This is a genomic window from Rhodohalobacter barkolensis, assembly GCF_002834295.1.
Taxonomy (GTDB): Bacteria; Bacteroidota; Rhodothermia; order Balneolales; family Balneolaceae; genus Rhodohalobacter; species Rhodohalobacter barkolensis.
The window spans coordinates 1,384,115-1,499,457 of the sequence record NZ_PISP01000001.1; the positions used below are offsets into that span (position 1 = coordinate 1,384,115).

104 protein-coding genes (2 of these 104 running past the window's edge) are annotated in these 115,343 nt (G+C 43.4%); 42 read left to right on the plus strand and 62 right to left on the minus strand.

The features are described 5' to 3' along the window. The 16 genes from nifJ to CWD77_RS05845 all read right to left on the minus strand — a co-directional run. Positions 1-3,170, minus strand: partial view of a pyruvate:ferredoxin (flavodoxin) oxidoreductase gene (gene nifJ / locus CWD77_RS05770; protein WP_101072285.1) — the 5' portion only. The gene continues 427 nt to the left of window position 1, outside the view; 3,170 of the gene's 3,597 nt are visible here — the first part of the coding sequence; the start codon lies at positions 3,168-3,170; the stop codon falls past the left edge of the window. A gap of 53 nt (positions 3,171-3,223) precedes the next feature. Beyond that, the gene (locus CWD77_RS05775) at positions 3,224-3,679 is read right to left on the minus strand and encodes an RrF2 family transcriptional regulator (RefSeq protein WP_101072287.1); all 456 of its coding nucleotides are present in this window, start codon (positions 3,677-3,679) and stop codon (positions 3,224-3,226) included. Positions 3,680-3,721: 42 nt separating this feature from the next. Beyond that, positions 3,722-4,186 carry a Dps family protein gene (locus CWD77_RS05780; protein WP_101072288.1) on the minus strand — a complete coding sequence of 155 codons (465 nt, stop codon included), beginning with the start codon at positions 4,184-4,186 and terminating at the stop codon, positions 3,722-3,724. Positions 4,187-4,403: 217 nt separating this feature from the next. Further along, a complete protein-coding gene (locus CWD77_RS05785; protein WP_101072294.1) occupies positions 4,404-4,856 on the minus strand; it encodes an RrF2 family transcriptional regulator in 453 nt (150 codons plus the stop codon). A 139-nt stretch (positions 4,857-4,995) separates the two neighbouring features. Continuing rightward, positions 4,996-5,418 (minus strand): hypothetical protein, encoded by a 423-nt coding sequence (locus CWD77_RS05790; RefSeq protein ID WP_101072295.1) that lies wholly within the window; start codon positions 5,416-5,418, stop codon positions 4,996-4,998. Positions 5,419-5,472: 54 nt separating this feature from the next. Next, positions 5,473-6,963: an NADH-quinone oxidoreductase subunit N gene (locus CWD77_RS05795; protein ID WP_101072296.1), complete on the minus strand. Its 1,491-nt coding sequence runs from the start codon at positions 6,961-6,963 to the stop codon at positions 5,473-5,475. 65 nt (positions 6,964-7,028) lie between these two features. After that, a complete protein-coding gene (locus CWD77_RS05800) occupies positions 7,029-8,612 on the minus strand; it encodes a complex I subunit 4 family protein (protein ID WP_206017948.1) in 1,584 nt (527 codons plus the stop codon). A 57-nt stretch (positions 8,613-8,669) separates the two neighbouring features. Beyond that, entirely contained in the window at positions 8,670-10,724 is a 2,055-nt protein-coding gene (gene nuoL / locus CWD77_RS05805) for an NADH-quinone oxidoreductase subunit L (protein WP_101072297.1), read from the minus strand. Between the two features lie 40 nt (positions 10,725-10,764). Continuing rightward, positions 10,765-11,100: an NADH-quinone oxidoreductase subunit NuoK gene (gene nuoK, locus CWD77_RS05810; RefSeq protein ID WP_101072298.1), complete on the minus strand. Its 336-nt coding sequence runs from the start codon at positions 11,098-11,100 to the stop codon at positions 10,765-10,767. Positions 11,101-11,102: 2 nt separating this feature from the next. Beyond that, positions 11,103-11,612, minus strand: coding sequence for an NADH-quinone oxidoreductase subunit J family protein (locus CWD77_RS05815; RefSeq protein ID WP_101072303.1), 510 nt, complete (start codon positions 11,610-11,612; stop codon positions 11,103-11,105). Between the two features lie 6 nt (positions 11,613-11,618). Next, positions 11,619-12,275, minus strand: coding sequence for a NuoI/complex I 23 kDa subunit family protein (locus tag CWD77_RS05820; RefSeq protein WP_101072305.1), 657 nt, complete (start codon positions 12,273-12,275; stop codon positions 11,619-11,621). 19 nt (positions 12,276-12,294) lie between these two features. Further along, entirely contained in the window at positions 12,295-13,326 is a 1,032-nt protein-coding gene (gene nuoH, locus CWD77_RS05825; RefSeq protein WP_101072306.1) for an NADH-quinone oxidoreductase subunit NuoH, read from the minus strand. Positions 13,327-13,405: 79 nt separating this feature from the next. Next, on the minus strand, positions 13,406-14,551 hold the full coding sequence (locus CWD77_RS05830) for an NADH-quinone oxidoreductase subunit D (protein WP_101072307.1): 1,146 nt from the start codon (positions 14,549-14,551) through the stop codon (positions 13,406-13,408). Positions 14,552-14,569: 18 nt separating this feature from the next. Then, positions 14,570-15,055, minus strand: a complete 486-nt coding sequence (locus tag CWD77_RS05835) for an NADH-quinone oxidoreductase subunit C (RefSeq protein WP_101072308.1) — start codon at positions 15,053-15,055, stop codon at positions 14,570-14,572. A gap of 2 nt (positions 15,056-15,057) precedes the next feature. Further along, entirely contained in the window at positions 15,058-15,576 is a 519-nt protein-coding gene (locus CWD77_RS05840) for an NADH-quinone oxidoreductase subunit B (RefSeq protein WP_101072309.1), read from the minus strand. Positions 15,577-15,626: 50 nt separating this feature from the next. Then, a complete protein-coding gene (locus CWD77_RS05845; RefSeq protein ID WP_101072310.1) occupies positions 15,627-16,067 on the minus strand; it encodes an NADH-quinone oxidoreductase subunit A in 441 nt (146 codons plus the stop codon). A 417-nt stretch (positions 16,068-16,484) separates the two neighbouring features. On the opposite strand from CWD77_RS05845, the gene CWD77_RS05850 reads away from it, so the two are divergent. Continuing rightward, the gene (locus CWD77_RS05850; protein ID WP_101072316.1) at positions 16,485-17,585 is read left to right on the plus strand and encodes a chemotaxis protein CheB; all 1,101 of its coding nucleotides are present in this window, start codon (positions 16,485-16,487) and stop codon (positions 17,583-17,585) included. A gap of 172 nt (positions 17,586-17,757) precedes the next feature. Next, complete coding sequence (locus tag CWD77_RS05855; RefSeq protein WP_206017949.1) at positions 17,758-18,312, plus strand: SRPBCC family protein; 555 nt, start codon at positions 17,758-17,760, stop codon at positions 18,310-18,312. Between the two features lie 12 nt (positions 18,313-18,324). Here CWD77_RS05855 and CWD77_RS05860 read toward each other — a convergent pair whose 3' ends face one another. After that, positions 18,325-19,521 (minus strand): MFS transporter, encoded by a 1,197-nt coding sequence (locus tag CWD77_RS05860; RefSeq protein ID WP_101072318.1) that lies wholly within the window; start codon positions 19,519-19,521, stop codon positions 18,325-18,327. Between the two features lie 134 nt (positions 19,522-19,655). On the opposite strand from CWD77_RS05860, the gene CWD77_RS05865 reads away from it, so the two are divergent. Beyond that, a complete protein-coding gene (locus CWD77_RS05865) occupies positions 19,656-19,997 on the plus strand; it encodes a hypothetical protein (protein WP_101072320.1) in 342 nt (113 codons plus the stop codon). 30 nt (positions 19,998-20,027) lie between these two features. Further along, positions 20,028-21,782, plus strand: coding sequence for a DUF2207 domain-containing protein (locus tag CWD77_RS05870; protein ID WP_165779085.1), 1,755 nt, complete (start codon positions 20,028-20,030; stop codon positions 21,780-21,782). A 424-nt stretch (positions 21,783-22,206) separates the two neighbouring features. On the opposite strand, the gene CWD77_RS05875 is transcribed toward CWD77_RS05870, so the two are convergent. Together CWD77_RS05875 and CWD77_RS05880 are read right to left on the minus strand one after the other, a co-directional pair. After that, positions 22,207-22,566 carry a cupin domain-containing protein gene (locus CWD77_RS05875; RefSeq protein WP_101072323.1) on the minus strand — a complete coding sequence of 120 codons (360 nt, stop codon included), beginning with the start codon at positions 22,564-22,566 and terminating at the stop codon, positions 22,207-22,209. 159 nt (positions 22,567-22,725) lie between these two features. Beyond that, positions 22,726-23,775, minus strand: a complete 1,050-nt coding sequence (locus CWD77_RS05880; protein WP_101072326.1) for an Atu2307/SP_0267 family LLM class monooxygenase — start codon at positions 23,773-23,775, stop codon at positions 22,726-22,728. A 394-nt stretch (positions 23,776-24,169) separates the two neighbouring features. Here CWD77_RS05880 and CWD77_RS05885 point away from each other — a divergent pair, with 394 nt between their 5' ends. Further along, entirely contained in the window at positions 24,170-24,532 is a 363-nt protein-coding gene (locus CWD77_RS05885; protein ID WP_101072330.1) for an endonuclease domain-containing protein, read from the plus strand. A gap of 205 nt (positions 24,533-24,737) precedes the next feature. Here CWD77_RS05885 and CWD77_RS05890 read toward each other — a convergent pair whose 3' ends face one another. The 3 genes from CWD77_RS05890 to CWD77_RS05900 all read right to left on the minus strand — a co-directional run bounded on the left by CWD77_RS05890 (position 24,738) and on the right by CWD77_RS05900 (position 28,990). Next, positions 24,738-26,471: a thiamine pyrophosphate-binding protein gene (locus CWD77_RS05890; protein WP_101072331.1), complete on the minus strand. Its 1,734-nt coding sequence runs from the start codon at positions 26,469-26,471 to the stop codon at positions 24,738-24,740. A 304-nt stretch (positions 26,472-26,775) separates the two neighbouring features. Continuing rightward, the gene (locus tag CWD77_RS05895; protein WP_101072334.1) at positions 26,776-28,395 is read right to left on the minus strand and encodes an FAD-binding dehydrogenase; all 1,620 of its coding nucleotides are present in this window, start codon (positions 28,393-28,395) and stop codon (positions 26,776-26,778) included. Positions 28,396-28,681: 286 nt separating this feature from the next. Next, a complete protein-coding gene (locus CWD77_RS05900) occupies positions 28,682-28,990 on the minus strand; it encodes a hypothetical protein (RefSeq protein ID WP_101072335.1) in 309 nt (102 codons plus the stop codon). A gap of 99 nt (positions 28,991-29,089) precedes the next feature. On the opposite strand from CWD77_RS05900, the gene CWD77_RS05905 reads away from it, so the two are divergent. The 3 genes from CWD77_RS05905 (at position 29,090) to CWD77_RS05915 (ending at position 32,199) form a co-directional block, all read left to right on the plus strand. After that, entirely contained in the window at positions 29,090-30,058 is a 969-nt protein-coding gene (locus CWD77_RS05905) for a carbon-nitrogen hydrolase family protein (protein ID WP_101072955.1), read from the plus strand. 22 nt (positions 30,059-30,080) lie between these two features. Continuing rightward, positions 30,081-31,196, plus strand: coding sequence for a peptidoglycan DD-metalloendopeptidase family protein (locus CWD77_RS05910; protein WP_101072336.1), 1,116 nt, complete (start codon positions 30,081-30,083; stop codon positions 31,194-31,196). Between the two features lie 187 nt (positions 31,197-31,383). Next, the gene (locus CWD77_RS05915; protein WP_240596676.1) at positions 31,384-32,199 is read left to right on the plus strand and encodes a lytic murein transglycosylase; all 816 of its coding nucleotides are present in this window, start codon (positions 31,384-31,386) and stop codon (positions 32,197-32,199) included. A gap of 416 nt (positions 32,200-32,615) precedes the next feature. Here the strand turns inward: CWD77_RS05915 and CWD77_RS05920 are convergent, their stop codons facing one another. After that, entirely contained in the window at positions 32,616-35,993 is a 3,378-nt protein-coding gene (locus CWD77_RS05920) for an amidohydrolase family protein (RefSeq protein ID WP_101072338.1), read from the minus strand. Between the two features lie 675 nt (positions 35,994-36,668). Between CWD77_RS05920 and CWD77_RS05925 the strand changes: the two genes are divergently transcribed. Then, positions 36,669-38,324 carry a formate--tetrahydrofolate ligase gene (locus CWD77_RS05925; RefSeq protein WP_101072340.1) on the plus strand — a complete coding sequence of 552 codons (1,656 nt, stop codon included), beginning with the start codon at positions 36,669-36,671 and terminating at the stop codon, positions 38,322-38,324. Positions 38,325-38,529: 205 nt separating this feature from the next. Here CWD77_RS05925 and CWD77_RS05930 read toward each other — a convergent pair whose 3' ends face one another. Both CWD77_RS05930 and CWD77_RS05935 read right to left on the minus strand, forming a co-directional pair. Further along, a complete protein-coding gene (locus tag CWD77_RS05930; RefSeq protein ID WP_101072341.1) occupies positions 38,530-38,946 on the minus strand; it encodes a DoxX family protein in 417 nt (138 codons plus the stop codon). 506 nt (positions 38,947-39,452) lie between these two features. Then, the gene (locus tag CWD77_RS05935; RefSeq protein WP_101072342.1) at positions 39,453-40,781 is read right to left on the minus strand and encodes an amidohydrolase family protein; all 1,329 of its coding nucleotides are present in this window, start codon (positions 40,779-40,781) and stop codon (positions 39,453-39,455) included. Positions 40,782-40,959: 178 nt separating this feature from the next. On the opposite strand from CWD77_RS05935, the gene CWD77_RS15615 reads away from it, so the two are divergent. Continuing rightward, a complete protein-coding gene (locus CWD77_RS15615) occupies positions 40,960-41,196 on the plus strand; it encodes an SEC-C metal-binding domain-containing protein (RefSeq protein ID WP_206017950.1) in 237 nt (78 codons plus the stop codon). 32 nt (positions 41,197-41,228) lie between these two features. On the opposite strand, the gene CWD77_RS05945 is transcribed toward CWD77_RS15615, so the two are convergent. Next, positions 41,229-42,272: a flavin monoamine oxidase family protein gene (locus CWD77_RS05945; RefSeq protein WP_101072343.1), complete on the minus strand. Its 1,044-nt coding sequence runs from the start codon at positions 42,270-42,272 to the stop codon at positions 41,229-41,231. Positions 42,273-42,474: 202 nt separating this feature from the next. Next, on the minus strand, positions 42,475-43,620 hold the full coding sequence (locus CWD77_RS05950; RefSeq protein ID WP_101072344.1) for an AI-2E family transporter: 1,146 nt from the start codon (positions 43,618-43,620) through the stop codon (positions 42,475-42,477). 185 nt (positions 43,621-43,805) lie between these two features. Between CWD77_RS05950 and CWD77_RS05955 the strand changes: the two genes are divergently transcribed. Then, positions 43,806-45,080: an APC family permease gene (locus CWD77_RS05955; protein WP_206017951.1), complete on the plus strand. Its 1,275-nt coding sequence runs from the start codon at positions 43,806-43,808 to the stop codon at positions 45,078-45,080. Positions 45,081-45,923: 843 nt separating this feature from the next. After that, positions 45,924-47,963: a phenylacetic acid degradation bifunctional protein PaaZ gene (paaZ, locus tag CWD77_RS05960; protein ID WP_101072347.1), complete on the plus strand. Its 2,040-nt coding sequence runs from the start codon at positions 45,924-45,926 to the stop codon at positions 47,961-47,963. A gap of 664 nt (positions 47,964-48,627) precedes the next feature. Here paaZ and CWD77_RS05965 read toward each other — a convergent pair. The 3 genes from CWD77_RS05965 to CWD77_RS05975 form a co-directional block, all read right to left on the minus strand. Then, entirely contained in the window at positions 48,628-49,239 is a 612-nt protein-coding gene (locus CWD77_RS05965) for an inorganic pyrophosphatase (RefSeq protein ID WP_101072348.1), read from the minus strand. A gap of 60 nt (positions 49,240-49,299) precedes the next feature. Then, a complete protein-coding gene (prfA, locus tag CWD77_RS05970; protein WP_101072349.1) occupies positions 49,300-50,379 on the minus strand; it encodes a peptide chain release factor 1 in 1,080 nt (359 codons plus the stop codon). A gap of 144 nt (positions 50,380-50,523) precedes the next feature. Next, on the minus strand, positions 50,524-51,291 hold the full coding sequence (locus tag CWD77_RS05975) for a hypothetical protein (RefSeq protein WP_133120191.1): 768 nt from the start codon (positions 51,289-51,291) through the stop codon (positions 50,524-50,526). A 132-nt stretch (positions 51,292-51,423) separates the two neighbouring features. Between CWD77_RS05975 and CWD77_RS05980 the strand changes: the two genes are divergently transcribed. Both CWD77_RS05980 and CWD77_RS05985 read left to right on the plus strand, forming a co-directional pair. Continuing rightward, positions 51,424-52,581 (plus strand): 5-(carboxyamino)imidazole ribonucleotide synthase, encoded by a 1,158-nt coding sequence (locus CWD77_RS05980; protein WP_101072354.1) that lies wholly within the window; start codon positions 51,424-51,426, stop codon positions 52,579-52,581. A 174-nt stretch (positions 52,582-52,755) separates the two neighbouring features. Continuing rightward, on the plus strand, positions 52,756-55,119 hold the full coding sequence (locus tag CWD77_RS05985; RefSeq protein WP_240596678.1) for a S9 family peptidase: 2,364 nt from the start codon (positions 52,756-52,758) through the stop codon (positions 55,117-55,119). 82 nt (positions 55,120-55,201) lie between these two features. Here CWD77_RS05985 and CWD77_RS05990 read toward each other — a convergent pair whose 3' ends face one another. The 4 genes from CWD77_RS05990 to CWD77_RS06005 all read right to left on the minus strand — a co-directional run bounded on the left by CWD77_RS05990 (position 55,202) and on the right by CWD77_RS06005 (position 61,342). Continuing rightward, the gene (locus tag CWD77_RS05990; protein ID WP_101072355.1) at positions 55,202-55,654 is read right to left on the minus strand and encodes a DUF2231 domain-containing protein; all 453 of its coding nucleotides are present in this window, start codon (positions 55,652-55,654) and stop codon (positions 55,202-55,204) included. 63 nt (positions 55,655-55,717) lie between these two features. After that, positions 55,718-58,852: an efflux RND transporter permease subunit gene (locus CWD77_RS05995; RefSeq protein ID WP_101072358.1), complete on the minus strand. Its 3,135-nt coding sequence runs from the start codon at positions 58,850-58,852 to the stop codon at positions 55,718-55,720. A 2-nt stretch (positions 58,853-58,854) separates the two neighbouring features. Next, a complete protein-coding gene (locus CWD77_RS06000; RefSeq protein ID WP_165779086.1) occupies positions 58,855-60,078 on the minus strand; it encodes an efflux RND transporter periplasmic adaptor subunit in 1,224 nt (407 codons plus the stop codon). Positions 60,079-60,085: 7 nt separating this feature from the next. Then, the gene (locus tag CWD77_RS06005) at positions 60,086-61,342 is read right to left on the minus strand and encodes a TolC family protein (RefSeq protein ID WP_101072360.1); all 1,257 of its coding nucleotides are present in this window, start codon (positions 61,340-61,342) and stop codon (positions 60,086-60,088) included. A gap of 332 nt (positions 61,343-61,674) precedes the next feature. On the opposite strand from CWD77_RS06005, the gene CWD77_RS06010 reads away from it, so the two are divergent. The 5 genes from CWD77_RS06010 to CWD77_RS06030 all read left to right on the plus strand — a co-directional run bounded on the left by CWD77_RS06010 (position 61,675) and on the right by CWD77_RS06030 (position 65,471). Next, the gene (locus CWD77_RS06010; protein ID WP_101072361.1) at positions 61,675-62,064 is read left to right on the plus strand and encodes a VOC family protein; all 390 of its coding nucleotides are present in this window, start codon (positions 61,675-61,677) and stop codon (positions 62,062-62,064) included. 169 nt (positions 62,065-62,233) lie between these two features. Beyond that, the gene (locus CWD77_RS06015; RefSeq protein WP_101072363.1) at positions 62,234-63,016 is read left to right on the plus strand and encodes a hypothetical protein; all 783 of its coding nucleotides are present in this window, start codon (positions 62,234-62,236) and stop codon (positions 63,014-63,016) included. A gap of 74 nt (positions 63,017-63,090) precedes the next feature. Next, positions 63,091-64,104, plus strand: coding sequence for an LLM class flavin-dependent oxidoreductase (locus CWD77_RS06020; protein WP_101072364.1), 1,014 nt, complete (start codon positions 63,091-63,093; stop codon positions 64,102-64,104). 119 nt (positions 64,105-64,223) lie between these two features. After that, positions 64,224-64,712: a 5-(carboxyamino)imidazole ribonucleotide mutase gene (gene purE / locus CWD77_RS06025; protein ID WP_101072365.1), complete on the plus strand. Its 489-nt coding sequence runs from the start codon at positions 64,224-64,226 to the stop codon at positions 64,710-64,712. A 9-nt stretch (positions 64,713-64,721) separates the two neighbouring features. Further along, positions 64,722-65,471 (plus strand): copper resistance protein NlpE N-terminal domain-containing protein, encoded by a 750-nt coding sequence (locus CWD77_RS06030; RefSeq protein WP_101072366.1) that lies wholly within the window; start codon positions 64,722-64,724, stop codon positions 65,469-65,471. Positions 65,472-65,477: 6 nt separating this feature from the next. Here CWD77_RS06030 and CWD77_RS06035 read toward each other — a convergent pair whose 3' ends face one another. The 6 genes from CWD77_RS06035 to CWD77_RS06060 form a co-directional block, all read right to left on the minus strand. Beyond that, on the minus strand, positions 65,478-66,230 hold the full coding sequence (locus tag CWD77_RS06035; RefSeq protein ID WP_101072367.1) for an HAD family hydrolase: 753 nt from the start codon (positions 66,228-66,230) through the stop codon (positions 65,478-65,480). Positions 66,231-66,249: 19 nt separating this feature from the next. Further along, the gene (locus tag CWD77_RS06040; protein WP_101072368.1) at positions 66,250-67,269 is read right to left on the minus strand and encodes a vWA domain-containing protein; all 1,020 of its coding nucleotides are present in this window, start codon (positions 67,267-67,269) and stop codon (positions 66,250-66,252) included. Between the two features lie 153 nt (positions 67,270-67,422). Further along, a complete protein-coding gene (locus CWD77_RS06045; RefSeq protein WP_101072959.1) occupies positions 67,423-68,685 on the minus strand; it encodes an MFS transporter in 1,263 nt (420 codons plus the stop codon). A 96-nt stretch (positions 68,686-68,781) separates the two neighbouring features. Beyond that, the gene (gene dut, locus CWD77_RS06050; protein WP_101072369.1) at positions 68,782-69,246 is read right to left on the minus strand and encodes a dUTP diphosphatase; all 465 of its coding nucleotides are present in this window, start codon (positions 69,244-69,246) and stop codon (positions 68,782-68,784) included. Continuing rightward, complete coding sequence (locus CWD77_RS06055) at positions 69,224-70,039, minus strand: DUF3108 domain-containing protein (protein WP_133120192.1); 816 nt, start codon at positions 70,037-70,039, stop codon at positions 69,224-69,226. Before CWD77_RS06055 ends, dut begins: the two co-directional genes overlap by 23 nt. Continuing rightward, positions 70,005-70,346 (minus strand): arsenate reductase family protein, encoded by a 342-nt coding sequence (locus CWD77_RS06060; protein WP_101072372.1) that lies wholly within the window; start codon positions 70,344-70,346, stop codon positions 70,005-70,007. Before CWD77_RS06060 ends, CWD77_RS06055 begins: the two co-directional genes overlap by 35 nt. A 167-nt stretch (positions 70,347-70,513) precedes the next feature. On the opposite strand from CWD77_RS06060, the gene CWD77_RS06065 reads away from it, so the two are divergent. The 8 genes from CWD77_RS06065 to CWD77_RS06100 all read left to right on the plus strand — a co-directional run bounded on the left by CWD77_RS06065 (position 70,514) and on the right by CWD77_RS06100 (position 79,205). Then, positions 70,514-70,975 (plus strand): hypothetical protein, encoded by a 462-nt coding sequence (locus tag CWD77_RS06065; RefSeq protein ID WP_101072373.1) that lies wholly within the window; start codon positions 70,514-70,516, stop codon positions 70,973-70,975. Positions 70,976-71,027: 52 nt separating this feature from the next. Beyond that, positions 71,028-71,300: a hypothetical protein gene (locus CWD77_RS06070; RefSeq protein ID WP_101072375.1), complete on the plus strand. Its 273-nt coding sequence runs from the start codon at positions 71,028-71,030 to the stop codon at positions 71,298-71,300. Further along, positions 71,290-71,799, plus strand: coding sequence for an acyl-CoA carboxylase biotin carboxyl carrier protein subunit (locus tag CWD77_RS15705; protein ID WP_101072377.1), 510 nt, complete (start codon positions 71,290-71,292; stop codon positions 71,797-71,799). The genes CWD77_RS06070 and CWD77_RS15705 overlap by 11 nt, the downstream gene beginning before the upstream one ends. Further along, the gene (gene murA, locus CWD77_RS06080; RefSeq protein WP_101072379.1) at positions 71,792-73,063 is read left to right on the plus strand and encodes a UDP-N-acetylglucosamine 1-carboxyvinyltransferase; all 1,272 of its coding nucleotides are present in this window, start codon (positions 71,792-71,794) and stop codon (positions 73,061-73,063) included. The genes CWD77_RS15705 and murA overlap by 8 nt, the downstream gene beginning before the upstream one ends. A 394-nt stretch (positions 73,064-73,457) precedes the next feature. Next, entirely contained in the window at positions 73,458-75,185 is a 1,728-nt protein-coding gene (locus CWD77_RS06085) for an Rne/Rng family ribonuclease (protein WP_101072394.1), read from the plus strand. Between the two features lie 38 nt (positions 75,186-75,223). Further along, positions 75,224-75,775 (plus strand): ATP-dependent protease subunit HslV, encoded by a 552-nt coding sequence (hslV, locus tag CWD77_RS06090; RefSeq protein ID WP_101072395.1) that lies wholly within the window; start codon positions 75,224-75,226, stop codon positions 75,773-75,775. 4 nt (positions 75,776-75,779) lie between these two features. Next, on the plus strand, positions 75,780-77,192 hold the full coding sequence (gene hslU / locus CWD77_RS06095) for an ATP-dependent protease ATPase subunit HslU (RefSeq protein WP_101072397.1): 1,413 nt from the start codon (positions 75,780-75,782) through the stop codon (positions 77,190-77,192). 138 nt (positions 77,193-77,330) lie between these two features. Then, a complete protein-coding gene (locus CWD77_RS06100) occupies positions 77,331-79,205 on the plus strand; it encodes a S41 family peptidase (protein ID WP_101072398.1) in 1,875 nt (624 codons plus the stop codon). A 37-nt stretch (positions 79,206-79,242) separates the two neighbouring features. Here the strand turns inward: CWD77_RS06100 and CWD77_RS06105 are convergent, their stop codons facing one another. The 4 genes from CWD77_RS06105 to CWD77_RS06120 all read right to left on the minus strand — a co-directional run bounded on the left by CWD77_RS06105 (position 79,243) and on the right by CWD77_RS06120 (position 84,010). After that, entirely contained in the window at positions 79,243-79,944 is a 702-nt protein-coding gene (locus CWD77_RS06105; protein ID WP_101072399.1) for an RsmE family RNA methyltransferase, read from the minus strand. Next, positions 79,941-80,147: a (2Fe-2S)-binding protein gene (locus tag CWD77_RS06110; RefSeq protein WP_101072400.1), complete on the minus strand. Its 207-nt coding sequence runs from the start codon at positions 80,145-80,147 to the stop codon at positions 79,941-79,943. Before CWD77_RS06110 ends, CWD77_RS06105 begins: the two co-directional genes overlap by 4 nt. Positions 80,148-80,170: 23 nt before the next feature. Next, entirely contained in the window at positions 80,171-81,382 is a 1,212-nt protein-coding gene (locus tag CWD77_RS06115; protein ID WP_101072401.1) for a 2'-deoxycytidine 5'-triphosphate deaminase, read from the minus strand. Positions 81,383-82,444: 1,062 nt separating this feature from the next. Continuing rightward, positions 82,445-84,010 carry a cryptochrome/photolyase family protein gene (locus CWD77_RS06120; protein WP_101072403.1) on the minus strand — a complete coding sequence of 522 codons (1,566 nt, stop codon included), beginning with the start codon at positions 84,008-84,010 and terminating at the stop codon, positions 82,445-82,447. 136 nt (positions 84,011-84,146) lie between these two features. Here CWD77_RS06120 and CWD77_RS06125 point away from each other — a divergent pair, with 136 nt between their 5' ends. The 6 genes from CWD77_RS06125 (at position 84,147) to CWD77_RS06150 (ending at position 89,261) form a co-directional block, all read left to right on the plus strand. Next, on the plus strand, positions 84,147-84,524 hold the full coding sequence (locus CWD77_RS06125; RefSeq protein ID WP_101072405.1) for a BlaI/MecI/CopY family transcriptional regulator: 378 nt from the start codon (positions 84,147-84,149) through the stop codon (positions 84,522-84,524). Positions 84,525-84,527: 3 nt separating this feature from the next. Then, a complete protein-coding gene (locus CWD77_RS06130) occupies positions 84,528-86,504 on the plus strand; it encodes a TonB family protein (RefSeq protein ID WP_101072412.1) in 1,977 nt (658 codons plus the stop codon). A gap of 137 nt (positions 86,505-86,641) precedes the next feature. Beyond that, positions 86,642-87,343: an energy transducer TonB gene (locus CWD77_RS06135; RefSeq protein WP_101072414.1), complete on the plus strand. Its 702-nt coding sequence runs from the start codon at positions 86,642-86,644 to the stop codon at positions 87,341-87,343. 16 nt (positions 87,344-87,359) lie between these two features. Next, on the plus strand, positions 87,360-88,016 hold the full coding sequence (locus CWD77_RS06140; protein WP_101072416.1) for an energy transducer TonB: 657 nt from the start codon (positions 87,360-87,362) through the stop codon (positions 88,014-88,016). Positions 88,017-88,163: 147 nt separating this feature from the next. Further along, positions 88,164-88,346, plus strand: a complete 183-nt coding sequence (locus CWD77_RS06145) for a PspC domain-containing protein (protein ID WP_101072417.1) — start codon at positions 88,164-88,166, stop codon at positions 88,344-88,346. A gap of 66 nt (positions 88,347-88,412) precedes the next feature. After that, on the plus strand, positions 88,413-89,261 hold the full coding sequence (locus tag CWD77_RS06150; RefSeq protein WP_101072418.1) for a hypothetical protein: 849 nt from the start codon (positions 88,413-88,415) through the stop codon (positions 89,259-89,261). Between the two features lie 18 nt (positions 89,262-89,279). On the opposite strand, the gene CWD77_RS06155 is transcribed toward CWD77_RS06150, so the two are convergent. The 5 genes from CWD77_RS06155 to CWD77_RS06175 form a co-directional block, all read right to left on the minus strand. Then, a complete protein-coding gene (locus tag CWD77_RS06155; protein ID WP_101072419.1) occupies positions 89,280-90,131 on the minus strand; it encodes an SDR family oxidoreductase in 852 nt (283 codons plus the stop codon). A 74-nt stretch (positions 90,132-90,205) separates the two neighbouring features. Beyond that, positions 90,206-90,595, minus strand: coding sequence for an endonuclease domain-containing protein (locus tag CWD77_RS06160; protein WP_276307511.1), 390 nt, complete (start codon positions 90,593-90,595; stop codon positions 90,206-90,208). A gap of 136 nt (positions 90,596-90,731) precedes the next feature. Beyond that, positions 90,732-91,913 (minus strand): thiolase family protein, encoded by a 1,182-nt coding sequence (locus tag CWD77_RS06165; RefSeq protein WP_101072421.1) that lies wholly within the window; start codon positions 91,911-91,913, stop codon positions 90,732-90,734. A 172-nt stretch (positions 91,914-92,085) separates the two neighbouring features. Next, a complete protein-coding gene (locus CWD77_RS06170; RefSeq protein ID WP_101072422.1) occupies positions 92,086-94,470 on the minus strand; it encodes a 3-hydroxyacyl-CoA dehydrogenase/enoyl-CoA hydratase family protein in 2,385 nt (794 codons plus the stop codon). Positions 94,471-94,576: 106 nt separating this feature from the next. After that, positions 94,577-96,364 carry an AMP-dependent synthetase/ligase gene (locus CWD77_RS06175; RefSeq protein ID WP_101072423.1) on the minus strand — a complete coding sequence of 596 codons (1,788 nt, stop codon included), beginning with the start codon at positions 96,362-96,364 and terminating at the stop codon, positions 94,577-94,579. Between the two features lie 190 nt (positions 96,365-96,554). Here CWD77_RS06175 and CWD77_RS06180 point away from each other — a divergent pair, with 190 nt between their 5' ends. Beyond that, complete coding sequence (locus CWD77_RS06180; RefSeq protein ID WP_206017952.1) at positions 96,555-97,016, plus strand: hotdog fold thioesterase; 462 nt, start codon at positions 96,555-96,557, stop codon at positions 97,014-97,016. A 13-nt stretch (positions 97,017-97,029) separates the two neighbouring features. On the opposite strand, the gene CWD77_RS06185 is transcribed toward CWD77_RS06180, so the two are convergent. The 4 genes from CWD77_RS06185 to CWD77_RS06205 form a co-directional block, all read right to left on the minus strand. Beyond that, positions 97,030-97,764, minus strand: coding sequence for a hypothetical protein (locus tag CWD77_RS06185; RefSeq protein ID WP_101072429.1), 735 nt, complete (start codon positions 97,762-97,764; stop codon positions 97,030-97,032). 223 nt (positions 97,765-97,987) lie between these two features. After that, complete coding sequence (locus CWD77_RS06190) at positions 97,988-99,643, minus strand: dipeptidyl-peptidase 3 family protein (RefSeq protein WP_206017953.1); 1,656 nt, start codon at positions 99,641-99,643, stop codon at positions 97,988-97,990. A 210-nt stretch (positions 99,644-99,853) separates the two neighbouring features. Further along, positions 99,854-100,594, minus strand: a complete 741-nt coding sequence (locus CWD77_RS06200) for a carbonic anhydrase family protein (protein WP_101072432.1) — start codon at positions 100,592-100,594, stop codon at positions 99,854-99,856. A 198-nt stretch (positions 100,595-100,792) separates the two neighbouring features. Further along, positions 100,793-101,098 carry a hypothetical protein gene (locus tag CWD77_RS06205; protein WP_101072438.1) on the minus strand — a complete coding sequence of 102 codons (306 nt, stop codon included), beginning with the start codon at positions 101,096-101,098 and terminating at the stop codon, positions 100,793-100,795. 312 nt (positions 101,099-101,410) lie between these two features. Here CWD77_RS06205 and paaA point away from each other — a divergent pair, with 312 nt between their 5' ends. The 3 genes from paaA (at position 101,411) to paaC (ending at position 103,701) form a co-directional block, all read left to right on the plus strand. Continuing rightward, the gene (gene paaA / locus CWD77_RS06210; RefSeq protein ID WP_101072440.1) at positions 101,411-102,355 is read left to right on the plus strand and encodes a 1,2-phenylacetyl-CoA epoxidase subunit PaaA; all 945 of its coding nucleotides are present in this window, start codon (positions 101,411-101,413) and stop codon (positions 102,353-102,355) included. Positions 102,356-102,468: 113 nt separating this feature from the next. Next, positions 102,469-102,774, plus strand: a complete 306-nt coding sequence (paaB, locus tag CWD77_RS06215) for a 1,2-phenylacetyl-CoA epoxidase subunit PaaB (RefSeq protein WP_101072442.1) — start codon at positions 102,469-102,471, stop codon at positions 102,772-102,774. Between the two features lie 138 nt (positions 102,775-102,912). Next, positions 102,913-103,701 carry a 1,2-phenylacetyl-CoA epoxidase subunit PaaC gene (gene paaC / locus CWD77_RS06220; RefSeq protein ID WP_101072444.1) on the plus strand — a complete coding sequence of 263 codons (789 nt, stop codon included), beginning with the start codon at positions 102,913-102,915 and terminating at the stop codon, positions 103,699-103,701. A gap of 58 nt (positions 103,702-103,759) precedes the next feature. On the opposite strand, the gene CWD77_RS06225 is transcribed toward paaC, so the two are convergent. Beyond that, positions 103,760-104,098 (minus strand): four helix bundle protein, encoded by a 339-nt coding sequence (locus CWD77_RS06225; RefSeq protein WP_101072446.1) that lies wholly within the window; start codon positions 104,096-104,098, stop codon positions 103,760-103,762. Between the two features lie 118 nt (positions 104,099-104,216). On the opposite strand from CWD77_RS06225, the gene paaD reads away from it, so the two are divergent. After that, positions 104,217-104,726 (plus strand): 1,2-phenylacetyl-CoA epoxidase subunit PaaD, encoded by a 510-nt coding sequence (gene paaD / locus CWD77_RS06230; protein ID WP_206017954.1) that lies wholly within the window; start codon positions 104,217-104,219, stop codon positions 104,724-104,726. A 45-nt stretch (positions 104,727-104,771) separates the two neighbouring features. Then, on the plus strand, positions 104,772-105,554 hold the full coding sequence (locus CWD77_RS06235) for an enoyl-CoA hydratase-related protein (RefSeq protein WP_101072448.1): 783 nt from the start codon (positions 104,772-104,774) through the stop codon (positions 105,552-105,554). Between the two features lie 30 nt (positions 105,555-105,584). Here the strand turns inward: CWD77_RS06235 and CWD77_RS06240 are convergent, their stop codons facing one another. Together CWD77_RS06240 and CWD77_RS06245 are read right to left on the minus strand one after the other, a co-directional pair. Next, positions 105,585-106,001, minus strand: a complete 417-nt coding sequence (locus tag CWD77_RS06240; RefSeq protein WP_101072450.1) for a type II toxin-antitoxin system VapC family toxin — start codon at positions 105,999-106,001, stop codon at positions 105,585-105,587. Further along, complete coding sequence (locus CWD77_RS06245; RefSeq protein WP_101072452.1) at positions 105,998-106,234, minus strand: FitA-like ribbon-helix-helix domain-containing protein; 237 nt, start codon at positions 106,232-106,234, stop codon at positions 105,998-106,000. The genes CWD77_RS06240 and CWD77_RS06245 overlap by 4 nt, the downstream gene beginning before the upstream one ends. A gap of 129 nt (positions 106,235-106,363) precedes the next feature. On the opposite strand from CWD77_RS06245, the gene CWD77_RS06250 reads away from it, so the two are divergent. From CWD77_RS06250 to CWD77_RS06260, 3 genes are all read left to right on the plus strand, one after another. Further along, a complete protein-coding gene (locus CWD77_RS06250; protein WP_101072455.1) occupies positions 106,364-107,545 on the plus strand; it encodes a 3-hydroxyacyl-CoA dehydrogenase NAD-binding domain-containing protein in 1,182 nt (393 codons plus the stop codon). After that, positions 107,532-107,960, plus strand: a complete 429-nt coding sequence (locus CWD77_RS06255; RefSeq protein WP_165779087.1) for a PaaI family thioesterase — start codon at positions 107,532-107,534, stop codon at positions 107,958-107,960. The genes CWD77_RS06250 and CWD77_RS06255 overlap by 14 nt, the downstream gene beginning before the upstream one ends. Positions 107,961-108,026: 66 nt before the next feature. After that, positions 108,027-109,187: a PP2C family protein-serine/threonine phosphatase gene (locus CWD77_RS06260; protein ID WP_101072459.1), complete on the plus strand. Its 1,161-nt coding sequence runs from the start codon at positions 108,027-108,029 to the stop codon at positions 109,185-109,187. A gap of 58 nt (positions 109,188-109,245) precedes the next feature. Here CWD77_RS06260 and tkt read toward each other — a convergent pair whose 3' ends face one another. The 6 genes from tkt to CWD77_RS06290 form a co-directional block, all read right to left on the minus strand. After that, complete coding sequence (tkt, locus tag CWD77_RS06265) at positions 109,246-111,243, minus strand: transketolase (protein WP_101072461.1); 1,998 nt, start codon at positions 111,241-111,243, stop codon at positions 109,246-109,248. Between the two features lie 145 nt (positions 111,244-111,388). Further along, positions 111,389-112,294, minus strand: coding sequence for a DMT family transporter (locus CWD77_RS06270; RefSeq protein WP_165779088.1), 906 nt, complete (start codon positions 112,292-112,294; stop codon positions 111,389-111,391). A gap of 105 nt (positions 112,295-112,399) precedes the next feature. Next, a complete protein-coding gene (locus tag CWD77_RS06275; protein ID WP_101072465.1) occupies positions 112,400-113,428 on the minus strand; it encodes a tetratricopeptide repeat protein in 1,029 nt (342 codons plus the stop codon). Positions 113,429-113,542: 114 nt separating this feature from the next. Beyond that, the gene (locus CWD77_RS06280) at positions 113,543-114,253 is read right to left on the minus strand and encodes an LOG family protein (RefSeq protein WP_101072467.1); all 711 of its coding nucleotides are present in this window, start codon (positions 114,251-114,253) and stop codon (positions 113,543-113,545) included. 9 nt (positions 114,254-114,262) lie between these two features. Further along, entirely contained in the window at positions 114,263-114,895 is a 633-nt protein-coding gene (locus CWD77_RS06285) for a DUF5683 domain-containing protein (RefSeq protein ID WP_101072469.1), read from the minus strand. After that, positions 114,882-115,343 carry the final stretch of a ParB/RepB/Spo0J family partition protein gene (locus tag CWD77_RS06290; protein ID WP_101072471.1) on the minus strand. 465 nt of this gene lie beyond the right edge of the window, so 462 of the gene's 927 nt are visible here — the last part of the coding sequence; the start codon falls outside the window, past its right edge; it ends in the stop codon at positions 114,882-114,884. Before CWD77_RS06290 ends, CWD77_RS06285 begins: the two co-directional genes overlap by 14 nt.

A 115,343-nucleotide genomic window follows, 5' to 3' on the forward strand; every position in this document is an offset into this window, starting at 1 on the left:
ATTGCGACCCGTGCTACATAAGCGTGACCACCTGCAACAGACATCAGCCCAAGGTCTTTCTTACCAGTTCGTTTACCGGCTGCCGCAAATTTTGCGACCGCACCAAGTGGCGTCGCTTTCGAACACTGTCCACCGGTGTTGGAATAGACTTCTGTATCCATCACCAGAATATTAACATCTTTTCCGCTGGCAAGAACGTGGTCCAGACCACCGTATCCGATGTCGTACGCCCATCCGTCACCGCCAAATATCCAGACACTCTTTCGAACCAGGTAGTCGGCGATGCTGGTTAGCATTTTCGCTTTGGAATCATCCGTTTTTCCAAGAGACTCTTTCAGAGAAGCAACTCTTTCCCGCTGCTCGTAAATACCCGGCTCAGTGGTTTGATCTGCATTCAGGATATCTTCAACCAGTTTTTTATCCACATGGCCGTTCATCTTCTGAAGCATTTCCCTTGCCTGCTCAGCTTGCTTATCGATGGTGAGTCTGAATCCAAGCCCAAACTCTGCATTGTCCTCGAACAGTGAGTTTGACCAGGCGGGACCCAATCCCTGACTATTTTTGGTGTATGGTGTAGCCGGCAGGTTACCTCCATAGATAGAAGAACAACCTGTAGCGTTGGCAATCACCATTCGATCTCCAAAGAGCTGTGTAACCAGTTTTATATATGGCGTTTCACCACAACCCGCACATGCACCGGAGAACTCAAAAAGTGGCTCCAGGAATTGAGAACCTTTTACAGTCTCAACCTTCAGTTTGGATCGATCATATTCAGGCAAGTTCACAAAAAAGTTCCAATTCTCTTTCTCCTGCTCCAACAGCGGATCGATCGGTTCCATATTGAGCGCCTTACGGCCAACTTCCTTGCGATCTTTGGCAGGGCAAACCTCTACACAAAGCTCACAACCAGTACAGTCTTCCGGAGATACCTGGACACTCACTTTGGTATCTTCCGGCCATTCACGTCCTCTGGCATCCATATACTTAAAGGAATCGGGGGAAGCCTCAAGCAGTTCACCATCAAACGCTTTCATTCGAATCACGGCATGCGGACAAACCATCGCACACTTACCACACTGAATACAGATGTCCGGATCCAATACAGGGATTTCTTGTGCTATATTTCGTTTCTCCCACTTAGTGGTTCCTGTTGGGAATGTGCCATCTGCCTCGAATGCACTGACCGGCAGATCATCTCCGTTTCCTGAAATAATTTCTGCAATCACTCTTTGGACAAATTCAGGTGCTTCCTCGGGTACCGGCGGACGCATCTCCTGCACAGAGGTAACCTCTTTGGGCACCGGAATTTCAAACAGATTTTCAATAGAGTTATCCACCGCCTTGTAGTTGCTTTGAAGGATTTTCTCTCCTTTCGCACCGTAGGCTTTCTTAATTCCATCCTTGATAAGCTGAATGGCTTCTTCGCGTGGAAGTATATCTGATATTGCAAAGAAGCAGGTCTGCATTACCGTATTGATACGAGTGCCCATTCCATTTTCGCGGGCAACTTTATAGGCATCAATGCTGTAAAATTTCAGCTCCTTCTCAATAATCTGTTCCTGAACTTTTTTGGGAAGATTATCCCAGACCTCATCTTTTTCAAATGGCGCATTTATAAGGAATGTGGATCCCTTTCTGGCCTTCTTCAGCATATCCAGCTGATTCAGAAACTGAAACTGATGACAGGCAATAAAATTAGCTTTGTCAATCAGGTAGGCCGACCGTATCGGGTTTGGACCGAAACGCAAATGAGAAACCGTCGTCGCACCCGATTTTTTCGAATCGTACACGAAATATCCCTGCGCATAATGGTCGGTATTATTCCCGATAATCTTGATGGAGTTCTTATTGGCACTTACCGTACCATCTGCTCCGAGTCCGTAGAAAAGACCCTCAAATACCTCCTCATCACTGTCCCAGCCGTCTGTGCTATAGTCAAGGCTGGTATGGGTCACATCATCATTGATCCCGATAGTAAAGTGATTTTTGGGTTTCTCTTCATCCAGCTCATCAAAAATGCGTTTCACCATAGGCGGCGTAAACTCTTTGGATGATAGTCCATATCGTCCGTTAATCACTTTCAAATCAGAGGGCAGTGATTTCCACCCTTCTACCCTGTTCTCCTGAAGCGTTGAAACTATATCGTTATAGAGAGGTTCTCCGGCACTTCCAGGTTCTTTCGTTCTGTCTAAAACAGCTATTCCCTTAATGGTGTCGGGCAGAGATTCAATCAGATGACGCATACTAAACGGTCTGAACAGTCTGACCTTAATGAGGCCAACTTTCTCTCCGTTTTCATTCATTTTATCAACAGCTTCGTGTGCTGTCTCCGCGCCGGACCCCATCAGGATAACTACTTTTTCTGCGTCTTCGGGACCATGATATTCAAACAGTTTATACGAACGGCCGGTCAGTTTACCAAACTGATCCATTGTTTTCTGAACCAGATCGGGGGCTGCATTGTAATATTTATTACCGGTTTCGCGAGCCTGGAAAAATACATCCGGATTCTGGGCAGTTCCCCGAAGAAGCGGATTGTCTGGGGTTAAGGCACGATTCCGGTGCTCAATAATTTTGTCATCATTGATCAGCTGTTCCATAACTTCAACGGGAATCTGATCAATCTTCTGTACTTCGTGTGACGTTCTGAAACCATCAAAAAAGTGGAGAAACGGTATACGGGTTTCCAGTGTGGCCGCGTGTGAAATCAATGCCATATCCATCGCTTCCTGCACGCTGTTGGAGCTCAGAATGGCCATACCCGTCATCCGCATCGCCATGGTATCACTATGGTCACCAAAAATAGAAAGAGCGTGCGTAGCCACGGTTCTGGACGCGACATGCACAACTGCGGGTGTCAGTTCCCCGGCAATTTTATAGAGGTTGGGCATCATTAACAGCAGACCCTGTGATGCAGTAAATGTGGTAGTCAAAGCGCCGGTTTGCAGGGCACCGTGCATGGTGCCGGCAGCTCCTCCCTCACTCTGCAGTTCTACTACCTCAGGAACTGTTCCCCAGATATTCTTTTTTCCGGCCATCGACCACTGATCAGACCACTCTCCCATTGGAGATGCCGGTGTAATCGGGTATATGGCAATTACTTCACTGACTTTATGTGCAACGTATGCGGCTGCTTCATTCGCATCTAACGTGACTTTTTGGTTTGACATAATGTTTTCTTTGTATGGTTTTGAATCGATACTCGTGTATTCGAAGTCGTTACTTACTTTTTTTGGGGTGGAGGTTTTACAAAATCGGCTAATGAATTTCCATTCCTTAAATCCTCCGCCATTGTCTCCAGCGTTTTTGTTTTAAAGAGATGAAAAACCTCTTCCCGAATTCTGTGGTACTCATCATGAATCGGGCAGGGATCATTTTCATCACACTCTTTGTGTTCAATTCCGCATTGTGTAAAAATGTCCAGACCATCAATGGCTTCAACTACATCCACAATGTGAATAGAATCGGCCGGTTTGCTAAGTTTGAATCCACCTGTGGGACCCTTCATGGAAACAAGCAGTTTCTGTTTAACCAGAGATTGCAAAATCTTACTTAAAAAGTGCTTTGGAATATTTTGCTCAGCAGCGATTTCACTCAATTCCACATTTTTTTTCTGGGACGAGTGGCAGGCGATATAAAACATCGCCTGTAATCCGTAATGACACGATGCTGAAAACATTCCGTTGTAATTCGTTTAAAATTGATATCTGAAATTGAGTCACTATTTTGGAAGGAAAGATTCCAGCATCCATCTCATCTTCTCATGCTGCTGCATAAGAGCTGTCACAAAATCAGCTGATCCCATATCATTCAGATCTTCAAAATCACGAATACAATTTCGAAGATACTTTATAACACTCTCATGGTCCTTCATCAGGTTTGAGACTTGCTCTCCTGAATCTGTAATTTCTTTTCCTTCTTTAAGCTCTGTCAGTTTTAGAAATTCACTCATTCTGCCGGTACTCAGAAAGCCAATCATTCGGATTCGCTCGGCGATTTCGTCTATCACACCTTCAAGCTCACCGTACTGCTCTTCGTAAAATGCATGCAGTTCAGCAAAATTTGCGGCCTTAATATTCCAGTGATAGTTCCGCGTTTTGATATAGATCACATGCTCGTCCGCAAGCAATTTCTGGAGCTTGGCAGCGACTTTCTTCCGGTCTGATTCTTTTATTCCAATATCCATAGTACTCTCAACTCGTTTTATTCAGATTTTAAATAGTCGTCCCTACTGCCTGATTTCACCGAACAGCCTTTAGTAGATATTTAGACATTAAACTCTAAAATAAAGTAATAAAAAAGATCTCCTATTCCAACATATTCGATCAACATTTATTTATCTGGCAATCTGCTAACCTCAAGATTACAATACGTTTAAAGACCCTTCAGTCTTAAACGTGCAGCTAATCCTTACTCAGTGGTTTACCCAAACTTACAATACTATCCCCACTCTTGATATCTTCAGATAGCTCAAGAAGCGTTTTGGTTTCAAAGAGTTCACGAATACTATTTCTTACATGTTTATACTCATTGTGGATCGGGCATGGATGATCATCATCACATTTTTTAAATCCTATTCCGCACTGAGTAAATACATCCAGACCATCAATTGCATCAATCACTTCTATCAACGTGATGTCGTCTGCTGGTCTGCTCAGACTAAATCCTCCGGTTGGACCCTTCATTGAATTCAGCAAACCATTTTTTACCAGCAGCTGCAGAATTTTACTGAGGAAATGCTTGGGTATCTCCTGTTTTTCTGCGATCTGGCCCAAGTCAACATTTTTACCATCGGTAGAATGCAGCGCTATATAAATCATGGCTTGCAAGCCATAGTGACATGAAGTCGAGAACATTGTGGTCTAATTTGATATTTAGGGTTGGATTCACTCCAGTGTTACACCCTTAATTAGGAGGGGTAATAACTAATTATGGAGGTGAATATACAAAATTGACATGGAAAATATATTCCACATTTACCCAAACATTAGTTTGCTAATCAGCAGTCAACGGTCCCCATGCTTTTTCTATCACAAGATCCCTGACTCTGTCTGCAGTATCCGTGCAATATTTCACATGATCCACACTATTACAGAAGTAAGGATTCTCTTTAGTCTCCGTTACATCCGCTTTGGATTTACAGTGAACATTGGAAAAATCAATATCCATCGCATTTGAATCATACCGGTTGATATAATCCATCATCTGCTCCATTGTAAGTTCCTGTTCGGGAGTATCTCCGTTTTGATCGGTATAGATCATATAAAGACACTGTATAAATCTGTACAGTGCACTTCGTGCAAATACGCAAACTGAATAGTTTACTACATCCTCAGCCGGTTTATAGAGTTCATTGCGGGCATTGTATAGCTCAGAATCTGCCTGCTTGAATAACTCTTTGATCATTTCGTTACTCATAACTTTAGGGTTTTTAATTAAGCGATTACTTGTATCCTGAGCTCATTGTCATATCTACATTCCAAACATTTGAACGGATTCTCGCGCCATTTCAAAAATTGGTGTAAAGTAGACACCAAACAGTAATGTAGGTATGAGCAACAGCAACAGAATAATCTTTGTACCGGCGTCAAATTCAAGCTTTTCGGCGCCCTCTTCGGGTTTGTAGAAAAACATATTTCGTACTACCCGGATGTAATAAAATAGTGACACAACAGTGGTGATTCCGGCAATCAGAACCAACCAGAACCAACCTGCACTTATTGCAGCTCCAAAAATATAGAGCTTTGCGATAAATCCGGCCGTGGGTGGAAAACCGGTTAATGCCACGAGAAAAACGGTCATAGACACTCCCATCAACGGAGCGCGGTGCCCCAGTCCTTTATACTTTTCAATTGATTCTGTACCCGTTTGGTTTGAGAATAGCATCGCCACATAGAATGCTCCCAGGTTCATAAACAGGTAAACAAACACATAAATCATTATAGCTGATAAGCCTTCGTTGGTTAAGATGACGAAACCCATCATGATGTATCCGGCATGAGCAATACTGGAATAAGCCAGCATCCGCTTAATATTATCCTGCCGTAGTGCAGTCAGATTACCAACAACCATTGCCAAGGCTGCCAAAACAGCCAGAATAACATTCCAATTCAAGACGTCTAACATACTCCAGATAGCACCATCATCAGCTACACTCAAATCAGAGAATGAAATCCGGAAGAAACGGATTGTCATAGCCAGGGCTGCAATTTTGGAGGCTACAGACAAATATGCTGTAATGGTTATTGGAGCACCTTCATATACATCCGGTGCCCAAAAGTGAAACGGTACCAGGGCAAGCTTGAAGCCAAGTCCTGCAATAATCATTATTATTGAAATCGTCAGCAATAGGGGTTGATTCAAATCACCGGCCAAAGCCATATTGACTGCATAAATATCCGTTGCCCCGGTCAAACCAACCAAAAGGGAAATACCATAGATCATGATCCCTGAAGCCACCGCACCATAGATGATATACTTCATGGATGCTTCGGAAGATTTATCCGATTTTTTAGTAAACCCAACCAGTACATATGAACTGATACTGGTCATCTCAAAAGCCAGGTACATCAACAGTAGATTTGTTGAACTTACCATCAGAAACATGCCCAATATCATTCCGGCCATCAGCATGTAGTATTCACTGATCCGGTTTGAGTATTCATCCAGCTCACGGGATTTCATTGAAAAAAGGATTACAAACAGAGTAGCCAGAGTTAGCAATAACTTGAAATAGAGTGCAAATGGGTCAACCGCAATCATTTCATAGAAAACGGAGTTATTCCAACCCGTCTGAACCAGTAGGAGTACTGCGGTAACTACCATACCGCCAAACAGAATCACTCCACCGGTATGCCCTTTTCGTTTCACAAACAGATCTGCTACAATAATCCCGCAAAGAGTCACCACAATTGCAATCTCCGGGTAGAAATGAATGATGCTATTTAAAATATTGTCAACCATGTTCAAGAATCTCTTCTAAGTTAGTTGCCTTAAACGGCTTTTAATTTTTTGTGATGACAAAATTGTTAAACTCCTTGGGTCACTAATTCCACAAGGTGACTGAGTGATGCATTCATCAATTCGATTGCAGGAGCAGGATAAATTCCAAGCAAAATGATCAGAATGATAAGCGGAACAAATGCCAGCATTTCGCGCAGAGTCAGATCCTCAAGTGTCTTATGCTTCTCCTGAAGATTTCCAAGGTATATTCTTTGAACTGTCCAGAGGATATATCCCGCAGTAATGATGATGCCAAATACCGAGATAATGGCTATCCATCTGTAAGCTTCAAATGCGCCCAGGAATGAGAATAGCTCACTCACAAATCCATTCAATCCGGGTAGACCCAGCGCAGCAAACATCCCCACCATCGCAATGCCTGTATACTTCGGCATCTGGTTCGCAATGCCGCCAAAGTCGTAGAGTCCGCGAGTGTGAGTACGATCGTAAAGAACGCCTACCGCGAGGAATAGAACGGCCGTAATAATTCCGTGGTTAAACATCTGCAGTACACCGCCTACCATACCCTGTGTGTTCAGAGCGGCAATACCTATCACTACAATTCCCATGTGACTAATGGAGGAGTATGCAATAAGTTTCTTGAAATCGTCCTGAGCCATCGCACAGAATGCACCGTAAATAATACTGATCATACCCAGAGCCGCCATCAGATAGACAAAATATTCGGTTCCATCCGGAAAGATCGGGAAGCTGATTCTCAGGATGCCGTAGGTTCCCAGTTTCAGCAGTACACCGGCCAGTATCACACTAATTGGAGTGGGGGCTTCCACGTGGGCATCGGGCAGCCACGTGTGAAATGGAAAGAGCGGAATCTTAATCGCAAAACTGATAAAGAGAGCAAGCCAGGCTACATAACGCCAGGTGGTATCCACACCGGAGAGAATTGACCCATCCACATAATTTTCCGGGTTCATCATGTGCAGCAGGTTAAAAGTATGTACCGATTCACCTGTAGCCGCATCCGTATAAGCCACACTGAAGTAGAGAGCCAGCATCACCAGCATCATCAAAACTCCGCCGAAAAATGTATAGAGGAAAAACTTTATGGCGGCATACTCGCGTCTCGGTCCGCCCCAAAGTCCGATCAGGAAGTACATCGGCAACAGCATCACTTCCCAGAAGATGAAAAAGAGGAAGAAATCGAGCGAAACAAACACACCCATCATACCGGTTACCAGCAGCAGGTAGAGAGCAAAGTAGCCTTTGGTCATCTTCTCGATATTCCAGGATGATATAACCCCAATCAGACCGATAATAGATGCCAGAATCACCATCAGAACGCTCAGTCCGTCAATCCCCAGAAAATAGTTGATTTCAATCCGGCCAACCCATGGAACCGCATCAACAGTGATCCAGTTAAACTGTTCCACAAACTGAAAGCTATCTGCTTCATTGATGCCTACCATCGATCGATCAAACAGACTGTAGATCACTCCGGCCAACACAACCTGAAGCCCCGTTACTGTGGCGGCCGTCCATCGAATTGCTTTTTTACTTTGATCCGGAAGGAGCAGTATGATGATCATTCCCACAATGGGGAGAAATACAATCCATGTCAAAATACCGATGCCAAACAATTGAAATTCCATATTCTTAGCGTTCCATTAAGGTTTTCTTTTTATAGTCTTTTTCAGAAATCATTCGAATTAAATAAACAGCAGAAACAGCACGATAAAACTGAATACAATGTAGACGAGGTAGGTCTGCACCCTGCCGGTTTGAAGTTTACCCAGCAGTTGCCCTCCAAGCTGAGAAAGCCATGCGGTTAAATTGACCAGCCCATCGATCACATTGTTATCTATCCATTTGCTAACCATCGCAAATCCACGAACCACTACAGCCGAACCATTCACAATGCCATCTATAATATGATCATCAAACCAGTGTAGACCCTTCGAAAGGGCAATCGCACCGCCGACAAAAACTTTGTTATAGATGTCATCGAAATACCAGTTGTTTTGAGATCCTCTGTAGAGAAATCCGGCTTTCTGAGCCAACATTTCTGCACTGATAGCCTTTTTGCTGTAGACGAAGTACGCCAGAGCGATACCGGTACCGGCAATGAGGATTGAAAGAATCATAACAAGAGTGTGGACACTGTGAATGGCCTCATAAAACACAGCCCATGTAGCCGGCTGCATCATTTCGGGCACAATACTGGCCGGACGCTCAATTGCACTGTAAAACCATCCCGATGCCGCTCCAATTGGATTGAAACTGTAGAAGAAAAAGAGAGATAAAGCCGCCAGCACCATCAGGGGAATCGTCATCACTTTTGGCGACTCTTTGATGTTGGAAATCACAGAATCATTCGCCGGTTTGCCGTGGAAGGTCAGAATCAACAGGCGGAACATGTAGAACGCCGTGAGTCCCGCTACCAAAAACCCGATGAGAGGCAGCAGCCAATGACCGTTCAGCGTACTGAAAGCCATGGTTCCGGCCAGAATCTCATCCTTACTTAAAAAGCCTGACGTGAGGGGTATACCCGAAATGGCAAGAGTAAAAATCAGAAACGTCCAATAGGTAATCGGCATCTTCGATTTGAGACCACCCATATTCCGAATATCCTGTGCATCGGTTGTGTGGTCGTGCTGATCGTGCAGCACCTTATGCATTGCAAAAATCACGCTGCCGGCTCCAAGAAAGAGTCCTGCTTTAAATGCTGCATGCGTTACCAGATGCATAAATCCGGCCGTGAACGCTCCAACTCCCAGCGCCATAATCATGTAGCCAAGCTGACTGATGGTTGAGTAAGCCAGTACTTTTTTAATATCGTATTGGGTAATTGCGATCGAGGCTGCAATTAAAGAGGTAATGGCTCCTACATAGGCAATGACCAAAAGTGCATCTGCGGTCAGCATTGGAAATACTCTTGCAACCAGATAGACGCCGGCAGCAACCATCGTGGCGGCGTGAATCAAGGCACTGACCGGAGTTGGGCCTTCCATCGCATCCGGCAGCCAAACGTGCAGCGGAAACTGTGCGGATTTACCAACAGCTCCACAAAAAATCAGAAGCCCTGAGGCTGTCAACCATCCTGTACTGTCGAATGGTAACTGCCCTGAAGCGATAGCATCAAAAAGTGCTTCAAAAGAGAGTGTGGAAAAACCGGTAAAGAGGATCATAATTCCGATAAACATCCCGAAATCACCCACACGGTTGACAATAAACGCTTTGTTTGCTGCATTTGAAGCCGACTTTTTCTCATAGTAGAAGCCAATCAACAGATAGGAACTTACCCCTACCAACTCCCAGAAAATGTACATCAGCAGGAGATTATGAGTCAGCACAATACCAAGCATAGAGAACGAAAACAGCCCCAGATAGGCGTAGTATCTCGAATAGCGTTTCTCTCCTTTCATGTAACCCATGGAGAAGAGATGAACCAGTGTACTCACCAGGGTTACTACAACCAGCATCACAACCGTTAGGTTGTCGATCATGATCCCAAACTCAATTGCAAGGGTACCAACCATCATCGCATCGGTAAATACAATCCAGTTAAACACCGAGGTTATGGTTTCGTCCGGGCTCCCCGTTAGTTTCGATATCAGTAATACGACAGAGAGAATCAGTGTAACAGTAAGCAACCCGGTTCCCAGCCAGTCTCCTTGCCTAGGCAGTCGTTTACCTGAGAAGATCAATACAATAAATCCCAACAGTGGCAGGAGCAGTATGAGTAATGATAATTGTATAAACATTTGAAGTTCTATATCGTGAAAATTCTCAGTTTTGCGATGACTATCCTTTCAGAATATTCAGATCATCCAGGTTGATGGACTTAAATCGGTTAAAAACATTGAGCACAATGGCCAGTGCAACGGCAGCTTCTGCAGCAGCGATAATGATGATGAACATTCCGATCATCTGACCCTCCATCGACAGTTCCGTAAACCGGCTGAAAGCGACAAAGTTGATGTTGGCTGAGTTCAGAATCAGCTCCACTCCCATCAGCACCATGATGATATTCCGCTTTGAGATTACGGCCATCAAACCCAGAGCAAACAATATGGCACTGACAATCAAAAAATGAGTTAGTGCAGGTTCAGCCAGCCACTGTATAAATGATGATTCCATATCTAATTCGTGTTTTCTGTTGATATTCTTGTGGACATCAGAATGGCCCCGATAATGGCAATTAGCAGCAGAACGCCAATCACTATAAATGGCAGGATGTAGCTTCCCATCAGCATCATCCCCATCTCGTAAACGGTTTCATCTCGTTCGATGGGTTCGATTACATTCCAGCCGGTTGTTACAAATGCGTAGATCAGCAGTACGCCGGCGGCAATCGACAATACGGTAGCCGGAACCATATTCACGGTTACGGATTTGAAACTTACCGTATGTCCCTGGCCGGTGAGCATCAGCCCGAACAGAATCAGAATCAGAATTCCGCCTACATAAACCAGAAGTTGTGTGGCCGCCAGAAAATCAGCATAAAGAAGAGCATAAAGTGCAGCTACACCAATCAGGGTGAACATTAACGCAAAGGCGGAATGCACCACATTTTTGGAGAAGACCATTACCGATGCTGATCCAATTGTAACCAGTGAAAAGAGGTAAAAAAGTATTGCTGTTAATTCCATGATCCCCTACTCCTTATCATCATTTTCAGAGTTCTTGTTGGTTGAATCATCTGCATCCGTTTCATCTTCTTTTTTTGTCTCTTCTTCAGCAGCTTTCTTTTTGGCTTCCTCTTCTTTCTTTTTCTTCTCCTCAGCCTTTTTACGCATCATCTCCTCCTTCTCCCGCTTCTTGCGCTCAGCCTCCTCTTCGGCTTTATCTTTTACCTCGGCAACCATCTCCGGAGAAAGATTGCTGAAATGGTAGACAAAATTGGTTCGGTCAAACTCGGAGTACTCATACTCCGGAACCATGGTGATACAATCGGTGGGACAAGGATGCACACAGAGATCGCAATACATACACTTGGCCATATCGATGTTGAATCGTGTGAGCCAGAATCTCTTCGGATTTCCTGTAGACGTTTTACCCAGATCCACATCATCGGTGGCTTTCACCGTTTCGATATCGATGCAGTTTACCGGACAGGCTCTAGCACAAAGATTACAGCCAATACAGTCATCAATATTCACATAGAGTTGTGCTCGTGCACCCGGCGGCAGCTCTTCCCTTTCATCAGGGTATTGCAGGGTAACCGATGGCTGAAACAGGTGGCGCATGGTAATGCCCATCCCCGTAAAGATCGATTTAAATGTCAGCCAGCCTTCTTTTATTTGGTTCGCCATTGTTTTTATAATCTCAGGTTTAGAAAATCATTTCCCACAGTGCAACCAGTATCAAGTTCACGAATGAAAGGGGAATCAAAATGCTCCAGCAGATATGCATGAGCTGATCCACCCGATACCGCGGCAACGTCCACCGAATCCACATCATCACAAATACAAGCAGCAACCCTTTTAACATGAACCAGAAGAAACCCCAGAACGGCCCTGCCATAAATTCCCCAAACGGACTGTTCCATCCGCCAAAAAATAGTGTTGCGCCAAGTAAGGAAAGCAGAAGCATATCGGCATACTCTGCAAGCATAAACATCGCCCATCGCATACCAGAATATTCTGTTTGATAACCGCCCACCAGTTCCGATTCGGACTCAGGAAGGTCGAAAGGCACCCTGTGCGATTCAGCGAGAATGGAGATAAAAAAGATGATGAATGCCACAATCAGAAACGGATTCTGAAAAATGAACCAGTTGGGCAAAAATCCTAAAATATCATTGCCTGATTGCATCTCCGTTACAGTCATCAGGTTCAGGGATCCGGCTACCACAATCACAGTAAGTACGGTAGCAATGGTTGGTACTTCATAGCTAACCATCTGTGCGGCACTTCTCATCCCGCCCAAAAGGGACCACTTATTGTTGGATGCCCATCCCGCCATAATTACGCTCAGCGTAAGGATGGAGGTTACGGCGAGCAGATAAAAAACTCCCACATTGATATTGCTGCCGATGTAATCACTGCTGAATGGAATAACCGCAAATGCCGCATAAGAGGCGGCGAACATCATAAAAGGTGCAAACTTGAATAGGAACCGGCTTGCATCCGTTGGGATGATATCTTCTTTCTGGATTAGCTTCAGAAGATCCGCAATGGATTGTGCCCATCCGTGAAATCCGCCCACCCGCATCGGTCCCAGCCGATCCTGAATAAAACCGGCAATTTTTCGTTCACCCCATATTGCCACCAACGCATAAACCAGGATGATGGTTAACGGAATGGCTGCATGTATGATAATTGCAGTCAATGGAGCCATAATATTTCCGATCGTTTCAAACATGTGCAATTGATTTTGCCGAAGCGTTCAACTAATTAGATTTTTAGATATTTATATCCTATTAAGCTTTAAAAAAAAGTGTCTATCTGTCCACCTCTCCAAGTACAATGTCGATACTTCCCACAATGGCTACCATATCTGCAATAAGCGCTCCTTTTGATATTGCCGGGAGCATACTCAGGTGCACAAAGCTCGGCGCGCGGGCTTTCACGCGATACGGTGACGCCCCTTTATCGCTGATGATGTAGTATCCAAGTTCGCCTCGGGGAGTTTCGGTACGCGTATAAATTTCCCCCTCTTTAGGGCGAATACGTTTGGGTATCCCCTCCTTGACATCTCCTTCTTCGGGCATACCGTCAAGTGCCTGTTCAATAATACGCAGACTCTGCTCCATTTCACGAACACGAACGATGTATCGATCCCAGCAATCGCCCAACGTGCCCACTTCACCTTTACCGACCGGAATCTCAAAATCAAAACGATCGTAGATGGAATAGGGATCATTTTTTCTGAGATCCCACTCAACTCCCGAACCCCTGAGCACCGGACCGGAAGCTGCGTAGTTCAGGGCAACCTCTTTAGGTAAAATTCCAATATGAGCCGTTCTATCGATAAAAATTTTATTATAGGAGAGCAGATCATTCAGCTCCTTAATTTTTGGCCTGAAAGTCTTTACAAATTCAGCGGTGTCCGATTTGAAATCTTTCGGAATATCCCTCATCAATCCGCCTACAGCCATATAGTTATAAAGCAGACGAGCTCCTGTCGCTTTCTCAAAAATGGACAGTATCTTTTCTCGTTCCGTAAAACAGTATAGAAATGGAGTAAACGCTCCCAGGTCGAGACCAAAAGTCCCGATCCCCAGCAGATGACTCGCAATTCGCTGCAGTTCCGCCACTATCACCCTCATATATTCCACTCGCTCGGGTACTTCCACTTCCAAAAGTCTCTCTAATGCTATCACATATCCATGCTCCTGGTTCATTGCAGAAACATAGTCCATCCGGTCTGTGTACGGAATCACTTTCGCGTAATCCTCAACCGATTCGGCATATTTCTCAAAGCAACGGTGCAGATAACCGATATTTGGCCGGCACTGCTTCACCATTTCACCGTCCAATACGAGCTCAAGCCGGAGAACACCGTGAGTAGACGGATGCTGAGGACCCATATTGATGGTCATCTCACGAGTGTCTTTACCTGTTTCTAAAATCTGTTCTTCAATCATCGTCAGTTCATTTTCACTTTAAGCAGTGGTTGGCATTCCCTGGTAGAACTCCTGCGGTTCATAATCCTTTCTCAGCGGATGGCCTTCCCAATCTTCAGGCGTTAAAATTCTCTTCAGGTTCGGGTGATTATCAAACATCACTCCCACCATATCCATCGCTTCACGCTCGTGCCAGTCTGCCGTTTTCCAGATCGATTCTACGGATGGAACATTCGGCTGATCGATCGGCACTCTTACTTTAAATGCCATTGAGTGACCAAGAGTGGTTGAGTGCACATGATATGTAACACCCAACTCTTCCTCTTTTGCGTAATGAACTCCGCTCAGACACATCAGTGTATTAAAACGAAGTTCAGCAGCGTCTCTCAAAAACTTTGCAATCTCTTTGATTCTGTTTGCCGGAAACTGAAACCAGGGCTGGCCTACCTCCCCTTTCATAAACTCAACAGTATCATCACCGAACTGTTCTTTTAAATAATCGAATATTTCTTCTTGCTCTTTCATGATCAGGATACTTTTTCGGCTTCTACTTTGACATCCTTACTCTCAGTGATTGTCTCACCGGTAATTTTCTCCTGAAGTTTCATAAAACCCTCAAGAAGTGCCTCAGGCCGCGGCGGACAACCGGGCACATATACATCTACCGGAATTACCTTGTCTACCCCCTTCAGCACATGATAACCGTGTTCCCAATATGGCCCTCCACAGTTGGAACAGGATCCCATGCTAATCACATATCGCGGTTCAGACATCTGTTCGTATAGGCGCTTTATACGCGAAGCCATTTTCATGGTAACCGTACCGGCAACAATCATCACATCGGCTTGTCTTGGGGAGGATCTCGGTATAATTCCAAACCGGTCAAAATCGTACTTTGAAGCTGCAGTCGCCATCATTTCAATTGCACAACAGGCTAAACCAAATTGCTCGTACCAAAGTGAATTTTTCCGGGCCCAGTTCAGCGCGCTCTCCAGATTGACAATAATTATATTACTGTCGTGGTATTTTTTATCAAGCATTCCCATAATCGAACAGTTGCTTTAATATTAACTTCAAATTTTTTTTACCCTTTCCATCAGGCTGATTTCTTTAACGTCTCAGCTTCCGATTCTTCCATCACACCTACTCCTTCCACATATGTAGGGCGAATCGGTCTCGGGATATCCCACTTCAACTGTCCCTTGCCCAATTCATATATAAAACCGATAAAAATCAGAGAAACGAAAATGAACATTGCCCAGAACGCCAACCAGCCAACATCTTTAAAAACCGTTGCCCAGGGAAAGAGTAGCAGAATTTCCACTTCGAAGATCAGGAACATCAAACCGATGATGTAGAAACGGTTGTTAAACTGGACTCTGGCATTACCAAAAGGAATTTCACCACACTCGTAGGTCAGTAGTTTTTCCGCATTCGGGCGATCGGGCCTGATTAGTTTAGACACAAAAAGAGCGACTCCAACAAATAGTGCACCGGTTACCAGAAAGAGCAGTACATAACCAAAATCTTCAATCATCTGTTTTTGATTTGTTCCATTTGAAAATCAAATTATGATATTTATACCTATTTATCCAAAATAAATTTCATTCTAACTCAAAACTCTTCTAAACTATTGCCGTACAAACGGTGAACCCAAACTTATTTATCACCTTCACGCTACTGTACGTTAATATTTTAGGTGAACCTTACTTACAACTCAGGTCTCTCCAAATTCTGAATATTCCCCATTGAATACCCACTTATATATTTCGTTTCTAAGCATTACTAAAGGATTTTTATTTATATTGGGATTTTTATACCTAAATATCTAAATTAATATATCGTTCCATAATCCGTTCATGTAATAACGGCTTTAGTTGCTCATTAAAACGGATTTTTTTTAAAAAACAGCTGGATACGGTACACATACAGTAACACTTCAAATTTTGATGCCATGGAAAACGTAACTGTTCTACTCCTCGATCCGAATCAAACCCTTGTAAACACATTATCAGATCTAATTCATAGAGATGAAGATTTGGTATTGGGTAAGGCTATGACTACGGATCAAATTGTGGATATCGATCAGTTGCTGAACGAACAAAATCCCGGTGTAATCGTTTTGGGCATCGACAGCCCTGTTTCGAAAGAGATGGATCTGTTTGAATATTTACGAAAAGAGTACTCCCACCTACCGGTTTTGGTTATGACTCCTCATAGCCGAACAGGAGCAGAAATTGCATTAACTTCACTCAAAAAAGGTGCCGTAGAGTATATCGTAAAAACAACTATACTCAGTGGATCTCTACTTTCTGATGAACACTTTAATGGACGACTGGTTCCGGTTCTGAAAGCCGTTCCCAGATTAAACAGAAATATATTAGTAGCGGGTACATTTGTAGATGAAGCCGTAAAAGCCGTTCATCCTGTTTCCAATGACTTTTTTAAGGATGCTGAAAACCGCCTAAAACTCCTCGTTATAGCAGGTTGCCTTGGTGGAGTCCCCTCACTCTATCTGCTTCTGTCGAGCCTGCCCGAAAGTCTGCCCGTGCCTGTAATTGTAGTACAGCACATGCCGGATATCTATACTCAGGTTTTGGCAGAAGATTTGAACAAAATCACAGGTCTCAATGTGGTTGAAGCCACAAATAATGTGGAGCTAAAACCGGGTACCGTTTATATTACACCGGGAAAATATCATGCATCAACACGCTCAATTGGTCAGAAGAATGTTATTACACTGCATCACGGACCGAAGGTTAAAGGATTTCGACCATCCATTGATGTTCTGCTTCAATCAACTCAGAATACGTATCAAAGTAATGTATTGGCAGTTTACTTATCAGGTGGCGGAAATGACGGTATTGATGGTGCAAAAGTGATCGATATTACGGGCGGACAGATCATCGTACAAAATAAAAACTCCTCCCTCCTGTCTGATCTACCCTGGCAGATTGAGTCACTCGGCCTGCATGAAGGATCTTACCCCCTCGAACGATTGGGTCATGAGATTTCCAAAAAGATTAAAGAGGGATCATATAATAAAGTCTATTAGCCGCTGCTTCGGTAACATCTTTATCATAGTTGACACTTTTGCTGTAAGCAACTCACCCATTCGATCATAAGAGTACACGGGAAATCAACGATTCCCCATATTTGAATTGAGATTTAAATTGTACTTTTGTGGCAGCTTCTTGTGTACAATTCTAAACTGACGGAGAACGAAGATGTCAACTAAATTGATCAAGTTTCTGAAAATGGCCGCCATCATTTTGGGGCTTTTTGTTGCTTTCATCCTGGTTGCAGCGTTTGCTATGGATACAGAATATTCCGTTGAACGATCCATCATTGTAGACAGACCCACGCCTGTGGTTTTTGAACACATCCGATACCTGAGAAATCAGGATGATTTTAGCGTTTGGGGCACGATGGATCCCAATATGCAGCAAGAGTACCGGGGAACTGATGGAACAGTTGGGGCCGTTTCGGTCTGGGACGGAAATGAAGATGTGGGTAAAGGTGAACAAGAAATTGTCCGGATCGAGGATAATAAGCGAATCGATTTTGAACTTCGATTTATTGAACCTTTTGAGGGAGTCGCTGATGCTTACTTTATTACAGATTCAATGTCGGAAAATGAAACCAGGGTAACGTGGGGATTTGAAAGTAACATGCCTCGCCCAATGAATCTGATGCTGCTTTTCATAAACATGGAAGAGCTGATCGGTTCAGACCTGGACAGCGGACTCACCAAATTGAAAGATACTCTCGAATCTGACTAAAAAATACCAATCTTATTCACCGGATTCTCTATACCTATAGATAGCAATTAACCCCAGAACCGGACCGGGCAGAAGGGCTAAAAACACAATCGGAGAGTGAAACTGAACCCACAAAATGTTCAGAAGCTGTATACTGATAATCGTTGTTGCAAAGCCAATACTGTTTACAATCGTGAGTCCGGTAGCTACATAATCTTTATCTGCCGAGCGGGCTACCAGGGTTGAAAACTGAGGAGAATCAGAAACCACAAAAATTCCCCAGATCAATAGCAAAGTAATAAAAAGCGGTTCATTCAGATGAAACAGAAAAGGGATCATCAAGCAAAAGAGCCCGGAAACGTAGAGTGAAACCTTCGTCACAAACTGACTGCTTTTCCGAATGGCGATGAGTCCGCCAATGCTGCAACCCAACGCTCCAATCCCAATGATCAAGAAGGAGAGCAGTGACACGGACAGGCTCAATTCGCCGTAGTCTAACTGATAGAGTGTTAAAATGACCGGAACAAACGCCCAGAACGTGTAGAGTTCCCACATGTGCCCAAAGTAGCCAAATGCCGAGGCCCTGAAATTTCGGTCTTTAAAAAGCAGTGCTATCGTATTTGGTTTGAACACTCCCCGCTTACTGCTAAAAGGTCCGTCGGGAACAGTAATATAAAGCAGGACACCGCCTAACGTTGCAATGGCCGAAGTGGAAATCAGGATAAATTTCCAGGGTAGATCACCCGAGAGTTCACGAATCAAGTGCGGCAGTGCCGTGCCCAGTACAAGAGCTCCCACCAGGTATCCAAGCGCACGTCCAAGACCCTCACGGTGCCAGTCAGATGCTATTTTCATTCCTACGGGATAGATACCGGCAAGAAAAAATCCTGTAAAGAGTCGAGTAAGTAACAGAAAAATATAGCCAGTACTGAAAATCGCCATTGCATTTGCAGCAGAACCCGCTACGGCGCAGATCAGAAAAACCAGCGACGGTGAATAACGATCGGCCAGGCTCAAGTAGGCAAAAACTAGTGTGCCTCCAATAAATCCAAACTGAACAGCCGACGTGACATTTCCAACGGCTGCATCGGTAAGCTGAAGAAGATCAACCAGGTCGGGGATCACCGCATTTCCGGCAAACCAGAGAGACGTTCCTGCAAACTGTGCAAATACAATCACAGGAAGAATTCTTGCCGGAATCTTTTTAGAAGTCTGTACTTTCTCACTCATGGGTTACGACGATCATAAATTCTCCGCAGAATATATGAATCTCACGATCGGTTTCCATTTTATTCCGGGATCTGTTATTGTTATCAAGAATTGTCAACTACATAAATATCAATACTCAATAGAATCAATTCGAGATGAGAACGTACGTTCAGTTTTTAATTTCAGCTATCTTTCTCATTATGACGGGCTGCAGCACCGACAGCGACAACGAGTATGAATTATTCATTTCGGATCAACCCGGTACGCTTATCTGGGGTGGTTCTCCTGCAGTGGATGGAACCGGATTGCTGCTCGAAACAGCAGACACTACGTATGGTGCTCCCGGTTCCTATGAAGATTATGAGTCTTACTTCCCTGAAAATGAAAATTCTATTGAAGTCATCGCTGATTTTTTGATCACCGGAGAAATAACTACGCGGGGATGGGGAGTTCAATTCCCGGAAATACGCTTAATAGATATAGAAGTGCCTGAGTAAAAATTTGAACAATTAACCATGTCTATTTCCATGAAACGAATTCTATTAACACTCTTCTTCTTTCTGCTAGCAATAAGCCCAGTTTTCGCACAAGACTACTCCATGCCGGAAGTAAATATTCGCGCAACTATACAGGAGGATGGGACCGTTCAGATCGAAGAGAGCAGAACCTACAACTACAACGGATCCTTCAGCTGGGCGGATTACCGACTACCTAAACAGGGATTTACAGAAGTTCGAAACATTCGGGTTTCTGAAGCTGACACCGACTACATCAACGAGAACAGTGAGGAACCGGGTACATTTTCCGTTTCAGAATCGGATGAGATTATTGAAATTAAATGGCACTACAGTGCTGAGAATGAAGAGCGTACCTTCACTCTCTCCTATGAGTTGGCAAATGCGGTCTCCATCGGGCCTGAATACAGTGAGTTTTTCTGGACATTTGTTGGGGAGGGACGAAGTAAAGTGATAGGCAGTTCTGAAATTACTGTTCAATTACCAAATCAGATTAATACGGATTCATTGTATAGCTGGAACTACAGTTCTGCACCTGATTCTGAAGTAATCAAATCTGAATCCGCGTTTACACTCACATCCGGCAGAGTAAATCGAAATCAAAATCTTGCGATTCGGGCACTCTTTCCTACATCTGTTTTTCAAGAGAATTTGACTGAGATTAGCGATCCCAATCTGGACCTGAATGAAATTATTCAGGAAGAAGCCGAGTATGATGCCATGCTTCAAGAACAGGCCAAACGGGATGAGTTCTTCGCAGAAATTTCAATGCCTATTTCAATTCTTTTGTCCGTTCTAAGTCTTGGCATTTTCTACTTCCTCTATCAAAAATATGGGAAACGCCACAGTACAAATACCATCTCAAACCGGGAGACTGTGGTCATTCCGGACAAAACTCCGCCGGCAGTCATTGGCCGACTCATGTCGTCACGTCATTCTACCAGCCAGCATCTTGTTGCTACCCTTTTTGATCTGGCTCGTCGTGGCTGGTTCAATATTGAAGAAAAGGAGAAAGAGTCCTCCTTTTGGTCGTCAGGTAAGAGTGAATTTGTGATCTCCTTATCCAATGAGCAGCCCGACGAACACCTCCCAAAATGGGAAAAGATGATTGTAGACTTCACAACTGAACAGGTCAGAAGTGGAAAGAATACCTTTGATAAGCTTTTTCAAAGCAGTGGGTCAAATGTCGCAAAATGGTTTAGTCTCTGGAAGAAAGAGGTTAAGAACGTATTTGATGAGAAAGAGTGGATTGATCAAAAAAGCTACACCGGTGTCTGGGCAAATGTCGCTGCTCAGTTTGTCATCGATGCGGCAGCAATCGTTCTATTTATAATGGGTGGTCCGGCTGCATTCATTGCACTTTTCACATCCTTTATTTTCATGTTTGCCTCTGCAGCAATTATCCGTCGAACCAAAAATGGTGAAGAGACTTTTCAGCGCTGGAAAGCATATCGCGATGGTTTAAAAAATGCAGATGAACGAACGTTACGAATGGAGATACTGGATCTGCATTTTATCTATGCCACCGCTCTTCATCTTTCGAAAAAAGAGCTTAACACTCTGATTGAGTCGTCTTACGATTCAAATAACAGTAGGCACTTTCCCTGGATTGTTTTAATGTCGGGATCTTCACACACGCCGGCAACAGTGGCTTCATCTATATCTACTCTTGCTGCAACAAGCAGTGCCTCATTTACAGGAACAACGGGCGGAAGCGGGGCATCTACTGGATCTGCCGGAGGTGGAGCAACGGGAGGTGCAGGATAACGCTCAGGCTGGAAGCAGGTTAAATTATTTAGCCACGGAAGCGCGGAATCGTTGTCAATGTTAAATTAAATTCCGTGATTCCGTGGCTAAACTGTCTGTTTCAAAATGGAATACTTTTTTTGATTAAAGCATAAATGATTCGGGTGAGTATCTCCCCTCCTTTTTCAAGGAGGGGATTAAGGGGTGGTTCAAAACTCAATGATTAATTATATAATTATCATTCTAAAAAATCGAAGAAATCAACTTAACTCAACTTCTTCAATTACAGACTCCAAACATAAAATTTTATAAAAAGTGAACTAGTTTAACCCGGATACTCACAATTACTTTTGAATAAGAACAGCATAAAACACAACCTCCCCTAACCCCTCCTTCATTAAGGAGGGGAATCTTTTGGAAACAATTTAGACTAGAAATTCCAAATCTATTCATCCGGCAGTGTGATAAAAACGGACTTTCTTCGGATAGGAGTGAGATTTCGGGTTTTATGGCCCTTGCCTGTGATATCTTCCACTAACAGTATTTCACCGGCTCCAAAGTTTCGTTTATCCCCTAGGGATGTTTCAATCTCGATTTCTCCATCCAACAAAATGATATACTGGCGCTGAGGGGCATTGTGAAAATTGTAATCATAGGAAGGATCCACTTCCCGGAATATGACCTCTTTAGCTGATACTGCATCGGATAGAGCTCCGATATCGCCGGCGTCTTTGAGTGGAATTTTCGATTCCTCAAACCGGCTATGGCCATTTTCGTCACTATAGAGCCTTGTGATTTTAAACATCTTAATTGCTGTATTACAGTCTTAGTTGATAGATTATATTTACAGATAAAATATCATTCTTTTTCTCGCAGAGTTTCGCAGAATTTTCCGCAGAGAGTCGCGGATATTGAGCAACAATTTGTGTAATAAACCTTTTATAGTAAGTTCGATTATTCTACTCTATTCCTGATTCGCCGTCTCTCTCTTTGCAATTTCCTCGCGAACTTTAGGAGCTACTTCTGTTGCAAAAAGCTCGATCGATCGCAGCAGCTTTTCATGAGGAACACTTCCCACACTCATCTGAAGCAAAAATCGGTCATGACCAAATATCTTATGCTGATAGAGGATTTTATCGATGATCTGTTGTGGATTTCCCACGGCATTCGCACCTCGCAGTGTACATGAAGCTTCAAATTGTTGACGACTCATCGGTGGCCATCCCCGTTCCCGGCCGATACGGTCCATCGTCAGTTTAAAAGCAGGAAATGCAATGTCGTACGCTTCCTCTGTTGTATCGGCGATGAAACCGTGTGAATTGATACTAACCGGTAGTCTGCCGTGACCATGTTCTTTGGCTGCCTGCTCGTGGATCTGCGCCATCTGCTTAAACTGTTCCGGATATCCGCCAATAATCGCGATGGCCATCGGTATTCCAAGCTGACCCGCCCTGTATGCTGATTTGGGTGTTCCACCGACGGCTCTCCAAACCGGGATCTGATCCTGAACCGGCTGCGGATAAATTCCGCGATCATCAATGGAGGATCTGTATTTTCCACTCCAAGTGATTTTTTCGCTTTCACGAAGCTTCAGCAGCAATTCCAGTTTCTCTTCAAAAAGTGGCTCATAGTTGTTCAGTTCATATCCAAACAGTGGAAACGATTCGATAAACGAACCGCGACCAACCATGATCTCTGCCCTCCCCTTCGAAATCAGATCGATAGTAGAGTACTGCTGATAAACCCGTACAGGATCTTCGGATCCCAGAACCGTCACTGAACTGGAAAGACGAATATTATTTGTCCGGGCTGCAATGGCTGAAAGAATAACTGACGGAGCAGATGAGACGTACTCCTCGCGGTGATGTTCACCTACTGCAAATACATCCAGGCCCAGTTCATCGGCCAGTTCCGCTTCCTCAAGCAGATTTTGCATCCTCTGCTCATTGCTCAATTTCCCCTCCATCTGTGGATGAGGAGTGTTTTCTACAAAGGTATAAATACCAAATTCCATAATCGTATTTGTCTTATTGATTTTTGTTTAATATTAAACAATTATTAAATGAGTTTCCATTCCATTGCAGTAACCAAACCTCCAAGGTTTTCGAAACCTTGGAGGTTTAAAATGGAGAATTAGGATTATCCTTAGCACTTAGACTCACCGCTGTTTTTCGAACCCTTCCCTGTCCCCTCCCTAAGTCGAAAAAACACTCCTCATGGAGGGGAACTCCTGAACTAGTTTGGAAATCAATTTCTATGTTCAGGCTCAAAATTCGTTTTGAGGTCACCCCCTCTTTTTGATCGGAGAGAAAAGAGAGGGGGTTGGGGGGTGAGTCCGAAGCTTGAGAATTTTAAAGAATTTCTCTAAATATTAGAGAGTTACATAAATCAAAAGAGAGAACAGAAAAATGATTTCAAGAAAAAGAGTCATTGAACTGGCAAGAGAGCTCCGCAAAAATGCCACTCCTCCAGAAAAGTTACTTTGGGCAGAAATGAGAAATCGGCAAGTCTGCGGGAAAAAGTTTTTAAGGCAACATCCATTGATCTACGAGGAAGACCGAGGTCGACTTCATTTTTTCATCGCTGACTTTTATTGCGCTGAATATAAATTGGTTATTGAATTAGACGGCAAAATCCACGATAAGCAGAAATATTACGACCGTGAAAGAGATTTGATCATTGAAAGATTGGGCCTGAAGGTTTTACGATTCAAAAATGAAGAAACCAAAGAGATGGATAAGTTAATAAAGAAAATTATATCTCAATTCTGAATTCACGGCTTTTCGGACTCACCCCTGTCCCCTCTCTACGCGTAGAGAGGGGAACTCTTGAATAAATTCAGAGCCAAAATTCTTTGATAGGGATCAAAATTGAGTTTTCAAGTCACCCCCTCTTTGCGATCCGCCTTAGGCGGAGAAAAGAGAAGGGCCGGGCCTGTCTTCCGTAGTCTTGTACAGAGGAAGAGGGTGAGTTTAACTACCCCGTAATCTTCCGCTTCACTGCCCTTCCAATAAACCGCAACTTCTCACGCAGCGGAAAACGTCCCAGGTTGGTTTTAACAATTCCTTTTGTAAACCGGGTTCTCTTGGAATAGTCAATGTTCACATCCACAATCACCGGAATTCCTTTTTCCGCATCTTTCAAAGCTTTATCGATCACCGATTGGATATCGGCATCACTCTCCATTTTTTGATATCCGGCACCGGTAGCTTGAGCAACCCCTTCAATATCGAGCTGCCCCAACTGCGTGCATACTTTGCGATTGTACGGTATCTCCTGCCCCTGAGAAATCTGTGACAGTTCCCCGTCATTGAATACAAAAATGACCACACCCTGCTTCAAAGATGTAGCAGTCAGAATTTCCAGTCCGGTCATCAGAAATGCACCGTCGCCCACAATTCCTACAACCTGCTTTTCCGGATTACCCAGCTTGGCTCCGATGGTGGCCGGCACACAGTACCCCATGCAGTTGAAATCTGTCGGACAGATAAAGTGCCTTGGCTTGCGAACTTCAAAAAGCTCTGCCGTTAAAAAGGTGTGATTTCCATCATCGGCCACTAAAATCGCATCGTCCTGTAACTGACTGCGTAATTCCCTGAAAAAGAGTGCTGGATTCACTCTATCTCCCTTCAGATCATCTTTCCACTCCTTGAAATAGTTGACCTTCTCTTTTTTGATAATACTTTTGACCTGATCTTCCCGATCATCACTCCCTTTTCCATCATCCAGCTTCAGTAAAAGCTGATTTACCACATTCGATGCATCCCCATGAATCGTTACTTTTGCCGGGTAGTTTTTGTTGAATACATCCGGGTTGATGTCGACATGGATCAGATTTTCAGGTACCTCCATCCCAAAACTGCCGGTCGGAATTTCACCGAAACGTACGCCAATGGCCAGCAGGCAGTCACACCCTTCAAACGCTTTCTCGGATGCAGGCACCGCATACTCCCCGATTCCCATTCCCGTGTGCAACGGATGATTTCCCGGAAAACTACTCAACCCCTGAAGCGTAGTAGCAACCGGAGCATTCAGCTTTTCGGCCAGTTTGATTAGCAAATCCCCACAATCCACTGCTCCCCATCCAACAAATAGTCCGGGCTTCTTCGATTTCTCAAGAAGCTTAACCGCTTCATCTATGGAGTCATTGTTGGGCTTCGGAGTTTGCAGGGTTGATGAGTACTCCGGAAGCTCGTCAATCTCTCCGGCAAAAAGCTGCAGATTGACCGGAATTTCCACAAATACCGGTCCCGGTTCCCCGGAGATGGCTGTTTCATAGGCGCGATAGATCGTCGGTACAATCTCCCGGTGACTCTCAACCTTCCAGCTCTGTTTGGTAATTCCCGATAGCACTTTGTGCTGATCAATATCATGTAGCTGGTAGGCCCTCCCTGTGTCGGTCCGGATTCCACCCGATATAATCAGCATCGGAATACCATCAAGAAACGCTTCTCCAATCCCACTCATGGCGTGAGTCATTCCTGCGGCGGGGACAATCATCATACACCCGATGGATCCGGATGTCCGACTCATCGCGTCGGCCATAAACGCTCCGCCCCCTTCGTGTGTGACCAGAATAGGTTCAATCTGTTTAGATTTATTCAGTTCATCATAAATCTCAGTATTGTGAACTCCGGGAATTCCAAAAGTGTGGGTAACCCCTACCTGCTCCAAAGAAAAAACAGTAAGTTGCGCGCCGGTCTTTTTCATCACATTCCTCGTTTTGAGTGCATTTAGATATTTAAAAAAATCATTATGAACTTTCCCCTCCTTCTCAAGGAGGGGATTAAGGGGTGGTTAGTTTTACTATATCAAAACTGAAATAATTAATCCGTTCAGTTTTTTATGTTTCTCGCTGAATCTCGCAGATGAATTCGCAGAGTACACTGAAATTCTGAATTTCTATCAATTCAACATAAAAAGAGAGCATTCTTCATCTTAAGAAACAAAAGAATTCAAACACCCCTCTTAATCTCCCCTTTTTAGGGGAGATTTGCATTGCTGATCTCAGAGATTAGTTCACATCCAACCCCGCTTCTTTCCCAGCCACCCTTCCGGTCAGAATACAACCACCCAGAAATGTGCCTTCCAAAGACCTAAGCCCGTGAATACCGCCTCCACCAAACCCGGCCGCTTCACCTGCAGCATAGAGTCTGGGAATCGGTTCACCGGTTGCATTCAACACTCTGCTTTGGAGATCGGTCTGAATTCCACCCAGGCTTTTACGGGCTAAAATAAACTCCCGTATCGCAATCAGCGGATAGGCTTTTTCATCATCAATCTGTTGAAACTTGCAGGTTCGTAGGCGATCTCCCATAAATTGTCTCAAATGTGCAATTCTCCTCAGCTGCTCATCATTCATATACTTTTTACCCCGGGAGATATTCTCATCATACGACCGGACCTCCTGCTCAAGCAACTCTCCATCAACTGATTGGTTTCCGTTCAATTCGTTCATCTTCTGCGCTAGTTCAGAAACAGAGTTTGCCGTCACAATATCGATGCTTTCTCCCAGCAGCCGGTTCGTCAATTTCTTGTTTCCAAACAGAAGCGTTTTGATCACCTCAAGACGTTTTTTATCGCGAAATGCAGTCATATACTCCGATCCCGAAACAGCCAGTTCCCGTTCCATAATTTTCCTGTTCATCACCTGCCAGGAGTATTGACCGGGCTGCTTGCAAATCTGCTCCACCAGATAGCGAGTGTCGTACGAGGTCACAAGCGGAATCGGGCCTATTCGCTTTCCATGTGCATTTACCCAAAGCGCCGATTTTGGCGGAATCAGGCTCAGCCCGTGGTGCGGTTTTCTGGGATTTGGGTGATGTATCCCCGCAGCGTAGTGAAACTGTTTTTCGAGATGCGTTACATTTCCACCTGCCTTTTTCACGGATCGATGCATACCTCCATCCGCGTATTTGTGGGAACCGGTTAGCATTTTTTCAGGCGGATCACCCCACGGCTTGTACCAGTGCTTGCGAACTACATCCAGGTCACCACAGATACCGCCCGCAGCAATAATCACCGCACCGGATTCCACGCGGAATTTCGTTTGGTCCGCTTCAATTAAACCGTGACAGCCGGTTATTTCCCCATCCTGCGAATCCAAGTCCTCCACTTTATGATTGTAATGAATCGTCAGGTTACCACGATTGGGATGTTCATCCATATGATGAATCAGGGCTTCCATCAGTCCGTGACCTGTTCCCCAGGTGATGTGCCAGCGCGGGACGGAATTCCCCGGTTTGAAGAGTCCACGCTCCGGCCAGTTGACCATCGCCAGAAATGAAACTCCGCGATTTTTCAGCCATTCATAGATATACTCCAACGAACTGTAAGTATAAAACTCCGCCCACTTTTTCGGCCAGTCTGCATCTTCTTCAAACTCAGCGAAAGATGTCCAGTCTTTAAGCGCCAGCTCAGGTGTGTCATTGATCTTCATCCTTTTCTGCTCAGGTGTGCCGATCATACAGATGCCGCCAAACGACCACCTTGCCAGTCCACCCAGATTCTCTTCATCATCCCGATCCAGAATTAACACTTTTTTGTTCTGATCGAGCAGTTCAATAGCAGAAACTATCCCGGCAATTCCTCCACCCACAATGGCTACATCTGCTTTGTATAGTTGATTACCCATAAAACAGCATTCAATTTCTAAATGTAGTTTGAAATAGTCACATAAATACTTTAAAAACCAACTAAAATCTTCGTTTATGTTAAATCAGAATAAACATGGTTATCCTTTTCGTTTCTCGCAAATTAGCGCAGATAAATCCGCAGAACCTCGCAGAATTTCTGCGTAACTTTGTGAGAATGGAATCAGATGTCATTTAATGCTATGTATAAATTTCATTAATCTATCTCGTTTTTGACAGTAGTGAATTAGTGTAATTGAATTTCATTACACTATCAGACATATCACTCTACTTATTCTTAAACCGGCCAACATTTGAAAAAAGTGTCCAAAATGAGATAAACAAAACCGCAAATAATCCGAACGAAACAGTTGACCCGAACGACAAATCGAACTCGGTAATACCTTCGATTAATCCGGCTAACAACCCACTCATAAAACCTGCTGACACAATTGTAACCCCAAAGCGCATTAACCGATCAATGAAATCAGTATTCGGATACTTCTCTGTGGAGAACCTTTCCCTTATTGATGAGCCATCCGTCTCTGAACGGTCTTGATCCGGTGTTTTACGCTTTTTTGTCTTCTCCGTTTCCATAATTCGTTTCTATGAATCTCAATTTTCAAATTCAGAGTAATTGTTTTTCATTACATTAACAAAAATGTACCGATCGATTTGCCGGTACGTATCGATATTATGAATAATTCAAATTTCCTGGAAATGCTGAAAGTTGCTGTTGCTCAAATAACTCCTGTATGGCTTGATAAAGCCGGTACCCTCAAAAAAGTAAAAGAACAGATCCAGCAAGCCGGGAAGGCTGAGGCCGACCTTGTTGTATTTGGAGAGGGAGTTGTTCCCGGATATCCTCATTGGATCGGTTATACTGACGGTGCCGCATGGGACTCAAAGGTTCAAAAAGAGATCCATGCCCACTACGCTAAAAATGCCGTACAGATTGAGAATGGAGATCTCAATGAGATCTGCCATCTCGCTCAGATCTATGAAATTTCGGTCTATTTGGGTATCATCGAACGACCCGCCGATCGTGGCGGTCATAGCCTCTACTGTTCCCTGGTCTATATTGATCAGACCGGAGAGATTAAATCGGTTCACAGAAAACTGCAGCCAACCTATGAGGAACGGCTGACCTGGTCACCCGGAGATGGAAATGGACTTCAAGTTCATCAGCTGGGAGAATTTACGGTGGGCGGACTGAACTGCTGGGAAAACTGGATGCCACTCCCCCGCGCAGCACTCTATGGACAGGGCGAAAATCTGCACGTGGCAGTCTGGCCGGGAAGCTACAGAAATACGCACGACATTACACGTTTTATCGCTAAGGAATCGCGTTCATACGTGATCTCCTGTTCCGCACTCATGACCAAAGAGGATTTCCCAAAAGACATTCCTCACTACGACCTGATTATGGAGAATGTGCCTGATGTGCTCACTGATGGCGGATCATGTATATCCGATCCCAGAGGCGAGTGGATTGTGGAACCCGTTCAAAACGAGGAGAAGCTGATCACTGCTGAAATTGACATCAACCGGGTTCTTGAAGAGCGACAGAATTTCGATCCAAGCGGACACTATTCACGTCCTGATGTAACCAAACTGACGGTGAATCGGGAAAGGCAGTCCGTTGTACATTTAAAGGACGAATAAATTCACTCTAGCATATCCTCATTTGCAGTTTACGAGTTACAACATATCACCGAAACAAATTCCACAACTGGCTTTTAGTCTGATTCTGATTTCAGTTCTCTCAATTTCAGATGCAGTAGCCCAGGACTGGCGTTTTTCAGCCGGATATTCCATTCAGCGATATGGACTCGAAATTACACCCAATCCCGATTATCTGGGTGACATTAGCTTTACTCAAAAAGGCGTTCTGGAATTGGAGCTCGAGAAATATTTTGCCCATCACATCTACCTTAGCGGAAATGGTGGAGTTTTAATTAATAACAGTGAATCTGCTTTTCACGGCGGCCCAATTAACTTTAACCGTACATCCATTGGGTTGAATCTCGGTTTACAGTGGAACAGACTTGGACTCTATACTGGTGTTCACGGCGCTTATTCGTGGAATATGAATTTCCGAGGATATTCTACAGATGACTATGATTCATCGATTTATTGGATTGAGTCTGACAAAAATGATGAACTTTTCAGTGGTGGTTTTACAGTTGGAGCAAAGTATTATCTGCTCAATTTTTTCAGATTACATGCAGAGATAAAGTCACATCACTACTCTCAACATACCATCCGACCCAATCCGGATTCACCATACATTCCAACTACTTCAGAAATTCAATTCAGGCCGGTTACCGTTTCCCTGGGTTTTTCAATCAGTATTCCCTGGCACAGCAAAAGCAAACTGGAAAAGTATAATAGCGGTTCAAGGTCATCACCACTGATGAGTGTAAGCGGATTGCAGATACAATCTCCGATGGAAAGAAGTATAGTAACTTCGCCCTTTGGTTACCGATGGGGACGTCCCCATGAAGGTATCGACCTGGACGCCGATCGAGGAGATCAAGTGCTGTCTGCAGCAGATGGTGTAGTTGAAGAAACCAGTTATTCAGCCAGCTATGGCCGGAAAATTGTAATTCGACACGGCAGGGAATACACTTCAACATATGCCCATTTAAATGAAATTTCAGTTCAGGAAGGTGATCGGGTTAGAAGGGGTCAAGTGATTGGGCAAGCGGGCAATAGTGGTAATGTTACCGGTGTTCATCTGCACTTCGAAATAAGAAAAAACGGGCACCCTGTTGACCCTCAGGATTACATACGTTTCTGACGCATCAATACAACAGTTGTAAAATCTGCTCAAAAATGTATTCTAACTTGATATCGATCTCCCAATTTATGTAATTGTTTGAGACGGCCTTCAAAAATTCGTTGAATTATCGTTGTGTGTTCAAGTTTACTAACGAATTCAACTTCTAAGCTCTGCAAAAATCCCCAATCATCTAACAGACATCTCTATGCCTAAAGCTACTATTTTCTCTTCATTTATCATTTCTATGCTCACCTTTCTGGCAGTCTCGGTTTATTCCGGTGACGTAAAGGGACAGTCAGATTCAGATATTTACTTGATTTCGGATGAACTCAATGACCGGGCAAAGAATCTTCAGGCTTTAGTTGAGTACATGGACGAAAAGGGTTACAACTTTAAACCTTTGGTAGAAGATTCAAGGTTTGAGCTGTATGAAGGTATAACCGAAAGGTTTACAAGTTCAGCAGAGCGCAGAACCCCCACCCTGGACGAATACAAACAAATACTCGGCTTTGACGCTAAAAAAAGTGAAATCCAGCAGTTTATCGTCAACAATCAGGAACAGTTGATAAAGGCTGAGCAGGAGTATGATATTCCCCGATATGTAATTGCCGCAATTATTGGTGTTGAATCAGATTTTGGAAGAAACATCGGTTCTTACAATCCTTTGAATGCCTATGTATCGATGATTGCTGAAGATTATCGAACAGAATTTGCCCGTGCCCAACTGGAAGAGCTTTTAAAATTTACTGAGCGTCATGAATTGGATGTTTTTGAACTGAAATCGAGTTATGCCGGGGCAATGACATTTGCCCAATTTATCCCGTACTCCTTAAACCGCTGGTGGGTTGGGTCTGAACTATTTAATATGGATAATAATATTCTATCTGTAGCCAACTACCTCGCTCACTTCAAAAATGTTACCGGAAGTGTGGAACGGGCGGTTTATCGGTATAATCCGAGCCAGCTTTATACGGATGCGGTTCTGTCACTCGCTTCTGATGCCGAGCAGATGTTTGAGTAATTTTTTGTAAGCACTCATTAATCTATTAATACCAGACCTGTCAGGTTTCCAAAACCTGACAGGTCTTTTTTTTGAAACGCCAATAAACTCCGCTTCACTAAGTTTCACGAAAAATTCTTAATGCACTTATTCCCTATTCTAACGATCCGCCAGTGGCGGATCCAATGTCATTAGCCCCGGCTGAAAGTCGGGGAATAGCGTCAGTATCAAATTAAGAACCCCAAACGGGGTTCAATGCTACTTCTTCGTGAAACTTCGAGATTACCTGCCTTCGTGGCAAATTCAACCCGACACTAATTAGCACCAAACAAAAAAGGACAGCCTGAATGAATCAAACTGTCCTTATTCTGGTAATTCAAATTTATAGAGACGCTGTCAGGTACCGAATGCTTTCGGCACGCTGACAGGTCATTGCATTAGTTGCCCAACATCTGTAATCCCGGTAGGCCTGTTGGCTCGGGCGACTGAAATGGAAACGGCCCGACTGTTTGCATTCTCGGCCACACCTCATTGAGTGTATCACCCTCATACAGACGGCCATTCTTCATCACCATGTTTATGCTGTCAGAATTTCTAAGATTATCCAGCGGGTTACGGTCCAGAATGACAAGGTCAGCCAGCTTACCCGACTCAATAGATCCGACATCACCATCCAGTCCAAGTGCCTCAGCCCCCTGAATGGTGGCGATTCTCAACGCTTTGTGAGGATCCACATCATCCCAGGCCATTGCCCAAAGCTCCCAGTGGTAACCGAGTCCCTGCAGCTGGCCGTGACTACCCACACCGTTCATTCCACCTGCATCGTAGATATCCTCCACAATTCGCGAATGGCGATCCATCACGTAAGCATCATCATGAAACCATCCTGCACTTCTTCGGAGCGCTTTACCTTCAAGCTCTGCCCGCGGTGTGAAATACTGCAGTTTTGGATTATTTGCTGCATCCTCATGGGCATAAAAATAGTTTTCCGCCCACGGTCCACCATATGTAACAAGCAGTGTCGGTGTATAAGCCATTTGCGACTCGGCCGTCACCTTGATCACATCTTTATATACCGGCGAAATTGGGTAGTTATGCTCCTGCCCCGGATAGCCATCAATCAGCATCGTCATGTTCAGCTTCATGTTGAGCGAGCCTTCCGTAGTCGGCATCAGCTCCTGCTCTTTGGCAGCCTGAAGAATCCACTGACGCTGCTCGCGGTTACCGGCCACATACATTTTGATCGTTTTTGTATCGTAATATTTACTGTATCGGGTCAGTACATCACGCGCATGATCCAGATCCTGAATATTTTCTGACCAGAAGACGCCCGGTCCGGTTTGATAAATTCTTGGACCGATAATGTTTCCGGCCGTCACCTGATCGGAATAGGTAATCAAATCCGTTGTTCCGGTTTGAGGGTCACGCAGAGTGGTAACACCGTACGCCAGATTCGCAAGGAACGACCAGATCTGTGGCTGATGCAGATTTCGGTACGGACGAACATGCGCGTGGGTATCCACAAACCCCGGCACGATCGTCTTGCCGCTCATATCACGTACATCCGCATTCGATGGAATATCAACGGAACCGCGCTCACCTACCGCTGCAATTCGGTTGTTTTCAATTACCAGATCGGCATTTTCGATGATCTCGTATCCGTTCATCGTAACTACGGTAGCACCGCGAAGTGCAAGTACTCCTTCAGGTGTGTCGCGATTGGCCATCACTTCAATCGTCAGCTCTTCAGCCTTGTAATCTTTTGGACGGTCACTGTCTTCCTCTTCTTTTTCTTCGGCCTCTTCTTCATCAGCCGCCTCAGAATCATCGCTTTCTTCGTCCTCTTCAGCGTCGTCCTCCTCACCCTTTTCATCATCATACTGCTCTTGTTCGCGCTTTCTTTCAGCTGCAGCATCCAGGTTATATCTGAAATGTCCATTTCCTATCGACCAGTGAACGGTTCGGCCGTCCCAGCTCCATGCCGGAAATTGTCCACCGATGTCGGTCAGCTTAATAGAAGGAAACGCTGCCCGATCCGGATTGGCAACGCTGATGGTTTGCGCTTCACCGGCACGAGGTACGGTTACCGTATAGATATCACTGCCAATTTCCGCCAGTGCCTGATCTCCTTCCGGTGCCATCAAAATTGTGGAGGCACGGGTAGGACTGGTTGAGCCGGGAGACGTTGGACCGGTTACCCGAAGATGTTCACGTTCATCAGTTCCATCATACCGGATTGAGATCAACCCGCGCGACGAGTGGTTCAGGTAAATTCGATCACTATTTTTGATAAAATGAGGATTTCTTCTTCCATCCGTGCTTGCAATAAAGTTTGCATCACTGCCGTCGGATGAAATCCATATTAAATCATCTGCAGAAAATGGCACAAATGGTCCCGGTGCAGATGTAAAGTTACGCTCGCTGCCGCGTACAGCTACGATTCGATCCTGTGTCTTCGACCACGCCAGCTGCTGATACACCGCCGATTGATTAGTTAAACGCTCAGCATTTCGCCTGCCATCAGCACGCTTGCGGTAAATATGTCCGCCTTCATCAGGATGCCAGGTCGCAAAGGCAATCCATCGGCCATCGGGCGACCATGTTGGGAATGCCTTCACACTGTTCAGTTCAGTAAGTTTTCTTGGAGTTCCATCCGGCAGATCCATGACATAGAGATCATTCAAAACAGTAAACGCGAGCTGTGTTCCATCTGGAGAAGGAACCGCATCGCGAACCTGACGAACCACAAACTGCTCGCTATCCTCAATCGGGTATTTAAATTCCAAGCGCGGCCCCAACTCAATTTCTGTGTCTACTTCAAAAGGAATCTCCACAGCATCACCCTCTGCATCAACCGGAATTTTCCAGAATTTTCCGCCGTATGTTGTAACTACATGTTGATTGTCGGGTGTAAACGACATGGAGGGAAGCACATCACGGGTTGCTCGGCTCTCCTGATCATCCCGCTGGATCGGATAAGCCAACCAGCGCTCTTCACCTGATTCCAGATCACGAAGTACCAGTCCCGTCTCATTTTCGTGACGTGTTCCGTAAACCAGCCACTTTCCATCCGATGAAAGAGTTGGGCGGAAGGCCGATCCGGTTCGAGCTGTCTGGGTATGCCGCTGACCGGTCTCCAGATCTACTTTTGCAATCTGATACTGTGGTAAAATCGCGTTATAGCTCCAGTCGCCTGTCCGCTGTGAAAACCATAAATATTGATCATCTCCTCCAAATGCCGGTTCAATGGATTTTAAATTATCCGGAGTATCCATGAACTCAGTTCCGTTTCCGCCATCTACATGATACATCCAGAGTTTATGAACACCGCTTCTCAGACCGGTTCGGGCCGCGATGATGTATTTTCCATCCGGTGTAAAAATGGGGGATTGCATACGGTAATTGTTGCCGCTTGTCCGCTGTTCGGTTTCCATGGTTTCCAGATCTAAAATCCAGACGTTGTCTCCGCCGCTTCGGTCCGAAATAAACACAATTTTATCTCCGTCCGGGTTGTACGATGGTTGTGCATCAAATGCCATTCCGTGGGTGAGCTGTACCGCCTCTCCCCCTTCGATTGGAAGCTCAAACAGGTTCCCCATAAATTCGAAGACCATTTTTTCTCCGGAGGGATGAATATCCAGCGACATCCAGGTTCCTTCATTTACCTGAAGATGAACAGAGCGGTCCGGTTCTATTTGTAGATCTTTATGGCTTGACTCCTCTTCGCCCTGGGTTGATTGTCCCAATGCGACAGATGTGAGCCCAAACAGCACCGTAAATAGTGCTACTGATAGCAGTCGTATCAAATTCTTCATGTTGATTGATTGGTTTTTGTTGTGATTTATCGAGCTTATAAAATTCTGAACTGTACATTTAGATTGCAAAAACGTGAATACCCACCATTGCGAGGCTGTGTAAAAAAGCCACTGAAGTACAGAAATCCACGGAGGAAACAAACCATTCCGAGATTCCGTGGCAATATCATATAACGTCAACAAAGAACATAATAAATGAAGCCCGACCTATTTGTAAAAATGATGCCGAATTCAGGGAATCCCTTAAGATATCTGCATCTTAAAATTATTATTATTATATGTCCTATTGTTCGATTTGAGGGTGATTTATTGGATTACAAACGATGATCTACCTGAAAGAAATAACCAATGCTTGACCTGTTACAATCAAAATTGAAGCACTAAATACAAACAAAGGATTAACTTAGAATATCTATCAAATACCAGTTCCCTTCCATGTGGAGTGCTTTTACGACATAGGCAGGGGTGGGTAGACGCTGTCAGGTACCGAATGCTTTCGGCACGCTGACAGAACAAATCAAACCGAACATAAAGAAGTAGAAAAAGGAGATAACCTGAATTCAATCTTAACTTTAGAATAGATCACTCCCCTCCTTAAAAATGAGGGGACTTTTTGAGTTCAAAATTTGACTCAAAAAATCAAACTCTAGCAAAAAACATACGGAGCTACCAAACATGAAGAGACCTACAGAGGGCGGATTAAAGCACATGAGAGATTTCATGGCTGAACTGAATCTGCAAGAAGACGAATTTGAATTCTATGGAAAATATACCGGTAAAATCAGGTTGAAAGCCCTGAAAAATCGTGAGAAAGAACAGGATGGAAAACTGATTCTGGTTACGGCGATCACTCCCACTCGCGCGGGAGAAGGAAAAACACTGACCAGCATTGGTCTGGGACAAGGACTTCAGGAGATTGGGAAAAATGCGATGATCACTCTTCGTGAGCCATCTATCGGACCCGTTTTTGGAATGAAAGGCGGAGCGACCGGGGCCGGTGAATCGGAAGTATTGCCGATGGAGCGGATCAACCTCCACTTTAATGGGGATATGCACGCTATCACAACGGCACATAACCTGTTGGCGGCAATCGTAGATAACCACCTTCATCAGGGTAATGATTTAGAGATTGACCTTACCCGTCCGGTTTGGAATCGTACACTGGACATGAACGAGCGTGCGCTGCGAAACGTCGTGATCGGTCTTGGCGGATATCCGAACGGAGTACCGAGAGAATCCAATTTTATCATCACGGCCGCTTCTGAGATTATGGCCGTACTGGCACTTACCGAGAATCGAAAAGATCTGAAACGACGACTTGGAAATATGATTATCGGATATACCCGAAGTGATGAGCCGGTTCGGGCAAAAGATCTTCAGGCGGAGAAATCCCTGGCCGTGGTTCTGAATGAAGCGATTATGCCTAATTTGGTTCAGACAACCGAAGGTGTCCCTGTACTGGTTCACGCCGGACCGTTTGCAAACATCGCACACGGAACCAACAGCGTGATAGCCAACCGAATGGCGCTCAAATTTGCGGATTACGTCGTAACGGAAGCCGGATTCGGAGCTGACCTCGGAGCGGAGAAATTCTTCGATATCGTGGGGCGGCAGACCGGAATCTTTCCATCGGCCGTGGTCCTGGTTGCTACCGTAAAAGCACTGAAGTGGCACGGCGGTGTGGGCATGGACGACATAAACAAAGAAGATGTGACCGCACTTGAAAAAGGAATCGTAAATCTGGAAAAACATATCGAGAATGTCCGAAAATTTGGAGCAAATGTGGTGGTAGCCATCAATCGGTTTGATGACGACACCGATAAGGAGATCGCCTGGATTCAGAATTGGTGCTCACAACAAGGTGTGGCCTGTGTCCCCCATACGGCATTTAAGGATGGCGGAAAAGGAACCGCAAAGCTGGCTAAAGAGGTTGTGAAAGCGGCAGAAACGCCTTCGGATGTTAAACCAATTTACGATGTTGAGCTTCCGGTTGAGGAAAAAATCATGACCATTGCGAAAGAGATTTACGGTGCTGATGATATCTATTTTGAAACGAAAGCTGAAAAAGAGCTGTCCCGTTTCAAGCGGATGGGCTACGACAAACTGCCGGTCTGCATCGCCAAAACACAGAGTTCACTGAGTGATCAGAAAAATAAATTGGGTGCACCCAAGGACTGGACACTGACGGTGACAGACATTCGCCTTTCAGCCGGAGCGGAGTTTTTGGTTGTTGTTTGCGGAAACATGATGCTAATGCCCGGCCTTCCAAAAGTACCCGCCGCCTACAATATGGACGTGGATGAGGAAGGAAACATCAGCGGATTGTTTTAAATGATTAAGCCACGGAATCACAGAATTGCACGGAAGAGTTTCTATGTATCATTCCGTGTTTCTGTGGCAATTGTTTAATCTATGACGCTGTCAGGATCCGCCTACCGGCGGAACGCTTACAGGTCTTTTGAAGAAAAATAAAACCCCTTTAATCTTACGACTGAAGGGGTTTTTATCTTAAACAGTATTAGCTGATAATTCTGTACTAATCCTCACTTTTATTAAGGAACATGGCATCCACGGAAAACCTGCCGCTGCCCATAAGTGCAAGTGATAACGTAGTAATTAACATTAATAAATCAACCCGAACGCCTGCACTCGAAATATCGAAATCCCCCAGTTTGGTAGTAAAAATTGCCACTACCATAATGAAGGCTAACAGTAAATTTGGAATGCGAGCTTTGACCCCAAAAAGTACCATAAGGCCACCTACAAATTCCGTCAAGGCTACAACCCATGCCATAATACCTGCCATTGGTATACCTAAATCACCAAAAAATCCCTGCACACCTTCAATGCCATTCAGTTTGCCCCAACCGGCTACTACAAAAACCAATGCTACACCGATTCGAAGCAGCAATAACGCTAAATCATGATTTTTTGATAGAGTTGAGTCGTTCATATCTGTCTCCAGTTTGTTTTGGATTAATTGTTTGATATCAAACTACTTCTATAAATTAATCCGAAAGTTGAATTTTGCAAATTGTTGGAATGACCTATTCATGGCTTACATATTCAAGCCGGGAATTTATTCCCGATCATGGCATCAGCAAATACAGCTCGTTGAATAAATATTAGGATTGACCGGTGTCCGCCTCTGACGGTTTTGCACTTCAACCTAAGCTCTTTATTCGGCGGGAATGTTTATCCGACATTCTACCCCCCCAGGTTTCGCTTTGCTTCACCCGGGGCTACGTTCTGATCGCTCCTTCGGAGCTTTAACTGTTGAAAATTTTGTGCTGTTGTCCAAAGTATTTGTTACAACTAAACTTGTTAGTGATGATATACAGAATCGTCCATCACAGTTCGGTCAATCGTTAATTCGCAATTCATTTTTAGTATTGGCTATTGCCTCTTACCCATTCATGGGTAATAAATACGAGCCGGGAATATAATCCCGGATCAAACTCAGTCCAAATCCCCGCTCCAATACCATATTCCACCCACCATCACGCCTTCGATATTCTCCCCGAATGGAATGGAGTTCAGCGGATTGCTGCTGAGCAACAGCAAATCAGCACGATACCCTTTAGCCACCTTACCGGTTTGACCCGGCTCTTCCAGATATTCACCTACGTTGACCGTTCCAGTTTTCAATGCCTCGTAGGGAGTCAGACCGGATTCGACCAAAAGCTCCAGCTCGCGATGGGCAGAATATCCCGGTGGGTTGAAAATTTGTGGAGCATCCGCGCCGAGTAGCAGTCCCGCTCCGGATTCGTGCAGGGCAAGCGTCAGTTTCTTTCGAATCTCCAGAAATTTCCGGGCTTGATCTGCATCATAATCGTCCGATGAACGAATATCACCGATGTACTCTCTCCAGCCATTTACCACATTTTCAGGCATTGTATTCACACCCGGCCATTCCATCATCACTTCTACGGTGTTCTCCAGATTGAATACATTCTCCAGCAGCGTATTGGTTGGCACATTCCATACTCCGGCTTCAACCGTTCGCCGAGCAGCTTCATCAATGAGTGATTCATCCGCGTGGGGAGTTAAATCATACCCGAAATAGATGATATTTGGGTCCGGACGATTAGCGGCCTCACCGGCCATAAATTCCATATATCGATCCAGGTGATCAATCGTACCCTGTCCTGCTTCAAGGGTTCGTTCCAGACCAACATCGTAGGAGATGTGTCCTGAAAACTCCAAACCCTGTTTTTTTGCTTCATCGGCCATGGCATCAAACACTTCACGTGAAAGGCCCGGATGCAATTTAAGAAGGTCATAACCGGCATCTTTCTGATCCCGCACCATCTGACGAGCTTGTTCTGGGTTGGTTGCAGAGTTTCCGTTAAACGACGGACCGGACGTGAAAATTCTTGGACTCACAATTTCACCATTTGCCGCCTTTTCTTGCAGTTCCAAGTGTGAAGGCTCGCCCAGCATTCCGCGGATGGTTGTGATTCCCTGCGAAACATACATTTTCAACACTTGGTTTACATACTCTTCTCCCTGTCGTTCAGATGGAATATGAGCATGCATTTCAGCCAGACCCGGCATCAGATAATACTCACCGGAAATAATTTCGGCACCGCGAGGCAACTCTGCCTCCGCTGCTGGACCCACCCATTCAATGACCCCATCATTAACGATGACGGTTTGATTACTCTGAACCCGATCATCTTCCATAGCAAGCAAATTCACATCCTGAAAGACAACCGTTTGAGCATGAATCTGAATGGAAAACAGAGTCATTAGTACCATGAGAAGAGTTGAGATAGGTAATTTCATAATTCTGACATTTAATTGATGGATCTTTTTAATTTGTAAAATTTTAGGGAAACAATTTTGCCATCAGAGAATGATTTGATCAAAAGGTGTAAAAAATCACAGATGATATTTATTGATTGGATATTATCTTACAAATACTCGTTATTAGCTGAAACAGTTTTAAATTAATTACTCTATCATGGCCAATAAACCCGACCGAAATGATCCCTGCCACTGCGGAAGTGGGAAAAAGTATAAAAACTGTCACATGAAGAAAGATCAATCCGGCACATCTTCGAAAGTTGGAATGATTGGAATTGCAGTGGCTCTAATTTTGGGTCTTGTATTGGTCGGACTGGCCCTTTCAGGCGGAGATGCTCAGCAAGATTGCCCACCCGGCACTAACTGGTCTGCCGAACACGGACACTGTCACTAATTTTAAAGAAGTCCGCTCAAGTTTTGTGGACTTCAGATTTGGTCAGCTACCCTCTTTGCACTTTCAACTGCACCGTCCATATATCCCGGTGAAATCGGTGATGTTTCAGCACCGGCAAATAGAAGTTTCCCATTCCAGTATGTGCGACCAAATATTTCATGGCCGTTATTCTGATGAGGCAGAACGGATTCACTGTAATCTGTAAATGTAAAACTCTCATTTCGCCAAACCGTTTCTTCATACTGTATGAAGCCGTCAACCTTGTCACCGTAATATTTCCTGAGCTGGTTCAAAATGATCTCTTTTCTCTCTTCGCGACTGACCGAGTGATACGCCCCATTCAGAAATCCCTTTAAGGCAAACGACTTCTTCTCAGGATCGGAATGATCGTACATCTCATTCACCGGTCCAACATTACTCATGATGGTTCCGCTGGAATCTGCTTTCAGCCAAAAGGGTTCGTCATAAAAAAGACCCACCTTGATCGACTCTCCCATCCAGGTATGGGTTTGATTTGAGATTTGACGTAATTCTTTTGGCAGAGCCGGAGTAAAATCAATTCTGTCTGCCAGTAACTTTGGAGGTAAAGTGGTAATCACACAATCTGCATAGTAAACGGTCGATTGGGTTCGAACTTCAACCTTATCTGTTTCTTGAATGGATAGAACTATCTGACCGGTACGTATATCTGATTGAGTCAGTCTGTCCTGAAGAACCCCAATGAGCTGATCCGTCCCACCTTTAATTCTCCAGGTGGGATCATCATTTGGGGGAAGCTGAACCAATTGAGGCGGAGAAGTGGAGATGTATTCATAAAAGGCTTTTTCACCCAGATGCTGTTCTTCCAGATCAAGGTCCAACTCTTGCAGCAGTTGAATCAATGATTTGTGCTGTTTACCCAGCCAGGTCGCTCCCAGTTCCATTCTTTTATGATCGTCGGGTCTTGCGGTATGAATTCGTCCACCCAAACGATCCCTGGCCTCCAAGATAGTCGATGAAATATTTTTCTTTTCAAGCAGATAGGCAGCCGTCAGACCGGCCAGTCCTCCTCCGATGATGATGACTTCTTTATTCATATAACCTATTTTTAAGAGCTACAACCTTAGTAAATCGCAGAATAATTCCACGATGATGAAATTCATTTTGCAGATTCATTTGCAGCAATGATAGGATCATTCCAGCATCAACACTTACAAAAAAGTGAGGGGTTGAGATCAAAATTTTGGTTTTTGGAAATTGTGATTTGGAATTTGAAACTTAGTACATCAAAACTTAAAATCACTCTTCTTCCTCATCCCCATCTTTTGAAACCTTCTCCTTCAGGTCACTGATCTTTTGAGCCAGTTTTCCCTTTTTATCCTTTTGATCATCCGGTACACGGCCAATCAGATATCCGTAAGGCTGCAGGGATTCAATCTCGTCAAAAACCACTTTCATAATGGCGCCTAGCGGAATGAAAAGTATCATACCGGCCAAACCCCAGATCTGTGCTCCCAAAAACAGAAGAAGTAGTGCAATGAGAGCATTCATACTCACTTGATTGCCCACAATTACCGGAGTAAAGAAATTTCCTTCAAATATTTGAATGACATAAAATCCGGCGACAATAATCAATGGATAGATCAGGGAATCCATTGTTAGCAGCGAATAAATTACCGGGAAAATTGAACCAAACAGCGGTCCAATAAAAGGAATAACATTTAGCAGAGCAGCAAATACTCCAAAAAATACTGCATGTTTTACTCCTACAATCAACAGCATAATACTGTTTAAAACTGCGAGGATAGAAATAACAATCATCACACCCGTGATGTATTTCTGAACAACAACTTGAATATTGCCAATTATAGTTTTGACTTTATCTTCGTGCATGTCACTTTTTCTGCCAAATAATTTCAGAAAAAATGTTTTCAGAAAGTCTCGGAAAATGAGAAACATAAACATGAAAACAGGCACCAGGAAGGTTGTCGTCACCATAGATACTGCTCCGGCTACTCCTTTACCCAGGGTTCCTGAATTTTCACGAACAAATTCTACAAACAGTCCTTCAAGATCTTCCAAATCCACAAACCCTTCAAAATCAAACCAGGTGACCAGGAAATCTTCCATCCCGGCCAGAAGCTCCTCAGTGCGAGATTTAATCAGATCTACATCATCCACAAAAGCTGTTATCTGAGTATAAAAGAAATACCCAAGTCCGACCAAGACTGACAAACCGATGATCATCGCCAAAAGTGCAGCCAGTATTCTTGGCACGTTATACTTCTCAAACCAGGAGGCAAGTGGAGCAAAAAGTATCGATAACAGAATAGCGAACAACAGGGGCAAAAGGATCGACTTAGCCACGATCATCACGTAGACGGTCAAAATCAAGCCGAGCAAGACTGTTGTGTATTTTACGTACCACCGATTTTCAAAACTCATATCTCTTTTATGTTGATAGATTTACAGTTGTAAGCTGTTTGAAAATATTCGATTCGGATGGAACATCATAACAGAAAAGTTTGATCACTATAAAGTTACATGCTTGGATTTAACACACTGTTAATATGATTTCAGTACAATTTTCAAGATCATTCACTCCATTTCTAACCTGACTCGATAGTATAGTGACGGAACTAAGACGCGACATCCGGACACCCGGAGCCATTTTGATGGGACTCGGATCCATTGTGGGAACCGGGATCTTTGTAAGTATTGCCATCGCTACACAAATCTCCGGTAACGGTGTAGTCATCGCCATTATCATTGCAGCGGCTCTTGCAACTTTTAACGGTTTAAGCAGCGCTCAGCTTGCTGCTGCTCATCCCGTAAGCGGTGGCACTTATGAGTACGGAAATCGATTTCTGGGAAGCTACTTTGGATTTACAGCCGGGTGGATGTTTCTGATTGCCAAATCTGCATCTGCCGCAACCGCCGTTTTAGGATGCGCCAGCTACCTCTTCTATCTGTTCGAAATTGAAGTTTCCAATTCTACTTTGGTAATATCCGGGATTGTCATTCTTTTCATTATGACCCTTTTGGTTTCGGGTGGTATTAGCCGAAGCAACGCTGCTAATAAAGTCATTGTCACGATCACACTTTTGGGCCTCGCTGCACTTGTGATTGCAGGTTTTTTTGTAAAGGGAGTCCCAACCGATCCCATTTTCAATATGTTTGATGGCAGTGACATATCATCCGTGCTTTATGCTTCAGCACTGATGTTTGTAGCCTACACTGGGTACGGACGAATTGCCACACTGGGTGAAGAAGTTGCCGAACCTCGAAAAACCATTCCAAAATCGATCATTCTGGCGATGGTTGTCATTGTCATATTGTATCTCACAGTGACCCTTACGAGCTTGAATATTATGGGAGCAGAAGCATTTGGAAACACCGTTGAAGGAGAAGCTGCTCCCCTCATGAAAGTTGCTCAGACTCTTTCACTACCCTACATCGGACCGGTTATCAGTTTTGCAGCAATCACGGCGATGCTGGGTGTGCTTTTAAATTTACTGCTCGGGCTGTCGAGGGTAATGTTAAGCATGGGGCGACGAAAAGATATTCCGGGTATTTTAGCCCATATCAATCCAAAATCCCAAAGCCCTGTACCGGCTGTTTTGGCAACCGGTGTAGTCATCGGCCTGCTCATTCTCAGCGGTGATGTGGTATTTACATGGTCATTCAGTGCTTTTACCGTTTTAATTTACTACTCAATCACCAATCTTTCAGCTCTTATGATGCCGGACGATCTTCGGCTCTATCCCAAATGGATTCCGGTCATGGGCCTGTTTGGATGCCTTTTTCTCGCCTTTTGGATTGATATCATGATCATTCTCCTGGGAATCGGAATGATCCTGATCGGTTTGATCTGGCATAGAATTGCAAAATCTGTTGTGGGGTGATGGTGGTCAAAAAAGGTTTGTGAAGACCACCTCAAAATTGCTTATCACTCACAAAACACGCACTCTGTTCGGCGTTGAAATATGGGCCGATTCGTTCTCTACCTATATGCTGTCCTTACAGGACAGAATTTCTACCGATCTTTTAAAAGCAAAGCCGGATTTCATACATATTTCTATGCTATCACTTCTTGACAAAATATATCTTCAACATCCCATCGGGATGTAACATGGGTAGAATTTATTGTATCTAAGATTCAAACCGCCGAACAGAGAGCGTTGATAATTATTCGTTCAAATATGAGGCGATTTTGCGCTGGTTTATTTGATTAAAAAAATTTGAATCGAACTTTCCTGATTTTTTTGTGAATGGATATTAAATAAAACGCCTCAATTCTATTCAGAACTCACAATCCAAACTCTCTGTTCGGCGAAGAAATGAGGTATCATTGGGATATATCTACCCACATGTTGTCCCTACAGGACAATATTTTCAATTAGAACCAAAAAATTCCTTTCACTATTAAATCAACTCGAAATAATCGTCTTTAGGGAGTCACTCATTCATTTACGTCATTTGATAGATAAAAGATCAAAGCTCTAAAAGAGCGATCAGATCTTAGCCCCGTGCAAAGCCCGGGTTTTCGAGTGCAACAAACTCCCCGCCGAATAGAGGGCGTTGTTCGAAGATCAAATCAGTAATGAGGCGGAATTAAAAAAATTAAAAAAACATAGCCCCAATCATTAATTGGAATCACATCAAAAATGAGACATAACCACGCCCAAGGTTTTAACTCTCGATTTATTATCTTCATCAAAAATTGGATTGAATAAAACTACCATCACATGAAAGTCACATCATACGCAAAAGGAAACTGGATCGAAAAAGGAAAAGAGACCGACCTGATCAGCGCTGTAAACGGAAAAAAAGTCGCAACTCTGATTGAAGGCAACCTCGACTACAAAGGAATGTGCGAATATGCACGAACCGTGGGTGGACCAAAACTCCGGGAGATGACGATCCACCAGCGTGCGTTTAAGATCAAATTCCTTGGCCAATACCTGATGAAACACAAGGAGGAGTTTTACGAACTCTCTACACACACCGGTGCTACCCGCCGCGACTCCTGGATCGATATTGAAGGTGGAATCGGATCAATCTTTACGCTTTCCAGTAAGGCTCGGATAGAACTTTCGGATCTACCTTTCCACGTAGAGGGTGGTGTTGAAAGACTATCAAGAGGCGGAACATTCATTGGTCAGCACATTTGCGTACCCAAGCACGGTGTGGCTGTTCATATCAACGCGTTTAACTTCCCGGTTTGGGGAATGCTTGAAAAATTTGCCCCTGCATTCATTGCCGGTGTTCCATCCATTATCAAACCGTCACCGATGGGTTCATTTTTGGCTCATGCCGTTTTCAAAAAGATGATCGAATCCGGACTGCTGCCGGAAGGTTCTGTTCAATTTATCGCTGCGGATATTCCGGGCGACCTGCTCGATCATCTGAAGAGTCAAGATTCCGTTTCATTTACCGGATCTGCATTTACCGGCCGTAAACTGAAGGCTCATCCGAATATCATACAAAACAGCATTCCGTTTAATCTTGAGGCAGATTCCCTCAACTGCTCCATCCTGGGACCTGATGTGACTCCCGATATGGAAGAATTTGGGCTCTTTGTGAAAGAGGTGGCCAACGAGATGACGGTAAAAACCGGACAGAAATGTACAGCTATCCGCAGAACCATTATTCCAAAAGATTTGGTGGATGATGTTGCTGAAGCGCTCAAAATCAGACTTCAAAAAACCACCATCGGTGACCCGGCTTCCGAGGATACCCGAATGGGCCCGCTAGCCAGCTCGGAACAAGCAACAAGATTTGGTGAACAGCTTCAAAAATTGATAGATGTCACAGATACCATCTATACCACAGGAGGTGACGAAAAAGATGCTTTTACCTCGCCAAAAGTTCTGCTTTGCAAAACGCCGGTTACTGTGGATGAAGTGCATACCATTGAGGCATTCGGTCCGGTCACAACACTCCTGCCCTACGAAAATATTGATGAGGCAATTACAATTGCCAATAAAGCGGACGGATCGCTGGTCGGTTCTCTTTTTACCAACGATGATGATGTAGCGCGCGTTATTACGCTCGGCTGCGCACCTTACCACGGTCGATTTATGATTATCAACCGGCACTCTGCCAAAGAGTCGACCGGACACGGTTCTCCGATGCCTCATATGGTTCACGGCGGACCCGGTCATGCCGGAGGCGGTGAAGAGCTTGGCGGTGCCCGGGCAGTACTGCACAATATGCAGAGAGTTGCACTTCAGGGATCACCCACAACCATTATGAACATCGTTCAGCAGTATGTAAAAGGTGCAGAAACAAAGGAATCGGAAGTTCATCCATTCAAAAAGTATTTTGAGGATCTGACTGTCGGTGAAGCACTCACAACTCACAGAAGAACCGTTACAGAAGCCGATATTGTCAATTTTGGCGGATTAAGCGGCGACCACTTTTATGCTCACTTTGATGATGTAGCCGCCAAAGATTCTCTTTTCGGGAAACGTGTGGCACACGGATATTTCGTCCTATCTGCAGCTGCGGGAATGTTTGTTCACCCGGCTCCCGGTCCGGTAATGCTCAACTACGGACTTGAAGATTTGAGGTTTGTAGCGCCGGTCTATCCCGGAGATACCATCCAGGCCAAGCTGATCGTGAAAAAGAAAACGGTTCGCCAAAAACGGGAAACCGATAAAGAACCCTACGGAATGGTTTGGTTTGATGTACAGGTTACCAACCAGAATGAAGAACTGGTTGCAGAGTATACCATCCTGACCTTAGTAAAACGGCAGAATCGATTGGATATGGATTTGGACTGAAGATCAAATTATTCGTGGCACGACTCAAAGTCGTGCCACGAATAGGAATCACTCAACTAAAAAAATGCCCATCAACCGATGGGCATCATATACGAGTCTACCTGCGCTGAAGCTTTGGAAGACAGGCCGGTCATTTATGGCCGGTATACCAAACAGTACATAGTTTCGTCTTGTCGTCAGCCCCGTTATACTAAGATTTCCTTTGGACGCCTCAATATAGCTTCTCTCTTTCAAACATCTCCCTCTGTTCGGCGGTGATTTTATCCTGTCTCTATTTCCCGGGGTTAAAACCCCGGGCTATTATCTGATCACCCCTGACAGGGTTATTCTTCCTGAGATAATTTTTGAAATACATTAATGCTTTAACAACAATCCGGAATGCCTCGAAGCCGTATCCTCAATTTTTTGCCACACCGTTCCAACAAACAAAAATGCCCATCAACCGATGGGCATCACATACGAGTCTACCTGCGCTGAAGCTTTGGAAGACAGGCCGGTCATTCATGGCCGGTTTATCAGACATGGTATCTCTGTTAGTATCCGATAGAAAAATACAGCTCCTAACTAAGATTACCTCAAATTTAGTCACCGCATAATCATAGAGATACCATGTCTTGACTAAAAGAAATAATGAACGGGGCTGACGACCCGTTCTACAATCAACCTACTCGCCAAACATATCCTGATAATCGGCCATGGAGGCTTCAATCACTTTCTCAGCATATTCCCGGTCATATACACGATCTACAAATACATCGGAGTCTTTACCGGGAATTAGTTTGTAGGTACCAAAGTAGTGACGCAAACGCTCAACAATAACTTCAGGCAAATCAGAAACATCTTTCACATCTTTGTAATATCGGTCGTTATCCAAAACAGAGATGATCTTATCATCTGCTTCACCGTTATCAATCATGTGGAGACCGCCAATTACACGGGCAGTTAAAATCACCTCGGCACGGTCAATCGGACGCTCACTTAGTACACAAATATCGAGCGGATCGCCGTCACCTTTGTCGGTATGTTCTGAAAGTCCGCCAATGCGCTCACCACAGTACGTTCTCGGAATAAATCCATAGAGTGATGGCGGCATGGATGAACTGCGCTGCGGGCGATCCACACGCATGTAACCGGTCAGTTTATCAACTTCGTATTTAATTGCATCAAATGATGTTACCTCAATAAAGGCGTTTACAACTTGCGGTGATCCTTCGCCAACTTCCAGGCCGTGCCATGGATGCGGGCGCCATCGATAAAAAGGGTTTGGGAAATTCACTGTATTCTTAATTTTTTTAAACTTTTTGTTTGATTAGCTAACTGAATATCTTTCAATTATTTACTGCATGATTGCATTCAGTTTTTCCAGGTTGTCTTCCAGTCGCAGTGCATTGATAATATCATCTATATCTCCCTTCATAATATCATCAAGGTTGTAAAGCGTCAGATTGATACGGTGATCTGTACATCGTCCCTGTGGGTAATTGTACGTTCTGATTTTCGCACTACGGTCCCCGGTAGAAACCTGGCTTTTTCTATCAGCTGCACGTTCAGACCGGATCTTCTCCATCTCCATATCGTACAGCTTGGTCTTCAGCATAACTAATGCTTTATCTTTGTTTTGATGCTGTGAGCGCTCTTGTTGACACTCAACAACAACACCCGAAGGCTCGTGAGTTAATCGAATCGCCGAGTCGGTTTTATTCACATGCTGCCCTCCCGCTCCACTCGACCGGAAAGTGTCCACTCGGATATCTTTCATATCCAGATTGATTTCAACATCATCATTCACTTCCGGAAGTACAGCAACCGTAGCCGCTGATGTATGAACACGCCCCTGAGACTCCGTTTCCGGAACCCGCTGAACTCGGTGTACGCCACTCTCATACTTCATCTTACCAAATACTTCAGTACCCGAAAGTTCATAAACAATCTCTTTAAATCCACCTTTATCACTTTCCGTAATAGAGAGTAAATTCAGTTTCCATCCCTGAGAATCGGCATACCGCCGGTACATATCAAAAAGATCGCCGGCAAAGATAGCTGCTTCATCGCCACCGGTTCCAGCCCGTATCTCGATGATACAGTTCTTGGAATCGTCCGGATCTTTAGGAATGAGTTTAAACTTGATCGCTTCTTCCAGCTCTTCAAGCTCACGTTTTAACTCTTTATTTTCTTCTCGCGCAATTTCAGTAATCTCGGCATCTTCATTGGCTTCAATCAACTCCGTGTTTCCTTCAAGGAGTTTATTGATCTCCTTCCATCGATCGAAATCCTCAACCAGTTCCTTGAGTTGCGTGTGTTCTTTGGTAAGCTCAGCATATTCAGAGGGGCGATCATAAATTGCAGGATCAGCCATTGCCTGATTAATCTCGTCGTACCGCTCTTTGATCTGCTGTAATTTGTCTTCTAAATCCATTCAAAATCTTGTTTTTAATAGAGCGGAAAGATATTGAATTATGAGCTTTAATCGAACTATTTAATTACAACTAATCATAACTGCCTATGGAAGTTTTAAGCTTTGAAAAAACGGATAAGCGAAAACTCAGATTTATTTTTTGATCTACTTAATGCTGCAGTCTGCATTCCATACCGTGTTTGGCAGAGCAGAAGCTTCTTGAATTGTCATCAGATCACTCTCTGCAATTTCCCCAAGCAGTTCAGTAAAATCGATTTGAACCAAAAAACTGCCGCAAGGACCAAATTCTCCGGCCTCCGGATGTGGCACAAATGTAGTGCCGGTATGAGGTGGCCTAAATGCCGATTCAGCTTGAACTCGTACAAAACCATCCGCAACTCCAATTCCCCGAATTTGCAGGGTATTTGTATTTCCATTGTTCAGCCTGGCCGTGACAAACGTACCTCTTTCCATTATTCCATTTTCCGGGTTGAGTCGTGCAATCAGGCTTACTCTCGGCCCTCCGCCCTGTCCATAATTTGGCTGGAAAACACCGTTAAATGCATTTTCGGATGATGCTCTCAGTGTGATATAGCTGTTGCTGCTGCTTCCGCCATCCAGAGAAAATACAATCCACGGCCTGCTTTGAGAATCCAGGGTTACGATTTCTGCACGAACATCCACGGTTGAGTTATCATGCTCGATCTCCCATATCAGCTCCCCGTTTGCATCAAATTTCCGGACTACAGGATGAATCAAATTCTCTTCCGTTTCACTATAGCCAACTTCATACACATTGCCATTCACATCCGTTGCCGAGTCTGATGTTGAAAGAGGAATATCTGAAGCAATTGAATCATCCGGCTCCGTTGATGATGTACAGGAATAAAAAAAAGTACTTATAAGGAGTAGTAAAGGTAAATAACGTCTCATAGCAAAAATATAATTTAGGTTCATCACTACTCATTTAACTCCGTTCATATTCTTTGTTTCAAGAAATATTTCTCTCTATGATTTACTACCTTATGCACAAGTAAATTCGAAACTCATCAATTCTACCACACCATGAAACAACCGCTCAGTACACACTTTAAAATCGGATTTTTAGGCGCCGGACAGCTCGCACGGATGTCATCACTCAAAGCTTTTGAGCTGGGAATGCAGATTGCCGTTTTTTCTGATCGCCCTGAAAATGAACCCGTTCAGTTTATGACCCCTTACTCTTTTTCCGGTTCTTTTGATGATGTGGATGCTATGGTTCAATTTGCCAAAACGTGTGATGTGGTTACTCTTGAAAATGAATTTATAGATTCCTCAATTTTAAAGTCTGTACAGGAGAAGTCCGGAACACCCATTTTCCCGTCACCCGACAGTTTTTCCCTGATCGAAAATAAACTGATTGAGAAACAGACGTTTGAGAATGCAGGCATACCTGTCACTCCATATGCGTTGATCAAGTCTGCGGATGACCTGAAAACGTTTGGTGATAAACATGGATGGCCTTACTTGCTTAAATCCTCGAAAGGCGGTTATGACGGTTATGGTAATGAGACCGTGAAAAGTTTAGATCAGGCAAAAGAGGCCTTTAAAAATCTGGGCGGAGACGACAATCGTGATATTATAGCTGAGGCATTTGTCGATTTCACTCATGAACTTGCCGTTCAGGTTGCTCGAAACAAAACAAGACACGTCGTCTATCCATGCTGTGAAACAGTTCAGGAAAATCATATCAATGTTGCTGTAAAATCACCGGCCCAGGTAGATGAAAAAGTCCGCCAAAGAGCTCAACAGCTGGCGATTGCCGCAACAGAAGCAATCAATGGGAAAGGAATTTTCGCCTATGAATTTTTTCTCACTAAAAGTGGGGATTTACTGATGAACGAATCAGCCCCGCGACCACACAATTCGGGACACTATACCATTGAGGGAGCCATTGCCTCACAATTCGAGAATCATGTGCGCGCTGTCTGTGATCTCCCGCTTGGAAGTGCTGAACTTCGAAAACCGGCTGTTGTAATGATCAACCTGCTCGGGAATCATAAACGCAAGGCTGTTGTGGAGAATGCCGATGAAGCAGTTGCCGAGCCCGACGGACACCTTCATTCCTACGGAAAACTTGAAAGCAAACCGGGACGAAAAATGGCACACTATACACTTCTTGGTGAGGATATGGATCAGACTTTTGAACGAGCCAGAAAGCTCACCGCTGGAATTGAAATTTAAACGGTTCACTGAGAGCATCCTAGATTGATGTAATTTGATGGGCATGAAATTACTTCCGTCAGTTAGTAATGAAAATTACCGATTCAACTCGATCAGAATATGAAGCTTTTACTTTTAAATACCGTCTGATTCTATATATTTCAAAAATTGATCAATCAAAATAAACCGCCAAATATGAAAACAATGCTTACCAATTCTCTAACATTTAAAAGTTTTATTCTGATTGCGGGAATATTTTGGCTCGCTTCCGGGTGTGCGAATACCCAACCTGCAGTTCAGGAAACTCAGCAAGAAGATACAACTGAAAAGGTAACCGAAGAAGATTATAAACGTGCAGAGTCTTTACTGGGTCAGCACACCAACTCTTTGGTTTACAACACAACCTCAAACATGAACTGGCAGGATGATGATCGAATCACGTATCGACAAACCGTGCCCGGCGGTGCAGAATTTATGGTTGGGGATCCTTCAACCGGTGAGATAGACAAGGCATTTAATCACGAAGCTCTTGCTCAAACACTTTCCAGTCTAACAGGGAATACAATTGATGCCCTCGACTTGCCTTTCCGTGATTTTAGTTTTTCTGAAAATGGTTCCAAGATCAATTTTACGGCAAACGGGACCATCTTTTCCTGTGATGTTGACGGATTAAACTGCGAATCAACAGAAGATCAAAACCAGTATAATCGATTTACTGAATCGCTCTCTCCCGATGGCTCAAAAGTAGTTTTTATCCGCGATTATAATCTCTGGATGCGGGATCTTGCCTCCGGTAGTGAAACACAACTCACTTTCGACGGGGAAAAAGATTACGGTTATGCAACTAACAACGCAGGATGGACAAAGCGGGATGCTCCGGTACTCATTTGGTCTCCCGACTCCAAACGAATAGCTACGTTCCAACAGGATGCTCGAAATACGAAAGAGATGAACCTGGTATCCACAGCCATTGGCCATGGAGAACTTCAACAGTGGAAATATCCGCTTCCCGGTGATGAGCATATTTTTATGGTAGAACGGGTTGTGATTAACCTGGATGCAGATGAGCCCGAACTCATTCGCTTAGATATGGATCCTGATTATCAGCGATCTACCATTACCGATCATATTGCAGGCCGCGATGGCTCATTGCTGGATGCCGAATGGAGTAGTGACAGCGAATCACTAGCCTTTGTCTCTGTATCTCGCGATCACAAAGAAGCTCATCTTCAAATAGCTGATCCGAACACCGGAGAAGTCACTTCTGTGCTGGATGAAAGACAGGACACCTTTTTTGAATCGGGCATAAACTCTATAAGCTGGAGATATCTGAAGGATTCAGACGAATTTATATGGTGGTCCCAGCGCGATAACTGGGGACATCTCTACCTGTATGACGCAAACAGCGGTAGTCTGAAAAATCAAATTACATCCGGTGACTGGAATGTGCGGGAAATTTCTCACATTGATGAAGAAAATCGTGTGATCTATTTTATCGGCTCAGTTCGAGAAGATGGGGATCCCTATTTCCAATATCTCTACAAAATCAATTTTGATGGCAGTGGACTTTCACTTCTAACTCCCGGTATTGCAAATCACGATGTAGACCTGAATTTTGAAGCCGGGATGTTGGTCGATAAATATTCTACTCCTGATACTCCTCCGGTAACAGTTGTTCGTGATCTCGACGGCAACGAATTGATGGAACTGGCTGAAGCAGATATTACCGAACTGGTAGAGCATGGCTGGAAAGCTCCAACCCCATTTTCTGTAAAAGCCCGTGATGGCGAAACGGACCTTTACGGTTTGATGTATACCCCAACCAATCTGGACGAATCAAAATCCTATCCGGTATTAAACTACCTCTATCCGGGTCCGCAGAGTGGAAGTGTTGGAAGCCGTTCATTCAGGGCGTCCCGTTCTGATAAACAGGCCATGGCAGAACTTGGGTTTATTGTTGTGGAAGTAGACGCTCAGGGTACTCCGGGGCGATCTAAAGAGTTTCACGATTTCTACTACGGCAATATGGGAGATAACGGAGTTCCTGATCAAATCGCAATGATTGAACAGCTCGCAGAACGCCACTCTTATATAGACATCGACAGAGTGGGAATTTATGGTCATTCGGGCGGTGGATTTGCATCAACGAGTGCAATACTAACCTATCCTGACTTTTATAAAGTAGCGGTGTCGGGTGCAGGAAATCACGATAACCGAAACTACACCGATGCCTGGGGCGAAAAATGGCAGGGACTGCTCGAAGAGACCGAAGACGGAACCAATTACGATAATCAATCGAATCCTCTTTTAGCTGAAAATCTGAAAGGAAAGCTACTGATTACCCATGGCACCCTCGACAGTAACGTTCCGCCATATAATACATTGATCGTAGTAGACGCATTAATCGAAGCCAACAAAGACTTTGATATGATCATGCTACCAAATCGTGGCCATGGATATTACAGCGAACCGTTTATGATGAGAAAGCGATGGGATTACTTCGTAAAACATCTCAAGCATACAGATCCACCTAAAGAGTTCGAATTCGGTAATCTTTAAAATTGATTAGATAAATATCTCATGCCGGCAGGATTTTCCTGTCGGCATTTTTTTTTTGAATCAGAACATCACGGATGTCTCATCAGATGAGTCCTGAATAAAGTTCTGTATGCCGTATCATCCCACCCAGATATCCCGTGTAGATCAAATAAGCTGAAGCCACAAGCGCAAGAAGAATAATGACGATGATGAAAACCTTAAAGCCTTTCACTTTATCGTCTTTGAAGTAAAAGATTCCTCCCAGTCCAAATATTCCGAGTAGTATTGCAAACAAGCGGGAATTTTCGGCTGCATGTTCATGATTCTCTATGGCATCGTGTGAAAAACCGGCAATGTCCTCGACGATATCTTCCGCACCATCACCCGTGTAAAACGTGATGATTGCAAAGATAGCGGCGATAACAAAACCAAAAAAAGCAAGTTTTCTATATTCCGGCTTATTGGTGAAATATCCGGCTAAAAGTACAAATAGAGAAAATATCGTTAGTATCACAGGTACGTGATTGACAATCAGATGTATGTGAGCGGAGTTCATAGGTCTTCCTTTCCTTTAATTTTTGGACAGATATCACTCAAACTTCTGTGTTAACTGTCCGGATTAGTGTTGTTCAGGTTCCTGATTATCTTCTTCCTTCGAAAAAAGAGATTCGCTGCCTACCGGTTTTGGAACACTTCGGTTCTTCTCCATCCAATGATAGATAGTTGGGAGAACGAGAAGAGTGAGGAGTGTTGCGGTAACCAATCCCCCAATTACAACTGAAGCCAGCGGACGCTGAACTTCCGAACCCGGGCCGGTATTAAATGCCATTGGAATAAAACCTAAACTTGCCACTAATGCAGTCATCAGTACCGGACGAAGCCTGTCTGCGGCACCTTCGAGTACAGCTTTGCGAAGCGGATATCCGTCCTGCCTTAATTCATTCAAGTGAGCTACCAGTACAATACCGTTCAGAACTGCTACACCAAACAGTGCCACAAAACCAATACTTGCTGATACGGAAAGATAAAGTCCTCGCATCCAGAGGATGAAAATTCCACCTGATAGTGCAAAAGGCAGGTTAAGAAAAATCAAAAACGTAAATCTCATGTAGCCGAACATCAGATAGAGCAAACCCAGAATGATGAGAAGTGTAAGCGGAACAACCAGGTAAAGATGCTGCATGGCACGCTGCTGATCTTCAAATGCTCCTCCGTACTGCAAAAACACCCCGGCCGGTACATTCACTTCTTCATCTATACCGGCTTGAAGATTGGCTACATAGCTGCCTATGTCAATATCCCTGATATTGATCCCGACAATCACACGTCTCCAGTTGTTTTCACGGGCAATTTCTCTTGGACCCTCCTCTGCCTGAATATTGGCTACCCGCTTCAACGGAATAAAACCACCTTCTGGAAGGCGTACCGGAACCTCCATAATTTCGGCAATGGAGTTTCTCAACTCCTCAGGGTAACGAACTACAATATCAAACCTTCGCTGTCCTTCAAAGACCTCACTGACTACAGATCCACCAATTCCGGTTTCCACTACCTGCTGCACGTTATTTACGTTCAATCCGTAGGATGCAACGGCTTCGCGATCAATTTCAATATTCAGGTAAGGCTGACCGGTGGTCTGCTCCAGGAAGTAGTTATCTGTTCCCGGTAATCCTCCTAAAATGGAAACAATATCGCTACCAACCTGATTGAGCACATCCAAATCTTCTCCAAAGACTTTCACCGCGATATCGGATTTTACACCACTCGTCAGTTCATCAACCCGCATGGCAATTGGCTGTGTAAAGTTATAAGCTAACCCCGGTTCTGTTTCGAGGTATGGCCTGATCATATCTATGATTTTCGGTTTCGTCATTCCGGACCGCCAACTCTCTTCAGGTTCCAGCACCACCCAAACATCTGTTTGATGCACACCCATCCAGTCATTGGCCAGATCGGAGCGCCCTGTTTTGGGAACTACAGTTTTGATCTCAGGAATATTTCGAATCAATTCCCCGGCCAGCCAGTCAGCATTTTCGACGGACTCTTCTAGGGTGACAGAGGGCATTCGTATCTGTTCTACTAAGATTGATCCTTCCTCAAGTTCCGGGAGAAACTCTGTTCCCAAAAATGGGACTATTACCAGTGAAGAGATAAAAACTATCATAGCTACACTGATGGTAACCAGTTTATGATCCAGGCTTCTTTCCAGGAATTTCTGGTATTTCGGCTTGAGCCAGTTGATGATATAGTTCTTGCGAACTTTCACACCTTTTCTGAAAATAATTGCAGACATCGCCGGAACATAGACAAGCGCAAGAATAAGCGAACCGAACACCGCCGCCGCAACTGTAATCGCCATCGGACGGAAAAGAATACCCTCCATTCCGGAAAATGTCATAATGGGCACATAGACCATCAAAATAATTAACACTCCAAAAAAGATGGGTCGCGCCACCTGGTGTGCAGCTTTTCGGATAACAGCCATTCGAGACTGTTCATCTTTATCCTCATGGAGCCGGTGAACGATATTCTCCACCATCACCACAGATCCATCCACAACCATTCCGAAATCGATCGCTCCAAGACTCATCAAGTTTGCGGCCAGCCCCAGCTCACCCATTCCAATAAACGCAAAAAGCATGGAAAGCGGGATAACGGATGCCACAATTAATGCACCGGATATCTCACCTAAAAGGAGCAATAGAACTACAATTACAAAAAATCCTCCCTCAACAAGATTGATCGTAATGGTGCCGGTGGTTCGGTCAACAAGATCAGACTGATCATAAAACTTCTCTATAAATACTCCCTCCGGCAGACTTTTATTGACCTCTTCGATACGATCATTAATGTCACTGATGACTTCCCGTCCGTTTCCGCCTTTCAGCATCATTACAATACCGGTCACCACCTCTCCATTCCCATCCTGAGTGACGGCTCCCTGCCGGAGCTGCTCACCGAGCCTTACTTCTGCCAGGTCTTTCACATAAACCGGCCGGCCGCCAAGGTTGGTCACCACAATATCTTCTATGTCCTGTGCCCGCGAAATTTGCCCAAACCCCCTGATGATATACTGCTCGCGATTGTGCTCCAGAAAATTACCGCCCGAAACGCTGTTGTTATTCGAAATTGCTTCAACAATCTCGGCCAATCCCACTCCAAAAGTTCGTAGTTTTCCGGGTTGAATCTGAACTTCATACTGTTTCACAAAACCGCCAAAAGAGTTCACCTCTGTCACTCCTTTCACGGTTTTTAACTGCGGCGCAATGGTCCAATCCTGAATAGTGCGAAGTTCTGTTAACGAGTAGCCGTTTCCTTTCACCACATACTGAACTATTTCTCCCATGGCTGTGGAGATTGGGCCAAGCTGAGGTGCATCCACGCCTTCGGGAAGATCATCAGCAATACTTTGAACACGCTGACTTACGAGTTGACGTGCAAAGTACGTATCTGTTCCTTCCTCAAACTCAATCGTTACAGCAGACAGTCCGAACTGTGAAATAGACCGGACCTCTTTCACATCCGGCAATCCGTTCATAGTGGTTTCTATCGGGTAACTCACGAGCCGTTCCACATCGTAAGGTGAATACCGGCCCGCTTTGGTGATAACCAAAACCTGTTCCGGAGTCACATCCGGCAGGGAGTTGATAGGAATCTCCATCATGGCCCGTATGCCGCCAAACGCCATCAAAACAACCAATGCAAGGGCTACGAACTTCTGTTTCAGACTAAAATCGATGATGCCTTTAAGCATGATTAATCCTCCGCAAACTCTTCAAATTTACCCAGTGCCTTCAGGCTGAAGATTTGAGTAACGGCAATCTCCTCCCCTTCTGTCAGACCGGACGATACAATTGCCGAGTCAGTTAACAACCGATCAATTTCTATAGGCCGGTTTTCATAGTTCAGATCATCTATTTTCACAAAAACTGTAGCATTTTGTCCTTCAAACTGTATGGCATCCATTGGAATGGCAATGACTTCACTCCGCGTATTTGCCTCATATTCGATTCGTACTGATTGGCCGATAACCGGCCACTGATCTACCGTTTCAACCTGGGAGTTAGCAATAATTGCCCGGTTCTCCTGATCAAGACCGGGCTGAATGGATGTGATTTCTGAGTTTACCGACATCGCACCCTGACTGCCTTCCCGGTTAGTTCTCTGAGAAATGACAGCTTTAGCTCCTACTTGCAAAAAAGGGATATCCGCAGGGTCAATAAAACCACGAACCAGAACCTCCCGGTTATCCACAATATCTAAAAGCATATTATTAGCATTTACTGCACTGCCCAGATCAATCATATGGTGATTGATCTTTCCGTCAATAGGGGCGTAAAGAATCAGTGTTGCATTTTCATTCTCCTGCATATTTTCCCAGGCAGCCAGTTGCTGTTCATCAATTCCTACGGCTGAAAGTCTCGCTCGTGTTGCCCGAACCCTGGTGCTGGCTCTGCTTAAATCTGCGGCAGCTCTGTCCAGTGAGCTCTGCGGACTAATTTTACGTTCAACCAGGGTGGAAAGTCGCTGAACCTGCTGCTCGAGATAAGCCCTCTCTGCAAGTGCTTCCAGGTAGTTCGCTGCTAACTCAGCAAATTCCAGACTCTCCATTTCAAGAAGCGGTTCTCCCTTTCGAATCTCTTCTCCCTCATGAGCAAAAATCTTGGTAATCCGACCGTCAACAGGGGTACTGACTACAGCTATATGTTCAGGAGCAGCCACCACTATTCCGGGAACCGTCATTGGGTATGAAAACAGTTGCCGGGTAACACGATAGTGCTCTATCGACAGATCAGATGCCTGCTTTTCGGTTAAACTAACCTGTTTAACACTCAGAGCCTGATCCCCTGTAACAGATGGTGGCGAAGAGACATCCAGATCATCTACCGGCTCCGGCTCACCACTGCAAGCAGTAAAAAGTAACAGAGCCGTCACCGTTAGTTTTAAAAATTTGATGATTACTTTTTTTAACTGTTTCATAAGATCCTCACTCACTGAATACAAGTTCATTTGGTAAATATCTTTCCAATTCAATCAATTGCAGATAGTAATTGCGCAGTGATTCGTAATATTGTTGCTGACCATTTAAATAGGTTCGTTGTGCTTCGAGTACACGAAGTAGGTCCAGCTCTCCCATTCGATACCCCTCTTGTGTCAGTTCAAGCAAACTTTCTGATCGATCCTGAATAAAATCTCTGAACGAGATAATCGATTTCCTGCTGGTTTCGTAACTGTGCCAGGCATTCTCTGCCTGCTGTTTCAGCGACAAAACTGTTTCATTTACGCTCCACTCTTTTTGTCGATGTATGGCCCGTGCCTGTTTAACATTTCGGCTCTCATTCATGCCAAACCAAAGTGGAACAGAAATTCCGACTTCAAATCCATTAAAGTCGTATCCGGCACCAAAATCCTGTCGATAGTAGTTGATCCTCAAATCAGGTAAATAACTGCTTCTTGCTGCTTGAACACCGCGAAGTGCTGCATCAGACTGGCTCACTGTTGACTGTACTTCCGGCAATTCACTCACGTTTTGCATCACCAAATCCTGTGAGATCTGTACATCAAAGAAAGAAAGCGTATCCGGATAATTAATTCCGTATTGCTGTTGTTCGGGATCCAGACCGATCGCTGTAAACAGAGCATACCGTGATCGATTCTTTTCATCTTCAGCCCTGTTTAACTCATTTTCTGCATTGGTAAGCTGTATTTCGGCCTGTATTAAATCCAGTTCTGTCGACTCTCCAACCTCCAGCCTGGCCTCTGCAATCTCTTTCAGCTCTAGAGCTAACCCTACCTCCTGCTCTTTGATCTGAACAAACTTTATCGCATATGCCAATTCGGTATACGCACTTTTTACACTAGCTCTGACACTCTTTTTCGTTGCTTCAAACTCCAAATCAGCCACACGAGTCTCCGTTCTCGCTTTTTGATTCTGATAGTAGCCTCTCAGTGGAAACGCAATTGTTTGAGACACCCCCCATCGCTGCTCGGAAAACAGATCCCCGTCTAGACCTTCCTTGAAGTAGTAAAGTTCCGGACTCTCCACCCCCCAAGCCATACGATGCTCCATCGATCGAACCTGAACCTCCTGCTCCATTCGATTTAATTCCGGATTGTTTTCGAACGCTTTTTGAAGGGCATCTTGTACCGACAATTCTGAAATCTGTGAAAAGCTGGCCGTTGGCAAAAAAAGTGATACCAGAACAAGTACGAATAGAATTTTTTTAACTTCTCCTAACATCATTCAAACTCCTGAAATTTATGATCAAACTACCCTATCTTAATTTTAGACAAATTTATCCATTATTCCTACATATTTATTGAGTAACCCTATTTTATATTGAGTTTAGATAAGATGATTTAGCTTCTGTTTTTATTTAATTTCAATCCTGAAATATTATATCACTCCTCAGAAAACCTGCTTCGATGAGTAAAATAAAATCCGGCAATTAAAGATGAATTGTTTCAAAACCTTAACACCAATTGAATCTTATCTAAACGACTCAATTCCATATTTTTTTAAGTCTCCATCTGCCTACATTCAATTTTCAACCAAAAATTAAAAAGGGAGAAGTCATGGAAAATGAAAAAAAATCGGTAACGGTTGGGTGGTTTGAAATACCGGTTCGGGATATGGATCGGGCAGTTAAATTTTATAATGCCATTTTTGATACGAAACTGAGCATACAGACTATTGAAGGGCTTGAAATGGCCTGGTTCCCATGGAATGAAGCGGGTAAAGGTGCAGGTGGCTCTTTGATAGCAGCAGGAAAGCACTATAAACCGAGTCATGAGGGTACACTCGTCTACTTTTCTTCACAGGATGTTGATGTTGAACTTCAAAGAGTAGAAAAAGCCGGTGGAAAGATTCTTCAGAAAAAAACTGAGATTACACCCGATATCGGTTTTATGGCATTGATCGAAGATACTGAAGGAAACCGAATTGCACTGCACTCCCTACATTAAGAGATAAGCTTTCCCTGATCTAATTCCATATTTAACATTGTTTCCAATTTTATCAGATTCAATTATGGCATATGGATCAAGAAACCGGCTCATATTTGTATAACAAATCCGATCTCATTTCGTATTGGAATAGTGAAGTGTAAGTGGAATCAAAAATCCCCTCAACAAAATGTTATTCAACACTTTATCTGTTCTAAAGAAAAACGATAACAGTACGCATCAACCGTTTCAATTTTCATACCTAACCATACTGGGTCTGATAACTGCTCTTCTACTTATCACTGGCTGTGACCTGACCGACAGTGATCAAGATGCAACTATTTTTGAAACAGATTTCAGAAGTGAAAACACAGATTGGGACCCTTTTTATACCGGTTATACGGTTAGCGACGAAGAGAACATGGAGTTCGACAACGGTATAAAACCACTTCCTGAACCATTAAACAGCTCGGAGAATGGTTACTACATAACGGCACTAAACCGAAGTGACAATGTGAAAATGCTTCTTAGAAATCGAATAGATGGGCTCGATCCAAATACAACATACAGCGTTCGATTTACGGTACGTTTTGCAACCGAGGAACCATCCGGTTGTGCGGGAGTAGGCGGAGCACCGGGAGAAGCTGTTAAAGTCATTGCAGATGCATCCGAAGTTCGGCCTGAGCCAATCATTGAGAATGAAGGAGATGACGGATACTATCTTTTGAATATTCAATATATGGGTGACTCTCAGGAATGGTATCAGAATGCAATCATGGGAAATATTGCAAACAGCCGCGAATGTGAAGATGGAGAAGAGTTCGAAATTAAGGAAGTCACTTCCGGGCTGAGTCACAGCACGGTTACAACCAATGAAAATGGTGAAGCCTGGCTTATGTTTGGTACACGTTCGGGCTTTGAAGGTCAAACAGAACTTTATTACACCTATTTTAAAGCAGAGTTCAGAAAGTAGTTCACTCTTTCCCAATGAATTAGCTTAAATTCTTGTTGGTAGTAGGCCAAAGGTGAATCATATATCAATAACGAATGAGTCTTAAAAAACCCGGTACACCATTCTCAATTCTGGATCTGGCAGTTGTGACGGAAGGCAGTTCTATTTCAGGAGCGATTTCTAACAGCAGAGACCTGGCAATACAAGCGGAGGATCTCGGCTACAATCGTTTCTGGATGGCAGAGCATCATAACATGGAGAATATTGCCAGTTCTGCCACCTCCGTTCTCCTTGGACACATTGCCGAGGCAACCACCAAAATCCGTGTTGGGTCCGGAGGAGTGATGTTGCCCAATCACTCACCTCTGGTGATTGCTGAACAGTTTGGAACCCTCGCCTCGATCTATCCGGGACGAATTGATCTTGGACTAGGTCGAGCACCGGGTACAGATCAGGTTACTGCCAACGCCATTCGAAGCGATCGCATGCAGCAGGTTCAAAAATTTCCTGAACATATCAAGCAGCTTCAAAAGTACTTATCTACTGAAAACAGCACCGCTGCGGTACGGGCTTTTCCCGGCGAAGGCACTGAAATTCCGATCTGGATATTAGGCTCCAGTACAGACAGTGCATTTCTGGCCGCCGAGTTGGGTCTGCCCTATGCATTTGCCAGCCATTTTGCTCCTCAGCAATTAATGCCTGCCATTCAGCTATACCGCAGACATTTTAAACCATCCAAACAGCTCGATTCACCCTACATCATGCCTCTCGTAAATATTATAGCGTCTGAAACGGATGAGCAGGCAGAATATCTTTCCACATCCATGAAGCAGATGTTTATGGGTGTCATCACAGGTGAGCGTAAACCGATGCCACCTCCTGTGGACGATATGGACTCCATCTGGAATGAGCACGTAAAGTATGGAGTCAACCAGATGCTTACCTACTCTTTCATCGGCAGTAAAGAAACCATCGAAAAAGATGTAAACCATTTTATTGATCAAACCGGTGCAGATGAAATTATGATAGCCTCTTACATTTACGATCATAATGAAAGGGTGAAATCACACCGCCTTTTCTCTGAAGTAATGAGTGCAACATTTGCCTGATGATAATCGGCTTAATTTTTATCAAAATTTTCTTCCTCAATTTCGTAGCGCAATTCGTACATTCTTGTTGAAACTTTTTTTCATGATTGAGTCTAAATATCAAACAACAAGCAAAAGTTATGAGCAGTAAACCAATTGTAGGCGTAGTAATGGGCAGCGACAGCGACTGGCCAACCATGAAAGAGGCAACGGAAATTTTAGATCATTTCGGAGTTCCTTACGAAAAACAGGTCGTTTCTGCGCATCGAACACCTGATGTTATGGCAGAGTATGGATCCCTCGCCCGTGAACGTGGATTAAAAGTGATCATTGCCGGTGCCGGTGGTGCCGCTCACCTTCCCGGAATGCTTGCCGCTTACACTACACTCCCGGTAATTGGCGTGCCTGTGAAGACAACAGCACTTGGCGGACTCGACAGCCTCTACTCGATAGTACAGATGCCTAACGGTGTGCCCGTAGCCACAGTTGCAATTGGAAAGGCTCGCAATGCCGGCCTGCTCTCTGTGCGGATGTTGAGCATGAATGATTCGGCTCTGGCCGATAAACTTGACGATTACCATCTCAGCATGGCGGATGAATCGATCGAAAAAACCAAAAATCTGAAGTAGTTACGTCAATTGAAAAATAAAGTTATCAATATCACAATTCTGGTTCTGCTAGCAGTTTTTATCCTCTTCCGGGTAAATACTGCATTGAATCAGATGAACAGTGACGATCAACAACCGTCACAATCTATTGAAGAATTTCCCACTGTATTTACAGGAGTAATGCCTTGTGCAGATTGTCCGGGTATAGAATCCACTGTGTTGATTGAAGAAGAAAGTTTCACGGAGTGGAGTCACTATCAGGATCGTGGAGATAATCTCTACCAGGTGGATGGTAACTGGAGTTTTTCAGGAGACACACTTAAACTCTATCGCGTTGAAGGCGAATTACATAAAGCATTTTTATACAGTAAAGATCAACTGCAGCTTCTGGATCGTGATCTTCAATCGATATCGAGTGAACTTGAAGATCAATATAGCCTCACCCGATCGCCCGAAGAGGAATCCATTCGCAGCAGGCATGCTGAACTTCGACGAAACGGGATCAATTTTTTAGCCAGCGGTAATGAACCCTTTTGGTCTGTACACGTTAATTTTGAGAGTGATTTGATCTATAAAACTCCTGAAGAGGAACAAACTTTTTCTTTCTCTGACGTTACTGAATCTAAGGAAGAGGATCAGACTCTATACAGCAACGAAACACTTCAGCTAAATGTATCGTCGGGCTACTGCAGGGATTCCATGAGTGGGTTTCTGTTTACCCACAAAGTTACCCTTCAGATCAACAGTCGGGAACTGAGTGGTTGCGGAAGATACCTCTAACTTGGTCTAAGTTTTGGCGAGCTTTCTGTTGTGCTCAATGATTCTGTGATAAGCTTCCAGAACGGCTTCCGTTGTATTTTTTTCAATCACCGTTCCATGCTGTTTTGCAATTTCCCGGGCATTGAGAGGAGCAAATGCCAGCTTCACCGCTTTTAGCGCCGGTACATCTCCGCTGCTGTCACCGATGTAACCCATCTTATCCAAAGGAATATCCAGTGCTTTGCTCAGTAGTTTAAATCCCTGAAGTTTGTCGTTACCCGGCATCAGGGTATTCACGGAAATGTCTGTAGCATGAACTTCCAGTCCCGGAAAGTCCCGGCTTACCTTGTTCAAAATCAAATCATGCAATTTTTTAATGACCTCTTGGTCCATACCGACAATTCCGGCATCCATCATTTTAGTAAACTCAAGATTGATTCCGGGATAATCGGGAAGAACTTCTGTTGTGAGCCACTTTTTCATCTGTCGGATCGGTTCAATTGCCCCATTCTCGGTACTGATGGCTGTTTCAAACCGATGACCTTCCCAGTGAAAAACCCCTGCACTTTCAAAAACAAACGGTAACCGAATATCCAGCCATTGAGCAACTGCTTCGGCATATGGAAATGGACGACCGGTACAGATTGTAAGTGGCGGAATCAGATCTGACGTTCTGCTCTCAACATTCAGCTTTCTGATTTCATTAATCGCTTCCCAATCGGGAGTTTTAAACGGTTCAGATATGCATCCATCAAGATCTGTTACAAATAGTTTGATCATTACAGTTCGTTCTCAGTACTTAGTTATCACTGTTTCTGTTTAGGTGATCCGGAAAGAAGAGTCCGATAACAAAAAGGATCAGGCCAATCATAAGTAAAATTTGATACCTATTTTCATAATCGGCGTACTCCTGACTGGAGAATTCACCTCTTTCCAACTCATCAAGTCTGGCAAAAAAAGGTTCAATATTATCACTTCCTGACCGGATAGCATAAAACTCTCCACCTCCGCTATTCGCAATTCTTCTCATCGTATTCTCTTCGAGCCGGGTGGTTACGGTGTTACTCTGCCGATCGCGATGATAACCCGTCATTCGTCCCTGTTCATCATAGATGGGGATAGGGCCACCCTCCGTTGTTCCTATGCCAACTGTAAATACGGTTACACCCCGTTCAGTCAGTTGATCCAGTGTCTCGTCATAATCCGGACCATGATTTTCACCATCACCAATAAAGAGTAACACATTTGATGCATTCTGTCTTTCAACGGAATCAAAAACTTCTATTGCACGCTCCATGGCCGACTGAAAATTACTTCCGGGTACCGGCATCTGATCCGTGTTGGCAACATCCAGAAATAGTCGAAGAGCAGAATAATCCGTTGTGATGGGTGCCTGAACATATGCTTCACCAGAAAAAACAATCAGCCCGATCCGGTCTCCTGCAAGCCTGTTTACCAATCGATTGACTTCAAACTTTGCTTTGTCTAATCGGCTTGGGCGAACATCTTCCGCATTCATGCTTCGCGACAGATCCAGGGCAACCATTATGTTCAGTCCCGAACGCTGAATCTCCCTGACTTCCGTCCCAATTTTGGGCCCGGCAAGTGCAATTATGAAAAAGAGAAGAGCAGCCAGTATGCTGAACATGCGGACTTTATCTCCCGTACTCCAGAAATTTTTTCGCAACTGGTTGATCAACCGGTCATCAAACAGTTTTTCTCTTTTCTTGCGCTGTTGTAATCTAAACCAATAGTACAGAGCATACAGAACCGGAAGAAGCAGTAAAAACCATAAATAGGAGCTGTTTTCCCAAATCATAGAATGAAATTTGTTTTAAAGCTGATAAAAGATAGCACACTTTTTACAGAAGACGAATGCAGAATCTAAGTTTAACAGCGCTATGAGATATTCAGCCAATTAACCTAACGCTCTTCATCAAGCACTGGTATTTTTTAACGCAAACATCGTTTCTTAAAAGGATTCGCCTGCCTCCAGATGATGTTTCTCCTCAGCAGGTGCTATTTTAAACAACCAGAAAATACCCGACAGCACCAGCAGTCCGGAAAATATTGCCATCGTCTCTCTCAATGAGAGGATATCAAACTCCAAAATCAGCGCCGCAACGGTAACGGAAATGGATTGTGCCAGCGTAAAGAGTAACCATTCCAGGCTAAATACCCGTCCGCGATATTGATCCGGTGCACGGCGCTGAACTAAAACCGTACTCATCACCCAGTTTGATCCTGAGGCCATGTGCGCCAGCATTACAAAAAGTCCCATCCAGAACAGCATCTCAGAGTAGCTGACAAATGCATACATCAATCCGGCACTGATCATAAAAAATCCCATTCCTTTTACCCAGGAATTTTCCCGTTTAAACACTCTGCGTCCCACAACAGGACCGATTCCCGTTCCGATTCCCCTGGCCGCATATAGAATTCCCAGACCAATACTGCCCATCATCAAAACGTCCTCGGCCACAATAATCAACATGTAAACCAGGGCTCCGATACACATTGTAAATGTACCTTTTGCGAGAGTTGGCCTTAATACATCTTTATTGGTCCGCAAATACACAATCCCATCCCGGATTCCGTGAAGCGGATTTCGGGTTCTGTGTTTCTCCTCAGACGACATCATTTGTTGAGGAATCTCAGCTTTGTAAATGAACCAGGATGAAACCATATAAGTAATCGCATTGATCAGAAATACAAGATCTGTCCCCAGCCATTCTGTAGCGAAACCGCCAAGTGCCATACCGGAAGTAAAGATGATACTCCATGATGCAGCCGAGAGTATGTTGGCGTTTACTAACTCCCCGGGCGTTGTAACATTTGGAATGGATGAGGTTTTGGCCGGTTCAAAAATTGCCGAAAATGCCATTTGAATGGCAATTAGCAGATAGGCCAGCCAAAGCAGTGACTCAGACGAAATAAAAATAAACCCAAGTACGACCACTCCCCGAATGATATCGCACCAGATCATCAGCTGACGTCGATTGAACCGGTCTGTAATGTACCCGGCGATGGGTGAAAAGGATGCCAGACTCAGCATCTTTACCACGATGATCAACCCAAGCAGTAGTTCTGATCCGCTGTACCTCTGAATGATTGCGTATACCGCAAGAATCCCAAACCAATCGCCGAAATTAGATATAATCTGAGCCAGCCATAATCTTCTGTAATCGTGATTATTGCGAACTAAATCTAAATATGGCTTGATTTTACTTTTCAACAGTGTTTTTGATTTGCAGAGCAGGTTCGGATCATCAATTGAAATCACAGAATTGAGGACAGGAATAACCGGTGCTTACGTTGATGAATGTTTCATCTATTTAACCCCGGTACTTCCAAAACCGCCTTCACCGCGGTTGGATTCGGGAAGAGTTTCAGCCGCCTCTTCAATTTCAGGCTGATAAACGGGAGCTATAACCATTTGAGCAATTCGATCGCCGTGTTTAATCACAAAGGGTTCGTCACCATGGTTAATCGCGAGTACCTTTACTTCGCCCCGATAGTCGGAATCAATTGTGCCGGGAGAATTTAACATGGTAATCCCCTGTTTATAGGCAAGACCGCTTCTTGGACGTATCTGTGCTTCGTAACCGTGTGTAAGCGCCATCTGTAAACCGGTAGGAATCAAGTCTCGCTCGCCCGGTTTAAGTGTTTTCGGCTCAGTTAGTGCAGCACGAATATCCATACCAGCGGCTTCATCACTTTCGTAAGAAGGCAGAGGTAAATCCCCCGCATGATCCAGTTTTTTGAAATAGATTTTAATCTTGTCCCCTGCGTTCATAATTAATTAATCGAACTTTTACATTTCCAAAAATTACACGTACATGGGCTTCTACAGGAACGCGTAAATCATCTGCAGAGAACCACGATTTAAATGTACCGTTGAATCCAAAAGGTCCATCAATATCTGCCGTTCCATCACTTCTGTACGTTTCAATGGGTTCATCAAATGCGTCATATTCACGCATCTCAGTTTTCGTCCTGCTTTTTGCCGACACTATACCCATTTCGTCTTCAGTATAAACCGGTAGCTCATAGGATTCATCCAAACCGGCAAACATTCTAGCATAGTAAAAAATGATGTCGCCACCACTGGCCGGTTCTACCAATTCTAAAGTGTCTGTAGGCTCACCCTTTTCAAAGAATTGCACTTCTTCCGCCTCTCTGTCGAAAATGACGCGAACGCGATCGTACTCATCATCATGAATATCATCCCGCCAAAACACATGGCTGTATGGCCAGTTTTCATTGTATTGAAATAAATTTTCATAATTTACAATACGGGTACCCATAAATGGCAGCTTTTTATTTGATCGCATTGTTGTGCGAAGATGATATGCCTTCTCCCCGCCATAGGTTGTATCCGGGAGTAACTCCACATCTACCCAGCCAAGGGTAAAAAAACCGTATCTCACCTCATACTCGAAAACTTCCCGGGTCTCCAGCATCTCCTGCATGGAAGGCACCTCTTCCCTGTCTCTTTCGTAGGTAAAATCTGATTGTGCAAATAGGGCAGGTACTGCCAACAGCCATAAAATGTTACTCAACAAATGCTTTAAAAGCGTCTTCATCATATCCAACTAAAATTGCTTCTCCTTCTACTAAAACGGGACGTTTGATCATAACCTGATGTTCCAGCAACTGTTCAAACAACTCGTCTTCACTCAAATCCTTATCCTTCAAACCCAGTTGCCGCCATTTCATCCCACGCCGGTTAATCAGCACATCCAAACCGATCTGATTTACAAATGATTGCAGTTCGTCTCTCGTCAGCGGCTCTTTTTTCAGATCAACAAATTCATATTCAATCTCGTTATCTTTCAGCCACTTAAATGTATCGCGTACTTTGTTACAGTTTTTAATCCCGTAAACTTGTATCATTCCTTTACTTCTGATTTTTTAAGTTTTTGTTTCATAAAAAATACAACATTTTCGTGACGATATCGTCACCTTTACCAAAAAGAACTGATTACATCAACACTCCATTTCATATCAACCCGGTTATAGTGATTTTTTACAAAAAACGTTTCTTCATCCTCCCATTCTTTATGTTATTACTGGTTACCGGTTGTAACCAAAGCAGTGATCAGCGCGATTTTGAACGTGCTGCGTTCAGCCTACCCGAGGGTATTACTGAAACCAGTGGCAACGGAACCGTCATTAACAGTGATCCGGACGACTGGCGAATTTCTCCGTTCTTCCAGGGAGTGGTTCAAATTGATCCCGCGTATCCAAATCCGGTTCTATCCTCTAATCAAGTTTCATTGGATGTAATTATTACAGGTACAGATGCTGTATCTGAATTAATTGTTTACGCTTATTATGGCAATAACAATGTCCGGCCTGTTTTTGAAGATTTTCGAGCTCCTGTTCCAACAGGGCTGACATCTCTTCCTCTATCACCACTTGATATCGCCCGATTCAGAGAAAATCCACAAGGCACGTATCGAATTGTACTTCTGGATGGCAACGAAAATGTTATCTCCTATGGGGATATCCGGGTTGAATAAGGAATTAAATCTGTATTGTCATTAAGGCGGTCAGCCTATATCTTCATCACTTATGCCAAAAGATAAACTTACACCATCAGAAAATGCGATTTTACGGGAACTGATTTACCCCGAACCTTTTTCTCATATTCAGGAAGAGACAGGCCTCAGCTATGGAGCCATCCGCGACGATTTAATCAAGCTGATCAATCACGGATATATCGAAGTTTTCGACTCCGCTACCCTCATCTCTGTATCCCCTTTTTACGATTCCGACAATATTCAGCAGTTCAGCTTTAAAGCCACAAAAACAGGACTTAAACGAATTCAGAGCCATGCAATTTGAATCTACCATAGACGATCAGTCGTTTGAAGTTAATATTGATGATGACAGCAGTTTTGCTACCGTAAACGGCAAAGAGATGCCTTATGAGTTGATTGTTCAAGCAAACGGACGTGTACTTTTCCGGACCGGAACTAAATTACATATCATCGATAATATAGAAGTAGAGAAACAGACAATCTCCTTCTCTATTGACGGCAAATTTGTAAAGACTGTTGTAAAAGATGACCAGGAACTGCTGCTTGAGCGTCTTGGATTTTCAACAGAAGAACTGGCCTCAGCCGGTTTACTGGAAGCGCCCATGCCGGGTAAAATCCTGGAGCTTCTTGTTAATGAAGGAGACGAAGTTGAGGAAGGCCAACCGGTAGTCATCCTCGAAGCCATGAAGATGGAAAATGAATTAAAATCCCCTACAGCCGGTACGGTGGCTACTATTGTTGTTTCTGAAAATGACAACGTCGAAAAAAATCAAACTATTTTAGAGATCGAACCACGTGGATAAATTTGTTATTGAAGGCCCGACCCCGTTAAAAGGTGAAATTGCAATCAGCGGTTCCAAAAATGCCGCACTGCCCCTTATGGCGGCTTCTATTTTGGGAAACGGCCCCTCTACCCTTCACCTTATACCCAAACTTCGCGACATCTATACATTTAACAATGTAATTCGCGTAACAGGTACAAAAGTTGAATTTCACGAAGCTGAAAATAAACTGGTAATTGATCCTACTCATCTGAGTCACACGGAAGCCCCGTACGATCTGGTCAGAAAAATGAGGGCTTCATTCTATATGCTTGGAGCGTTGGTTGGACGAACCGGACAGGCCAAAGTATCCCTTCCCGGCGGTTGCGCGTGGGGACCGCGTCCTGTGGATCTCCATCTGAAAGGAATGGAAGCTATGGGCATAAATATCGACCTGGACGAAGGATACGTTTACGCTTCAATCGATGGTGACGATGTGGAAGGCGGCGAGTTTACTCTCGACCCGAGCAGTGTTGGCGCTACCATTAACCTGGTTTTGGCAGCTGTAAAACGAGCCAAAAAATTTGTGATAAAAAATGCGGCAAAAGAGCCGGATGTAGTTCTTCTCTGCAACATGCTGGTTAAGATGGGAGCTGACATTGAAGGCATCGGGACAGATACCCTAACGGTTCGGAAAGCGGATGAACTCCGGGGAGTTGAAATGTCTAACGATCCCGATCGTATCGAAACCGGAACCTATATGATTGCTGCAGCCATGCATCCGGAATCCGACCTTACACTAACCGGATGTAAACCCGAAGACCTTGGAACCTTTCCAAAACACTTTAAAAAACTTGGTGTCGATTATTCAGTGGATGGAACTACCATAAGGATCAGATCGAAGGAAAAAATCAATCCGGTATCCGTGAAAACAGAAATCTATCCGGGCTTTCCAACAGACCTGCAGGCTCAGTGGGCAACACTTATGACTCAGGCTGATGGAGAATCTAAAATCACCGATACCATCTACTTCGATCGTTTCAGCTATGTACCGGAGCTAAACCGGCTGGGAGCAAAGCTGAAAGTGGAAAAAAACAGGGTAACCGTAAACGGCAAAACCGAGCTTTCGGGTGCATCCGTAATGAGTACCGACCTTCGGGCAAGTGTCAGCCTGGTTATGGCCGGTATGGCAGCAGAAGGGACTACTGAAGTACTTCGGGTTTACCATCTCGACCGGGGATATGAAAACCTCGAAGATAAGCTGAACAGCGTGGGTGCATCTATAAAAAGAGTCAGTGAAGAGTAAAAGTTTGTACCCTTCAATTCTTTATTCATTCAATATTTAATTATTAGTCAACTTTCTGCTATATTTAAACATTGGACTAGTTCGAAAACTTTTCTGCGAACTCGACATACTACTATATTGATATTTAAAGTTTTACGACATATCACCCCTTATTTGATTTTTCGCCTCAAAGCGGTCTGCCGCTCTGACGCGTTCTCAGATTTTGGTATTTACGGGCCTGAGAAAGCGCCCACACCTATTTCTAACAAGAATTCTAACTGTTTAGCAGCTCGCTCGGCTTCTGCTCGTGCAAATGCCCATCTGGAATATGATGTAACATTTTTCAAGACAAACCAGATCTTTTTGATTGTGAAGTGTAAGCTTAGCGAATTGCTGATGAAATTTTACCGCTTACATGAAGAACCAGATAATTATACACTCATCGGGCAAACAAACCCGTGTTGCACTGCTGGAAAATGGAGAACTGGCACAACTTTTTATAGAATCTGAAGAGAACCAGCGAACGGTAGGTGACATCTACCTGGCTCGCGTACATAAGGTAATGAGTGGTATCCGCGCCGCATTTATCGATGTTGGCATGGAAAAAGACGCTTTTCTACACTTTTCTGATGCCGGTGATCATCTCGGTGATTATATCAAAATGATGAATGGTCCTAAGAGTATCTCCAAAGATGCCAATAAAGATCTTCAGAAATTTGATAAGCTATCCAATAACGACAAACAGATTCTGGCAGGTAAACTGCTTCAGAACAACCAGCGTATTCTTGTTCAAATAGTTAAGGAACCGATCGGTTCCAAAGGACCACGTGTTTCAACCGATATTACTATTGCCGGGCGATTTCTCGTTCTGATCCCAATGGGGAACTACATTGCGATCTCAAAAAAGATCAATAATGGAAAAGAGCGCAGACGCCTGAAGAAAATTGCAGGAGATATGTTGCCTGATGGGTTTGGCGTAATCATACGAACGGTTGCCCAAGGACAAGATAAGGAGTCTCTTGAAGACGACATGCGCACCGTTCTGAAAAAGTGGGAGCGAATTCTCAACAAGCTTGAAAATGCCAAACCGCCAACTCTTCTCTACAAGGATCTGGATATTACCGAAAGCTTGATTCGCGATCTGTTTGCCAAACAGTACGACCGCGTTCTGATTGATGATTATCAGCTTTACAAATCCATCAAGAGCTATGTATCTCAGATTGCGCCTAAAATGCTGCCGAGCGTTCAGCTCTATAAAGGGAAGGATCACATTTTTGATCACGTAAACGTAGGTCACGATGTAAATTCCATCTTCAGTCCGCGGGTTCGAATGCCATCGGGCGGTTACCTTATTTTTGAGCAAACAGAAGCAATGTATGTTGTGGATGTTAACTCCGGGCCCTACGCAGCGAAGGAGAAGCAAGAGGATAACTCCCTCAAAACCAACCTGGAAGCTGCACGCGAAATCGCTAAACAGCTTCGATTAAGGGACATTGGTGGAATCATTGTAGTAGACTTTATTGATCTGCGCGATGATAAAAACCGCAAAAAGATTTATGACGAACTGAAGAAAGAGTTCAAGAAAGATCGTGCCAAAACAAATGTTATCGGCATGAGCGATTTTGGCTTGGTTCAGATTACACGTCAGAGAATACGACCCAGCGTGGTTAACTCGGTATCCAAAGTCTGCCCGATGTGCGGTGGCTCAGGCTCTGTAGTAAGCCAGGATACCATTGTAACCGATATTGAAAGCTGGATCAGTAAATTTAAGTACAGTACGGAATATCGCGCTGTCGACATCTACATCAACCCGTACCTGAGATCTTATCTCACACGCGGTCTGTTCAGCCTGAGATTTAAATGGATGCTCAAGTACAAAGTGAAACTCACTTTTATTGCAGATGAGACGATATCACTGAACGAGTTTAAAGTTACACTTGCAGGATCTGACCTTGAAATTACAGACGTAGTACTTCAGGGAGACTCACTCGATACAATTTTAGCAGCTCATGAGCAGCAGAGCAGAGAACTGGATAAAGGCTCAGATATATCCAGACAGGTAGACTATTACTCTAAAGACGATGATAATGGTAAGTCTAAGCGGCCAAGTCGTCCTAAGAGACCAGCCCGGCAAAACAACTAAAAGATTTAAGTTTCACCGAATTAAAGAGAATTGATTAAATGACAAATTTGAAAAATTTGCATGCCACGACCGTTCTGGGAATTATTCACAACGGAAAAGTAGCATTAGGAGCAGACGGACAGGCAACACTGGACAAAACTGTAATGAAGTCTACAGTTAAAAAAGTTCGTGAACTGCAGAAAGGAACCATATTAGCAGGATTTGCAGGTTCTACGGCTGATGCATTCACACTATTTGAAAAATTTGAAGAGAAATTAAACAGCTATAACGGAAATCTTCAGCGGGCAGCCGTTGAAATGGCTAAAGAGTGGAGAAAAGATAAATTCCTCCAGAAACTTGAAGCCCTTTTGGTCGTTGTAGATAAAGAAACACCCCTTCTCATTTCGGGCCAGGGTGATGTGATTGAACCGGATGACAAAATTCTGGCAATTGGCAGTGGCGGCTCATATGCACTTGCAGCCGCGCGTGCATTAAAGGAAAATGCGCCACAACTTTCAGCCAAGGAAATTGTTGAAAAAGCGCTGCATATTGCCGCTGATATCTGCATCTATACGAATCATAATTTGACCATTTTAGAAATTGACGAGTAGTAACATGAAGTTAGTAGAACAACAAAATTTAACCCCGCGACAGATCGTCGCAGAGCTCGATAAATATATTATCGGCCAGAAAGAAGCGAAACGATCCGTTTCTATTGCACTCCGTAATCGATGGAGAAGATTAAAATCTGATCCTGAAATTCGTGACGAAATTATTCCGAACAACATTTTAATGATCGGCCCTACCGGTGTAGGTAAAACCGAAATAGCACGACGATTGGCTAAACTGGCCGGTGCACCATTTATTAAAGTTGAGGCTTCTAAATTCACAGAAGTTGGCTATGTAGGCCGTGATGTGGAATCTATGATTCGTGATTTGACAGATATCGCCATAAACATGGTGAAAATGGAAATGCAGGAGCGCGTTAAAGGGAAAGCCGCAGAGATTGTGGAAGAGAAGATACTCGATATCCTCATCCCTCCTGTTCGTAAAAAAAGTCCAACATCAACAACTGCTGCAAATACCGGAGAAGTTGGGTTTAACCCTGATAATGCTTCCGATGCAGAGTTAAACGAACGTACCCGAGAGCGTTTCAGAGAAAAACTTAAGAATGGTGACCTCGAAGATCGTGATATTGAAATTGAAGTTGATTCCTCCAAAACCCCGATGATGCAGGTCTTTGGCCCGCAGGGAATGGAAGAGATGGGAGTTAACCTGCAGGATATGCTTGGGAACCTGACCAAGGGACGCAAAAAAACCAAGCGTACACTTCCTATCAGCGAAGCCCGTGAAATAATGCTTGAGCAGGAAGCTGAAAAATTGATCGACCACGAAGCAGCTGTTCAGGAAGCTTTGGAAAGAGTTCAAAATCAAGGAATTGTATTCATTGATGAGATCGATAAAGTAGCAAGTGATTCATCATCCAGCAGTAAAGGCAGCGGAGAAGTAAGCCGGCAGGGTGTTCAGCGCGATCTCCTCCCCATTGTTGAAGGGAGTACGGTAAATACAAAACACGGTATCGTTAAAACCGATCATATCCTTTTTGTCGGTTCTGGTGCTTTCCATGTATCTAAACCATCAGACCTGATACCTGAACTACAGGGCCGTTTTCCAATACGTGTTGAACTGAACTCTTTAACTGAAGAAGATTTCTTTAATATTCTGACTCAGCCAAAAAATGCGTTGACGAAGCAGTATCAAGCCATGCTTGAATCTGAAGGCGTTACGGTAGAGTTTACGGAAGATGCTATTCGCGAAATTGCCAAGATAGCCGCAGAAGTGAACCAGCAGGTTGAAAATATCGGAGCCCGACGGCTTCACACGATTTTATCGTCACTGCTCGAAGAACTGCTGTTTGCCGTTCCGGATGATATTCAGTCCGGTGAAATTAATATCGACCGGGAGTATGTACAGAAACAGCTCTCCGGATTGGTAAAAGACAAAGATTTAAGTCATTATATCTTGTAAAAAGAAAATTTAATGCTAAAACAAAAGAAACGTTTTAGTTCAATTTTCGTTAGATATTAGGTAGTATCTCTGCAGAGGGATGATTATACTCTTTGAGTAATCTCTCCGTTACATATTAAATACTGAACCAAAATACCGATGTCTGTGAAGAAGTTTCTCGCTCCTCAACTCGCTTTATTGATGATTTTGTCTGCCGTATGGCTTGCCGGTGTGGATAAAGTGATCGTAAGTAATGATAAACACCAGGAAAATTTACACAAATACCTGCAGGTACAGCGCAGGGTTTTGGATAATTATTTTGGTGACACCTCTATAGATCTCCTGTACAAACGCAGTTTAGCCGGGTTAGTAAACGGTATTGAGGACAGTACGCTGGATATTTCGGGTACTCCGATTGATACCACGCAATTCAAAACCGTTCAAAACCTCAGAGATTCTTATAATAGTTTTGAAGAGGCCTATCTCTATGTAGCAAACAACTACCCTGATGAGAATATGTCACAGCTTACGGATAATTCAATCCGTGAAATGCTGGATACTCTTGACCCTCACTCCGTTTACATTGAGCCAGACGATAGTGAGAGAATTGAAGAAGAGTTTGCAGGAAAATTTCAAGGAGTTGGTATTCAGTTCAATATTATTCAGGATACCATTACCGTGATCACAGCAATATCCGGTGGACCGAGCGACCAGCTTGGAATCATGTCAGGAGATCGTATTATCTCTATTGATGACACCAGTGCGGTAGGCTACGATAACGAAGATGTTATGCGCCGGCTTCGTGGTGAAAAAGGCACAAAAGTTGACGTGGAAGTCCTTCGCCCAAGAAATTCAAATCCGATCAATTTTACGATTGAACGGGATGATATTCCCCTCACCACAATTGATACAGATTACATGGTTGATGAACAAACCGGCTATGTAAAAATAAACCGTTTTGCAGCTACAACTCATGAGGAGTTTCTTTCTTCAGTTGATACCTTACGAGAGCAGGGAATGGATCGTATTATCTTAGATCTCAGAAATAATCCCGGTGGTTATCTGAGCCAGGCTATTGCCATATCTGAAGAGTTTTTCCCACGTAATACGAAATTGGTTTCTACCGACAGTAAACATTCGCGCTTTAATCAGGAAGTTTATTCTAGCCGAAATGGTGTTTTGATGGACATTCCGGTTATTGTGCTCGTCAACGAAGGATCTGCTTCAGCCAGTGAAATTGTAAGTGGCGCTATTCAGGATCACGACCGCGGTTTGGTAGTGGGACGAAGAACGTTCGGTAAAGGATTGGTTCAACAGCAGTATGAACTGATCGATGGCAGTAACATCCGGGTAACTATTTCCCGTTATTTAACACCATCCGGCCGACTTATTCAAAAACCTTTCGATGGAAAAAGCGAAGACTATGCTTTTGAGTTTATTCACCGGTCATCTGACCCTGCTGTCGATGCGGAAGAATTCAAAGATCAGGTACCGGATTCATTAAAATACACTACCGAAGCCGGAAGACCCGTATTTGGTGGAGGTGGAATTGTACCGGATATAGTTGTTCAACAGGATACGACATCCTCACCATACCTTTTTAACTTTATGTTAGTAAATCGGGTTGATTTCAACTTTGTGCGTGACTTCCTCGATGATAAAGGCGAAGAGTTCCGAGAAGACTGGGAAAGTGATTTTCAGGCATTCAGAAACGATTTTGAATGGAGTGAATCCGATAAAGAGACCTTCCTGTCTCTGATGAAGGATGAAGGACTGGAAATCGTTGATGATCTGGAAGAACCTGAAGTTGAGGACAATACCCTGAGATTGACACAGGAGATGTATGATGACCTTGTGTGGATGAACTACGGCAGAATGAAAGCTGAAATTGCCCGACAGGTTTGGGGCAGTGAGTATTTCTACCCTATTGTGAATGATTACTTCAATGAGACACTGACCGAAGCAATTAAGCTGTGGGATGAAGTTAAAGAGTTGGAATCTTTTGCAACTACGCAAGCTGCAAGAATGGAATAACTTCTCAGCTTTTTATAAACTTTTTTAAAACGGCCTGTTACAATAGCAGGCCGTTTTTGTATCTGTCCGTTATTGTGACTGCAGCTGTTTCTGTTCGGAGTCGTTTTTCACCCAGAGAGTATGCCACTCCTCCTCTCTCTTTCAGAATTGATCTCTCCGACTCTGAAAAACCGCCCTCCGGCCCAACAACCAACATCAGTTGATCGCCTAAAAGATGTTGTGTTTCTCCTTTATCAATCGTTTCATCAGCATAGATCAATGACATTGATTTTCCTCTTGCGTCAATCGCAGCGGATAAATCCTTGGCAAAACTTACTTTTGGCAGAAATAATCGCAGAGACTGTTTCATGGCAGATAGAACTGTAGACTCCACCCTGTCTAACCGAACATTTCCTTTCTCGCTATGATCCCCTCTGAAAACAATGATCTCATCAGCTCCAAGTTCCACACATTTTTCGACTGCAAATTCGAGCCTGTCCCTCTTCTTGATCAACCCAATAACTAAAGTTATATATGGACTTTTTCTCTCTTCAAGGGTCACATCAAGGATCTCACAAGTCACATCATTTTTGTGAATTTCAGAAACACTGCAATTGAACAACTTTCCATTCCCATCGGTTACAAATATCTGATCACCGGTTCTAATCCTTAAAACACGTGTTGCATGCTTCGCTTCCTGATCTGTAAGACGCAACAGTTTGGGAGTAACTAAATCCGGGGTAGTATAGAAAAGATTCATCGTTTCAAATATCGGGCACTTCGATCAAATTCTGTTTCTCCCGTTTCCAGAACGAGTTTAACATATGGAGTACAAAGTTTGCAGTTTGTACACGCTATTTTTTTCTCCTGAATCTCTGCCAAGCTCTTAATTCCTTTTTCCCTTGCAATACGCTTTATTTCAGCGAAAGAGATCTCGTGGCAAATACATCGATCAACTTTCATGTTTGAGCGTTTTTGTTAAACATCTATTTCTGTTTAAAATGCTTACCCAGTTTCAAACCTTGTCCCTGATAGTTACTCTTGATATCTGATCCATAAATAATGTCCGGAATTTCACTGTTCGGTTCAAAATTCATACTGCAAAAAGTTTGACCGTGTTCAATCAAAAATGGCACATCATGCGATCGAACCTCAAGCACAGCGCGAGCACCGCCATCTTCTGCAGACCCGCCAAATCCGCTGTCAAAAAATCCGGCGTAGTGTGTTCGAAGTTCACCTGAACCTGTATCGTAAGCAATCATTTCCGCTGCCAGATGTTTTGGAATCCGGCATCTCTCCTTGGATGCGAAAATGTAGAATGCTTCCGGTTCTAAAATCAGGTGATCTTCGCTTGCGGATCGAATGGGCTCCCAAAAATCCGAAACCTCATAATGGTTGATCTTATCCAGATCGATTAAATCGCGGTGCTTTTTCGCCTTATAGCCTAAAACATCGTTCTCATTACTATGGAGATTCACACTTAAGAAAAGTCCGTTGTTTACTTTCACCTCATCAAGAGGCAACGGAGTTCCGGACTCATCAAATAGCAGTGGATCACCCGAGTGCACACGAAGCAGATCCTGATCGGTCAAAACCGTATGACCATGACGGATACGAAGCTGGTTTAATCGGTGACCGGTCCTAACCTTGATCGGAAAGGATTTCGGCACAACTTCCAGGTAGAGGTTTCCCTCAAATCCGGGTTCTATCTCTTCAAAACGATGGGAATAATCTGTAATAACCCGAGTGAAGATATCGAGTCGGCCCGTTGTGCTTTTCGGGTTCGCCTTTGCCGTCAAGTTTTCTGCAGATACCAGTCGAACAGATTGGTCTCCATTCCCGTTGAACAATTTCTTTTGTGGAGAAAAATGAGATGCGGGCATTTTCAGCTTCTCAAGAAGCGGAATGATGTAAACGCAATTAGGCTCCAATACAGCACCATCCTCGATGGAGAAGCTGTATTGATGTAGTTTGTTAATTTTTTGCTGAACCGTTTCATTCTCCGGTAAAAAGCTGCTACGCACACGATACGCTTTCTCACCTAGTCGGAGATCAATAGAATTAGGCTGAAACTGATCTTCCTGAATTGGATGACCATCTACTCCGGTAATCACCCCGGCTTCGTTTAAAACCTTCAGTTTTTGTATGGGTAAAATGCCCTTTGTTCGCAATATTACTTCGCTGGTAGTTGTGCTCATAATCGTTATTCATTTAATGATGCGAAGTTAACAATTTATGATCGTTTTTGAAGGCTAAATTTTGTTTGATGAAGAATACATGACCTGTCTCTTTTTGATTCCCCCTTTGTCCTCTCTGTTCTCTTTCATTCACAAATAGTGGTACGTATAAAAACCGTTGTCAGGATATCATCAACTCCGTAGGAGTTATCTTTTTATAACCTTGGGTTTCAACTCAAGGTTTGAGTAAAACCTTAAATCCCTACTGAATAATGGGATTGCCTTGAATTGTTGATTTGAGTTGAAGAGAATGTAGGTCGAAGTACATATTTATTACACAACAAAGTTCAGCGTCTTACTGCCTCAATTCAGATTGGTTTGTGAATTTAGCCCTCTGTTCGGCAGATAAATTTTTTACTCCTTCCTGCTCTACCCATGTTACATCCCGATGGGATGTAGATTGTAAATCCTAATTCCTACTTTTAGATGTTTAATTTGAGTCAATAAAATTATTGAAACCAATAATCATACTATTGTAACTGTTTTGAAACCCTGGAATTAATGTGTTTTCAAGTTGTCCCGTAGGGACAAAATATGGGTAGAAGTACCCATCGGTTCTCAAATTGCCCGCCGAATAGAGAGATTGGTCTGAAATGTTGATTGGAGTTGAGAGGGTAAGTAAAAGTGCTTATTGATTTCACAACAAGGTTCAGCGTCTTAATGCCTCAATTCCGATTGTTTCTTGAATTTAGCCCTCTGTTCGGCAGACAAATTTTTTGCTCCTTCCTGCTCTACCCATGTTACATCCCGATGGGATGATGGGAATAAAATTTGATTAAGGATTATGAATCACGTTAAAAGTATTAAACCAAAGCATTTAACTAAAATGGATTTCACCAAAATTTTCTTCAGATAATTGTATTCTAGTATGTGCAATAACTCCGTAGGAGTGACCTGCTTATAGCCTTGGGTTTCAACCCAAGGTCGGAGCGAATACCCATATCCTCCGCCGAACAGAGAGATTGTTTAAGATACAGGTTTGAATTGAGGCGGAATACAAAAACCTTGTTTTAAACCACCATTTCACCCTCTCTCAAGACTTGATAAAAAAATCTCTGTGGATTCCCGAATTTCTTTTTTCTGCTCATCCGACTTTTTATTATCAAACATATTCACCATAAAATTCACCCGACCGCTGTCGTTGAACGTCTCTCTCTGTTTATCCACGAAATTCCAGTAAAGGTAGTTAAACGGGCATGCTTTCTCCCCCGTCTTTTTTGTCACACTGTATTCGCAATTTTTACAGTAGTCACTCATCTTGTTAATATAATTCCCGCTCGACACATACGGCTTTGAGGCTAAAACACCGCCATCTGCAAATGTGCTCATTCCAAGTACATTCGGAAGCTCCACCCACTCATATGCATCGGCGTACGCGGTTAAAAACCATCGCTCCAATTCTCGCGGATCTGTTTCCGTCAGATTGCTGAAGTTACTCAGGATCATCAGCCGTTGGATGTGGTGCGAATAGGCTTCATCAAATACCGGTTTCAGGCTCTGCTCCATGCACTTCATTTTGGTTTCCCCGGTCCAATACATTTTTGGCAGTTTTTCTGTAAATCCAAAGTGATTTGCATTCCGAACATCAGGCATCATCGCCTCATAATAGATACGGATATACTCCCTCCACCCGATAATTTGCCTCACAAGCCCTTCAACTGAATTGAGTCGTGCATTGCCTTTCCGGTAGCTCTCTACGGCCTTCTCACAAATCTCAGTAGGTGTAAGCAGGCCATTGTTCATGTAAATGGACAGCTGTGAATGAAACAGCGTGTTATTCCCGGTTTTCAGAGCGTCTTCGTACGGACCAAACTGATCCAGGCGCTCACTAATGAATTGATCCAGAAGCTCAAGTGCCTGATCTCGTGTAACGGCGTAACCAAAATTTTCAGAGCTCCCAAAGCTGTCCGGGAAATAGTCGTTGACCATCGCAATGACTTCTTTTGTAATCTCATCCGGCTCAAATCGTTTGATTTCCGGAACCGGGTGATTTTTTGGAAGTGACTCGCGATTCTGCTCGTCGTAATTCCACTCCCCTCCTTCCGGCTCGTCACCGTTCATCAAATAGCCTGTCTTGCGGCGCATCTCCCTATAGAAATACTCCATCCGGTAACCGGGCTCAATCTTCTCTTTCCACTCCTCAGGATCAGCCAGAAAAAAACTATTTGGAATCTCTTCAACCTTGTCACCAAACTCACCGGCCACTTTTCGCAATCTCTCTCTGGAATCCCACTCAGACGGAGTCATAAACGTCAGCTGTCCTTCAAACTGAGATAGTATTTCTTTCAGTCCGTCATCAAAATGTCCGGCCGTAGAATGATAGAGCACATCAAAACCCTTTTCTGCACATTCAAGTGCGAAATGGCGCATACTGCTCAACACATATACGGCTTTCTTCTTGTGATGCGGAACCTCTCTGCCTTTATCGCCGCTCTCCATAAAAATAAGAAGAGGTTTCTCTTTTTTTACCCAATCCGGCCAGGAATCCAGATTAAGCTGATCGTGTAGAATAAAGATTGCATGATCAAAGTTTTTTAAATATGGCTTTTTGATTGTCTGATCAATGTTTTGCAGAAATGGTCGGGACATCGATATTCATTTTTTATTGATTTGATTGCAGATATCACATTTTCTATTAAAAAATCATTTCCTTCTTGCATTTCATTTATATTACTACTTATTTAGTACTGACTTATTCGTAGAATAAAAACTTAGCCCTTTAAATATGCGCAGATCACTCACACCGCTTGGAGAAACTGAAATGGAAATTCTGCACCACGTTTGGGAACTGGAAGAAGCCTCAGTTGCTGATGTTCGTGAAAGAATGCTTGAATACCGAGAGGTAGCTTACACCACAGTAATGACCATCATGAAGAACCTTGCAGACAAAAAATTCCTCAAATATCGAAAAGAGGGGCTCAGTTACATTTACAGTGCTGCCATAAATCCTGATGAAGTTCGCGGAAATCTGGTCCACGAAATTGTAGATAAGGTTTTTAAAGGCTCCACTAAAGATCTTGTTCAGGCACTGGTTAATAAAGAGAACCTTACGGCGAAAGAGCGGGAAGAGATCAAAAATTTGATTGATAATCTGGAGGATTAAACCATGGATGTATTCATCTTTCAACTTTCCGAATTTGCACAGCTTGTTTTTGAAACTATCTGGCTGCCACTTGTTATCTGGACAGTTATTAGTTTTGGTGTATGGTTATTCCTGCAAATGTTTGAAAACGTCCACCCGATCTACCAGTATCACACACGTCTGGCCCTGATCTTTTCTCTCCCTGCCGGGCTCCTCTCTTTGGCATCCATTCATTATATCTCAGACTGGATCACAGCTTCTGCAGGTGAGGGATTGACCATGATTACCGTGATCAGCCCAATAGATATCTCGTTTACTCAGGTTGAGGAGTCTTCCGGAATTCCTTTTATGGTGATAGTCCAATCTTTGGCTGTCGCTATCTTTTTATCAGGTATGATATTTTTCCTGATCCGATTTTGCATGCACGCCATAAACCTGAAAAAACTGCGCAAATCGTTGAACTACATGCCAATATCCGAAGTGACAGCTTTATCTCCTGAAAACAGAGGTTTAGCTTTGGCTACAGGTAAAAATGTTCAGGTGGCATTCCTGAGTTCAGAGATTATTCCGGTCACTTTTGGTTTTAGAAAACCTGTGATTCTACTTCCCGATTCGCTGAAGAGTCAACCCGAGAAATTAAACCTCGGACTACGGCATGAACTGACTCACATCACACAGCACGACTTTTCCTCTCATCTGATGGTCATTTTGACCGAAGCAGTTTTTTGGTTTCACCCGATGGTACACCGTCTCAAGCGTGAACTTGTGGAGTACAGGGAGATGAGATGCGACAATATTGTACTGAGTGAAGCATCCGTATCGCGAAAAGAGTACGCTTCACTGCTGCTTGAGCTGATACCGATGCCTAATCTCAATAAAGAACTTTCCGTAAATATGGCTCAGGAATCTTCAAACCTTAAAAAGAGGATCACGATGATTACTCAACAATCCAAAACCAAACCTATACCGAAACGCACCAGCCTTATGATACTGGGAGTCATATTCATCTCAACAGCACTTGCCATGGCCTGCACCGATATGCAGACACAGAACGTGTTTGATGAAGAAGAACTCGATTTGATGACAAACATTGACAAAACTGGAGAGCAGGGCTATCATGAAATCATCATTTATATGAGCGAGGAAGAGCAGGCAAACCGCCACGAAAGCAAACTAGAACAACTGCGAATGTTGGAACCCGAACATATCGATGCCATCCAAGTCTGGAAAGGTGAGCAAGCCGTAGAGCGATTTGGCTCTCGCGGTGAAAAAGGTGTCATCCAAGTCAGAACCAAACTGGACGCCGAATCCTACAATAATACACTCAAAGCGCTGGGGATGAATCCCGTTGCACCTGAATCACTCACTGCTCAAAACAGTGAATCCTCCCCGCAAGATGATTTCTTTGTAGTCGTTGAGGAAATGCCGGAACTGATAGGTGGGCTTGAGTCACTTCAACAGCAAATTCAATACCCCGATATGGCCCGGCGAGCCGGAATTGAAGGACGAGTATATGTCCAGTTTATCGTGGATGAAAATGGGAATGTTGATGATCCAAGAATTATCCGTGGTATTGGTGGAGGGGCGGATGAAGAAGCACTCAGAGTTGTAAGTCAGGCAAAATTCAAACCGGGAATGCAGCGCGGTAGACCCGTGAGAATTCAGTATTCACTTCCGATTATGTTCAAGCTTGGTAATGAAGAAAACGGAAATGTTGAAAACAGCTCAGGTGGGTCAGCACAGGTTGAATCTCCTGAAACGATGGAAAAGAGAATGATTGTAGAGGTTAATAATGACGATGGAAAAATTAGCGGCACCGTACTGGATGGTGAAACCCGGCAGCCACTTGCCGGTGCAAATATTACGATTGCTGGATCCGATGTAGGTGCATCAACAGACATGGATGGGAATTTCTCGATCGACGCCGATGGGTCCGGAGAATATGAGCTGATTTTCACTTACATCGGTTACGAGAAAGCTTCATTGAGTATCACACGCTGAGCCATAGCGTGCGGATTGAAGAGTCGGTTTCCGATTCTTTTCAAAAGCGAAATCCTTCACGGGGTTTCGCTTTTTTGTTTTTCCTGATTTTGTGTATTCTCTGTCTATCTATTTATCGGTAAACCCAAAAGAACTCTATGGCTATTCCTAGAAATATAACCTGTGCAATTTTTACAGTTATCTCATTTCTCCTGATTGTTTTGATTTTTTCTTCGTGCAGCAGTTCAGAGAAATTAACAGATGGAAATCTGGATCATCTCAATCTCAATGTTGAAAGCCCTCAATCGAATGATGACAATTATGTAGTTCAAATAGAAGGATTTCAAGATGATGGCGGAGAGGACTACAAATCAGTGCTGCAACGATTAGAACGACATGAGTGGGATGACATCGTATCAGTAGATGATAGTTCAAGTACGGAAGAGAAAAATATTCAGGTCGAAATTCTTAATCGTCCTGAATCATTAAACAGGGTATTGTGGCAGATCAGTATGGAGCACTATCGCAACCACGCCGTTGATTACACACCTGATCATCAAGACGGTGAATCCTTGATTATGAGCGAAATGCCCGAACTTATCGGCAGTTTTAATGAGCTGCAGAAAAAAGTTCACTATCCTTCTCATATGGAGGGAACAGGAATTGAGGGGCGAGTAGATCTTGTCTATGTAATCAACGAATTCGGTGAGGTAACGGACCCGGAGGTTGTAGGAGGTGTACATCAAAGCCTGAACAGGGAAGCCATCAGGGTGATTCAGCTTGCAAAGTACAAGCCTGGAATGATGAATGGATTACCGGTAAAAGTGAAAATGAACGCTCCTATATTTATCAGGGAATAAACAAATAAATGACCTAATGATTCGATATCTCAATCCCTTCCTTTTTATTTACTGCCTGCTCATTACCGGCTGCGGAAGCAGTTCGAATGTTCAAGAGAATAATCTAAATTCCCTGAATCTTGAGGTTAACCTGGCCGATGAAAACAGTTCTTATCATACAATCACACTTTCAGGATTCAACCAGGAGATTCAAAATCAATATGATGTAACTGTTCAAAAACTTGAAGCGCTCTCTCCGGAAGACGTAAAAAAAATTGATCAAAGTGCAGATCAAATTGCTGCCACAATTAAGGATGACCCAATCTCTTACAATCGCGTTCTGTGGGCGCTGGGCAGTGAACACTTCAAGGAACATTCTACAGATTACGAAAGTCCGGAACCCACAGCTTCTGACTGGGATGAAATGCCTGAACTGAACGGCGGAATGAATGCCCTGATGTCTGAGGTCCGTTATCCGGAAGAGCTCAATGGACTGGGGGGACAAGTTATGGTAGAATTTATTGTCACTCGTTTTGGAGATGTGAAGGATCCATTCGTTACACGCTCCCTGCACTCAGCAGCAGACCATGAGGCGATTCGTGCTATAAAAAAGATGAAATTTAAGCCCGGTATTATAGATGGAGTTCCGGTACAGGTCAAATTCACAGCACCCGTCTTTTTCAGAAACCGTTGATTTAGTTGTACTTAATTTTTGAGTTTAGGAGATGATACGATTTGTGAATACTGAAAATTTATTTCTGCATTTTTTGAAACCCTTTCTCTATCATTACGTACCAAAACTTAAAGCTCACAAATAAATTCATTTAGAAGGATAACTATCATGCCGGCTAAGCTCAGAAAATCTCGTACTGATAAAATGATTGCAGGTGTTTGTGGTGGAATTGCCGACTACCTGGGATGGGATTCAACCATCGTGCGAATCATCTTCTTAATCCTTGTATTCTCATCCGTGGGAACCATGGTACTGTTCTATTTTATTCTGGCACTAATCATGCCAGATTAAAAATCCTTTTGGATTATATCTTACCGCTGACCATCTTTTCACTAATTGAATGAAAAGCGGTTACTTATGAAAATTGCCATCCTTGGTGAAAAAAACCGTGCTTCGGCATGGGAAAAGCACCTTAGAAAATTATCAGCCATAACGGAAGTTATCATTACTCCCTCCATTCCTGCACGGGATAGTGTTGATGCCGCAATTTTGCTTGATAATACTGATCAGAAACTCATCACTCTGGAGAAACTCATCAAGCTGGGAATTCACTCCTACCTGGTTTCCCATCTTCCACTGAACAAAAAGTCGCTTGAAAAAATACATCATTCTGCACAGGAAGCTAATGTCAGGGTTCAATTTAGCCACTGGCCATCACTGGCTCCGGCTTCATTATGGATGAAACAGAAGATCAAAAAACCGAACCTGATTCAAATTAAACGAGAGGTTAAGTTTGTATCCGGAGCCGTAGATCAAACTGAAATTGACCATCACTGGATTGACGAAGTTGCCTGGATTATCAAAGGACTTGGAGGAAATGTTCACAGAATCGAGGCAAAACCCATGATGATCAATCAAATCCGACTGGGACTGAATATCACTCTTCGATATGAAGACTCATCCGTTGCTTCCATTCAGTTTTCTGCCTTGGGCAGCTCAAATCTCCATCAAAGAACAATTTCTGATGAAAATGTTGCCATTGATTGTGATGCCATTCATCAGCTGGTTCAACTCTACCGAATCAATGATTTTGGAAATCTTAAAGTAGAGACGAAAAAATTTGACCCGAAATCGACCGCAGAAATTTCAATATTGCAGTTTATTAAATCGATCCAACTCAAGAGGGATACGTTGTATAATGCCTATGATGCACTTCAAACGTCTATCATTGTGAATAGAATTTATGAGCAGATTCGAAAAATGTGATTTTTGAACTCAACGAACCTACTTCATTTTCTTCAACATCTTAAACGCCGTTTTCAGCTTTCCTCTCGACATTATCGAATCGATAAAATTAAACTGTCCGCCCGAGAGTTTCTCTCCTCCGTCAATAGTGACGGTCTCCCCTGTGATATATGGAGCCATATCGCTCATCAAAAATGAAGCAAGGTTTGCCAGTTCTTCGTGCTCTCCATAGCGACCCGCCGGAATTTTCTCGAGATACTTTTTCTCAAACTTTTTATTGGGAAAAAGACGTGTCCATGCGCCTTCGGTTGGAAAAGGTCCGGGTGCGATTGCATTGACCCGAATCCCATAGGTGCCCCACTCGAAAGCCAGTGATCGGGTCATTGCCAGAACACCGGCTTTGCTACAAGCGGACGGTAACACGAACGCGGATCCGGCATCTTCGGCATATGTAGTTACAATATTCAGAATATTTCCTTCCTGTTTGTTGTCGATCAGATAGTTTCCAAAATGGTGGGTGCAGTTAAAACTGCCATGGAGAACAATATCTACGATAGCTTTAAATCCACCGGGTGATAAATCTTCAGATGCGCTCAAAAAATTTCCCGCGGCATTGTTTACCAGTCCGGTCATCTTTCCAAAGTCTTTGACGATTTGCCGGACCATCTCTCCCACTTTCTCATACTCCCGAACATCCACCGTATACCATCGAACGTCCGTTCCGTATTCCTTCAGTGTTTCCGTGGCTTTAATAAGTTTTTTTTCGGTACGGCCACAAATGGCAATATCCGCTCCCAACTCTGCAAATTTCTTCGCCATGGAGAGTCCCAGCCCGCTTCCGCCGCCGGTAATGAGGATAACTTCGTTATTGAGTGTATCGTTTGTAAACATGATTTTTTAATTATTAATGTGAAGTTCTATCAGAAAGTGTCCCCTCCTTCTCAAGGAGGGGATTTAGGGGTGGTTCAATCAAAATCTACTTTTAGCGGTTTATGCAGTTCATAAGCCCGTACTTTAAATTTATCTTCCAGATAAATCACAGTACTATCATAATCCTCTTCCAGGTCTTCATTCTTTAAACGGATTAATTGAATTCCTTCTTCATGCAGTCGTTGATCCTTTCGCTTATCCATTTCAGCTTTATCCGGGTAATAGTGCACATCTCCATCCACTTCAATTGCCAATTTTTCCGGACAATAAAAATCAACAATAAAGTTGTCTATTCCGTACTGCCTCCGGACTTTGAACCCGAACATTTGTTTTCCCTTCAGATCACTCCACAGCCTGACCTCCCATTTCGTCATGTTATTCCGAAGATACTGGCGCTGTTTCTTTGTCTTTTTTGGATTTAGCACGATAGTTAAACTTAAACTTTAACATCAATCACCCCCCGGCCCCTCCTTGCGAAGGAGGGGAGAATCTTCTCCATTCAATAATCAATACCAAGTGCAAAGATCAATCAACTATTTACTATCTACCATAAACCAATTACTATGTTCTTTCAAAAATCCCCGCAGCGCCCATACCACCACCAATACACATCGTTACCATTCCAAACTGCTTATCGAGTCGGTGGAGGTCGTGGATAATTTGGGTGGTCAGTTTTGCGCCGGTGCATCCAAGCGGATGGCCCATTGCTATAGCTCCTCCATTCACATTCACTTTTTCTGGATCAAGCCCCACTTCGCGAATCACAGCCAGTGACTGCGCCGCAAAGGCTTCATTCAGCTCAATCAGATCAATGTTGTCAAGTTTAAACCCGGTTTGTTTGAGTACTTTTGGGATCGCCTCTACCGGACCGATACCCATGATTTCCGGTGCCACGCCACCCACGGCAAAACCGTGATATTTTGCAATCGGTTTCAGCCCAAGTTCATCCGCTTTTTTCCGGCTCATCACTAAAACACCGGCAGCCGCGTCGTTCATTTGTGAGGAGTTTCCTGCCGTCACACTTCCACCCTGTTTGAAAACCGGCCGCAAACCACCAAGAGCTTCAAGGTTTGTATCTTTTCTCGGACCTTCATCCTGTTTGAAAGTGAATTTTTCCTCGGCAACTTGTCCGTCAGCCGTGACGTATTTGTGAACCACATCAATCGGTGTAATCTGTTCCTCAAAATAGCCCTCTTCCCACGCCTTGACCGCTTTCTGATGGCTTTTCAATGCAAACTGATCCTGATCTTCCCTGTTCACTCCGTACTTGTCTGCAACATTCTCCGCCGTCAGCCCCATGTTGATGTACACTTCAGGACGTTCTCTTGTAAGCTCCGGATTGGGCTGAAATGAAACTCCACCCATCGGAACCTGGCTCATACTCTCCACTCCGCCGGCAATCATGATATCCGCTCCGCCGGCCATGATTCTTTCCGCTGCCATGGCGATCGTCTGCAGACCGGATGAACAAAAACGATTGATCGTCATTCCCGGAACTGAATCGGGCAATCCGCCCATAAAGACAGCCTGACGTGCCACATTCATCCCCTGGGAGCCCTCCGGAAAGGCACATCCCACAATGACATCCTCAATCATCTCAGGTTTCACACTCGGGGCTGATTTCAGCAAATCCTTGATGATTTCTCCCATCAGCGAGTCCGGCCGGGTAAACCGAAGAGATCCCTTATTGGCCTTTCCACAAGCAGTTCGCTTCGCAGCTACGATGACGATTTCTTTATCCATGGTTCTGGTTTTTTAAAAAAGTTTAGGATTCAAAAGTCCCCTCTTGAGAGGGGAAAAGGTATTATGAAAGCGCAAAGCGCGGTTCATAGTGCCGAGGGGTGTGTTCATCGTTGACTCACTACACAATTCAACACACCCCTAAATCCCCTCTCAAGAGGGGACTTTATCACGACTAATTTCTAAGCGGTTTCCCGGTCTTCAGCATGTGCTCCATCCTCTTGTGTGTCCGTTCATCCTGAAAGCACTTCAGGATTTCTTCACGCTCGAGTTTCAGTACATATGATTCGGGCACTTCCTGGGTTTCACTGAGATCGCCGCCGGTCATGATTTTGGCTACTTTTCCGGCCAGCACTTTATCATACGGTGACGCCCATCGTGCCTCTGTCATAATGTAAAGTGTTACTTCCAGCACACTCATTCCGGTCTGCCCAAGCAGCTTGATCTTCGGCTCTGCCGGTGGGCGATATCCCGCATCCGCCATTGACCTCGCCTGCTGTTTGGCAGTAGCCAGCAGCAGATCCCGGTTCATTACAATCAGATCGGTATCGCGCAGGTATCCAAGTTGTTTAGCTTTTTCAGCACTGTCGGAAACTTTCGCCATTCCAATCGTTTTGAATGCATCTTTCAGGTATGGCAACGGATCGGCATCCTCCTCTTCATTGACTTTACTCATTGCCCTCAAAAGCAGCTCTTTGGTTCCGCCACCGGCCGGAATCAATCCCACACCCAACTCTACAAGTCCACAGTAGAACTCGTGGTGAGCCACCACCTTGTCGCAGTGCATCATAAACTCCACACCCCCGCCAAAACATCGGCCCGATACGGCACCAATCACCGGAAACGGCAGATATCGCAGTCCAACCGCTACCCGCTGAAAATTTTCCACAGCCTCTTTTACTTTGTCAAAATCACCACTCTTCAGCGCCTGACCCGCCTCAGCAAGGTTCGCTCCATAGCTAAAATTTTCGTTATCGTGGCCAATCACCATTGCATCAAACTGTTCTTTCACAATCCCGGCTGCCTTATCAACGGACTGAACCAATTCGAAACCGAGCGTCTGCTGTTTGGTGCGGAATTCAAACAGCGCGATTCCATCACCCATATCGTACAATCCGGCACTCTTGTTGCCCCAAACCTCCTTGCCATTACGTTTAAGCGAGGCTGCTGTGACTCCTCCTTTCGCAGGCGGCGTCAGATCTTCTGCCTTACCGGTTGCGAGATTGTACACCGTTCCGTCATCTTTATAGAATGATTTCCGGCCGCTCTTGAGCATCTTCATCACAGAATCAGGAACGTCTCTTCCCTCCTCTTCCATACGCTTGACCGATTCCTCCACACCGATCGCGTCCCAGCGCTGAAAAGGGCCAAGTTCCCAGTTAAAGCCCCACTGCATCGCCCTGTCGATTGCCTCCACTGAATCCGTAATTTCAGGGATACGGTTGGCGGAATATAGCAATAGGTCACAGTGAATCTCCCACAGGAATTTTCCCGCATTATCATCCCGGTTCACCAAATATTTCAATCGCTCACCGGAGGTTTTAAACTCCTTTTTAGCTTTATCGGCTGATTCAAATTTTACATCCTGCTGAGGCTCATAATCAAACGTTTCGGGATCAATCACGTGGTACTCGTTCCCTTTTTCTCCTTTCACTTTTTTATAAAACCCGTGACCCTTCTTATTTCCATGAGCGCCCTTCTCCACCATTTTCTTGAATCCGTCGGGTACTTTAAAGAGCTCCCGCCGTTCATCATCCGGTACAGCGGGATAGAGATTTTCGGCCACGTGATGCAACACGTCGAGTCCGGCCATATCTGCGGTACGAAATGTTGCAGCTTTAGAGTAGCCGGTAAGGGTTCCGGTTAAAAAGTCGATCTCTTCAGCTCTGAATTCCCCATTAAAAAACCACGGCATAATAGAAGCCATCGAAAAAACACCAATTCGGTTGGCAATAAAATTGGGTGTGTCCTTACAGATTACCGTTCCTTTGCCGAGAATTTTTTCGCAAAATCCGGTCATGTATTTGGTTACCGCATCATCCGTACTTTCGGTCGGGATAATTTCCAGCAGCTTCATATAGCGCGGCGGATTGAAAAAGTGCGTTCCCAGAAAATGCGCTTTAAACTCATCAGAAACTTCTTCGCTGATCTCCGAAATTGGCAGGCCTGAGGTGTTAGAACTGACAATGGTGCCCGGCTTGCGTACTTTCTCCAGTTTGGCCATCATCTCCTTTTTGATGTCCATCCGTTCCACAATCACCTCGCAGATCCAATCGACATTGGCGGCCCACTTCAGGTTGTCCTCAAAATTTCCCGGCGTAATTCTATCCGCCCACTCCGGATTGGCCAGAGGCGCCGGATTCATCTTGGTCAGTTTCTGAATACTCTCTACGGCCGTTTTATTCGGTCTTTCCGGATCATCTGATTTCAGATCCAGCAGTTTTACATTCAATCCGGCGTTCACACAGTGTGCGGCTATCTGGCTGCCCATCACACCGGAGCCAAGTACAAGAACGTTTTGGATGTTTTTAGTAGCCTTAATCTCTTTGTCTTGAGTCATGTTTTTAACTTTTTTGATGGAAATTGGTCTGTGGCAGGTGGGAATTGATAGTTGGTAGATGGATTATATTTGGTCCATTGCCCATCTACTTTTTACTACATACCCACTACTCTTCCTGATACATAGATTCGATCTCTTCATCATACTTCTCTTTCACTACCGAACGCTTCACCTTCATGGTTGGAGTAAGCTCACCACTGTCTATCGATAGAGGTTCTTCAAGCAGAACGAATTTTTTTACCTGTTCCCATGGAGATAATTCCTTGTTCGTTTTGTCTACCTCTTTCTGAATCAATTCCCTAACCTTATCATCTTTTGAATATGGCTTTTCGGGTGTGTATCGATCTCTTTTCAATCGTTTGATAACATTATCATATGTTGGAACAATGAGAGCTGAACAGAATTTTCTTTGATAACCGATCACTACAACCTGGTCGATATAACCGCTGTTGATCAGCTTATTTTCAATATTTTGCGGTGCCACGTATTTACCGGTCGAAAGTTTAAACATCGATTTTTTTCGATCGGTTATATAAAGGAAGCCATCGTCATCTAACTTTCCAATATCGCCGGTTTTAAACCAACCGTCTTCATTTAGAACTTCGGCCGTTTGTTCCGGCATGTTGTAATATCCTTTCATAACATTTGGTCCGCGTACCAGAATCTCTTTGTCTTCAGCAATCTTTACCTCAACATCTTCCAGTGGTTTACCGGATGTCCCAATTCTCATGTTACCCGGATTTTGCACACTAATTACCGGAGAGGTTTCGGTTAATCCATAACCCTGCACACAGATTATGCCTATTGCATTCATAAATTGAAACACTTCCGGTGATAGCGCAGCCCCTCCGCTTACAACACCGGACAGATTTCCTCCAAACATATCCCTGATTTTACTATAAACCAGTTTATCTGCAATTTTATGTTTTATTGCCTCCAATCCGGTTGGTGGGTGCTCCGGGTCATACTCTTCGGTCCTGTAAATCGCCCAGTAATAAAGATTCTTTTTCAACCCCGAAAATTCCTGTCCACGAACTTTTACCCCGGTTTGGATTTTTTCAAGTAAACGTGGCACCGTAGCCAGGAAGAATGGTTTCACATACAAGAAATCATCCCTGATCTCATCAATTGTTTCGATGTAGTAGATTTCACTTCCCATCGCAACATACATGTAGTCGATCATTCGCTCAAAAACATGCGAAAGCGGCAGATACGAAAGAACATTCTCACCTTTGAACCTCTCTTCTTCAAATGGCAAGCGATCTAAGGAATACTGTACATTGGATGCAATGTTATTGTGAGTCAGCATCACTCCCTTGGGAACTCCTGTTGTTCCGGATGTATAGATCAGTGTAGCAATGTCGTCCGGTTTTACTTCACTCTTTAACTGATCAAACAGTTCCGGATTCTCTTCCGCATATTTCTGTCCGGACTTAATAACTGCATCAAAGAGTTTTAGTTTTTTATGCTTTGTTTGATGGATAGAAATAATGGCCTTTACATTTTTCACATCTTTAATAAGCGATTTTGTTTCAGCAAACATCTCCTCATCAGAAACAATGTGAACCTTTGCCTCCGAATTCTCTAATATATATTTGATCTGGTCACCCGGCTGCGTGGAGTAGATTGGTACATTCGCAGCTCCTATACTTAAGATTGCCAAATCACAGATAATCCATTCGGCACAGTTTTCTGAGTGAATAGACACCTTATCACCCGGCCTTACACCCAACTCATAAAGCCCCATCGCAAAATTCCGGACTTTCTCTACAAACTCTATTTTTGAAGTTTTTATCCAGTTTCCATTCCGCTTGGTCACAGCAAATCTGCTGTCTGTATACTTTTCCAATCCTTTATCCAGGAGGTCCGGTAGTGTGGTAGGACTATATTTCATAACTCAAAACCTTGATTTAATGGCTAAATAAGGAGGTTAACACTGTTACCCTATTAATTTACACTTTCGAACGACTTTTAAAAATCTGATCTAAAAATTCTTTAAAAGATTCTTACAGACAACCAAAATGATTCCTATTATTTACCTGTCGGCTAACACAACCTAAGTATTCAAAATCGATCTATTTTTTATGAACAGTGATAACCACTCCCATATTGAAATTGAAAACGAAATCAGAGACAAAGCAGAACATATGATTTCCGGTAATAAAAAAAATATGGGGGATGCTTTGGGAATAGAATTCAAAAAATTCAGCCGAACAGAAATGATTGCTGAAATGCCCGTAAATGAAAATACTGTGCAGCCATTCGGAATACTTCATGGTGGCGCCTCTGTTGCTCTTGCAGAAACATTAGCTTCAATTGGAGCGTGGCTTAATTTAACCGATGATTCCAAAACGGCCGTGGGGCTCGAAATTAACGCGAATCACATCAAAGCTGTCCGAATTGGACAAAAAGTAAAAGGAATTGCAAAACCGATTCATCGCGGAGCACAAACGCAGGTTTGGGAAACACGCATTGAAACTGAGTCTGGCAAACTGGTAAGCATTTCCAGATGTACACTGGCTATTATTCAGAACAAGAGAGCATAAAATCAGATTACACTCATTTTTCCATTTCATCACTTAAAATATGCATCAGTCTCCTTTTCGCTACAGGAAAAATGGTATGATTGAAGGGGAAATCAAGTTTTGTGGCAAATGCATAAGTTGCCGGGTTCGGCAATTCGGCATGTGACCGGATAAGATCCAGCTTTATAGAATTTGGAGATAGCTTTACCCGATCCTGCTCCAGGTGTTTTAAAAATTTAGTTTTTAAGGCTCGATACTGATCTTCAGCACTTTGAAAAATGGAGACCTCGAACCGAAAGAGATTTAATGATTTTTTCTGATTGTCGGGCACAAACAGATAGCCTTCATCTTTGTAATTCGGCAAAATTCCAACCTGCTCTACGGTGAGCTCACTCTCTACAAATTCATGAATAGCTACTCCCTCCTCGATCACCTTTTCGATGTGCGGAAGCGCCCAGTTAATCAAATCCTCCACTGCTGAAATATCGGTTCCACTGGTGAAAATCACTTCGTGTTCAATCGTGCGGTTCACCCAGTCGATTTTGCTGATCCTCTTAGGAAATTTTGATCGTAGATCGGCCAGACGCGCTACCACATTTTTTAGCAGTTTCCGCAGTTCAACAAGATGACTCAGGTGTGGATATATTTTGTAGAACTGAAACTCCTCAGAGATCTTTTTGAGTTCACCTAAGATGATATACTTCCGTTTTTCAACATCATCTTGAACATTTGTAAACAGATCTATTGAAAGATTGTAACCTTCCTTCATAGATAACCTCCTGCGATGATTGATTGAGATAGCTATTAAACGCTATAAAAACGGGCGAATTTTGTCAAGACAATATTTTTTGTTTTGATAATTCAGATCATCCAAAGTTGAAACCGTTCCGGAAAACGTACTACTCGGGTTTCAATGGTGGTTACCATCAAAATTATATTGAATAGTAACCACCCTGGTATATTTTCAGATTCCAAAAGTTTTAAATATCCGCTTAGTCCAGACCAAGAATATCTTTACCCTGTTCAAACGTGATGTCTGTAGGGATTCCTGCATCAGATAGTCGATTGAGTGAGTTCCTGAGCCCTTCTCCAACCTGCCCATATTGCTCTACAAACGCATCCACGCCTTCGTAATCGCCATCGCCTTGGAATGTTAAAATCTGTTCCGAAAGCTGATTGGTTACATCTTCAATCCTCTCAAAGTCCACACGATAGGCTTGCTCATCTTCATCATACAAAATGGCTCCATTCTCAATGAAATAGTTGAAACGAATTAAGTTTGCCATTCCATGGGCACTGCTCGTTCCAAATCGAATAGACCGAAAAATGCTGGCAACAAATGTTGTATAGTTATCCTCGATCTGACCTTCAGTTACCGTGCCATCATTACGAAGCTCCGAAATCATGTAAAGGCCTAATACATCCGCTTTTCCCTCTTCAAGGGCTGATGCGTGCTCTTTCAACGCCGAACGCACGGTACCATTTCCGTCGATGGTATTTTTGATACCTAGTCCGTGAGCAACTTCGTGGAACATGGTGTTGCTGAAAAATGCATCAAATGTAAGATGTTGCCGCTGATCTTCCACAATGAGCAGATCTGCGATTTCTACCAGGATTTTATCATATTTTGCCTGCATTGAATTTTTTAGCTGGAGTCTGCGTGTTCCTTTTGCCAACTGAACTTCTTCATCGTTCGGAAGATTAATTGCAATCGTTTTGGAACCGGCGTTTGCATCTCCGGCATAGTAAACGGCATCATAGGCATTCAAGTCGGAGTCAGTTCCGGGTTCTTCCGTTTTATATTCATCCGGCACAGGCAGACCTCTCTGCAGATCCGGCAATAAAGCTGCATATTTCGACAACCTCTCGCTCCACTCCATATCTTTAATCAATACAAACGTTTCGTGTGCTGCTTTGTACCCATAGAGTCGGTCTTCGTACGTTTCGATTGGCCCGATTACCACTTCAATCATATTATCTTTCATGTCCAACCAGGCCATGTCGCTCTCCTGATAATCGTCCGTGAGTAGTGCTTCAGCTCTTAATTCAAGATAGTTTTTTAAACCGGGTTCTTCGGCAAGTTCCGCAGCTTCGCGAAGTTTATCCGCTGCATATTGGTGTTGTACAGAATAGGCTTCGTGATAAGGTATGGTTAAAAGCTCTCCGTCATCATCCCGACGCACGATTGTGTAGAGATCATCTTTTGAATCCGAATCCCAGGCTTCAAACTCATCCTTACTCATATCAGCGGGATAGAAATTCGCTCCTAATGGTTTCTCCCCAACTCCTTCAACAAATGGCTCATTTCCATTCAAGCGATCCCATGGGCCGTAGTTAATTTCAGCAAATCGCCTCTCTTCGTCACGTTCTAAAGAGTTCATTAACTGATCTTTATCACCATAAGCCTGCATCCAGAAAACTTCCTCCATCGCTTCAGCAGCATCTATCAAAAGAGAAATCATCTCCTTTTGATTCTCACTCAACTGCGACATGTCCGCATTTAGCTCAAATGGAGTGTATTGCTCCAATCTGTCCTCAATAGTCATTGCATCTTCAGTATTTTCCTCAGCGGTGTTACTACATGACACGAAGGCACCTACTGCCAGCAGTGTTATCAGGGCTGTACTCAAAATTTTGTTGTGTAACATATTCATTACTTTTTGCATTAGTGGTAGAACTGAATCAAGCTATGAAATTTAGCGGGCATGTGCGATTCAAAATTATTGCTGTAAAAGAAAATGGTTATTTAAATACCCCTTTTACAATTGTTTTTGACACAAAGTTAAAAAGCATAAAAAAACCCTCTCCTGATTTAAGAAGAGGGTTTAAAAATTTAGATCCGAAATATGTAGTGTGAATTAGTCAAGGAAAATGACTTCACCTGTATCCAGATCATAAAACGCTCCGGCAATAACTACTTCACCGTTTCTTTCGAGCTCAGAAATGATTGAGCTGCGTTCTCTCATTTGCTCGATAGTATAACGCACATTGGTATGCGCAACTTCTGTGACAAATTCATCATTGGATGAAGTCTCATCACCCTCGTATGATTCTTCAGCACGTTCAACTGCGGGTTTAATGTTTGAAAGTAACGCGGTGATATTGCCCATTTCCACATCATCAATAGCCGATTTAACGGCTCCACAATGCTCATGCCCCATAACCACTACTACTTTTGAACCGGCTACCGCCGTTGCAAATTCGGTACTGCCCAGGATGTCTTCGTTCACAAAGTTACCGGCAACCCGGGCAACAAAAATATCTCCAACACCCTTATCAAAGATATTTTCTACGGGAACACGGCTGTCTATACAGGCAATGACAACAGCTTCCGGATATTGCCCGTCAGCTGTATTTCTTACCTGTGCAGGATAGTCTCGCGGTGTAAGATCATTGTTTCTATAGCGCTCATTTCCATCCTTCAAGCCCTGAAGAATTTCTTCCGGTGTGATGGCATCTTGCGATTCTTTGGTCATCACTTCACTTGAAAGCTCAATGTTACCGTTGGTTTCGTTTTCTGATGTTTGTGCAGTACATGCTACAGATAAAACTGCCAGAGAAATATAAATGATGAAAAATACAATGTTTTTAATAGACATAGCTTTGGTTTAAAAATTGTTTGACTGTTTTTTTGATTTGAAGTGGACTGTCAGTATCCATTTATATTTCACTAAATCAGGCGCATCTCAGATTAGGCACACTCAAACATTGAGCAAAAAATCTGATTTGAAATGCCTTCTAATTCTATATAACGGGAAAGTGAAATAACTAAGATTGCAGACAGTCGATAATTAACGTCAAACAATATCGGGAGGCGGGGAGGGTACGTTTTTCGTATTTATGCTTTCACCCTTTATGATATATCCGGGTTCAGGTGAATATTGATTCAAAAAAGTTATCAGGGTCATCAAAGAGTGAATATCATCCTCTGAACTGTTTTCCTCAGATACTTCAGCTGATGCATTAAACGGATTATTTGTACCGGTCTGCTCTACAGGCGTAAAATTTTCGATATCCACAGAGTGCTGTACAGTAGTCGCCAGAAAGAAAAGAGGCAGTACCCATACAAAAGCTAAATAATATTTTCTAAAAAAAATATTCAAGTCTTATCTAAGTGTTTTTATAGCTTGGAAAGTTGAACCCAATTATCTTTAAAAAAATTCAAATCACCTAATTAATTGCTCGATAATATATTACTTTTTCCGGCTGCACACAGCTTGAATCAAATAATCATACTTGCTGTAGTATTATTGATAATAAAAAAGAACTCATCGGTAGCGTACAATCTTTGAGCTTTTAGGAAAATTCATTTTCTGAAATAGAACATTTTTCTGAACATTTTCTTCAGACCAATGCAATGAATTAGTTATATTGTGTGTTGTAAATCTGTACAAACCAAACAGAAAAGCGCTTTTATGGATACTCAGGATCAACTTAAAGAATTTCAGCAGCGAATTGATAACGGCGAGAAAATCGAACCAAAAGATTGGATGCCCGAACGCTACCGAAAACAACTGACTCGAATTATGAGTCAGCATGCGCACTCCGAAATTGTGGGAATGCTCCCCGAAGGTAACTGGATCACCCGTGCACCGTCTCTTAAACGAAAATTGGTTCTACTTGCCAAAGTTCAGGACGAAGCCGGCCACGGACTCTATCTCTATAGCGGAACAGAAACGTTGGGAGTTAAGCGCCAGGAACTGATTGAAGACTACCTTTATGGAAATGCAAAATATTCGAGCATTTTCAACTATCCGACGCTCACTTATGCAGATATCTGTGTTATAGGCTGGTTGGTAGACGGTGCGGCGATTGTCAATCAAACGATGCTGGCTAAATCTTCTTATGGTCCCTATTCAAGAGCTAATATCAGGATTTGTAAAGAAGAGAGTTTCCATAAAAAACAAGGGTACGAAATGTTGGCCAAAATGGCTGATGGTACTGCTGAACAGAAAAAAATGGCGCAGGACGCCGTAAACCGCTGGTGGTGGGCTACTCTGATGATGTTTGGCCCGCACGATACCGATTCCCCAAATAGTGCAGAACTCATCAAGTGGGGTGTGAAAACCAAAACCAATGATGAACTCAGACAACACTTTGTAGACCGCATGGTGATGGAGGCCGAAGCAATTGGAATTGAACTTCCCGATCCGGATCTGACCTATAATGAAGAAACCGGTCACTGGGAGTTTGGCGATATTCCATGGGATGAATTCTGGAGTGTTGTAAAAGGTGACGGGCCTATGAACCGTGAACGTATTAAAGCACGGCGCAAAGCTTATGAAGAGGGAGAGTGGGTGCGTGAAGCAGCTAAAGAGTACGCCCGAAAGAAACGACTACAGGACGAAAAAGCGTCGTAATTAAATTAACAAAAAGTCAGAATTCAGATTTTAATGATCAGGAAACAGATTTTTTGCCGAATTCTGGTCATTGACTCCTTTATTCCGAATTCAAAACATAGACTATTCAAATCATGACAGAAAATTCTACAGAAAACACGGAATGGCCATTGTGGGAAGTCTTTTATCAGCCGAAAGACGGTAAACCTTTTGAGCACGCAGGTAGCGTTCATGCAGCCGATGCCGAGATGGCACTTCAAAATGCCCGCGATACCTATGCCCGGCGAAGTGAGGGAATTGCTTTTTGGGTAGTTCCATCCGATCAGATAGTGGCATCCACACCGGAAGATGTAGGACCATTTTTTGATCCCGCAAACGACAAACCCTATCGCCACCCTCAATTCTATAGTGTACCACGAGCCGTTAAAAAACGAAAATAGATAATGAGTATTAGGTATTGAGTATCAAGTAAAAAGTCTTCTTTCAACCATGGCATTTTACTCTTTACTTACTATTTGTCTTGATACCTGATACCTGATACCTGATACCTGATACCTGATACCTGATACCTGAAAAATATGAGTACATTCGACACAATACCGAAAACACAACAGGAAGCTTTGGTTGAAACTCTGCTTCGGCTGGCTGATGACCGTTTAATTTTAGGTCACCGAATCTCTGAATGGGCCGGTCACGGTCCGGAATTGGAAGAAGATCTCGCTCTGGCAAACATAGCCCTCGATATGATTGGCCACGCTTCGGCACTCTACACCTACGCCGCTGAGTTGGAAGGAAAAGCGGATGAGGATTACTACGCTTATTTCCGAGACGATATCGACTTTAAAAATATTGCATTATGTGAACTGCCCCGAGGAGATTTTGCTTTTACCATTGCACGAATTTTCCTTTTTAGCACTTTCAGTTACTTTCTCTATCAAAAACTCATTGATATCGTTGAAGATGAACAGTTCAATGGAATGCTGCAAAAACACTTCAAGGAAATAAAGTACCATCTGCGCCACAGCCGTGAATGGGTTCTGAGGTTGGGCGACGGTACGGAGGAGAGTCATCAAAAAATTCAGGAAGCCTTTGATGAGATCTGGATGTACTCAGGTGAAATGTTTGACCTGGATGAAGCTGATCAGGTTGCCATTCAAAACAATCTTTTTGTCGATACGTCAGATTTTAGAGAAGAATGGGAGAAGCTTGTCGTTGATACATTAGAAGAAGCCACTTTGAATGTGCCGGATATGGAACAGTATATGTTCTCAGGCTCGCGACAGGGACGCCATACCGAGCATTTGGGTCGACTTTTAGCCGAAATGCAGTTTTTGCGACGATCCTATCCGGATGCGGACTGGAAGTAATTACTGAGTAGTGAGTACTGGGTATTAAGTATCGGGTTTCACATTTTTACTTGATACTTTATATGAGTTTGTAGAGCATCTTTTGAAGTTCTACAATTTTTTCATTGAGAAATTCAAACTTTGCTTGATCTAGATAGCCCAGATTGTTTGAGATGAAAAGCTGAGTTTCCAATTCAAAAGAAGATCCGTAAGCAATATTCAAAAAATGTCTGAATTCTTTTTTACCAGACCTGCCGGCACCTTCAGCAATATTTGAACTTACTGAAACTGAACATCTGCGAATCTGAGATATAAGGCCATACATCTCATTTTTAGGGTAGGTCTTAGTTAGCTGATAAATTTCAGTTGCCAATTCAACTGATCTTTGCCAAACGTGAAGCTCTTTAAAATTATGCATATTTATCTCACATTAATTAAGGTTACACCTATAGGAACCTAAATCGAGAAAACCCTTACAAAATTTCTATCTTTAGTCACTACCTAATACCCAATACTTAATACTCAATACAAAGACATTGAAAACAGATCAAACCATATCGAAACAAAATATCTGGTCGTACCTCGAGGAGGTGATCGATCCGGAAATACCTGTGTTAAATGTTGTCGAAATGGGAATTGTTCGGGATGTTGAGATTGAGAGTGATCAGGTCGTTGTGAAAATTACCCCCACATACTCCGGATGTCCGGCAATGAACGCTATTGAGGTCGCCATTCATGAAAAATTAACCGAAAAAGGGTTAGAGTCGTTTAAAGTAGTTACAGATTTCAAGGAGAGCTGGACCACCGATTGGATGACCGATCACGCCAAAAAGAAGCTGAAAGAGTACGGTATTGCTCCGCCTGAAAAAACCGGTGATGACTCCGACTTTCTCACATCATTAAAGGGTTCACAAAAAATAGTACCTTGCCCCTATTGCGATTCAATGGATACAAAACTTCAAAGTGAGTTTGGTTCCACAGCATGCAAATCGCAATACTACTGCAATGAGTGCCATCAGCCGTTTGAACACTTTAAATGTATCTGATTAAAAAAGATTCAATCTCTTACTTTTTAAATTTCACCGTTCTACATGTCTTTCATTATATCATCACTTGATCATAATATTTTAACCCTCACCCTGAACCGTCCAGAGAAGTATAACAGCTTCACCGAACCGATGGCGCTGGAGCTTCAAGAAGCGTTACAGAAAGCTAAAGATGATGCCGTCCGATGTGTAATCTTAAAGGCGAATGGAAAGGCGTTCTGTGCAGGACAAGACCTTCCGGAAGTGGTTGAGAGAGCCAAAGATTCAAGTTATGAACTCGCCGATACGGTTCGAACGACATACAACCCGATCATCCGGGCTATACGAAAGCTGGAAAAACCTGTAGTTTGTGCAGTTCAGGGAATGGCAGCAGGAGCAGGCGCCAATATCGCGTTTGCGTGTGATATCGTCGTTGCGGCGAAAAGTACACAGTTTGTGCAGGCATTCAGCAAAATTGGATTGATCCCCGACAGCGGCGGCACCTGGTTTCTACCTCGATTGGTTGGCCTTGCACGAACCAACTTCATGTATCTTTTGGATGAAAAAATTTCCGCCGATCAAGCCGTTAATTTGGGATTGATCTACAAGGCTGTAGGGAATGAGAATCTCGAGGATGAAATCAACTCAATCGCTCAAAAACTGGCTAATATGCCCACCAAAGGATTTGGCATCTACAAGCGAGCAATGAATGAAACATTCAGCAATAATCTTGATCAACAACTGGAGCTGGAAGCCAACCTTCAAACCGAAGCCGGAAATACGGATGACTATAAAGAGGGTGTTGAGGCTTTTTTGGAGAAGAGAAAGCCAGAGTATAAAGGGGAGTAAAATCCTGAACTATTCGATTTTTGCATCAATTTATTTCAGTGGATTTTTTACATAATCTGAGAATATTGTTGTATTCAAGCCCCTGACCAAGCGATCATCTGCAGTCCACATTTCAGACTGTTTTTCAACCGCTAAGGCAATGTATAATGCATCATAAATTGTAACTGGTAGTGAGATTGAAATATCGAAAGCCAGGTCTAATAAAATGTGATGATATACCACTTCTACAGAAATGTCTCTGACTAATTCTCTCTTTTGATGTACCTCATCGTTGCTTAATTCTTTCTTTCTGAATTTCTTCCCGATTACAGCATCCATTTCCAGATAGAACAGATCCGGAACTGCAAAGAGATCCTGTTTGGCCAATACCTTCTCAGCTTGTTCAGATCCGGGTTCAAGAAAAATCCATTTTGCTGCAATTGAAGCGTCCAGCACAATGGTTTTCATCGGTTTCGTAGCTCACGAATTTCATCCACGCTATCAGAGAACTGCCTCCCCTCCGCGCGATATTCTTCCAAAACCTCCCTTACCCTGCTTCGGGTTTCTTTAATATCAGCCTTTCCATATGCTTCCAAAATCATCTTCAACTCTGCCTGAAGTGACCTTTTATTTTCTGCAGCTCTCTTTTTCAAGCTTTCGAGTGTTTTTTCGTCAATATTTCTGATCAGTACATCTGGCATATTTCCTCCGGTTTAGTTGATATCATTATGATATCACATTTCCTTTGAATCTACAACGCTTGGTTTTGATGGTTGATTGCTTATTTTTGAATCAAAATTCAGAGTATTGCAAACAGATAAAATCATTTCATGAGTTTAGACAAAAATTCTACAGTAGCTGTAATTGGAGCCGGAACGATGGGAACCGGAATTGCGCAAATTGCATCGACCTTCGGTCACAGGGTTCAACTTTTTGATATCAGCGAAGACCAGACTAAAGATTCAGAAAAGGGGTTGGTAAAAATTCTGCAGCGACAGGTTGAAAAGGAGCGCATGACACAAGATGAAGTGGATGGAATTCTAAACAGAATTACATTTACTAATCATCTCAATTCAGTTGAAGGCTCGCACTTCGTAATTGAGGCCATTGTCGAAAATCTTGATGTAAAGCAAAGCACGTTTCAGAAGATTGAAGCATTAGTGGATCAAAAAGCAATTATCGCTACCAACACCTCTTCCCTTTCCATCGCCTCTATTTCATCTGCATTGGAACATCCGGAGCGCTTTTTGGGCATTCACTTTTTCAATCCGGCACCGTTGATGAAACTGGTTGAAATTATTCCCGGTATATCCACCTCATCAGGTACTGTAAAAAAAGCTCGTTCATTAATCGATGCGTGGGGCAAAACAACGGTTCAGGCCAAGGATACACCCGGCTTTATCGTAAACCGTGTTGCCCGTCCTTTTTATGGTGAAGCGTTGCGAATTTATGAAGAAGGAGTTGCCGACCACGCCACCATCGACTGGGCCATGAAAGAGCTTGGCGGATTTAAAATGGGACCTTTTGAGTTGATGGATCTGATCGGCCACGACGTCAATTACAAAGTTACTGAATCTGTTTTTAAAGAGTTTTACTACGATCCACGATTCAAACCGTCGTTTGCTCAGAAACGGTTGGTGGAAGCAGGTCGATTGGGCCGAAAATCGGGAATCGGCTTTTACGACTATCGTGAAGGTGCAGAAAAAGTAGAACCGAACAAAGACAAGGAGCTTGGGGAAAATATCCTGAACCGAATTCTGGCCATGCTGATCAACGAAGCAGCCGATGCCGTATTTATGAATGTGGCATCCGCTGAGGATGTGGATCTGGCAATGACCAATGGAGTTAACTATCCAAAGGGATTACTTAAATGGGCCGATGAGATTGGTATTGAAACAGTATATCACTGGATGAACGCGCTTCAGGTTGAATATCGTGAGGACAGGTATCGCCCCAATCCACTTTTGAAGCGAAAATACAAGAATGAAGAGACTTTCTATGGAGACATTTGATCAGAAGCGGGCGGAAAAAATTGTAGCCCATATGATGAAAAACGATGAGTTCAGCCGCTGGATGGGTGTCAAAGTCCAGAGCGTAGATGAAGGATATTGCAAAATCACCTGCCCCATCAAAAATAAGATGTTAAACGGATTCTCCGTAACACACGGTGGCATTGTATTCTCATTGGCCGACAGTGCATTAGCTTTCTCCGCAGCCACTCATGGCAGGGTCGCTCTTGCGATTGAAAACTCTATCTCATTCACTCAAAAAACTGTTTCAGGCGACCAGATCACTGCAGAATCACGCTGCCTAAACCTGACACACAAAACCGGGTTGTTTGAAGTTAAAGTTCTTGATCAAAATGAAAACCTTGTCGCATTGATGAAGGCAACTGTCTATCGAACATCTGAAGAATTTCCTGTATAGAAATAGTAATAACTTTAATGCCAAATATCCGTAAAGTATAGCCAACCGGACATAACTCTTTATTTGATGGGATTAAAAAACGAGACAAAGTCAAAATACGACACCAAAACATTCTATAAGGAGTATGTAAGCGGTATGAACTCCCGCCAGCTTGGCAAAGAGTTTCAATCGGACTCCGAACGTTTAAAAAAGCTGTATTTTGACGCCTTAAAGGAGACCAATCCAAACTCTGCCCCTCAAAAAATACCTATTACTCAGAAGTTTTTAAGCTTGTTGTCTGCGCTTACCAAAAGACTCAACCCGGTTCGCAGATTAGTGTTTGGGATCTCAGTAGTAAGTTTTTTCCTCCACTTTATTTTATCATTTATCGGTTTAACGATATACCCGATTCAGCCTTTACTTCTGCCTGTTGCATTTCTTGGAATGCTGGCAATTTTACTGATTGAGCTTTTAGAAAAGTCTGATGTGCAAAAGGAGTTGGACTTTGCACGCGACATTCAACTGAGTTTGCTTCCACCCTCGGCTACAGAGTGGCAACAGCACGAAGCTTACTCATTTGCAGCAACTGCAAGTGAAGTTGGTGGGGATTACGTAGATATCATCAAGACAGAGAAAGGAACTTATGTAATCATAGCCGATGTATCCGGAAAAGGAATAAGTGCGGCACTCTATATGGTGCGCATGCAAGCCCTGGTTCACTTATTGATTAAGAAATTGAATCCCGGTCCAAAAGAGCTCTTCCTTGAGCTCAACGAGTACGTAAAGTCGAACAAGATGGACAAAACTTTTGTAACAGCCTGCGCTGCTTTTTTTCCAAACGGAGAAGACCATTTCATTTTTGCACGGGCCGGGCACAATACGCCCATCATTTTCAATAAAAAGCTGGACAGTACCTTCAGTTTAAAAACAGAGGGCTTTGCCTTGGGTATGACATCAACCCGAATGCTTAGAAAAAATCTTGAAGAGAAAAAATTCCAGTTTGAAGCCGGTGACAGTATTTTATTCTACACAGATGGTTTGGTAGAAGCTCGAAATAGGCACAATGAAGAGTATGGAGAAGAGCGACTCGATGGCTTGATGTCAATCTATGGATCACTTCATGCAAAGTCGATAACTCAGAAAATTCAATCTTCCATAGAGCTCTTTGCAGGTGATGAGAAACCCATGGATGATATTACGTTTACTACCGTTCATAAGAACGACCCGCCAAAACAGATCGATAAATAAAAAAAGCCTGTCGGAATTAAATCCAACAGGCTTGGCGATTATCTAATCTTATTTGAATTTATTTTAGAAGAGTTTTCGCATTTTCTACGATCTTTTCAACCGTCAATCCGAGATGTTCATAAACTTCTTCATATGGAGCAGATTCACCATATCGATCAATCCCCATGGCAATACCTTCTGTTCCAACCCATTTATGCCAGCCAAATGTTGAAGCAGCTTCAACAGAAATCCGCTTAATGACTGCCGGCGGCAATACCTCATCCCGATAAGATTTCGGTTGTTCTTCAAACAGTTCCCAACACGGCATGCTTACGACTCGTACTGACTCTCCTCCTGCTATCAGTTTTTCAGCAGCTTCGAGCACCAATTGGACTTCAGATCCGGATGCCATTAAAATCAGGTCCGGCAGATCCTCTTTCTCTTTTTTAAGAATATAGGCACCTTTTTCGGATTCTGATGCTGCAGTATATTTACCGCGATCGATGGTAGGTAAATTTTGTCTGGTCAACACCAATAGCGACGGACCGTCATTTTTTTCTATCGCACATTTCCAGGCATAGGATGTCTCATTTGCATCAGCAGGGCGAAGCACATTTACGTTAGGGATCGCTCTAAGGGCTGCCAAATGCTCTATTGGCTGATGAGTAGGGCCATCTTCCCCTAAACCAATACTATCGTGTGTAAAGACAAATATGGAAGGAATTTTAGATAATCCTGCAATTCTAATAGCCGGTTTATTATAGTCTGAAAATACAAGAAAAGTACCACCAAATGGAATCACACCACCGTGAAGCGCCATTCCATTCATTGCAGCTCCCATAGCATGTTCCCGAACTCCGTAGTGAATATTTCTTCCGCTATAGTTATCCGGCTGAAATATTCCTTTGCCGTCCATATCGGTTTTATTACTGCCGGTTAAATCCGCTGAACCACCAATCATATTCAACACATGATCCGCAATTTCATTGATAACAACTCCTGAAGCTTTTCGACTAGCCATCCCCTTTTCATCTGTATCAAAAGACGGTAAAACTTCTTCCCATTTTTCAGGCAGTGTACGAGAAACATGGTCATTGAAACTTGCACCATCCACGGGGTATACTTTCTTGTAGTCTGATAGAAGTTTATTCCACTCACTTTCCAGCTCACTTCCCTTTTCAACAGCCGTTCGAAAATGGTTCAATACATCGTCGTCGATCTGAAAGGTTTTATCCGGATCCATACCAAGTTTCTCTTTGGTAAGACGAACTTCCTCGTCGCCAAGTGGTGCCCCATGCGAATCGGCTGTACCCTCTTTGTTTGGACTTCCAAAACCAATTCTGGTTTTGCATTCAATCAAGGAAGGAGTCTCTGTTTTCTGCGCCCGTTCAATGGCACGCTCAATTTCGTTGCGATCATGACCATCAATAGTCTGCACATCCCAGCCGTAAGCTTCAAATCTTTTTACCGTATCATCCGTAAACGCAAGATCGGTTGAACCGTCGATAGAAATTTTATTTGAGTCGTAAAGGTAAATCATCTTTCTCAATTTAAGATGACCTGCCAGGGAAGCGGCTTCGTGAGATATTCCCTCCATTAAGTCACCATCACTTACAATTGCATACGTAAAGTGATCTACAATTTTTTGCTCTTCTTTGTTGAAGGTTTCAGCCAGGTACGCCTCAGCCATTGCCATACCAACTCCTGTGCCGAAACCCTGTCCCAAGGGTCCGGTAGTTGTTTCTACACCCGGAGTCATTCCAAATTCTGGATGCCCGGGAGTTATGCTCCCAAGCTGTCTGAAATTTTTCAGTTCTTTTAATGATACGTCGTAACCGGTTAGATGAAGAAGTGAATAAAGCAACATCGATCCGTGACCCGCGGAAAGAATGAATCTGTCCCGATCTGACCAATTCGGATTTTTTGGGTTATGCTTTAGAAATTTTGTCCATAATACATAAGCAGCATCGGCCATACCCATGGGCATTCCGGGGTGGCCTGAATTTGCAGCTTGTACGGCATCAATAGAGAGTGTTCTGAGTGTATTTACGCAACGCTGAGCAAGTTGGTCAGACATGTTTTTATCGGGTAAAATGTAAATTAAAATGAGTTTTAGAGTAGGGTCAAAAGATACCCAAGTTCAGAGGAAGGAGAAAGAAAATTGTTAATTTAAATCTTATTTAAGGATTTTTATTTACGTAAAAATCAGACTGCACTTAAAGTCAGGCTCTTATGCCCTTCTTTCGTTTTATATGAATGAGCATAACCGATGTCATTACAAAAAGGATACCTGTAATTTGTAACCCATTGAGATTATCGCCAAACATAAAAAAACCAATCATCGTAGCCGCAATCGGTTCAGTCATTGCAGTAATAGAAGCTTTTCCGGGTTCAATTTTCTTTAAACCTTCAGTGTAAAGCAGATAGGCAAGCACTGTCGGCAAGAATCCAAGACCTATTATCCACGACAATGTTGAAAGGTTGGTTAATCTCGCCATTGAGTCGATGGTATATATTCCGCTTACGGGAATCCAAAAAATTGAAGCTATCAAAAATGTGTAAAAAATTATGGTTAAGGGAGAATAAACCTTCAAAGCCAGCTTGCTAAAAATACTATATAAAGCATAACCGAAACCGGCTCCTACACCTATAATTATTCCATATGTTGAAAACTCTCCACCGCCGGTTATTACCTCCGCCACGAGAATAATTCCCAGAAACGTGAAAATGAGTGCCAGTAACTTTTGCAGTGTTACTCTCTCTTTAAAAAAAATTCTGGATAATACGACAACGAAAGCCGGACCTGTATATAAAAGTACCACCGCTACTGAAAGTGACGTTTCCCTTATAGCCGTAAAGTAGCTCCAATTAAAAAAGCTGATACTCAATAACCCTGTTCCAATAAAATAGTGGAGATCTTTCCACTTAATTCTTAATCGTTCAGGCTTACTGAAAACAAGGAATAGATAGAGCAATATTGTAGCGCTGACAAATCGAAATGCGACAATTTCATTTGTGTTGAATGAGTGCTGATCCAGATATTCAACAAAGAAACCTACGCACCCCCACAAAGCCGCAGCAACTGCGACAAAGAGATAAGGCAGAATGTTTTTAAAATACTGACTCAATGCAGAACCTGATTCAAATATTGTAATTCTACTGGAATCATAATGATACAAAAAAAGCCCTCATCACTGAGGGCTTTTTTAAATTTAGCGATATAGAAGCTTAAATTATCGACCGGTTGGTGTATGACCTTCGCACTTCAATTCAAACTGAAGTTCGTGATTGGCCGGTTCAGTAAAGTCGCCGTAACGGGCGTTTTCAAACGCTTCGCAGGCTTTATCCTTTTCACCTTGACCTTTGTATGCCATACCCATTTCAAAGTAGATTTTTGCCTGATCATTTACACCACCTGATTCATACTCCAAAGCTCTGGTTGCGTGCTGTAGAGCCTGATCCCATCGGCCTCTTTCATTATGGATAGCTGCCATTCTGTACTGAGCATCAGCTGACTGAGAATCGTATTGTTCTACTCTTTCAAGTAACTCCAACGCTCGGTTGTACTGCTCGTCTTCAAACAAATTTACAGCTCTGTAAATAAGTTCTTCAGCAGCACCTTCTCTGGCATTTTCAACAGTTCTGTTATCATTGGCGCGTTCACCAACTTCAATGGCTGTATCGAACCATTCCAACCAGGTATCAACATCGTCCGGACTCTGCTCTTTGATCACTATAGCTTTTTGATAATATGCCGTAGCATAATTTTCATTCAATTCAATGGCTGTGTCGAGATCTGCAAGAGCAGCATCATAATTTTCAGCACGGAATTCCAGTACGGATCTTATGTAATACAATTGAGGTATAGCGGCGGTTGCTTGCTGCTTCACCTGATCATTTCCGAACTCTTCAGCGATCTCTTTCGCTTCCTGAAATGCCTCTAAAGCATTATTTGCAGATTCTAAACTTCGTTCGTTCTGATATCCTCGATATGCATTTGATGCTCTGCTTGAAGCAACCCGTGGAATTCTTTCCACAATCAATTCGGTGATATCATTTAAATCATTCTCCTGAGCGATTTCAAGGGCATCTCTATACAGATCGATAGAATTGTCAAAGTCACCTGATCCGGCTAACTCCTGTGCTTGATTATATAGATCAATGGCCTCATTTCGGGCGTCTTGAGCATGTGATTGTTCAACTGCAAACAGCGTCAATGAAAATGCAGCAAACAGTAGTACTATGGATTTCAATGATTTCATGGATTTCTGATTGATTATGATTCTGTCCGATTAAACGGGCTTAACTTAATGAAATTTTGTAAACAAAATTACTAAAGCTTAGTATTTTAAACATCTTTCATAAAAAAAAGTTTCTTAGTAAGTAAAATTAGGTTCCGGCTTCTCTTTTTTATAGAAATCGCACACGTGTTTTACCGCGTCTTCATAGTCATCCGTTAAATAAAAAAGGTCCAAATCTTCTTCGTTGATTAAGCCATCAAGTATAAGGTGATTTTTAATCCAGTCAACCAACCCACCCCAGTACTCAGTTCCCACCAACACAATCGGGATCTTTTTAATTTTTTCTGTTTGAATAAGAGTCAGAGTTTCAAATAGCTCATCCAATGTTCCAAAGCCACCGGGAAAAACGATAAATGCCTGTGCATATTTCACAAACATCACTTTCCTTACAAAGAAATACTTAAAATTGATCTCATATTTAGAGTGCACAAAATCATTTACACCTTGTTCAAAAGGTAATTCAATGCCGAGTCCGACTGACTTTCCATTTTTATTATGTGCTCCTCGATTAGCCGCTTCCATTATTCCGGGTCCGCCACCGGTAATGATACCAAACCCACTTTCGGTAATTAATTCAGCGGTTTTAATCGCCATTTCATAATATTTACTTCCGGGCTTTAATCGTGCAGATCCGTAAACAGATATACAAGGCCCTACTCTGAAGAGCTTATCATATCCATCAACAAACTCTCCCATAATTTTAAAGATGCTCCAGAGGTCCTTATTACTGTCACCCTCAAAATGTTCTTTCTGTTGAGTAAATTTAAAAAATTTTGATGCTTCCATTGTCTTACTCTATCGATTGTAAAGTGTTATTCTTAATGATACACCGGGACTTCGATCTGCTATCATAGCCGGTTGTATAACCGTTTTGGCTGAAAGGTCATCCGACACATCAAAACTTCTCATATGTGCAAAAACATAGGCATCTAAAACATTCAACCCGTACGCCAATCCCATTACTACAAACATAAAATCTCTTTGATTTCTCAGACTGTTTCTGTTTGATTGTAATTGATTTGCGTTGATACCTTCCAGATACCCCGGTGTTGGACCAAATCGCAGGTCATCATTATCCGGAAAACTATTGTAGTAAGCTGCTCTATAATCCTGATATTGCCCATTCAGGTGAATAGTATAGTAACCAACGCCTGCGAACAAACCGTAAATAATCGGCACTTTCCAAATTTGCCGGTTTACAATTTGTCCCCATCCGGGGATCATCATTGATTTAAACATTACAGATTTTGGATTTGGGAATTCACCATCATCTGTTGTATCTCTATAAGCATGTTCAGCACTATATTCGCTGTTGATACGGCTTTCCAACAGAAAATAGTTACTGTTCAGGAATTCAGGGTTTTGTTGGGCATAGAGATCCTGAATTGAAAACAGAAATAAAATGAGTATGAGATTAACCCATTTCATCAAATAGTTGCATCAAACGTTCCAAATCATCCTCAGAATAGTACTCAATCCGAATTTCACCACCTTTTGCCTTCTGTTTGATGTTCACTTTTGTACTCAAACTTTGACGCAATCTTTTGGAGAACTCATCCAGGAATGGATTCGCTTCCTTCTTTTCAGGTTTTTTAGATTTCTGCTCACTCTTTTTATCCAACGAGCGCACTAAATCTTCGGTTCGCCGTACAGAAAGTGAATTATCAACAATTTTTTTCAGTGCTTTTTTCTGATCATCCTCAGTTTTAAGGTTAATCAGTGCACGTGCATGGCCTGTAGTGATAGATTCATCCCGTAATGCAGCCTGAATAAAATCGGGTAGCTGCAGTAATCGAAGCATGTTGGTAACGGTGGATCGATTTTTTCCAACCCGCTCTGCTACTTCACTTTGCGTATAATTACATTCATCAATGAG

What these genes read in the sequence shown, in the direction of transcription:
- CWD77_RS06165 (WP_101072421.1), bottom strand. Translation starts at nt 91,913, where the DNA reads ATGGATAAAGAAATCGTCATCGTAGCTGCGAAGCGAACTGCTTGTGGA.
- CWD77_RS05920 (WP_101072338.1), bottom strand. Translation starts at nt 35,993, where the DNA reads ATGAAGAATTTGATACGACTGCTATCAGTAGCACTATTTACGGTGCTG.
- CWD77_RS06105 (WP_101072399.1), bottom strand. Translation starts at nt 79,944, where the DNA reads ATGAATCTTTTCTATACTACCCCGGATTTAGTTACTCCCAAACTGTTG.
- hslU (WP_101072397.1), top strand. Translation starts at nt 75,780, where the DNA reads ATGAAGTTAGTAGAACAACAAAATTTAACCCCGCGACAGATCGTCGCA.
- CWD77_RS05855 (WP_206017949.1), top strand. Translation starts at nt 17,758, where the DNA reads ATGTCAACTAAATTGATCAAGTTTCTGAAAATGGCCGCCATCATTTTG.
- CWD77_RS05845 (WP_101072310.1), bottom strand. Translation starts at nt 16,067, where the DNA reads ATGATTGAAGATTTTGGTTATGTACTGCTCTTTCTGGTAACCGGTGCA.
- CWD77_RS05785 (WP_101072294.1), bottom strand. Translation starts at nt 4,856, where the DNA reads ATGTTCTCGACTTCATGTCACTATGGCTTGCAAGCCATGATTTATATA.
- CWD77_RS05885 (WP_101072330.1), top strand. Translation starts at nt 24,170, where the DNA reads ATGATTTCAAGAAAAAGAGTCATTGAACTGGCAAGAGAGCTCCGCAAA.
- CWD77_RS05915 (WP_240596676.1), top strand. Translation starts at nt 31,384, where the DNA reads ATGCCTAAAGCTACTATTTTCTCTTCATTTATCATTTCTATGCTCACC.
- paaA (WP_101072440.1), top strand. Translation starts at nt 101,411, where the DNA reads ATGGATACTCAGGATCAACTTAAAGAATTTCAGCAGCGAATTGATAAC.
- CWD77_RS06260 (WP_101072459.1), top strand. Translation starts at nt 108,027, where the DNA reads ATGGGATTAAAAAACGAGACAAAGTCAAAATACGACACCAAAACATTC.
- CWD77_RS06125 (WP_101072405.1), top strand. Translation starts at nt 84,147, where the DNA reads ATGCGCAGATCACTCACACCGCTTGGAGAAACTGAAATGGAAATTCTG.
- CWD77_RS05950 (WP_101072344.1), bottom strand. Translation starts at nt 43,620, where the DNA reads ATGAGTTTTGAAAATCGGTGGTACGTAAAATACACAACAGTCTTGCTC.
- CWD77_RS06255 (WP_165779087.1), top strand. Translation starts at nt 107,532, where the DNA reads ATGGAGACATTTGATCAGAAGCGGGCGGAAAAAATTGTAGCCCATATG.
- CWD77_RS06285 (WP_101072469.1), bottom strand. Translation starts at nt 114,895, where the DNA reads ATGAAATGGGTTAATCTCATACTCATTTTATTTCTGTTTTCAATTCAG.
- CWD77_RS05890 (WP_101072331.1), bottom strand. Translation starts at nt 26,471, where the DNA reads ATGAAAAAGACCGGCGCGCAACTTACTGTTTTTTCTTTGGAGCAGGTA.
- CWD77_RS06035 (WP_101072367.1), bottom strand. Translation starts at nt 66,230, where the DNA reads ATGATCAAACTATTTGTAACAGATCTTGATGGATGCATATCTGAACCG.
- CWD77_RS05985 (WP_240596678.1), top strand. Translation starts at nt 52,756, where the DNA reads ATGAAAACAATGCTTACCAATTCTCTAACATTTAAAAGTTTTATTCTG.
- CWD77_RS05790 (WP_101072295.1), bottom strand. Translation starts at nt 5,418, where the DNA reads ATGAGTAACGAAATGATCAAAGAGTTATTCAAGCAGGCAGATTCTGAG.
- dut (WP_101072369.1), bottom strand. Translation starts at nt 69,246, where the DNA reads ATGAACGCAGGGGACAAGATTAAAATCTATTTCAAAAAACTGGATCAT.
- CWD77_RS06280 (WP_101072467.1), bottom strand. Translation starts at nt 114,253, where the DNA reads ATGGAAGCATCAAAATTTTTTAAATTTACTCAACAGAAAGAACATTTT.
- CWD77_RS06040 (WP_101072368.1), bottom strand. Translation starts at nt 67,269, where the DNA reads ATGATTTGGGAAAACAGCTCCTATTTATGGTTTTTACTGCTTCTTCCG.
- CWD77_RS05945 (WP_101072343.1), bottom strand. Translation starts at nt 42,272, where the DNA reads ATGAATAAAGAAGTCATCATCATCGGAGGAGGACTGGCCGGTCTGACG.
- CWD77_RS06120 (WP_101072403.1), bottom strand. Translation starts at nt 84,010, where the DNA reads ATGTCCCGACCATTTCTGCAAAACATTGATCAGACAATCAAAAAGCCA.
- nuoK (WP_101072298.1), bottom strand. Translation starts at nt 11,100, where the DNA reads ATGGAATCATCATTTATACAGTGGCTGGCTGAACCTGCACTAACTCAT.
- CWD77_RS06175 (WP_101072423.1), bottom strand. Translation starts at nt 96,364, where the DNA reads ATGAAATATAGTCCTACCACACTACCGGACCTCCTGGATAAAGGATTG.
- CWD77_RS05930 (WP_101072341.1), bottom strand. Translation starts at nt 38,946, where the DNA reads ATGAACGACTCAACTCTATCAAAAAATCATGATTTAGCGTTATTGCTG.
- tkt (WP_101072461.1), bottom strand. Translation starts at nt 111,243, where the DNA reads ATGTCTGACCAACTTGCTCAGCGTTGCGTAAATACACTCAGAACACTC.
- CWD77_RS05935 (WP_101072342.1), bottom strand. Translation starts at nt 40,781, where the DNA reads ATGAAATTACCTATCTCAACTCTTCTCATGGTACTAATGACTCTGTTT.
- CWD77_RS06225 (WP_101072446.1), bottom strand. Translation starts at nt 104,098, where the DNA reads ATGCATAATTTTAAAGAGCTTCACGTTTGGCAAAGATCAGTTGAATTG.
- CWD77_RS06130 (WP_101072412.1), top strand. Translation starts at nt 84,528, where the DNA reads ATGGATGTATTCATCTTTCAACTTTCCGAATTTGCACAGCTTGTTTTT.
- CWD77_RS15615 (WP_206017950.1), top strand. Translation starts at nt 40,960, where the DNA reads ATGGCCAATAAACCCGACCGAAATGATCCCTGCCACTGCGGAAGTGGG.
- CWD77_RS05905 (WP_101072955.1), top strand. Translation starts at nt 29,090, where the DNA reads ATGAATAATTCAAATTTCCTGGAAATGCTGAAAGTTGCTGTTGCTCAA.
- nuoL (WP_101072297.1), bottom strand. Translation starts at nt 10,724, where the DNA reads ATGTTTATACAATTATCATTACTCATACTGCTCCTGCCACTGTTGGGA.
- CWD77_RS06150 (WP_101072418.1), top strand. Translation starts at nt 88,413, where the DNA reads ATGAAAATTGCCATCCTTGGTGAAAAAAACCGTGCTTCGGCATGGGAA.
- CWD77_RS06235 (WP_101072448.1), top strand. Translation starts at nt 104,772, where the DNA reads ATGTCTTTCATTATATCATCACTTGATCATAATATTTTAACCCTCACC.
- CWD77_RS06065 (WP_101072373.1), top strand. Translation starts at nt 70,514, where the DNA reads ATGTTATTACTGGTTACCGGTTGTAACCAAAGCAGTGATCAGCGCGAT.
- CWD77_RS06240 (WP_101072450.1), bottom strand. Translation starts at nt 106,001, where the DNA reads ATGAAAACCATTGTGCTGGACGCTTCAATTGCAGCAAAATGGATTTTT.
- CWD77_RS05880 (WP_101072326.1), bottom strand. Translation starts at nt 23,775, where the DNA reads ATGGAATTTGGTATTTATACCTTTGTAGAAAACACTCCTCATCCACAG.
- CWD77_RS05860 (WP_101072318.1), bottom strand. Translation starts at nt 19,521, where the DNA reads ATGAGTGAGAAAGTACAGACTTCTAAAAAGATTCCGGCAAGAATTCTT.
- CWD77_RS05840 (WP_101072309.1), bottom strand. Translation starts at nt 15,576, where the DNA reads ATGGGAATGCTTGATAAAAAATACCACGACAGTAATATAATTATTGTC.
- CWD77_RS15705 (WP_101072377.1), top strand. Translation starts at nt 71,290, where the DNA reads ATGCAATTTGAATCTACCATAGACGATCAGTCGTTTGAAGTTAATATT.
- CWD77_RS06140 (WP_101072416.1), top strand. Translation starts at nt 87,360, where the DNA reads ATGATTCGATATCTCAATCCCTTCCTTTTTATTTACTGCCTGCTCATT.
- CWD77_RS05850 (WP_101072316.1), top strand. Translation starts at nt 16,485, where the DNA reads ATGGAAAACGTAACTGTTCTACTCCTCGATCCGAATCAAACCCTTGTA.
- CWD77_RS05980 (WP_101072354.1), top strand. Translation starts at nt 51,424, where the DNA reads ATGAAACAACCGCTCAGTACACACTTTAAAATCGGATTTTTAGGCGCC.
- CWD77_RS05875 (WP_101072323.1), bottom strand. Translation starts at nt 22,566, where the DNA reads ATGTTTAAAATCACAAGGCTCTATAGTGACGAAAATGGCCATAGCCGG.
- prfA (WP_101072349.1), bottom strand. Translation starts at nt 50,379, where the DNA reads ATGGATTTAGAAGACAAATTACAGCAGATCAAAGAGCGGTACGACGAG.
- CWD77_RS06190 (WP_206017953.1), bottom strand. Translation starts at nt 99,643, where the DNA reads ATGTTACACAACAAAATTTTGAGTACAGCCCTGATAACACTGCTGGCA.
- paaC (WP_101072444.1), top strand. Translation starts at nt 102,913, where the DNA reads ATGAGTACATTCGACACAATACCGAAAACACAACAGGAAGCTTTGGTT.
- nuoH (WP_101072306.1), bottom strand. Translation starts at nt 13,326, where the DNA reads ATGTTTGAAACGATCGGAAATATTATGGCTCCATTGACTGCAATTATC.
- CWD77_RS06015 (WP_101072363.1), top strand. Translation starts at nt 62,234, where the DNA reads ATGTTATTCAACACTTTATCTGTTCTAAAGAAAAACGATAACAGTACG.
- CWD77_RS05780 (WP_101072288.1), bottom strand. Translation starts at nt 4,186, where the DNA reads ATGGATATTGGAATAAAAGAATCAGACCGGAAGAAAGTCGCTGCCAAG.
- CWD77_RS05835 (WP_101072308.1), bottom strand. Translation starts at nt 15,055, where the DNA reads ATGAAAGAGCAAGAAGAAATATTCGATTATTTAAAAGAACAGTTCGGT.
- CWD77_RS06010 (WP_101072361.1), top strand. Translation starts at nt 61,675, where the DNA reads ATGGAAAATGAAAAAAAATCGGTAACGGTTGGGTGGTTTGAAATACCG.
- CWD77_RS05990 (WP_101072355.1), bottom strand. Translation starts at nt 55,654, where the DNA reads ATGAACTCCGCTCACATACATCTGATTGTCAATCACGTACCTGTGATA.
- CWD77_RS05815 (WP_101072303.1), bottom strand. Translation starts at nt 11,612, where the DNA reads ATGGAATTAACAGCAATACTTTTTTACCTCTTTTCACTGGTTACAATT.
- CWD77_RS06110 (WP_101072400.1), bottom strand. Translation starts at nt 80,147, where the DNA reads ATGAAAGTTGATCGATGTATTTGCCACGAGATCTCTTTCGCTGAAATA.
- CWD77_RS05775 (WP_101072287.1), bottom strand. Translation starts at nt 3,679, where the DNA reads ATGTTTTCAGCATCGTGTCATTACGGATTACAGGCGATGTTTTATATC.
- CWD77_RS05865 (WP_101072320.1), top strand. Translation starts at nt 19,656, where the DNA reads ATGAGAACGTACGTTCAGTTTTTAATTTCAGCTATCTTTCTCATTATG.
- CWD77_RS06155 (WP_101072419.1), bottom strand. Translation starts at nt 90,131, where the DNA reads ATGTTTACAAACGATACACTCAATAACGAAGTTATCCTCATTACCGGC.
- hslV (WP_101072395.1), top strand. Translation starts at nt 75,224, where the DNA reads ATGACAAATTTGAAAAATTTGCATGCCACGACCGTTCTGGGAATTATT.
- CWD77_RS06070 (WP_101072375.1), top strand. Translation starts at nt 71,028, where the DNA reads ATGCCAAAAGATAAACTTACACCATCAGAAAATGCGATTTTACGGGAA.
- CWD77_RS06055 (WP_133120192.1), bottom strand. Translation starts at nt 70,039, where the DNA reads ATGATGAAGACGCTTTTAAAGCATTTGTTGAGTAACATTTTATGGCTG.
- paaZ (WP_101072347.1), top strand. Translation starts at nt 45,924, where the DNA reads ATGAAAGTCACATCATACGCAAAAGGAAACTGGATCGAAAAAGGAAAA.
- CWD77_RS05895 (WP_101072334.1), bottom strand. Translation starts at nt 28,395, where the DNA reads ATGGGTAATCAACTATACAAAGCAGATGTAGCCATTGTGGGTGGAGGA.
- CWD77_RS05800 (WP_206017948.1), bottom strand. Translation starts at nt 8,612, where the DNA reads ATGGAATTTCAATTGTTTGGCATCGGTATTTTGACATGGATTGTATTT.
- CWD77_RS06000 (WP_165779086.1), bottom strand. Translation starts at nt 60,078, where the DNA reads ATGAAACAGTTAAAAAAAGTAATCATCAAATTTTTAAAACTAACGGTG.
- CWD77_RS06250 (WP_101072455.1), top strand. Translation starts at nt 106,364, where the DNA reads ATGAGTTTAGACAAAAATTCTACAGTAGCTGTAATTGGAGCCGGAACG.
- CWD77_RS05975 (WP_133120191.1), bottom strand. Translation starts at nt 51,291, where the DNA reads ATGAGACGTTATTTACCTTTACTACTCCTTATAAGTACTTTTTTTTAT.
- CWD77_RS05925 (WP_101072340.1), top strand. Translation starts at nt 36,669, where the DNA reads ATGAAGAGACCTACAGAGGGCGGATTAAAGCACATGAGAGATTTCATG.
- paaB (WP_101072442.1), top strand. Translation starts at nt 102,469, where the DNA reads ATGACAGAAAATTCTACAGAAAACACGGAATGGCCATTGTGGGAAGTC.
- CWD77_RS05830 (WP_101072307.1), bottom strand. Translation starts at nt 14,551, where the DNA reads ATGATTGAAGAACAGATTTTAGAAACAGGTAAAGACACTCGTGAGATG.
- CWD77_RS06185 (WP_101072429.1), bottom strand. Translation starts at nt 97,764, where the DNA reads ATGAAGGAAGGTTACAATCTTTCAATAGATCTGTTTACAAATGTTCAA.
- CWD77_RS06060 (WP_101072372.1), bottom strand. Translation starts at nt 70,346, where the DNA reads ATGATACAAGTTTACGGGATTAAAAACTGTAACAAAGTACGCGATACA.
- CWD77_RS06100 (WP_101072398.1), top strand. Translation starts at nt 77,331, where the DNA reads ATGTCTGTGAAGAAGTTTCTCGCTCCTCAACTCGCTTTATTGATGATT.
- CWD77_RS06200 (WP_101072432.1), bottom strand. Translation starts at nt 100,594, where the DNA reads ATGTCTATTAAAAACATTGTATTTTTCATCATTTATATTTCTCTGGCA.
- CWD77_RS05820 (WP_101072305.1), bottom strand. Translation starts at nt 12,275, where the DNA reads ATGGCGAACCAAATAAAAGAAGGCTGGCTGACATTTAAATCGATCTTT.
- CWD77_RS05900 (WP_101072335.1), bottom strand. Translation starts at nt 28,990, where the DNA reads ATGGAAACGGAGAAGACAAAAAAGCGTAAAACACCGGATCAAGACCGT.
- CWD77_RS06275 (WP_101072465.1), bottom strand. Translation starts at nt 113,428, where the DNA reads ATGAAATCATTGAAATCCATAGTACTACTGTTTGCTGCATTTTCATTG.
- CWD77_RS06005 (WP_101072360.1), bottom strand. Translation starts at nt 61,342, where the DNA reads ATGATGTTAGGAGAAGTTAAAAAAATTCTATTCGTACTTGTTCTGGTA.
- CWD77_RS06170 (WP_101072422.1), bottom strand. Translation starts at nt 94,470, where the DNA reads ATGACTCAAGACAAAGAGATTAAGGCTACTAAAAACATCCAAAACGTT.
- CWD77_RS05995 (WP_101072358.1), bottom strand. Translation starts at nt 58,852, where the DNA reads ATGCTTAAAGGCATCATCGATTTTAGTCTGAAACAGAAGTTCGTAGCC.
- CWD77_RS06245 (WP_101072452.1), bottom strand. Translation starts at nt 106,234, where the DNA reads ATGCCAGATGTACTGATCAGAAATATTGACGAAAAAACACTCGAAAGC.
- CWD77_RS06115 (WP_101072401.1), bottom strand. Translation starts at nt 81,382, where the DNA reads ATGAGCACAACTACCAGCGAAGTAATATTGCGAACAAAGGGCATTTTA.
- CWD77_RS06180 (WP_206017952.1), top strand. Translation starts at nt 96,555, where the DNA reads ATGAACAGTGATAACCACTCCCATATTGAAATTGAAAACGAAATCAGA.
- CWD77_RS05795 (WP_101072296.1), bottom strand. Translation starts at nt 6,963, where the DNA reads ATGGTTGACAATATTTTAAATAGCATCATTCATTTCTACCCGGAGATT.
- CWD77_RS06020 (WP_101072364.1), top strand. Translation starts at nt 63,091, where the DNA reads ATGAGTCTTAAAAAACCCGGTACACCATTCTCAATTCTGGATCTGGCA.
- CWD77_RS06085 (WP_101072394.1), top strand. Translation starts at nt 73,458, where the DNA reads ATGAAGAACCAGATAATTATACACTCATCGGGCAAACAAACCCGTGTT.
- CWD77_RS06135 (WP_101072414.1), top strand. Translation starts at nt 86,642, where the DNA reads ATGGCTATTCCTAGAAATATAACCTGTGCAATTTTTACAGTTATCTCA.
- CWD77_RS06145 (WP_101072417.1), top strand. Translation starts at nt 88,164, where the DNA reads ATGCCGGCTAAGCTCAGAAAATCTCGTACTGATAAAATGATTGCAGGT.
- CWD77_RS05870 (WP_165779085.1), top strand. Translation starts at nt 20,028, where the DNA reads ATGAAACGAATTCTATTAACACTCTTCTTCTTTCTGCTAGCAATAAGC.
- purE (WP_101072365.1), top strand. Translation starts at nt 64,224, where the DNA reads ATGAGCAGTAAACCAATTGTAGGCGTAGTAATGGGCAGCGACAGCGAC.